At 65.1% G+C, this 113,920-nt stretch carries 103 protein-coding genes and 2 tRNA genes (2 of these 105 cut by a window edge); 64 read left to right on the top strand and 41 right to left on the bottom strand.

Going from position 1 to position 113,920, the window contains the following annotated elements; all coding sequences use genetic code 11:
- Both AC56LR_RS01425 and ffh read right to left on the bottom strand, forming a co-directional pair.
- A protein-coding gene (locus tag AC56LR_RS01425) for an SWIB/MDM2 domain-containing protein (protein WP_497126612.1) crosses the window boundary here: on the bottom strand, positions 1–299 show its 5' portion. The gene continues 91 nt to the left of window position 1, outside the view; only the first 299 of its 390 coding nucleotides appear in the window; it begins with the start codon at positions 297–299; the stop codon falls past the left edge of the window.
- 245 nt (positions 300–544) lie between these two features.
- The gene (gene ffh, locus AC56LR_RS01420) at positions 545–1,912 is read right to left on the bottom strand and encodes a signal recognition particle protein (RefSeq protein ID WP_497126610.1); all 1,368 of its coding nucleotides are present in this window, start codon (positions 1,910–1,912) and stop codon (positions 545–547) included.
- A gap of 381 nt (positions 1,913–2,293) precedes the next feature.
- On the opposite strand from ffh, the gene AC56LR_RS01415 reads away from it, so the two are divergent.
- From AC56LR_RS01415 to AC56LR_RS01335, 17 genes are all read left to right on the top strand, one after another.
- A complete protein-coding gene (locus tag AC56LR_RS01415) occupies positions 2,294–3,274 on the top strand; it encodes an ABC transporter substrate-binding protein (protein WP_497126608.1) in 981 nt (326 codons plus the stop codon).
- A 94-nt stretch (positions 3,275–3,368) separates the two neighbouring features.
- Complete coding sequence (locus AC56LR_RS01410) at positions 3,369–4,157, top strand: ABC transporter permease (RefSeq protein WP_497126895.1); 789 nt, start codon at positions 3,369–3,371, stop codon at positions 4,155–4,157.
- Position 4,158: 1 nt separating this feature from the next.
- A complete protein-coding gene (locus AC56LR_RS01405) occupies positions 4,159–4,980 on the top strand; it encodes an ABC transporter ATP-binding protein (protein ID WP_497126606.1) in 822 nt (273 codons plus the stop codon).
- Positions 4,981–5,035: 55 nt separating this feature from the next.
- Positions 5,036–5,839 (top strand): cytochrome C assembly family protein, encoded by an 804-nt coding sequence (locus AC56LR_RS01400; protein WP_497126604.1) that lies wholly within the window; start codon positions 5,036–5,038, stop codon positions 5,837–5,839.
- A complete protein-coding gene (locus AC56LR_RS01395) occupies positions 5,836–6,081 on the top strand; it encodes a PP0621 family protein (protein WP_497126602.1) in 246 nt (81 codons plus the stop codon). The genes AC56LR_RS01400 and AC56LR_RS01395 overlap by 4 nt, the downstream gene beginning before the upstream one ends.
- Before the next feature lie 77 nt (positions 6,082–6,158).
- Positions 6,159–7,769 (top strand): sensor histidine kinase, encoded by a 1,611-nt coding sequence (locus AC56LR_RS01390; RefSeq protein WP_497126600.1) that lies wholly within the window; start codon positions 6,159–6,161, stop codon positions 7,767–7,769.
- 36 nt (positions 7,770–7,805) lie between these two features.
- The gene (locus AC56LR_RS01385; RefSeq protein WP_497126598.1) at positions 7,806–9,239 is read left to right on the top strand and encodes a sigma-54-dependent transcriptional regulator; all 1,434 of its coding nucleotides are present in this window, start codon (positions 7,806–7,808) and stop codon (positions 9,237–9,239) included.
- 599 nt (positions 9,240–9,838) lie between these two features.
- Positions 9,839–12,775, top strand: a complete 2,937-nt coding sequence (locus AC56LR_RS01380) for a ribonucleoside-diphosphate reductase subunit alpha (RefSeq protein WP_497126596.1) — start codon at positions 9,839–9,841, stop codon at positions 12,773–12,775.
- Between the two features lie 89 nt (positions 12,776–12,864).
- Positions 12,865–13,974 (top strand): ribonucleotide-diphosphate reductase subunit beta, encoded by a 1,110-nt coding sequence (locus tag AC56LR_RS01375; protein WP_489872489.1) that lies wholly within the window; start codon positions 12,865–12,867, stop codon positions 13,972–13,974.
- Positions 13,975–14,304: 330 nt separating this feature from the next.
- The gene (locus tag AC56LR_RS01370) at positions 14,305–14,580 is read left to right on the top strand and encodes a helix-turn-helix domain-containing protein (RefSeq protein ID WP_497126594.1); all 276 of its coding nucleotides are present in this window, start codon (positions 14,305–14,307) and stop codon (positions 14,578–14,580) included.
- Positions 14,577–15,875, top strand: a complete 1,299-nt coding sequence (locus AC56LR_RS01365; RefSeq protein WP_497126592.1) for a HipA domain-containing protein — start codon at positions 14,577–14,579, stop codon at positions 15,873–15,875. Before AC56LR_RS01370 ends, AC56LR_RS01365 begins: the two co-directional genes overlap by 4 nt.
- Before the next feature lie 190 nt (positions 15,876–16,065).
- Positions 16,066–17,763 (top strand): PQQ-dependent sugar dehydrogenase, encoded by a 1,698-nt coding sequence (locus AC56LR_RS01360; RefSeq protein ID WP_497126590.1) that lies wholly within the window; start codon positions 16,066–16,068, stop codon positions 17,761–17,763.
- Between the two features lie 138 nt (positions 17,764–17,901).
- On the top strand, positions 17,902–18,543 hold the full coding sequence (locus AC56LR_RS01355; RefSeq protein ID WP_497126588.1) for a hypothetical protein: 642 nt from the start codon (positions 17,902–17,904) through the stop codon (positions 18,541–18,543).
- A 156-nt stretch (positions 18,544–18,699) separates the two neighbouring features.
- On the top strand, positions 18,700–19,509 hold the full coding sequence (locus AC56LR_RS01350; RefSeq protein WP_497126586.1) for a UCP032817 domain-containing protein: 810 nt from the start codon (positions 18,700–18,702) through the stop codon (positions 19,507–19,509).
- Positions 19,510–19,650: 141 nt separating this feature from the next.
- Complete coding sequence (locus AC56LR_RS01345) at positions 19,651–21,297, top strand: glycosyltransferase family 4 protein (RefSeq protein ID WP_497126584.1); 1,647 nt, start codon at positions 19,651–19,653, stop codon at positions 21,295–21,297.
- Positions 21,298–21,972: 675 nt separating this feature from the next.
- Entirely contained in the window at positions 21,973–23,298 is a 1,326-nt protein-coding gene (locus tag AC56LR_RS01340) for a transcriptional regulator (RefSeq protein WP_497126582.1), read from the top strand.
- Between the two features lie 99 nt (positions 23,299–23,397).
- Positions 23,398–23,925 carry a YggT family protein gene (locus AC56LR_RS01335; protein WP_497126580.1) on the top strand — a complete coding sequence of 176 codons (528 nt, stop codon included), beginning with the start codon at positions 23,398–23,400 and terminating at the stop codon, positions 23,923–23,925.
- Positions 23,926–24,006: 81 nt separating this feature from the next.
- On the opposite strand, the gene AC56LR_RS01330 is transcribed toward AC56LR_RS01335, so the two are convergent.
- The 8 genes from AC56LR_RS01330 to AC56LR_RS01295 all read right to left on the bottom strand — a co-directional run bounded on the left by AC56LR_RS01330 (position 24,007) and on the right by AC56LR_RS01295 (position 31,077).
- Positions 24,007–24,948, bottom strand: coding sequence for a carbohydrate kinase family protein (locus tag AC56LR_RS01330; RefSeq protein WP_497126578.1), 942 nt, complete (start codon positions 24,946–24,948; stop codon positions 24,007–24,009).
- Between the two features lie 19 nt (positions 24,949–24,967).
- On the bottom strand, positions 24,968–26,182 hold the full coding sequence (locus AC56LR_RS01325) for a DUF3426 domain-containing protein (protein ID WP_497126576.1): 1,215 nt from the start codon (positions 26,180–26,182) through the stop codon (positions 24,968–24,970).
- Positions 26,183–26,185: 3 nt separating this feature from the next.
- Positions 26,186–27,142 (bottom strand): 50S ribosomal protein L11 methyltransferase, encoded by a 957-nt coding sequence (gene prmA / locus AC56LR_RS01320; RefSeq protein ID WP_497126574.1) that lies wholly within the window; start codon positions 27,140–27,142, stop codon positions 26,186–26,188.
- Positions 27,139–28,533 carry an acetyl-CoA carboxylase biotin carboxylase subunit gene (accC, locus tag AC56LR_RS01315; protein WP_497126572.1) on the bottom strand — a complete coding sequence of 465 codons (1,395 nt, stop codon included), beginning with the start codon at positions 28,531–28,533 and terminating at the stop codon, positions 27,139–27,141. The genes prmA and accC overlap by 4 nt, the downstream gene beginning before the upstream one ends.
- Positions 28,534–28,653: 120 nt before the next feature.
- A complete protein-coding gene (gene accB, locus AC56LR_RS01310; RefSeq protein WP_497126570.1) occupies positions 28,654–29,118 on the bottom strand; it encodes an acetyl-CoA carboxylase biotin carboxyl carrier protein in 465 nt (154 codons plus the stop codon).
- 90 nt (positions 29,119–29,208) lie between these two features.
- The gene (gene aroQ / locus AC56LR_RS01305) at positions 29,209–29,646 is read right to left on the bottom strand and encodes a type II 3-dehydroquinate dehydratase (RefSeq protein WP_497126893.1); all 438 of its coding nucleotides are present in this window, start codon (positions 29,644–29,646) and stop codon (positions 29,209–29,211) included.
- A gap of 244 nt (positions 29,647–29,890) precedes the next feature.
- Positions 29,891–30,451, bottom strand: coding sequence for a TlpA family protein disulfide reductase (locus tag AC56LR_RS01300; protein ID WP_497126568.1), 561 nt, complete (start codon positions 30,449–30,451; stop codon positions 29,891–29,893).
- Positions 30,448–31,077 (bottom strand): hypothetical protein, encoded by a 630-nt coding sequence (locus AC56LR_RS01295; RefSeq protein WP_497126566.1) that lies wholly within the window; start codon positions 31,075–31,077, stop codon positions 30,448–30,450. Before AC56LR_RS01295 ends, AC56LR_RS01300 begins: the two co-directional genes overlap by 4 nt.
- Before the next feature lie 91 nt (positions 31,078–31,168).
- Here AC56LR_RS01295 and mpl point away from each other — a divergent pair, with 91 nt between their 5' ends.
- The 8 genes from mpl to corA all read left to right on the top strand — a co-directional run bounded on the left by mpl (position 31,169) and on the right by corA (position 39,455).
- Positions 31,169–32,539, top strand: a complete 1,371-nt coding sequence (gene mpl / locus AC56LR_RS01290; RefSeq protein WP_497126564.1) for a UDP-N-acetylmuramate:L-alanyl-gamma-D-glutamyl-meso-diaminopimelate ligase — start codon at positions 31,169–31,171, stop codon at positions 32,537–32,539.
- Complete coding sequence (locus AC56LR_RS01285) at positions 32,536–33,120, top strand: YqiA/YcfP family alpha/beta fold hydrolase (protein WP_497126562.1); 585 nt, start codon at positions 32,536–32,538, stop codon at positions 33,118–33,120. The genes mpl and AC56LR_RS01285 overlap by 4 nt, the downstream gene beginning before the upstream one ends.
- The gene (locus AC56LR_RS01280; protein WP_497126560.1) at positions 33,117–33,695 is read left to right on the top strand and encodes a chorismate--pyruvate lyase family protein; all 579 of its coding nucleotides are present in this window, start codon (positions 33,117–33,119) and stop codon (positions 33,693–33,695) included. Before AC56LR_RS01285 ends, AC56LR_RS01280 begins: the two co-directional genes overlap by 4 nt.
- Before the next feature lies 1 nt (position 33,696).
- The gene (locus AC56LR_RS01275; RefSeq protein ID WP_497126558.1) at positions 33,697–35,751 is read left to right on the top strand and encodes a ribonuclease catalytic domain-containing protein; all 2,055 of its coding nucleotides are present in this window, start codon (positions 33,697–33,699) and stop codon (positions 35,749–35,751) included.
- Positions 35,752–35,982: 231 nt separating this feature from the next.
- The gene (locus AC56LR_RS01270; protein ID WP_497126556.1) at positions 35,983–36,867 is read left to right on the top strand and encodes a TonB C-terminal domain-containing protein; all 885 of its coding nucleotides are present in this window, start codon (positions 35,983–35,985) and stop codon (positions 36,865–36,867) included.
- Entirely contained in the window at positions 36,864–37,679 is an 816-nt protein-coding gene (aroE, locus tag AC56LR_RS01265; RefSeq protein WP_497126554.1) for a shikimate dehydrogenase, read from the top strand. Before AC56LR_RS01270 ends, aroE begins: the two co-directional genes overlap by 4 nt.
- Positions 37,679–38,392, top strand: coding sequence for a monofunctional biosynthetic peptidoglycan transglycosylase (gene mtgA / locus AC56LR_RS01260; RefSeq protein WP_497126552.1), 714 nt, complete (start codon positions 37,679–37,681; stop codon positions 38,390–38,392). Before aroE ends, mtgA begins: the two co-directional genes overlap by 1 nt.
- A 97-nt stretch (positions 38,393–38,489) precedes the next feature.
- Positions 38,490–39,455 carry a magnesium/cobalt transporter CorA gene (gene corA / locus AC56LR_RS01255; RefSeq protein WP_497126550.1) on the top strand — a complete coding sequence of 322 codons (966 nt, stop codon included), beginning with the start codon at positions 38,490–38,492 and terminating at the stop codon, positions 39,453–39,455.
- An 81-nt stretch (positions 39,456–39,536) separates the two neighbouring features.
- Here corA and hemL read toward each other — a convergent pair whose 3' ends face one another.
- Both hemL and thiD read right to left on the bottom strand, forming a co-directional pair.
- Complete coding sequence (gene hemL, locus AC56LR_RS01250; RefSeq protein ID WP_497126548.1) at positions 39,537–40,835, bottom strand: glutamate-1-semialdehyde 2,1-aminomutase; 1,299 nt, start codon at positions 40,833–40,835, stop codon at positions 39,537–39,539.
- Positions 40,825–41,655, bottom strand: coding sequence for a bifunctional hydroxymethylpyrimidine kinase/phosphomethylpyrimidine kinase (thiD, locus tag AC56LR_RS01245; protein ID WP_497126546.1), 831 nt, complete (start codon positions 41,653–41,655; stop codon positions 40,825–40,827). Before thiD ends, hemL begins: the two co-directional genes overlap by 11 nt.
- Positions 41,656–41,747: 92 nt before the next feature.
- On the opposite strand from thiD, the gene AC56LR_RS01240 reads away from it, so the two are divergent.
- From AC56LR_RS01240 to AC56LR_RS01215, 6 genes are all read left to right on the top strand, one after another.
- Positions 41,748–41,900 carry a rubredoxin gene (locus AC56LR_RS01240; protein ID WP_036170087.1) on the top strand — a complete coding sequence of 51 codons (153 nt, stop codon included), beginning with the start codon at positions 41,748–41,750 and terminating at the stop codon, positions 41,898–41,900.
- A 274-nt stretch (positions 41,901–42,174) separates the two neighbouring features.
- A complete protein-coding gene (locus tag AC56LR_RS01235; protein ID WP_497126544.1) occupies positions 42,175–42,570 on the top strand; it encodes a response regulator in 396 nt (131 codons plus the stop codon).
- 26 nt (positions 42,571–42,596) lie between these two features.
- On the top strand, positions 42,597–43,004 hold the full coding sequence (locus AC56LR_RS01230) for a response regulator (RefSeq protein WP_497126542.1): 408 nt from the start codon (positions 42,597–42,599) through the stop codon (positions 43,002–43,004).
- Positions 43,001–43,537 (top strand): chemotaxis protein CheW, encoded by a 537-nt coding sequence (locus tag AC56LR_RS01225; RefSeq protein WP_497126540.1) that lies wholly within the window; start codon positions 43,001–43,003, stop codon positions 43,535–43,537. Before AC56LR_RS01230 ends, AC56LR_RS01225 begins: the two co-directional genes overlap by 4 nt.
- A 43-nt stretch (positions 43,538–43,580) precedes the next feature.
- Positions 43,581–45,869: a methyl-accepting chemotaxis protein gene (locus AC56LR_RS01220; RefSeq protein WP_497126538.1), complete on the top strand. Its 2,289-nt coding sequence runs from the start codon at positions 43,581–43,583 to the stop codon at positions 45,867–45,869.
- 30 nt (positions 45,870–45,899) lie between these two features.
- On the top strand, positions 45,900–50,948 hold the full coding sequence (locus tag AC56LR_RS01215) for a hybrid sensor histidine kinase/response regulator (protein ID WP_497126536.1): 5,049 nt from the start codon (positions 45,900–45,902) through the stop codon (positions 50,946–50,948).
- Positions 50,949–50,973: 25 nt separating this feature from the next.
- Here the strand turns inward: AC56LR_RS01215 and AC56LR_RS01210 are convergent, their stop codons facing one another.
- Positions 50,974–52,425 carry a cryptochrome/photolyase family protein gene (locus tag AC56LR_RS01210; protein WP_497126891.1) on the bottom strand — a complete coding sequence of 484 codons (1,452 nt, stop codon included), beginning with the start codon at positions 52,423–52,425 and terminating at the stop codon, positions 50,974–50,976.
- Between the two features lie 253 nt (positions 52,426–52,678).
- Between AC56LR_RS01210 and AC56LR_RS01205 the strand changes: the two genes are divergently transcribed.
- The 7 genes from AC56LR_RS01205 (at position 52,679) to ilvD (ending at position 59,392) form a co-directional block, all read left to right on the top strand.
- Positions 52,679–53,335, top strand: coding sequence for a YqgE/AlgH family protein (locus AC56LR_RS01205; RefSeq protein ID WP_497126534.1), 657 nt, complete (start codon positions 52,679–52,681; stop codon positions 53,333–53,335).
- A 131-nt stretch (positions 53,336–53,466) separates the two neighbouring features.
- Positions 53,467–53,859, top strand: a complete 393-nt coding sequence (ruvX, locus tag AC56LR_RS01200) for a Holliday junction resolvase RuvX (RefSeq protein ID WP_497126532.1) — start codon at positions 53,467–53,469, stop codon at positions 53,857–53,859.
- Complete coding sequence (pyrR, locus tag AC56LR_RS01195) at positions 53,846–54,397, top strand: bifunctional pyr operon transcriptional regulator/uracil phosphoribosyltransferase PyrR (protein WP_497126530.1); 552 nt, start codon at positions 53,846–53,848, stop codon at positions 54,395–54,397. Before ruvX ends, pyrR begins: the two co-directional genes overlap by 14 nt.
- A complete protein-coding gene (locus AC56LR_RS01190) occupies positions 54,375–55,355 on the top strand; it encodes an aspartate carbamoyltransferase catalytic subunit (RefSeq protein ID WP_497126528.1) in 981 nt (326 codons plus the stop codon). The genes pyrR and AC56LR_RS01190 overlap by 23 nt, the downstream gene beginning before the upstream one ends.
- Positions 55,352–56,635 carry a dihydroorotase gene (locus AC56LR_RS01185; protein WP_497126526.1) on the top strand — a complete coding sequence of 428 codons (1,284 nt, stop codon included), beginning with the start codon at positions 55,352–55,354 and terminating at the stop codon, positions 56,633–56,635. Before AC56LR_RS01190 ends, AC56LR_RS01185 begins: the two co-directional genes overlap by 4 nt.
- A gap of 48 nt (positions 56,636–56,683) precedes the next feature.
- Positions 56,684–57,415 carry a lysophospholipid acyltransferase family protein gene (locus AC56LR_RS01180; RefSeq protein WP_497126524.1) on the top strand — a complete coding sequence of 244 codons (732 nt, stop codon included), beginning with the start codon at positions 56,684–56,686 and terminating at the stop codon, positions 57,413–57,415.
- A gap of 114 nt (positions 57,416–57,529) precedes the next feature.
- Entirely contained in the window at positions 57,530–59,392 is a 1,863-nt protein-coding gene (ilvD, locus tag AC56LR_RS01175) for a dihydroxy-acid dehydratase (protein WP_497126522.1), read from the top strand.
- Positions 59,393–59,547: 155 nt separating this feature from the next.
- Here the strand turns inward: ilvD and AC56LR_RS01170 are convergent, their stop codons facing one another.
- A complete protein-coding gene (locus AC56LR_RS01170) occupies positions 59,548–60,405 on the bottom strand; it encodes a symmetrical bis(5'-nucleosyl)-tetraphosphatase (RefSeq protein WP_497126520.1) in 858 nt (285 codons plus the stop codon).
- Between the two features lie 210 nt (positions 60,406–60,615).
- Here AC56LR_RS01170 and AC56LR_RS01165 point away from each other — a divergent pair, with 210 nt between their 5' ends.
- The 6 genes from AC56LR_RS01165 (at position 60,616) to AC56LR_RS01140 (ending at position 66,571) form a co-directional block, all read left to right on the top strand.
- Positions 60,616–61,716, top strand: a complete 1,101-nt coding sequence (locus tag AC56LR_RS01165; protein ID WP_497126518.1) for a glycosyltransferase family 4 protein — start codon at positions 60,616–60,618, stop codon at positions 61,714–61,716.
- A 90-nt stretch (positions 61,717–61,806) separates the two neighbouring features.
- Positions 61,807–62,124, top strand: a complete 318-nt coding sequence (locus tag AC56LR_RS01160) for an H-NS histone family protein (protein ID WP_171083133.1) — start codon at positions 61,807–61,809, stop codon at positions 62,122–62,124.
- A gap of 192 nt (positions 62,125–62,316) precedes the next feature.
- A complete protein-coding gene (locus AC56LR_RS01155) occupies positions 62,317–63,699 on the top strand; it encodes a phosphomannomutase/phosphoglucomutase (RefSeq protein ID WP_497126516.1) in 1,383 nt (460 codons plus the stop codon).
- Between the two features lie 22 nt (positions 63,700–63,721).
- Entirely contained in the window at positions 63,722–64,702 is a 981-nt protein-coding gene (gene waaC / locus AC56LR_RS01150) for a lipopolysaccharide heptosyltransferase I (RefSeq protein WP_497126514.1), read from the top strand.
- Positions 64,702–65,967, top strand: a complete 1,266-nt coding sequence (waaA, locus tag AC56LR_RS01145) for a lipid IV(A) 3-deoxy-D-manno-octulosonic acid transferase (RefSeq protein ID WP_497126889.1) — start codon at positions 64,702–64,704, stop codon at positions 65,965–65,967. The genes waaC and waaA overlap by 1 nt, the downstream gene beginning before the upstream one ends.
- A gap of 79 nt (positions 65,968–66,046) precedes the next feature.
- Positions 66,047–66,571 carry a YcxB family protein gene (locus AC56LR_RS01140; protein ID WP_497126512.1) on the top strand — a complete coding sequence of 175 codons (525 nt, stop codon included), beginning with the start codon at positions 66,047–66,049 and terminating at the stop codon, positions 66,569–66,571.
- Positions 66,572–66,689: 118 nt separating this feature from the next.
- Here the strand turns inward: AC56LR_RS01140 and AC56LR_RS01135 are convergent, their stop codons facing one another.
- The 10 genes from AC56LR_RS01135 to miaB all read right to left on the bottom strand — a co-directional run bounded on the left by AC56LR_RS01135 (position 66,690) and on the right by miaB (position 77,677).
- A complete protein-coding gene (locus AC56LR_RS01135) occupies positions 66,690–67,592 on the bottom strand; it encodes a M48 family metallopeptidase (protein WP_497126510.1) in 903 nt (300 codons plus the stop codon).
- Positions 67,593–67,636: 44 nt separating this feature from the next.
- Positions 67,637–68,377 (bottom strand): lysophospholipid acyltransferase family protein, encoded by a 741-nt coding sequence (locus AC56LR_RS01130; protein WP_497126508.1) that lies wholly within the window; start codon positions 68,375–68,377, stop codon positions 67,637–67,639.
- 28 nt (positions 68,378–68,405) lie between these two features.
- Positions 68,406–68,960, bottom strand: a complete 555-nt coding sequence (gene gmhB / locus AC56LR_RS01125) for a D-glycero-beta-D-manno-heptose 1,7-bisphosphate 7-phosphatase (RefSeq protein WP_497126506.1) — start codon at positions 68,958–68,960, stop codon at positions 68,406–68,408.
- 18 nt (positions 68,961–68,978) lie between these two features.
- Complete coding sequence (gene glyS / locus AC56LR_RS01120) at positions 68,979–71,066, bottom strand: glycine--tRNA ligase subunit beta (protein WP_497126504.1); 2,088 nt, start codon at positions 71,064–71,066, stop codon at positions 68,979–68,981.
- Between the two features lie 12 nt (positions 71,067–71,078).
- A complete protein-coding gene (gene glyQ, locus AC56LR_RS01115; protein ID WP_497126502.1) occupies positions 71,079–72,008 on the bottom strand; it encodes a glycine--tRNA ligase subunit alpha in 930 nt (309 codons plus the stop codon).
- 187 nt (positions 72,009–72,195) lie between these two features.
- Complete coding sequence (gene lnt / locus AC56LR_RS01110; protein WP_497126500.1) at positions 72,196–73,776, bottom strand: apolipoprotein N-acyltransferase; 1,581 nt, start codon at positions 73,774–73,776, stop codon at positions 72,196–72,198.
- Positions 73,776–74,654 carry a CorC family transporter gene (locus AC56LR_RS01105; protein WP_497126498.1) on the bottom strand — a complete coding sequence of 293 codons (879 nt, stop codon included), beginning with the start codon at positions 74,652–74,654 and terminating at the stop codon, positions 73,776–73,778. The genes lnt and AC56LR_RS01105 overlap by 1 nt, the downstream gene beginning before the upstream one ends.
- A gap of 131 nt (positions 74,655–74,785) precedes the next feature.
- On the bottom strand, positions 74,786–75,253 hold the full coding sequence (ybeY, locus tag AC56LR_RS01100) for an rRNA maturation RNase YbeY (RefSeq protein WP_497126496.1): 468 nt from the start codon (positions 75,251–75,253) through the stop codon (positions 74,786–74,788).
- Positions 75,234–76,319, bottom strand: a complete 1,086-nt coding sequence (locus AC56LR_RS01095; RefSeq protein ID WP_497126494.1) for a PhoH family protein — start codon at positions 76,317–76,319, stop codon at positions 75,234–75,236. Before AC56LR_RS01095 ends, ybeY begins: the two co-directional genes overlap by 20 nt.
- Complete coding sequence (miaB, locus tag AC56LR_RS01090; RefSeq protein WP_497126492.1) at positions 76,316–77,677, bottom strand: tRNA (N6-isopentenyl adenosine(37)-C2)-methylthiotransferase MiaB; 1,362 nt, start codon at positions 77,675–77,677, stop codon at positions 76,316–76,318. The genes AC56LR_RS01095 and miaB overlap by 4 nt, the downstream gene beginning before the upstream one ends.
- A gap of 611 nt (positions 77,678–78,288) precedes the next feature.
- Between miaB and AC56LR_RS01085 the strand changes: the two genes are divergently transcribed.
- Complete coding sequence (locus tag AC56LR_RS01085) at positions 78,289–78,687, top strand: hypothetical protein (RefSeq protein ID WP_171083101.1); 399 nt, start codon at positions 78,289–78,291, stop codon at positions 78,685–78,687.
- Between the two features lie 174 nt (positions 78,688–78,861).
- On the opposite strand, the gene AC56LR_RS01080 is transcribed toward AC56LR_RS01085, so the two are convergent.
- Both AC56LR_RS01080 and AC56LR_RS01075 read right to left on the bottom strand, forming a co-directional pair.
- Positions 78,862–79,716 carry an HDOD domain-containing protein gene (locus AC56LR_RS01080; protein ID WP_497126490.1) on the bottom strand — a complete coding sequence of 285 codons (855 nt, stop codon included), beginning with the start codon at positions 79,714–79,716 and terminating at the stop codon, positions 78,862–78,864.
- Positions 79,713–80,042 carry a hypothetical protein gene (locus AC56LR_RS01075; protein WP_497126488.1) on the bottom strand — a complete coding sequence of 110 codons (330 nt, stop codon included), beginning with the start codon at positions 80,040–80,042 and terminating at the stop codon, positions 79,713–79,715. The genes AC56LR_RS01080 and AC56LR_RS01075 overlap by 4 nt, the downstream gene beginning before the upstream one ends.
- Positions 80,043–80,207: 165 nt before the next feature.
- On the opposite strand from AC56LR_RS01075, the gene gstA reads away from it, so the two are divergent.
- Both gstA and AC56LR_RS01065 read left to right on the top strand, forming a co-directional pair.
- Entirely contained in the window at positions 80,208–80,813 is a 606-nt protein-coding gene (gene gstA / locus AC56LR_RS01070) for a glutathione transferase GstA (RefSeq protein WP_497126486.1), read from the top strand.
- A gap of 55 nt (positions 80,814–80,868) precedes the next feature.
- On the top strand, positions 80,869–81,417 hold the full coding sequence (locus AC56LR_RS01065) for a DUF1697 domain-containing protein (RefSeq protein WP_497126484.1): 549 nt from the start codon (positions 80,869–80,871) through the stop codon (positions 81,415–81,417).
- A 185-nt stretch (positions 81,418–81,602) separates the two neighbouring features.
- On the opposite strand, the gene AC56LR_RS01060 is transcribed toward AC56LR_RS01065, so the two are convergent.
- Positions 81,603–81,743, bottom strand: coding sequence for a hypothetical protein (locus AC56LR_RS01060; protein WP_497126482.1), 141 nt, complete (start codon positions 81,741–81,743; stop codon positions 81,603–81,605).
- Positions 81,744–82,443: 700 nt separating this feature from the next.
- Here AC56LR_RS01060 and AC56LR_RS01055 point away from each other — a divergent pair.
- Complete coding sequence (locus AC56LR_RS01055; protein ID WP_497126480.1) at positions 82,444–84,399, top strand: AAA family ATPase; 1,956 nt, start codon at positions 82,444–82,446, stop codon at positions 84,397–84,399.
- 145 nt (positions 84,400–84,544) lie between these two features.
- Here the strand turns inward: AC56LR_RS01055 and AC56LR_RS01050 are convergent, their stop codons facing one another.
- Together AC56LR_RS01050 and AC56LR_RS01045 are read right to left on the bottom strand one after the other, a co-directional pair.
- Complete coding sequence (locus AC56LR_RS01050; protein ID WP_497126478.1) at positions 84,545–86,242, bottom strand: cation:proton antiporter domain-containing protein; 1,698 nt, start codon at positions 86,240–86,242, stop codon at positions 84,545–84,547.
- A 100-nt stretch (positions 86,243–86,342) separates the two neighbouring features.
- A complete protein-coding gene (locus AC56LR_RS01045; protein ID WP_497126476.1) occupies positions 86,343–86,978 on the bottom strand; it encodes a TetR/AcrR family transcriptional regulator in 636 nt (211 codons plus the stop codon).
- A gap of 96 nt (positions 86,979–87,074) precedes the next feature.
- Between AC56LR_RS01045 and AC56LR_RS01040 the strand changes: the two genes are divergently transcribed.
- From AC56LR_RS01040 to AC56LR_RS01010, 7 genes are all read left to right on the top strand, one after another.
- Positions 87,075–88,256, top strand: a complete 1,182-nt coding sequence (locus AC56LR_RS01040) for a lipid-transfer protein (protein WP_497126474.1) — start codon at positions 87,075–87,077, stop codon at positions 88,254–88,256.
- A gap of 11 nt (positions 88,257–88,267) precedes the next feature.
- Positions 88,268–89,410 (top strand): acyl-CoA dehydrogenase family protein, encoded by a 1,143-nt coding sequence (locus AC56LR_RS01035; RefSeq protein WP_497126472.1) that lies wholly within the window; start codon positions 88,268–88,270, stop codon positions 89,408–89,410.
- A 16-nt stretch (positions 89,411–89,426) separates the two neighbouring features.
- The gene (locus tag AC56LR_RS01030) at positions 89,427–90,578 is read left to right on the top strand and encodes a CaiB/BaiF CoA transferase family protein (RefSeq protein ID WP_497126470.1); all 1,152 of its coding nucleotides are present in this window, start codon (positions 89,427–89,429) and stop codon (positions 90,576–90,578) included.
- 131 nt (positions 90,579–90,709) lie between these two features.
- Entirely contained in the window at positions 90,710–91,978 is a 1,269-nt protein-coding gene (locus AC56LR_RS01025) for a DUF445 domain-containing protein (protein ID WP_497126468.1), read from the top strand.
- Between the two features lie 34 nt (positions 91,979–92,012).
- Entirely contained in the window at positions 92,013–92,330 is a 318-nt protein-coding gene (locus tag AC56LR_RS01020) for a putative signal transducing protein (RefSeq protein ID WP_497126466.1), read from the top strand.
- 116 nt (positions 92,331–92,446) lie between these two features.
- Positions 92,447–92,605 carry a hypothetical protein gene (locus tag AC56LR_RS01015; RefSeq protein ID WP_497126464.1) on the top strand — a complete coding sequence of 53 codons (159 nt, stop codon included), beginning with the start codon at positions 92,447–92,449 and terminating at the stop codon, positions 92,603–92,605.
- A gap of 151 nt (positions 92,606–92,756) precedes the next feature.
- On the top strand, positions 92,757–93,482 hold the full coding sequence (locus tag AC56LR_RS01010; protein WP_497126462.1) for a hypothetical protein: 726 nt from the start codon (positions 92,757–92,759) through the stop codon (positions 93,480–93,482).
- A gap of 54 nt (positions 93,483–93,536) precedes the next feature.
- Here the strand turns inward: AC56LR_RS01010 and AC56LR_RS01005 are convergent.
- The 5 genes from AC56LR_RS01005 to AC56LR_RS00985 all read right to left on the bottom strand — a co-directional run bounded on the left by AC56LR_RS01005 (position 93,537) and on the right by AC56LR_RS00985 (position 97,637).
- Positions 93,537–93,613: transfer RNA gene (locus AC56LR_RS01005), tRNA-Met, on the bottom strand.
- A gap of 60 nt (positions 93,614–93,673) precedes the next feature.
- Positions 93,674–93,750, bottom strand: a tRNA-Met gene (locus tag AC56LR_RS01000).
- An 81-nt stretch (positions 93,751–93,831) separates the two neighbouring features.
- Positions 93,832–94,788, bottom strand: coding sequence for a tRNA (adenosine(37)-N6)-dimethylallyltransferase MiaA (gene miaA / locus AC56LR_RS00995; protein ID WP_497126460.1), 957 nt, complete (start codon positions 94,786–94,788; stop codon positions 93,832–93,834).
- Complete coding sequence (gene mutL, locus AC56LR_RS00990) at positions 94,785–96,695, bottom strand: DNA mismatch repair endonuclease MutL (RefSeq protein WP_497126458.1); 1,911 nt, start codon at positions 96,693–96,695, stop codon at positions 94,785–94,787. The genes miaA and mutL overlap by 4 nt, the downstream gene beginning before the upstream one ends.
- Positions 96,696–96,722: 27 nt before the next feature.
- Entirely contained in the window at positions 96,723–97,637 is a 915-nt protein-coding gene (locus AC56LR_RS00985; RefSeq protein ID WP_497126456.1) for a peptidylprolyl isomerase, read from the bottom strand.
- Between the two features lie 163 nt (positions 97,638–97,800).
- Between AC56LR_RS00985 and AC56LR_RS00980 the strand changes: the two genes are divergently transcribed.
- On the top strand, positions 97,801–98,445 hold the full coding sequence (locus tag AC56LR_RS00980; protein ID WP_497126454.1) for a VTT domain-containing protein: 645 nt from the start codon (positions 97,801–97,803) through the stop codon (positions 98,443–98,445).
- Positions 98,446–98,575: 130 nt separating this feature from the next.
- Positions 98,576–99,667, top strand: coding sequence for a carbonic anhydrase (locus AC56LR_RS00975; protein ID WP_497126452.1), 1,092 nt, complete (start codon positions 98,576–98,578; stop codon positions 99,665–99,667).
- Between the two features lie 37 nt (positions 99,668–99,704).
- On the opposite strand, the gene AC56LR_RS00970 is transcribed toward AC56LR_RS00975, so the two are convergent.
- From AC56LR_RS00970 to tsaE, 3 genes are read right to left on the bottom strand one after another with little or no spacing between them, the layout of a single operon-like run.
- Positions 99,705–100,499 (bottom strand): aldose epimerase family protein, encoded by a 795-nt coding sequence (locus tag AC56LR_RS00970; protein WP_497126450.1) that lies wholly within the window; start codon positions 100,497–100,499, stop codon positions 99,705–99,707.
- 12 nt (positions 100,500–100,511) lie between these two features.
- Complete coding sequence (locus AC56LR_RS00965) at positions 100,512–101,948, bottom strand: N-acetylmuramoyl-L-alanine amidase (RefSeq protein ID WP_497126448.1); 1,437 nt, start codon at positions 101,946–101,948, stop codon at positions 100,512–100,514.
- Positions 101,915–102,397, bottom strand: coding sequence for a tRNA (adenosine(37)-N6)-threonylcarbamoyltransferase complex ATPase subunit type 1 TsaE (gene tsaE / locus AC56LR_RS00960; protein ID WP_497126446.1), 483 nt, complete (start codon positions 102,395–102,397; stop codon positions 101,915–101,917). The genes AC56LR_RS00965 and tsaE overlap by 34 nt, the downstream gene beginning before the upstream one ends.
- A 42-nt stretch (positions 102,398–102,439) precedes the next feature.
- On the opposite strand from tsaE, the gene queG reads away from it, so the two are divergent.
- Positions 102,440–103,543, top strand: coding sequence for a tRNA epoxyqueuosine(34) reductase QueG (gene queG / locus AC56LR_RS00955; RefSeq protein WP_497126444.1), 1,104 nt, complete (start codon positions 102,440–102,442; stop codon positions 103,541–103,543).
- Here queG and AC56LR_RS00950 read toward each other — a convergent pair.
- The 3 genes from AC56LR_RS00950 to AC56LR_RS00940 all read right to left on the bottom strand — a co-directional run bounded on the left by AC56LR_RS00950 (position 103,538) and on the right by AC56LR_RS00940 (position 106,753).
- Complete coding sequence (locus tag AC56LR_RS00950; RefSeq protein WP_497126442.1) at positions 103,538–103,918, bottom strand: DUF3052 family protein; 381 nt, start codon at positions 103,916–103,918, stop codon at positions 103,538–103,540. The genes queG and AC56LR_RS00950 overlap by 6 nt on opposite strands.
- A gap of 234 nt (positions 103,919–104,152) precedes the next feature.
- Positions 104,153–104,734: a response regulator transcription factor gene (locus AC56LR_RS00945; protein WP_497126440.1), complete on the bottom strand. Its 582-nt coding sequence runs from the start codon at positions 104,732–104,734 to the stop codon at positions 104,153–104,155.
- Positions 104,735–104,800: 66 nt separating this feature from the next.
- Positions 104,801–106,753 (bottom strand): two-component system sensor histidine kinase NtrB, encoded by a 1,953-nt coding sequence (locus AC56LR_RS00940; RefSeq protein ID WP_497126887.1) that lies wholly within the window; start codon positions 106,751–106,753, stop codon positions 104,801–104,803.
- Between the two features lie 196 nt (positions 106,754–106,949).
- Between AC56LR_RS00940 and AC56LR_RS00935 the strand changes: the two genes are divergently transcribed.
- The 5 genes from AC56LR_RS00935 (at position 106,950) to AC56LR_RS00915 (ending at position 112,403) form a co-directional block, all read left to right on the top strand.
- Positions 106,950–107,948 (top strand): TRAP transporter substrate-binding protein, encoded by a 999-nt coding sequence (locus AC56LR_RS00935; protein WP_497126438.1) that lies wholly within the window; start codon positions 106,950–106,952, stop codon positions 107,946–107,948.
- A gap of 315 nt (positions 107,949–108,263) precedes the next feature.
- Positions 108,264–108,788: a methylated-DNA--[protein]-cysteine S-methyltransferase gene (locus AC56LR_RS00930; RefSeq protein ID WP_497126436.1), complete on the top strand. Its 525-nt coding sequence runs from the start codon at positions 108,264–108,266 to the stop codon at positions 108,786–108,788.
- Positions 108,761–109,666 (top strand): site-specific tyrosine recombinase XerD, encoded by a 906-nt coding sequence (gene xerD, locus AC56LR_RS00925; RefSeq protein WP_497126434.1) that lies wholly within the window; start codon positions 108,761–108,763, stop codon positions 109,664–109,666. Before AC56LR_RS00930 ends, xerD begins: the two co-directional genes overlap by 28 nt.
- Positions 109,667–109,748: 82 nt before the next feature.
- Positions 109,749–109,964, top strand: coding sequence for a hypothetical protein (locus AC56LR_RS00920; protein WP_497126432.1), 216 nt, complete (start codon positions 109,749–109,751; stop codon positions 109,962–109,964).
- A gap of 258 nt (positions 109,965–110,222) precedes the next feature.
- A complete protein-coding gene (locus AC56LR_RS00915) occupies positions 110,223–112,403 on the top strand; it encodes a putative bifunctional diguanylate cyclase/phosphodiesterase (protein ID WP_497126430.1) in 2,181 nt (726 codons plus the stop codon).
- A gap of 26 nt (positions 112,404–112,429) precedes the next feature.
- Here AC56LR_RS00915 and AC56LR_RS00910 read toward each other — a convergent pair whose 3' ends face one another.
- Positions 112,430–113,404, bottom strand: a complete 975-nt coding sequence (locus tag AC56LR_RS00910; protein WP_497126428.1) for an endonuclease/exonuclease/phosphatase family protein — start codon at positions 113,402–113,404, stop codon at positions 112,430–112,432.
- 38 nt (positions 113,405–113,442) lie between these two features.
- On the opposite strand from AC56LR_RS00910, the gene AC56LR_RS00905 reads away from it, so the two are divergent.
- Positions 113,443–113,920: the 5' portion of an aminoacyl-tRNA deacylase gene (locus AC56LR_RS00905; protein ID WP_497126885.1), read on the top strand. It continues 14 nt past the right edge of the window; 478 of the gene's 492 nt are visible here — the first part of the coding sequence; it begins with the start codon at positions 113,443–113,445; the stop codon falls past the right edge of the window.

The raw sequence follows: 113,920 nt of genomic DNA, 5'->3' as shown, positions 1-113,920 counted from the left end.
TTGATCATGCGACGGTTCGCTGGATCTTGCAGGTTTTCTTTCTTGATGTAGTCCCAGACCTTCTTGGTGACTTCAGTGCGTGGCAGCGGTGCAGCGCCGACGACTGCGGCCAGTTCGCCCGACGGCGTCATCGCTTTCATGAAAGCGGCGTTCGGCTTGCGTGCTGCTGCAGGCTTGGCGGCTGGTTTTGCGGCTGCTTTTGCTGGAGCTGCTTTTTTTGCTGCAGGCTTGGCCGCGGCGGCAGGCTTGGCAGCTGCTTTCGTGGCTGGTGCTGCGGTGGATTTTTTGGCTGTTGCCATCTTCGAGCCTCCTAAAACGATCACGGGGAAAGTTGCGTTATTGACGCACGGGCTTATATTGGTGGCCTTTTACTGTTCGTGCAAGTCTTTTTCAAAAATTTTTCATTCTTATAAGCCCCAAAATGCGAGCTATCCCACACTCGGTGCGCTGCAAATGAAAAATCGGGGTGCGTCAATGTGAAAAAACCGCGCAAGGCCAGTGCCCGCGCGGTTCCTTGCCGTTTCCGGCGAGCTGGCCCAAGGGGTCAGCGCATGCCAGGCATCATGCCTTTCATCCCGCGCATCATCTTCATCAGGCCACCGCCTTTGAGCTTTTTCATCATCGACTGCATCTGGTCGTACTGGGTCAGCATGCGGTTCACTTCCTGCACCTGCACACCGGCGCCGGCTGCGATGCGGCGCTTGCGGTTGGCCTTGATCAATTCCGGCTTGGCGCGCTCGCCCGGGGTCATCGAGTCGATGATGCCGACCATGCGCCGCACCTGCTTTTCGGCCTGGTCCATGTTGGCGCCTGCGGCGGCCTGCTGGAACTGCGCCGGCAGTTTGTCGAGCAGGCCCGACATGCCGCCCATTTTCTTCATCTGCGTCAGCTGCGCCTTGAAGTCGTTCATGTCGAACTTGCCGCCGCCCTTGATCTTGTTCGCCAGTTCGGTGGCCGCCTCGGCGTCCACGCCCTTGCGCGCTTCTTCGACCAGCGCCAGGATGTCGCCCATGCCCAGCACGCGGTTGGCCATGCGCGTGGGGTCGAAGGCTTCCAGGCCATCGAGCTTCTCGGACACGCCGGCGAACTTGATCGGCTTGCCGGTCACGTGGCGCACCGACAGCGCGGCGCCGCCGCGCGAGTCGCCATCGAGCTTGGTCAGCACGATGCCGGTCAGCGGCAGCGTGTCGTTGAAGGCCTTGGCGGTGTTGATCGCATCCTGGCCGAGCATGGCGTCGACCACGAACAGGGTCTCGACCGGATTGACGGCGGCGTGCACCGCGGCGATCTCCTGCATCATCGCTTCGTCGATACCGAGGCGGCCGGCGGTGTCGATGATCAGGACGTCGTGGTAGTGCTTCCTGGCCCAGTCGAGCGCGCCCAGCGCGATGTCGACCGGCTTGTCCGAGGAGGTAGACGGGAAGAAATCGGCGCCGACCTGTTTCGTGACGGACTCCAGCTGCGCGATTGCCGCAGGGCGGTAGACGTCGGCCGAAACGGTCAGGACCTTCTTTTTCTTCTGCTCTTTCAGGTACTTGGCGAGCTTGCCGACGGTGGTGGTCTTGCCCACACCCTGCAAACCGGCCATCAGGATGATCGCCGGCGGCTGCTGGGCGAACGAAAGCTGCGTCGCTTCGGGACCGAGGTCGGCGCCCATCAGGGCCGCCAGCTCGCGCTGCACCACGCCGACCAGGGCCTGGCCGGGCGACAGCGAGCCGATGACTTCTTCGCCGAGCGCTTTTTCTTTCACTTTGGCGATGAATTCGCGCACCGCCGGCAGCGCCACGTCGGCCTCGAGCAGGGCCATGCGCACTTCGCGCAGCATCTCGGCGGTGTTCGCCTCGGTAAGGCGCGCCTCGCCGCGCATGGTCTTGACGACCTTGGCAAGGCGTTGGGTAAGGTTATCTAGCATGTTCTACCTGACTATATATATATGAGACGGCGTTCGATTTGCCTGTATTTCGTAGGGCGGGCGGGTCTCCCGCCCGCGCGGCGATCGTTATCGGCTCCGCTTTCGGGCTGGATGATCTCGCTGCCAACTATCACCGCGCGGGCGGCGAAGCCGCCCACCCTACGGATTGGCGCATTCGTTAATCCACTATTTTACCTTGCGCAAGCCCTCGGGTTCAGCCGGGGCAGGATATGCCGCAATTTTTTTGAGCAGCCGTGATGTGGCCGATCACACCGCAGGCTTGCTTAATTTGACCCACCTCACATGCCGTCGGGCCGTTTCCCGTCAGCATCGTCCCCTGTGCCGCGCCGTTTTGTCGTGCGGCACTCAAGGGAGAAAGGTATGACCAAACCATTCAACAGCATCCTCGCCGCGGCGAGCCTGCTGGCAGCAGGCGCCGCCGGAACGGCCGGGGCCAATGAAGTCGTCCGGCTGGGCAACCTCAAGTTCGCGCACTTCGGCGCGGTCTCGTACATCAAGGAGATCGCACCCAAGTGCGGCATCCGGGTCGAGGAAAAGGTGTTCCCGAAAGGACTGGACGTGATGCAGGCGATCATCGCCGGCGAACTCGACGTCGGCGCGACCGCATCGGAGGCGGCGATCTCGGGCCGCGCCGGCGGCGCCCCGATCGTGGCGGTGGCCGGGTTCGCGCGCGGCGGCGCGCGGCTGGTGGCGCGGCCCGAGCTGAACATCCGCGGCGTGGCCCAGCTCAAGGGCAAAAAAGTCGGCGTCACGCGCGGCGCCATCCAGGAAGTGCTGCTCATGGCCGAACTGGCCAAGCACGGCTTGAAGGGCGACGCGGCGCCGGGCAAGGACGTGCAGCTGGTCTACCTGCCTTATGCCGACTTGAACGGCGCGCTGCTGGGCAGGCAGATCGACGCCATGATGCAGTCCGAGCCGCAGTCTTCGCAGGCGATCAACAAGGGCTTCGGCATGGAGGTGCTCAAGCCCTATGACACGCCGATCGGCGAGCCGGTGCGCACCATGGTCATGACCGAGAAGTTCTATCGCGAGCGCCGCCCGGTCGCCGAGAAATTCATGCGCTGTTTTGTACAGGCCACCCGGACCTTCATCGACCATCCGGCGGTGGCCGAGAAATACGTGCGCGAGGTGATCTTCAAGAACCAGATCAGCAGCGACGACTTCCATGACGCGATCCGCAACGCGCCGTATTCGTACGCGCTCACGCCCGAGCACATCCAGGCCACCACCGACACGATGGTGAAAACCGGGGTAGGGCGCATGGCGCGCCCGCCGCTGGCGAAAGACTGGGTGCGCACCGACCTGCTCGATGCCGCCATGGCCGACCTGAAACTGCGCTGAAGGAGCCCGCATGACGACGCAAACAATTCCGGGCAACCGGCGCCGCGCCTTGCGCGCATTCTGGAGCAATCCCTGGTACGAGCGCGCGGTCGGCATGGTGGTGCCGGTCGTGGCCATCCTGCTCTGGCAGTGGGTGGCGATGAACGGCTGGGTCGACCCGATGGTGCTGCCGGCGCCGCTCGACGTCTGGCGCAAGTGGGTGGCCTACCTGCTGCCGCTGGCGCCTTTCGAACAATACACCGGGGGCGGCTGGTGGTCGTGGGCGTTCTCGGGCGAGCTGCCGATCGACATCTATACCAGCATGGTCCGGGTGGTGGTGGGCTTCTCCATCGGCGCCGGGCTGGCGCTGCCCCTGGGCCTGGCGATGGGCGCGAGCCGCGTCGTGTATGCCTGGATGAACCCCTTCGTGCAGATCCTGCGCCCGATCCCGCCGATCGCCTACATCCCGCTGGCGATCCTGTGGTTCGGGCTGGGCAATCCGCCGGCGGTGTTCCTGATCGCACTGGGCGCGTTCTTTCCGGTGCTGATGAACACCATCGCCGGGGTGCGCCACGTGGACGGCATCTACCTGCGCGCCGCGCGCAACCTCGGCGCCGGACGCATCACCATGTTCCTGCGCGTGATCCTGCCGGCCGCCGTGCCTTACATCCTGTCGGGCGTGCGGATCGGCATCGGCACCGCCTTCATCGTGGTGATCGTCTCCGAGATGATCGCCGTGAACAACGGCCTGGGCTTCCGCATCCTGGAAGCACGCGAGTACTTCTGGTCCGACAAGATCATCGCCGGGATGATCACCATCGGCATGCTCGGCCTGGCCATCGACCTGGCCATGAACCGCCTCAACAACTATCTGCTGCGCTGGCACCGCGGCCTGGAGCAGTGACATGAACGCACCTTACTCGCCGCCGCTGCAGGCGCCGCATATCCGCGTCGAAGGCGTCAACAAGACCTTCGCCAGCCACGGCCGCCAGGTGGTGGCATTGAAGGACATCGCGCTCGAGATCCCGCGCGGGCAGTTCACCTGCCTGCTCGGGCCTTCGGGCTGCGGCAAGTCGACGCTGCTCAATGCGGTGGCCGGCTTTTCGCTGCCGAGCAGCGGCACGATCCTGGTGGACAGCGTCCCGGTGACGGCGCCCGGACCGGACCGCGGCATGGTGTTCCAGGAATACGCGCTCTTCCCCTGGATGACGGTCGAGGACAACATCTCCTTCGGCCTGCACATCAAGGGCATGTCGAAGACGACCATCCGCAAGCGCGTGGGCGACCTGCTGGAGATGCTTTCCCTGGGCGACTTCCGCCAGCGCTTTCCCAAGGACCTGTCCGGCGGCATGCGCCAGCGCGTGGCGATCGCCCGCGTGCTGGCGCTCGATTCGCCGATCATGCTGATGGACGAGCCCTTCGGCGCCCTCGATGCCCTGACCCGGCGCAACCTGCAGGACGAGCTGCTGCGCATCTGGTCCGAGCTGAAGAAGACCATCCTGTTTGTCACCCACAGCATCGAGGAGGCGATCTACCTGGCCGACCGCATCGTGGTGATGACCTACCGGCCCGGCACCGTCAAGCGCGACCTGCTGGTGGAGCTGCCGCGCATGCGCGACCCGGCGGCACCGGAATTCAACGCCCTCAAGCGCGAGCTGGGCATGCTGGTGATGGAAGAGCAGCAGCGCCATCATACGGATGAGTTGAGGATGGCGGCGGTGGATTGACCCGGCGCCGGGGAGGGGTCGCCACCAGCCTTACCCGATGGTGTATCCTTCCACTATGCAGAACTCCCTCTTTCTCGCCGCGGCCCTGCTGTACGCGGTGTGCGCCCTGCTGCCGTCGCGCCGGGGCGCCGTCATCTCCGGCGTCACTGCCGCCGCCTGGGCGGTGCACGGCGCCGCGCTCGCGCTCGACGTCGTCTCGCCCGGTCAATTGCGGGTCGGCTTCGCCATCATGTTATCGAGCGCGCTGTGGGTCTCGGTGGCCGCCTACTGGCTGGAAAACCGCAATTTCGCGCTGGACGGCATGCGCCGCCTGGTGATGCCCTTCGCCTTCGTGGCAAGCCTGCTGCCGCTGGTCTTTCCCGGCAGCGTGCTGGAAATCCACGACCAGTCGCCCGCCTTCGGCTGGCACGTCGCGGTGGCGGTGCTGGCCTACAGCACCCTGACCATCGCCGCCTTCCACGCGGTGCTGATGGCGCTGCAGGAAGCGCGGCTGCACACCCGCGGCAGCAACGGCGGCTGGTTCGCCAGCGCGCTCGACCAGCTGCCGGCGCTGCTGACCATGGAAAAGCTGTTGTTCCGCGTGATCTGGATCGGCTTCGTCCTGCTCAGCCTCACGGTACTGTCGGGCGTGGTGTTTTCCGAGCAGCTGTTCGGCCGCGCGCTGCGATTGGACCACAAGAGCGTGTTCGCGCTGCTGTCCTGGCTGCTGTTCGCCGCGCTGCTGGCGGGGCGCCGCTGGCAGGGCTGGCGCGGCAAGACCGCGCTGCGCTTCACCCTGGCGGGCTTCGCCACGCTGGCACTGGCCTATGTCGGCAGCCGCTTCGTGCTCGAAGTCGTCCTGCACAGGGCAGTAGCATGATGCGCATCCTGTTCTGGATCGCCCTGGTCGTGCTGGTGGTCATGGCGGTACGCGCCAAGTTCAAGGCGTCGAGCGTGCGCTACCAGGCGCCTCCGCGTCCGCAAGCGAAGGAGCCGGTGGCCCGGATCGAAACCATGACCCAATGCGCCCACTGCGGCCTGCATTTCCCGGCCTCCGAAGCGGTGCACGCCGATGGCCTCGACTACTGCTCGCCGGGCCACGTGCGCCTGCCGCCGCAGTAAGCCGGCCGATGCCGTTCCAGCCGCCGTCCCCGCGAGACCCGTCCGCGCAGCGACTCTCCCCTGCGGCGCGCGCGACCATGTGGCGCACGCTCCAGACCTTCAACATCAGCCGCATCGTGATCGCGCTGGTGCTGCTGCTCTACCTGGGCGTGAGCATCACCGACAACGGCGTGCGCACCGATGCCGTCAATACCGAAGCCTGCGTCTTCTATTTCGTGGCCTCGCTGGCCTTCGCCGGCTTTGGCACCTGGTGGAAGCGCCGCTTCATGGTGCAGCTGGCCTGCCAGATCGCGACCGACCTCGCCGTCATCTCGCTCCTGTACCTGGCCGCCGGCGGCATGCGCAGCGGGCTGGCGATCCTCTACCTGTTCCCGCTGGCCGGCGCGGCCATCCTCGCCCCCCTGGTGCTGGCGCTGTTCGCCGCCTCCGTCGCGACCCTGTTCCTGATCGCCGTCAGCGCCTGGCAGGTGGTCATGCTGGACCGCCAGGCGCCGCTGATGCAGGCAGGCCTGTACGGCGGCGCCTTCTTTGCCGGCGTGCTGCTGGTGAACCGGCTGGCTGCGCGCCTGATCAAGCAGGAAGACCTGGCCGCCCAGCGCGGCACCGACCTGCGCATCCAGCAGCTGATCAACGGGATCGTCATCGCCGACGTCGGCGACGGCATCCTGGTGGTGGGGGACGACGGCGTGGTCTTCACCGGCAATCCGGCCGCCCGCATCACGCTCGGCTTCGAAGGCGAGGCGGCGGGCTTCCGGCTCGGCGAGGCGCCTGGCCTGGAGCCGGTGGCCCAGGCCTTTACCGCCTGGCTGCGCGCACCGGTGGAAGGCGCGGCCTTCGTCACCGTCAAGCCCTACCGCGAAGACGCGGGCCTGCTGCGCGGCCGGCGCGACCAGCCGACCCACCTGAAGCTGCGTTTCGCCCGGGTCGACACGGCCGGCGTGGCGGCCGGGCGCAGCGTGGTGTTCATGCAGGACGTGAGCGCCATCGAAAACCAGGCGCAGCAACTCAAGCTGGCCTCGATGGGGCGCCTCACCGCCAGCATCGCGCACGAGGTGCGCAACCCGCTGTCGGCCATCGGCCACGCCACCGCGCTGCTGGCCGAAGACCTGCACGGCCCGGCTGAGGTGCGGCTGCTGAAGATCATCGGCGACAACGTCACGCGCGTGAACCGCATGGTCGAAGACATCCTGCAGCTCTCGCGCAAGGTGCAGCCCAATGGCGAACCGCTGCAGCTGGCGACCTTCCTGGCCGAACTGAAGCTCGAATTCTGCGAAACCCACGGCCTGGCCGGTGATATAGTTTATATAGGCGATCCGGGCGCGAGTGCGGTGCGCTTCGACCCGCTGCACCTGCACGAGGTGCTGCTCAACCTGCTGGGCAACGCGGTGCGCTATGCCAGCAAGCAGCCGGCCAGCATCCGCATCTTCCCGGCGCGCGACGCGGCCGGGCGCACCGAACTGCACGTGCAGGACGACGGCCCCGGCATCACCCCCGAGGTACGCGCCCACCTGTTCGAGCCCTTCTACACCACCTCGAGCAAGGGCACGGGCCTGGGCCTGTACCTGGCGCGCGAGCTGTGCCTGAACAACGATGCGAAGCTCGACTACGAATACCGCTTCGACGCCGCCCCGCTAGGGGTGCGCAAGGCCAGCGGGCGCTTCGTGATCAGCTTTGCCCAGCCGGCCTAGATTCGTCCTGCTATATATATATAGATTGAGAAAACCATGACCGCACCCCGCATCCTCGTGGTCGACGACGAAGCCGACCTGCGTGAACTGCTCGAGATCACCCTGCTCAAGATGGGGCTGGACGTGGACAGCGCGGCCACGCTGCGCCAGGCGCGCGCGCTGTTGGAAGAGCACGACTACGCCCTGATCCTGACCGACATGCGCCTGCCCGACGGCCTCGGGCTGGAGCTGGTGCGCGAAGTGCACGCATCCATCAAGGCGACCCCGATCGCCGTCATCACCGCCTACGGCAGCGCCGAGAACGCGGTGGTGGCGCTCAAGGCGGGCGCCTTCGATTACATCTCCAAGCCGGTGGCGCTCGACGCGCTGCGCCTGATGGTGCGCTCGGCCCTGCGCCTGCTCGACGCCGCGCCGGCGCAGCCGGACGGCAGCCTGCCCGGCTCGCGCATGATCGGTTCGTCGCCCGCGATGCAGTCGCTGCGGGCCCAGATCGGCCGCCTGGCGCGCTCGAACGCGCCGATTTCGATCACCGGCGAATCGGGTAGCGGCAAGGAACTGGCCGCGCGCGAGATCCACGCCCAGAGTTCGCGCGCCGCCAAGCCCTTCGTCGCGGTGAACTGCGGCGCGATTCCCGAAACCCTGATGGAAGCGGAGTTCTTCGGCTACCGCAAGGGCGCCTTCACCGGCGCCGCCGAGGAGCGCGACGGCTTCTTCCAGGCGGCCAACGGCGGCACCCTGATGCTCGACGAAGTGGCCGACCTGCCGCTGGCAATGCAGGTCAAGCTGCTGCGCGCGATCCAGGAGCGGCGCGTGCGCAAGATCGGCGCCACCAGCGAAGAGCCGGTGGACGTGCGCATCATCAGCGCGACCCACCAGGACCTGGCCAGGTGCGTGGAGCAGGGCAGGTTCAGGCAGGACTTGTTCTACCGGCTGAACGTGATCGAGCTGTCGCTGCCGCCGCTGCGCGAGCGCATCGACGACTTGCCGCCCCTCGTCGACGCCGTGCTGGCGCGGCTGGCCGGTCCGGGGCAGGCCGCGCTCGGGGCCGGTGTGCTGGACGCGCTGCGCGCCTATTCCTTCCCGGGGAATATCCGCGAACTGGAGAACGTGCTGGAGCGGGCGCTGGCGTTTGCCAACGACGGCGTGATCGAAGTGGGGGATTTGTCGCTGAAAGCGGCGCGCCCGAGCGAGGCGATCGCGGTTCCGGTCCAGGCGCCGGCGCCGGTGGCCGGGCCGGAAGCGGCTCCCGCGCCGGTGGCGGCATCCGGACAGGCCATGCTCGGCCCGAACGGCTTGCCCGGCAATCTGCCCGACTACCTGAGCCAGGTGGAGCGCGACATCATCGGCCGCGCGCTGCAACAGACCCAGTTCAACCGCACGCAGGCCGCAGCGCTGCTCGGGATCAGCGTGCGGCAGCTGCGCTACCAGATGCAGAAGCTGGAAATTTCGGCGCCGGACGATAACGCCTGACCGTTTTCCGTAGGGTGGCCGGGGTAATTTCGGGCAATGCCCGGAATTACGAACGGCCGCGCGTTCAAATCACGTCAACTGGTAGGCTCCGTGGTTTTCCCACGTTGGTTGAACGCGCGGTCGGCGAAGCCGACCACCCTACGGTCGTGTTGTCTTTTCGCCAGTGCAAAACGGACAAGAATGATGCGCCGCGCATCAGGCTGATTACGCTTTGAGCAGCCATCCTGAACAAGGTTAGCGCTCACTCACCGCATACTCCCCGCCGTTCTAGCCCTACTCGCTTGTCAAGCCCATGCGCCAAAAAAAACGCAAAATATTGCGAAGTTCTTTACTTGCCGTGACCTGGGTCAGGTACTACAATTAGTCTCATATCAAGGTCGAACACTAGATGTAGTGGTAGTGAACCGAAGGAAACTAGTTCACTCCCGACTTGAGGCTTGCTCTGCAAGCGACTGATTCCACAGCGATTTCCTACCCTGCATATCTGGTTGCCAGCATGGCGTTCCGGCTGGCGGGGCATCGCTTTGCTATGAATTCCGTAGGACTTCGGTCCTGGTAACAACAAATGGCGGCAGGCATCTGCCCACCCTGGAGGCTCAATGCAAACAGCACAAGACATTTCGATCAATCCTCACGTCACCCCAGGCGCGTCGGCCAATGCCACGCCGGCAGAGATCGTGGCGCGCGGCGACTACCGCGTCATCCGCCGTAACGGCGCCGTGGTGGCCTTCGAGCCGCACAAGATCTCGGTCGCGATGACCAAGGCCTTCCTCGCCATCGCAGGCGGGCAGGGTGCTGCATCGGCCCGTATCCGCGACCTGGTGGAACAGATGACCGGAAATGTCGTGGCTGCATTGGTGCGCCGCCAGCCGAACGGCGGCACCTTCCATATCGAAGACGTGCAGGACCAGGTCGAACTGTCGCTGATGCGCTCGGGCGAGCATGACGTCGCACGCGAATACGTGCTGTACCGTGCCAAGCGCATGGAAGAGCGCCGCGCCGCGAAAGAAGCCGCCGGCGGCACCGCCGTGGCTGCGCCGCAGATCCACGTGATCGACGGCGGCCAGCGCCTGCCGCTGGACATGAACGCCGTGTACGGCCTGGTCAACGCTGCCTGCGCCGGCCTGGAAAAGCACGTCGACGCCGACGCGATCGTCGCCGAGACCCTGAAGAACCTGTACGACGGCGTGCCGGTCGAAGAACTGCACAAGTCGGCCATCCTGGCGGCCCGCGCCCTGATGGAAAAAGACCCGGCCTACAGCCAGGTCACCGCGCGCATCCTGCTGCACACCATCCGCAAGGAAGTCTTCGGCCACGAAGTGCCGCAAGCCGGCGCCGCTGCCGAATACATCACTTACTTCCCGCAGTACATCGCCAAGGGCATCCAGAACGAACTGCTGGACGAAGAACTGGGCAAGTACGACCTCGAGCGCCTGGCCAAGGCCATCGTCGCCGACCGCGACCTGCAGTTCGGCTACATCGGCCTGCAGACCCTGTACGACCGCTACTTCCTGCACGTGCGCGAAACCCGCATCGAGATGCCGCAGGCCTTCTACATGCGCGTCGCGATGGGCCTGGCCCTGCGCGAAGCCGACCGCGAAGCGCGCGCGATCGAGTTCTACAACCTGCTGTCGTCGTTCGACTTCATGAGCTCGACCCCGACCCTGTTCAACTCGGGCACCCGCCGTTCGCAGCTGTCCTCGTGCTACCTGACCACCGTCGGCGACGACCTGGAAGGCATCTACGACGCCATTAAAGAAAACGCGCTGCTGTCGAAGTTCGCCGGCGGCCTGGGCAACGACTGGACTCCGGTCCGTGCACTGGGCTCGCGCATCAAGGGCACCAACGGCAAGTCGCAGGGCGTGGTCCCGTTCCTGAAAGTGGTCAACGACACCGCCGTGGCGGTGAACCAGGGCGGCAAGCGCAAGGGCGCGGTCTGCGCCTACCTGGAAACCTGGCACATGGACATCGAGGAATTCCTCGACCTGCGCAAGAATACCGGCGACGACCGCCGCCGCACCCACGACATGAACACCGCGAACTGGATTCCCGACCTGTTCATGAAGCGCGTGATGGAAAAGGGCTACTGGAGCCTGTTCTCGCCAAGCGAGACGCCGGACCTGCACGACCTGGTCGGCAAGGCCTTCGAAGAAGCCTATACCGCCTATGAAGCCAAGGCGGAACGCGGCGAAATGACCGTGTACAAGAAGATCGAAGCGCTCGACCTGTGGCGCAAGATGCTGTCGATGCTGTTCGAAACCGGTCACCCATGGATCACCTTCAAGGATCCGTGCAACATCCGTTCGCCGCAGCAGCACATCGGCGTCGTGCACTCGTCGAACCTGTGCACCGAGATCACCCTGAACACCAGCGCCGACGAAATCGCCGTCTGCAACCTGGGTTCGGTGAACCTGCCGCAGCACATGAAGGGCGACAGCCTCGATCACGCCAAGCTGCAGAAGACCATCCGCATCGCCATGCGCATGCTGGACAACGTCATCGACATCAACTACTACGCCGTGGAAAAGGCGCGCAACTCGAACATGCGCCACCGTCCGGTCGGCATGGGCGTGATGGGCCACCAGGACTGCCTGCACATGATGCGCGTGCCGTTCGCATCAAGCAAAGCGGTGGAATTCGCCGACAAGTCGATGGAAGCCGTCTGCTACTACGCCTACCTGGCCTCGACCGAGCTGGCCGAAGAGCGCGGCCGCTACGGTTCCTACGAAGGTTCGCTGTGGGACCGCGGCATCCTGCCGCAGGACTCGATCAAGCTGCTGGCGGAAGAACGCGGCGGCTACCTCGAGCAGGACACGAGCGAGTCGATGGACTGGACCCTGGTGCGTAGCCGCATCAAGGAATTCGGCATGCGCAACTCGAACTGCGTGGCGATCGCCCCGACCGCGACCATCTCGAACATCATCGGCGTGTCGGCCTGCATCGAGCCGACCTTCCAGAACCTGTACGTGAAGTCGAACCTGTCGGGCGAATTCACCGAGATCAATGCCTACCTGGTGCGCGACCTGAAGGCACGCGACCTGTGGGACGAAGTCATGATCGCCGACCTGAAGTACTTCGACGGTTCGCTGTCCAAGATCGACCGCGTGCCGCAAGACCTGCGCGACATCTACGCCACCGCGTTCGAAGTCGAGCCGAAGTGGCTGGTCGAGCAGGCATCGCGCCGCCAGAAGTGGATCGACCAGGCCCAGTCGCTGAACATCTACATGGCCGGCGCATCGGGCAAGAAGCTGGACGAGACCTACAAGCTGGCCTGGCTGCGCGGCCTGAAGACCACCTACTACCTGCGCACCATCGCCGCGACGCACATGGAGAAATCCACCAGCCGCACCGGCGCGCTGAACGCGGTGTCGGTCTCGGGCGCCCTGTCGGGTGGCCACGCTGCCCCGGCGCTACCTGCCGCAGCACCTGCCGCCTCGGCAGCGCCGGTCGCCGCCGCAGCCGATGAAGCCGACGGCGCCGCCTGCTACCTGCGTCCTGGCGACGACGGTTTCGAGGAATGCGAAGCCTGCCAGTAAGAACCAGTGCGAAGTAAGCGCTGAACGAAGAAACACGCCCGGCCACCGCGCCGGGCGCCGCCGTCTAGAATTCAAGAAGGAAGAACACTATGTTGTCATGGGACGATGAACCAAGCACCGCGCCAGCCCCGCGCGCCGCACAAGCCGATGCCACCGAAACGGTCGATGCCGCGCTGGTCGCCAAGCGCGTCAACGCCGACGACAAGCGCATCATCAACGGCCAGACCGACGTCAACCAGCTGGTCCCGTTCAAGTACAAATGGGCTTGGGACAAATACCTGGCCGGCTGCGCCAACCACTGGATGCCGCAAGAAGTGAACATGCAGCGCGACATTGAGCTGTGGAAGAGCCCGAACGGCCTGTCGGAAGACGAGCGCCGCCTGGTCAAGCGCAACCTCGGCTTCTTCGTGACCGCCGACTCGCTGGCCGCGAACAACATCGTGCTGGGCACCTACCGCCACATCACGGCGCCGGAATGCCGCCAGTACCTGCTGCGCCAGGCCTTCGAAGAGGCGATCCACACCCACGCCTACCAGTACATTGTCGAGTCGCTCGGCCTGGACGAGAAGGAAATCTTCAACGCCTACAACGAGATCGAGTCGATCCACGACAAGGACCAGTTCCTGATCCCGTTCATCAACGTGCTGACCGATCCGGAATTCAAGACCGGCACGCTGGAAAACGACCAGAAGCTGCTCAAGTCGATCATCGTCTTCGCCTGCCTGATGGAAGGCCTGTTCTTCTACGTCGGCTTCACCCAGATCCTGGCGCTGGGCCGCCAGAACAAGATGACCGGCGCCGCCGAGCAGTACCAGTACATCCTGCGCGACGAGTCGATGCATGTGAACTTCGGCATCGACCTGATCAACACGATCAAGATGGAAAACCCGATGCTGTGGACCCCGGCCTTCCGCGAAGAGCTCAAAGCCCTGTTCCTGGAAGCGGTCGAACTCGAATACCGCTACGCCGAAGACACCATGCCACGCGGCGTGCTGGGCCTGAACGCCCCGATGTTCAAGGGCTACCTGCGCTTCATCGCCAACCGCCGCTCCGTGCAGATCGGCCTGGAGCCGCTGTTCCCGAACGAAGAAAATCCGTTCCCATGGATGAGCGAGATGATCGACATGAAGAAGGAGCGTAACTTCTTCGAGACGCGCGTGACGGAGTATCAGACCGGCGGGGCCTTGAACTGGGATTGATGTCCCTTCGCCTGGCTACGGCCGGGTGAGCCAAGCAAAGCCCGTCCTTCGTGACGGGCTTTGCCCGTTAACAGCCCGATATTGTCAGTTCTTGAGGGGCGGCCGATGCGCGCATCCTGGTTCAGGATAGCGTACGTCAAAGAGCGAAATAAGAGAGTGATTTTGCATTCTTAAAAAGCCAAGCCTCAAAAATTGGCATCAAAGTAGTAATTTCGCTCTTTTATGTCAATGCCACAGCCCGTTTTACTAAAGATATGATTTTGTTCTATTACCCATTATTTTTGCATACTTGACCTATAATAGAGCGAAATTGCACTATTGTAGGGTGAGATGAAAATCAATTCGTTCGAGCAGTTAGGCGTAGTGCTCCGTGCCACACGTGTTGCCCTTAACGTGCCCTTAGCCGACCTGGCCGAGACCCTGGATACATCCCAGACCCTATTGCGACGGCAAGAGCAGGGGCGCTCGACCTTGGCACTCAAAAAGCTCTTTGCGACAATGCAGGAGCTTGGTATCGAAGTGCATTTGTCATTGCCGTCAGCCATCGATGAAACTTCGGTCGATCTGGATGATAAAACTGCACAGAAGAAACGAGCTCGACCATGAATCGGGAACTTCACGCTTACATCGATAAGACCTTTGTCGGTTCGCTTTCGGAAAACACCGGCGTGTGGTCATTCCAATACGATCGGGCGTGGGTCGAACAAGGATACGAACTTTCCCCCGGCTTGCCTCTGACTACCGGTCGACATGAAGACGGTGGCACCACTCGGCCAGTCCAATGGTTCTTCGACAATCTGCTGCCAGAGGAGGATGCCAGGCTGCAGCTGATAAATTACATGAATAACGAAGTGACGGTGGGCATGGATGCATGGAGCCTGCTGGCGCACTTTGGCGCCGAGTCGGCGGGTGCCCTGACCCTGCTCAGCCCAGGAACCGAATTGCCCGAGGCGGGCCTGGTTCCATTGTCCGACGAAGAGCTCGACGCGCGTATCAGGGCGATGCCACGAAAACCGCTATCGGCCAACGCGCCCAAGAAAATGTCGCTGGCCGGAGCCCAGCAAAAACTGGCAGTCGTCATGATCGACGGGCGGCTCTACGAACCGACCGGCGCGCGTGCCTCGACCCATATCCTGAAACCAGACGTACTGAGCGAGCATTATCCTTGCAGTGCGGTAAATGAATGGTTTTCGGCACGGCTTGCGCAGCGGATGGGACTTTCTGTTCCAGAAGTGGACCTGCGGTATGTCCCTTCGCCGGTTTACATCATCGAGCGTTTCGACCGGAAGAAAACCGGGGAACAAGTCAACAGGTTGCATTCGCTCGACGCACTGCAGTTGTTGACCATGTCCGCCCGGGCGAAATATTCCGAATCGGGTAGTAAAGCCTTGATCGATGTGTTGGATAAATGCCGGACCCCGGCAACGGCGCGGGTAACGCTGTTCCGGTGGACCCTCTACAACATCTTGATAGCAAACAGTGACGCACACTTGAAAAATCTCTCCTTGATCGCCGGCCGGGGAGGCTACGAACTCGCCCCACACTATGATTTGTTGAGCACTGGCGCCTGGGCTCGCCCAGAGCTGCCTGGTCAAGGAGAAGCGCGTTGGCCCGACATTGCAATGTCGTTTCCTATCATGGACGTATTGCGCTATCAGGATCTGCGGAGAGAGCATCTGGAAGCATTTGCGAACCAGCTTGGCATCCGGGCCACCAGCTTCAATCGCGAATTTAACAAAATGACCAAGGGTATTGAAGCTGCAGCTGCTGAACTGGCAACAGAATTTGAAGCGCGAACGGACGTTCCTGCCGCAGTTCGAGCGTCTCAAGCGCATATGTTGCGAAGTATTCGATTCCTTCCCATTGCAACGATGGCCAGGCAGCTGCAACAACCAGCATGACGATACCGTGAACTGCGCATCATCCACTGCTTTCCAAGGTGGCGTAGCATTGCATGCTCCCTTTGAATGAGCTTCGGCCCAATTGGACCAGCTGATTCTTCACAAGCCTTGAAGCTCGGAAATCGGCCAGGCGCGCAAGAACGAGTTGACCTATGATGGCGAATTGATCAGACCATTCAGGAGTCATTCCTTGCAAGCCAAGTCCCTGCCGCTGCATGCCCTCGTGCTTGCCACCCTCGCAGCCGCATCTGCTGTCCACGCCGCACCCCAGCCAACCGCCGGCCAGGCCACCTTCCAGAACAACTGCGCCAGCTGCCACAGCGTCGATCCGGCCTTGTCCTCGCGCGCCGGCCCGGGCCTGTTCCGCGTGCTCAATCGCAAGGCCGCGGGCGTCCCCGGTTTCAACTATTCGGCTGCACTGACCAAAGCCGGCGCCGGCGGCAAGACCTGGACCCAGGCCGAGCTGGATGTCTTCCTGGCCGACCCGAGCAAAAACGTCCCCGGCACCACGATGCCGGTGGGCGTGCCCGACAAGCAGGTCCGCGCCGCGCTGATCGACTACCTCGCCACCTTGCAGGGGGCGACAACGGCCGCAGCGCCGGCCACGGCCGCCGCACCCGCGGAGCGCACCGGCTCCTGGGACGACAACCAGCCCGGCAAGATCCACCACATCAAGCTCACCGACCTGCCGCCGCCCTTCGCCACCACCAGCGCCGGTAACGGCCCGCGCGTCGAGGCGCGTCCGAACGGCAGCCTGCCGACCGTCCCGAAAGGCTTCACGGTCAGCGTGTTCGCCAGTGATGCCGACAAGCCGCGCCTGCTGCTCCGCGCGCCGAATGGCGACATCTTCCTGGCCGCGACCGGCAAGGGCGAGATCAAGGTGCTGCGTTCAAAGAACGGCCAGACGGCCGATACCGCTGAAGTCTTCGCCAGCGGCTTGACCCGCCCCTACGGCATGGCTTTCTGGCCGTCGAACGCGAATCCGCTGTACCTGTATGTGGCCAACGTCAACGCCATCGTCCGCATCCCGTACCGCAACGGCGACCTGAAGGCGCGCGGCGAAGCCGAGACGGTCGTGCCGCAGCTGTCCGACACCAGCGGCGGCCACACCACGCGCACGCTGGTGTTCTCGAAAGACGACAAGACCATGCTGCTGTCGATCGGCTCGGCCACCAACGTCGCCGCCGATATCGGACCGAAGCCGCCCGAGCCGCTGGCGCAGTGGGAAGCGAAACACGGCGTGGGCGGCGCCTGGGGTGTCGAAACCGACCGCGCCACCGTCATGGCGTTCGACCCGGACGGCAAGAACCGCCGCACTTATGCCACCGGCCTGCGCAACTGCGTCGGCATGCTGGTCTACCCAAGTACCGGCGACCTGATGTGCAACGTAAACGAGCGCGATGCGCTGGGCGACAACCTGCCGCCGGACTACCTGACCCGCGTGAAGCAAGGCGGCTTCTACGGCTGGCCGTGGTACTACATCGGCGACAACGAAGATCCGCGCCTGCAGGGCCAGCGCCCCGACCTCAAGGGCAAGGCCATCGTGCCCGATGTGCTGATCCAGTCGCATTCGGCGCCGCTGGGCATGGCGGTCTACCACGCACCGAAAGGCGCGGCGCATGCCTTCCCGAAGGAGTACGAGGGCGATGTCTTCGTGGCGCTGCACGGTTCCTGGAACCGCGGCGTGCGCACCGGCTATAAAGTGGTGCGCGCCTTCATGAAGAACGGCGTGCCGACCGGCCGCTACCAGGACTTCATGTCGGGGATGGTGCTGAGCGACCGCGAGGTCTGGGGCCGGCCTGCCGGCGTGACCGTGGCGCGGGACGGCGCGCTGCTGGTGGTCGACGACGCGGGCGGCGTCGTCTGGCGCATCGCGCCGCAGCGTTAAGCAGCCGACCGACCCGCCGCAAGGCGGGTTTTTTCATGGTGGCGCGGCCCTGGCCGGCCACGATCGCTTGCGCTCCCTCATCGCCGGCAGCTTGTGGGTGCACTAAGGTGACCGGATGACCTGCGAGGAGAAGTAGCGATGCATGCGATCGATATGCCAAAGGATGCGGCCCGTGCGGCGCAGCGCCCGGCCCCCGGCTATGCGGCGATGCTGGCCGAGGTGCCCGCAACGCTGTTTCCTTATTGGGCCGGCACCGCGCACCACGACTTCCCCGGCATTCCGCGCGACGCCTCCTTCTGCACGCAATCCCTCGAAGGGCTATTGACGTTCTTCGACTGCGTGGCGCTTGCGGGCAAGCCATGTGCGTTGCCTTCGCTGGCGGCCGGCTCGGTCTGGCGCGCGTGGACCTGCCTGGATGAGCCGGGCCTGCACCGGTTCTGCCGGCGCCACGTCGGCTGGACGATCCCGCATCCCGGACAAACGCGGTCGATGGCCAACATGGACAGGGCGCTGGCCACCTGCCTGGTCGCCGCGCGCCGCCGGGCCTCGATGCCGGCCGCCGGCGCCTGCCTGCCACCGCTGTTTTCGCTCGACAGCCGCCTGGGTATGCCGCAGGGCTACGGCTACCGGATCATCCGGGGCCTGGTCGCCTGTTCCGTCCTGGACGAATTCGGCAACACGGAAGACCGCGTGTCCTTTCCGGACGGCTTGAGGCCCCAGGGCCTGCTGCTGGCCGGACTGGTCAGCCAGGCCGAGTTCGACGAGGCTGCGCGTGCTTGACAGCGCAGCAGCGGGAACGGCACACAACAAACCCGCCGCGTGGCGGGTTTTTTCTTCAAGCAGGCGCAAGTGCAGCCAATTAAGTTTGATATTTATCAGTATCTGTTCAGTTTCCGTGAACTAACTTAACCAGAGAATTCACGACAGGGGACGGCGATGAATGTCAGGGCAGTCTGGGAATCAAGCACCCGCTCGGTTGAACGGGAGTTTGCCCACTCGACCTATGCGGCAGTGCTGGCCGACGTACCTGCAAGGCTGTTTCCTCACTGGGCGGAGTCCGCGCGCGATGAGTTTCCCCGCATCCCCCGCGACGCCGCCTTCTACGCGCAAGCGGCCGAAGGCCTGATGATGTTCTTCGATTGCGTGGCCGCCGCCGGCAAGCCCTGCGGCCTGCCATCGCGCGCCGCCGATTCGGTCTGGCACGCATGGGCGCGCATGGATGCGCCCGGCCTGGACGCTTTCTGCATCGGGCACTTCGGCCGCGTCATCCCGCACCTCGAGCAGGCGCAGATGCAGGGGGGCATGGCCACGGCGCTGGGCGCCTGCCTGGTGCAGGCGCGTCGTCGCGCGTCGCGGCCGGTGGCTGGCCCGAGCCTGCCACGGCTGTTTTCGCTGGATGCGTGCCTGGGCATGCCGCATGGTTTCGGCTACCGCATCATCGGCGGCCGGGTCGCCTGCTCGGGCCTCGACGCCTCAGGAAATCCCGACAAGCGGCTGTCCTTCCCCGACGCCTTGAGCCCGTATGGCCTGATGCAGGCCGGCTTGATCAACGCCGCCGAGTACGAGGAAGGCGTGCGCCTGGCCGGCAGCCATGCCTTGCGCGTCGAAGACCAGGACAGCTTCGTCGACCACATCGGAGGTGACATGCCGCTCGATGGCGACAGCGGGGAAGGCGACGGCGCGGCCTCCTGCAGCGGCGGCGCCTCGTGCGGCGGCGGCTGTGGGGGAGGCGGCTGCGGCAGCTAACCGTCGTCCGGCCAGGCATCGTCTATTGCACCTGTCCGCACGGGCAGGCTTGCGCCATCCTTCGCGTGCGCTCGCTATCATGGTCTCGACCGGTCACACGCGCCGCATTCCGCCGGCACGCACCTGACCGCAGGAGATCGCATGCGCGACAGCTTTGCCCTGCACTACATTCCCGAATCCTTTTCCGTCGCCGGCCAGAAGCTGATGGGCCGCCAATCGGCCGGCGTCGGCCTGCTCCGCGCCATCGCACGCCATTCCGATGCGGCGCAGGTCGGATGCTTCGCAGCCGACCGCAGCCACGCCGACGCCTTCGAGGCCACGCTGCGCGACGACGGCTACACGGGCGCCATCGACTGGGTGCCGCAATCGACGCCGCAGGCGCTGGAGCGCTTCGGCTGCCTGTACCACCCGGGGCCCGGCATCGAGCGGCTGGCCTGGCGCCGGCTCGAGGCGGGCGAGCATCGCTACAGCCTGTGCGGCATCGCGCATGCCACCGCCTCGCACGAGATGATGAGCATGGTGACCAATCTGCTGGTGGCGCCGGTGCGCAGCTGGGACGCCATCGTCTGCACTTCGCGCGTGGTACGCGACAGCGTGCGCGTGCTGCTCGAGGCGCAGGCCGACTACCTGCGCACCCGCCTCGGCGCGCAGCGCTTCGAGCTGCCGCAACTGCCCCTGATTCCGCTCGGCGTGCATTGTTCCAGCCTGCAGCCGGACGCCGCGCGCCGCCCGGAAGCGCGCGCCCGGCTCGGCATCGCGGAAAACGACGTCGCCTTCCTCTACCTCGGCCGCATGTCGGTGCATGCCAAGTCCCATCCGCAGCAGATGTTCACGGCGCTGGAGCGTGCGGAGAAGGGCGGACGGCGCGTGCACCTGATCATGGCCGGCTGGTATGCGGGCGAGGCTCTGGAGGCGGCCTTCCAGGAGGCGGCGGCCCTGCTGTGTCCTTCGGTGCGGCTGGTGGAGCTCGACGGGCGCCTGCCCGCCAACCAGCTCGATGCCTGGGCGGCGGCCGACGTCTTCACCTCGCTGGCCGACAACGTGCAGGAGACCTTCGGGCTCACGCCCGTCGAAGCCATGGCGGCCGGGCTGCCCTGCGTGGTCTCGGACTGGAACGGCTACCGCGACACGGTGCGCGACGGCGTCGACGGCTACCGCATCCCGACCCTGATGGCGGGACCGGGCGCGGGCCTGGACCTGGCGCAGCGCTACGACGACGGCGTGGACAGCTTCGATATGTATTGCGGACACGCGAGCCAGGCGGTGGCGCTCGATGGCGCGCTGCTGGCGCAGGCCTACGGCCGGCTGGTGTGCGACCCGAACCTGCGCCGCACGATGGGAGAGCAGGCGCGCCGGCGCGCCCAGTCCGAATTCGACTGGCAGGTGGTGTTCGGCCGCTACCGCGCGCTGTGGGACGAACTGGCGGAACGCCGCCGCGGCGATCCCGTGCTGGCGCCGGCGCTGCCGGCACGTGCGCCGGACCGTCCCGACCCGTTCAAGCTGTTCGCCTGCTATCCGACCCGGCCGCTGACGGCCGCCTCGCTGGTCGAACTCACACCCGATGCTTCGCTCGCGCTGGTGAATCAGTACCGCGAACTGGCCATCAATCGTTTCGCCGCGGCCTCGCTGCCGACGCTCGAAGATTTCGGCCAGATGTTCGGGGCAATCGGCCCACGTCCGGTCGAAGTCGAAGAGCTCATCGACACGCTCGGACCGTGCGATCGCGCGACACTGCTGCGCGGACTGGCATGGCTGTGCAAAATGGATCTGCTGCGCGTGGTCGAGTAGTACCGGCAGGGTCGCTGTTACGGATTGGCGACATTATCTTTGCGGCCGAAACCATGGCTGGAGGCGAACCAATCCGATTGCCGTATCGCTTGCCGTTGCGGGCGCTCTGCCGGATTGGCGGGTTTCCCAATGCCTGCCGGAAGACGGTTTTGGCGATGAAGTGGAATCCGATTTGGTGCGCCAGCGGTGTGTTGGTTAACCGACGAATGCGCGAGCGCATGTTTTAGTGCGAAAAGACGTTTTGTTTGAGCCGTTCGGGTTGCGCACTCACAAAGTTTTCGTGTACTTTACGTGATTGAATTTGTCAAAACGTGAACATGTGATATTGTCGCGTCCATCCGGGCAGTAATCGATCGAATAATAGGACACTGAATCAATTAGTATGCACGCAAGCGAAGCGAAAAGAACAAGCCGCACTGCCTGACCTGAGTTCAGGCAAGGCGGCTTTTTCTTTTCGCGCCCGCGAGGGTAGCGGAGTGAAAACACATTGAATCGGTTGCCTGTCGACCTTGGCTGAAGTGCTGCAATTGTGAGGAGTTGCAGCAGTTCAGCTGGTGCCGGATTCATTGGCCCACACCATTTGGGGTTTGGTCCGATGAATAATTCGCTCGCCAGAGATTGGCAGAGCGGGTTTTAACCTTGAGCTTATTTCATCGCAGATGAAGGAGAACTACAATGGCAACCGCTAAAAAACCAGCAGCAAAAGCAGCAACGAAGAGCGCACCTTCGTCCGTGACGAAGGCCAAACCGGCAGCGAAAGCCGCAGCCGAGAAACCGGCAAAGAAAGCCGCTGCAAAGCCGGCCGCTAAAGCGACCGCGACCAAGGCAGCAGCCAAGCCAGTAGCGAAGTCGGCAAGCAAGCCGGCAGTTAAGCCTGCTGCAAAGAAAGCTGCAGCAAGCAAAACGGCTGCAAGCAAGACCACTGCTACCAAGGCAGCGGCCAAGCCGGCAGCAAAGAAAGCCGCCGCCAAACCAGCAGCGAAGCCAGCAGCGAAGAAAGCTGTTGCTAAATCGGCAGCAAAACCGGCAGCCAAGAAAGCCGCAGCAAAGCCTGCAGCCAAGAAAGCCGCTGCAAAGCCAGCAGCAAAGCCAGCTGCAAAGAAAGCCGCTGCAAAACCGGCCGCTAAATCGGCAGGCAAGTCGGCTGCAAAGCCGGCGGCAAAGAAAGCTGCTGCCAAACCAGCCGCCAAGCCAGCTGCAAAGAAAGCCGCTGCAAAGCCGGCAGCAAAGAAAGCCGCCGCTAAACCGGCAGCAAAGAAAGCCGCCGCTAAACCAGCAGCAAAACCTGCTGCAAAGAAAGCAACTGCAAAGCCTGCTGCCAAGTCGGCCGCTAAATCGGCAGCCAAGCCGGCAGCAAAGAAAGCCGCCGCCAAACCAGCTGCAAAAAAGGCCGCTGCTAAACCAGCCGCCAAGTCGGCAGCTAAATCGGCAGCCAAGCCGGCAGCCAAGAAAGCCGCTGCCAAACCGGTAGCCAAGAAAGCCGCGGCAAAGCCGGCGGCAAAGAAAGCGACCGCTACCAAAACGGCAGCGACCAAATCGGTGGCTAAATCGGCTGCAAAGCCGGCAGCAAAGAAAGCGGCCGCAACTAAAGCTACCGCTAAGCCTGCTGCAAAGAAAGCCGCTGCTCCAGCTAAAAAGGCCGCTGCTCCAGCCAAAGCCGCTACTCCGGCAAAAGCCGCTACACCGGCAAAAGCTGCTGCTCCAGCTAAAACCGCAGCCACCAAACCAGCTGCCACCAAGACCGCCGCCAAGCCTGCTGCAAAGCCTGCCGCGAAAGCCGAAGCCAAGCCGGAAGTAAAGGCCGAAGCCAAGCCGGAAACCAAGGCGGAAGCCAAGCCGGAAGCGAAAACCGAGTCGAAAGCCGACACCAAGGCGGAATCGAAAACGGAATCGAAATCGGACAAAGCCGATAACAAGGCAGCGTCGACGACTGCTCCGGCCGCCAAGACCACGCTGTCGCCGGCAGCGGCCTGGCCGTTCCCGACCAGCAGCCGTCCGTAATCCAGCCGGCGAGCGCGGCTCGTTAGCAAGTCTTGCCTGGATCAGGCAAAATGCCGCTGTGTGATCGTTCACACAGCGGTTTTTTTTTGAGGAGCCCTCGTGCTGTCTATTCTCCAGTTCATTGTCGATATCGCCGCCGGCCTGTTGGGCGGACTGCTCCTGCTGCGTTTCTGGATGCAGGCGATCCGCGTGCGTCCGCCTGCGCAGATCGGGCAGTTCACCTTCACGCTCACCGACTGGCTGGTGCTGCCGCTGCGGCGTCTGGTGCCGGGCATGGGGGGCTATGACTGGGCAAGCCTGATCGGCGCCTTCCTGGTGGTGCTGCTGGCCAGCTCGCTGTTGCTGCTGGTCGGTGCCCCCTGGGAGACGGTGCTGCTGGGGGCCTTGTACCGCTTCCTGAACTGGATCCTGTACGGGTTCATGGCGCTGTTGATCATCGATGCGGTATTCAGCTGGGTGAATCCAAGCGCGCCGCTGGCGCCTTTCGTGCATGCGATGAATACGCCGATCCTGCGCCCGATCCGGCGCGTGGTGCCGCTGGTGGGCGGGGTGGATTTATCGGTGCTGGTGGCGCTGGTGCTGATTCAGATTATCCAGTTCGTGCTCAGGCAGGTGTTTTTCGGGTGACGCCTGGTGGCGTGTCGAATGAAAAGGGGGCCACGCTGTCGCGTGGCCCCCTTTTTGTATGCGCAAGCCTGGCGCAAGCGCTTAGCGGAACTTGTACCCGAACGCCGCTTCGAACTTCTGCTCGATTTCGCTTGGGGTGAACGTGTGGTTCTGGCCGCCCTGGCTGGCGATCTTGATCGAACCGAGCAGGCTGGCGATGCGGCCGGTGGTGGGCCAGTCGAAGCCCTCGGTGATCCCGTACAGCAGGCCGGCGCGGTAGGCGTCGCCGCAGCCGGTCGGGTCGACGATGTTCTCGGCTTTCACCGCCGGGATGCGATGGTGCTCGCCGCCCGCGTAGATGTCCGAGCCTTCGCCACCGCGCGTGATGATCAAGGCGTCCAGGCGCGCGGCGATGTCGGCCTGGCTCAGGCCGGTGCGGTCCATCACCATCTCGAATTCGTAATCGTTCGAGGCCAGGTAGCTGGCCTGGTCGATGAAGCGGATCAGTTCTTCGCCCGAGAACATCGGCAGCTGCTGGCCCGGATCGAACATGAACGGCACTTTGTGCCCGGCACAGTCGGCTGCGTGCTGGATCATGCCGTCGCGGCCGTCCGGCGAGATAATCGCCACGCGCAAGTCGCCCATGTCGGCAACCTTGTTCTCGTGCGAATACTGCATGGCGCCCGGGTGGAAGGCGTTGATCTGGTTGTTGTCCTGGTCGGCGGTGACGAAGCACTGCGCGGTATAGGCCTCAAGAATGGTGCGGATCGCGCGGGTGGCGATGCCTTGTTTGGTCATGCGCTCGAGGTAGTCGCCGCCGTCCTGGCCGATCGTGCCCATCACCAGCGGTTCGCCGCCCAGCATCTTGAGGTTGTAAGCGATGTTGACCGAGCAGCCGCCGTATTCCGTGCGCAGGGTCGGCACCAGGAAGGAGACGTTCACGCGGTGCAGCTGGTCGGCCAGCAGGGTTTCGGCAAAGCGGCCGTGGTACTGCATGATCTTGTCGAATGCGATCGATCCGCAGATCAGGGCGGTCTTGGTCATGGAAGAACCTTCAGGAATATTAGGGATAGAAGACGGCGATATGGTAACCGGACGGCGCCGGTTCTTCCACGCGGAAGTTCAGCTTGATGGGCTGCTCGGTGCGCGGCGCAAAGCCGGCGGCAGTCAAGGGCCCGGCAGGCAGGTAGTCGCGCGGGCCGAACACCCGGCGCACCAGCGGCTTGTCGTCCGGATCGGACAAGGTCAGTTCGATGCTCGGCCAGGCCTGTACCGAATCGCCCTGGTTGCGCAGCAGCGTGGTGAAACTGTAGGCGTTGCCCCCCAGGGTGGTCAGCTCGCCGGTCTCGATCACCATCTGCTCGATCTGGGCCGGCAGCTCGACGCGGCAGCCCAGCAGGCCGCACATCGAGACCAGGGCCGGCTTCATGCCGGGATAGCGGGCCGCCAGCGTGTTGCGGAAGGAGTAGGCCGCCTGCGCCGCCAGCACGAGCAGCAGCAGCAGGCTGCCCAGCACCAGGGCGATGCGCACTGCCTTGCCCGAGCGTTCGCGCTGGCGGCCGCGGCGGACGAACTCCGGCTCGTCCGATTCGGGCACGCGCAGCTTGGGCGCTTCGATCCTGGTGGGTGTGAGCTTGGAGCGGCGCGCGGCGCGCGCGTCGAGCGCGCGGGTGCGGGGCGTGCGCGGCGCGACCGGCGGGGCGATGGGCGCCGCCTGCATGGTGACGGTGGACGGACCGGATTCGCGCAGCAGCAGCGAAGGCACGGACAGGCCGGCGGCCCGGGTGGCAGCCTTGCGCTCTTCCCTGGCGGGGACTACGGCCGGCGCGGATTCCGTGAGGTCCAGCGCGTGGCCATCGTCCGGCGCCGGCGCGGCGACCAGTTCCTCGTCCACAGGCAGTTCGAGCATCGGGGCAGGCGCTGGTTCGGGCAGTGGTTCCGGCGCCGGCTCCGGCAGCGTTTGCGCTTCGGGCGGGTCAGTCTCGCCCTCGTCGCTCATCTGCGGCAGGATGCCGAAAGGCGAGAAGGTGTGGTCGAATTCGAGGGTATAGATCGGCTCTTCGGCTGCCTCGGGGAGAGCGGCAGGGGCGGGAACGTCCGGCGCTGCGGCCGGTGCAGCGCGAACGGAAGGCGGCGCGGCCAGGTCGACCAGTGCGGCGCTGCCGTCGAATACCTGGGTGCAGGCGCCGCAACGAACGATGCCCCCACGCAGCTTGAGCTGGTCCGCGGCGACGCGGAACATGGTGCCGCAGTGGGGGCATTGGGTGGCGAGCGCCATGCGTCAGCCGGCGGCAGCTTGGCGCGGCGGCGGTGCGTTCTCCTGGCCGAGCGTGCCGTGAAGGGCAACCCAGCCGTCCTGCTCGGCCCAGACGCCCAGCTTGATGAAAGGCGCGTAGGCGGCGGCCACTTCCTCGGCCTGGCGCGCCAGCACGCCCGACAGCACCAGCGAACCACCTGCGGCCACGCGGCCTGCCAGCATCGGCGCCATCAGTTTCAATGGGCTCGACAGGATGTTGGCCACCACGATGTCGAACTGGCCGCTGGCGTGGCGCTCGTTGGGCGTCACGGCCAGGTCGTCCGGCACGTAGAAGTCGATCGCGCAGTTGTTGCGCTCGGAATTGGCGCGGGCCGATTCGATCGCCTGCGGGTCGATGTCGACACCGGCGACGTCGTCGGCGCCGAGCTTCCTGGCGACCATCGCCAGGATGCCCGAGCCGCAACCGTAGTCCAGCACCGATTTGCCGGGGGCAGGGTGGGCTTCGAGCCATTCCATGCACAGACGGGTGGTCGGGTGGCTGCCGGTGCCGAAGGCCAGGCCCGGATCGAGTTCCAGGATGAGGCCATTCGGGTCCGGGGCTTCGTGCCAGCTCGGCACGACCCAGATATTGGTGCCGATGTGGATCGGCTCGAATTGCGACTGCGTCAGGCGCACCCAGTCGGCGTCCGCCACCGCGCGGGTGGTGAAGGACGGCACGACGGGGAGCTTGATGGCGTTGGCGGCTTCCTGCACGATCGCGAACTGGTCGGCATCGACGTCGGTGAGGGCGACCACGCGGGAATGGTCCCAGGCCGCCTCTTTCGGCTCCATGCCCGGCTCGCCGAACAGCGGGCGTTCGGCATCCGTGCCTTCGTCGGCGTCTTCGACCGACACCGACAGGGCGCCCGCTTCCATCAGGGCGTCCGACAGGGCCTCTGCATGGTCGCGTGCGACCTCGATGACAACTTCTGTCCAGCTCATGCCTTGGCTTCCGATTTGGCGCCGATACCGCCTTCCTTCGGCAGGTCTGGCTTCGAGGCCAGCTTGTGCTCCAGGTAGTGGATGTTGGTGCCGCCTTCGATGAAGCGGGCATCCACCATCAGCTCGCGGTGCAGCGGGATATTGGTGAGAATACCTTCAACCACCATTTCCGACAGCGCGATTTGCATGCGGCGAATGGCCTGATCGCGCGTCGCACCGTAGGAAATTACCTTGCCGATCATCGAGTCGTAATGAGGTGGAACATAGTATCCGGCATACGAGTGCGAATCGACACGGATGCCAGGACCGCCCGGCGGGTGCCAGCCGGTGATGCGGCCCGGCGAAGGCGTGAACTTGAACGGGTCTTCGGCATTGATGCGGCACTCGATCGCGTGGCCCGACAACATGATGTCGCGCTGCTTGAAGCGCAGCTTCTCGCCGCAGGCGATGCGGATCTGTTCCTGCACGATGTCGATCCCGGTGATCATTTCGGTCACGGGGTGCTCGACCTGGACGCGGGTGTTCATCTCGATGAAATAGAACTCGCCGTTCTCGTACAGGAATTCGAAGGTGCCGGCGCCGCGGTAGCCGATCTTGCGGCAGGCTTCGGCGCAGCGGTCGCCGATTTTCTCGATGAGTTTACGCGGGATGCCCGGCGCCGGTGCTTCTTCGATGACCTTCTGGTGGCGGCGCTGCATCGAGCAGTCGCGTTCGCCCAGCCAGACGGCGTTTTTATGTTCGTCGGCGAGGATCTGGATCTCCACGTGGCGCGGATTTTCCAGGAACTTCTCCATGTAGACTTCCGGATTGCCGAAGGCGCTGCCGGCTTCGGTCTTGGTCATCTGGACCGCGCCCAGCAGGGCCGCTTCGGTATGCACCACGCGCATGCCGCGGCCACCGCCGCCGCCTGCCGCCTTGATGATGACCGGGTAGCCGACCTTGCGCGCAGTCGTGATGATCTCTTTCGGGTCGTCGCTCAGGGCGCCGTCCGAGCCCGGCACGCAAGGCACGCCGGCCTTGATCATGGCCTGCTTGGCCGAGACCTTGTCGCCCATCAGGCGGATCGAGTCGGAACGCGGACCGATGAAGACGAAGCCCGATTTCTCGACGCGTTCGGCGAAATCGGCGTTCTCGGACAGGAAACCGTAGCCCGGGTGAATCGCCTCGGCGTCCGTCACTTCGGCGGCGCTGATAATCGCCGGCATGTTCAGGTAGCTGAGTGCCGACTGGGCCGGACCGATGCAGACCGACTCGTCGGCCAGCTTCACGTACTTGGCGTCCTTGTCCGCTTCGGAGTGCACGACAACCGTCTTGATGCCCAGTTCGCGGCAGGCACGCTGGATACGCAGCGCGATTTCACCACGGTTGGCGATGAGGATTTTTTCAAACATGGTAGGTTCGATGTTTCTGTGAAGACCGGCGCAGCAAGCTTACAAGCTTTACAAGCTGACTAGCGCGCCGGACACAACATGGATGAGCTGGCGGCAGGACGCCGCCGGGCCGGGACCTGCTTAGCCGATGATGAACAAGGGCTGGCCAAATTCGACCGGTTGGCCGTTTTCCACGAGGATCTTGGTGACAACGCCAGAGGCATCGGCGTCGATTTCATTCAGGAGCTTCATCGCTTCGATGATGCACAGGGTATCGCCTTCCTTGATGCTCTGGCCGACTTCGACGAAGGCGGCGGCGCCCGGGGCCGACGAACGGTAGAAGGTGCCGACCATCGGCGACTTGACGACGTGGCCGGTCGGCTCGGCGGCGACGGCCGGAACCGGTGCGGCGCTTGGCGCCGGTGCATGCTGGGCCGGGGCGGCGTAGTGCTGCACGCCCTGCTGCGGCATCATCATCATCTGGCCCTGCGGGATGGCGGACGACTTGACGATGCGGACCTTGCTTTCGCCTTCGGTCACTTCGAGTTCAGCGATGTCGGATTCGGCGACCAGGTCGATCAAGGTCTTGAGTTTTCTGAGATCCATGTGAAACCCCTTGGAATTATTCGTTTTTAAGAGAGCTGGTAGCGCGGTAATCGTCGCCGCGCAGCCGCTGATACATGAAGTTGACGTAGATTAACGCGATTTAAGCGCAAAGTCGATGGCAAACCGGTATCCGTCCGGCCCCAGCCCGCAGATCACGCCTTGCGCGACTGCAGAGAGGTAGGAGTGATGCCGGAACGGCTCGCGCGCATGCACGTTCGAGATGTGCACTTCCACGAACGGAATCGCCACCGCGGAGAGCGCATCGCGCAATGCCACGCTGGTATGGGTCAGGCCGCCAGGATTGATGACGATCGCGTCCACGCCTTCGCCGCGCGCGGCATGGATACGGTCGATCAGGGCTCCCTCATGGTTACTCTGGAAGCAGGCCAGGCTTGCGCCCGCCGCCCCGGCCTGGGCTGTTGCTGCTTGTTCGATGTCGGCCAGCGTCGTCGCGCCGTACACCGCAGGCTCCCGGCTCCCCAATAGATTGAGGTTGGGGCCATTAAGCAGCAGTAGCTTTTTCACCATATTGAAGTGTCTGAACGCCCGAAAGGAAGGCATTGTGCCGCCAAGCTCGGCTATTGGCAAGCAGTAAAATTGTCGGGGGATAAGAGCATATTCGCCGGAATTCCGAATAGAACGATCGTTCGCTGAGGCCGGTTTTGTAGGGTGGGCGGCTATGCTGCCCGCGCGTTCAACCAGCGGATGAACAATCGTCGCGTCTGCTCATACCGATTTGAACGCGCGGGCGGGAAACCCGCCCACCCTACGGTCAACCATTCAGCTTGGCCAGATCCGCCCGTAATTCGTCGAACTTCAATTTCCCCAGATACGTCTTCTTCACCTGCCCATCCGCCCCGATCAGCACGGTATATGGCAAGCCGCCATTGTTGTTGCCGAACGCACGCGACAATTCGGTCCCGCCCATGCCGCCGACATACAGCGGGTAGGCGATCTTGAGCTTGGCTGCGAATTCGCTCATGTTCGAGGGCGAATCGATGCCGATGCCGATGACGTTGAAATGCTTGCCGCCGTCATGGGCGGCCAGTTCGGACAGCTCCGGCATTTCCTGCACGCAGGGCCCGCACCAGGTCGCCCAGAAATTGACCACCAGCGGCTTGCCGCGCCACTTGGCCAGCGGCTGGGGCGCGCCGGCCAGGTCGTTGAGCGATTGCGCGAACAGATTGTCGACGGCCGTGTGCGGCTTGCCGCCGGTGGGGGCAATGGCCGTGGTGATCGGGGGAGGGGCTTTCTTGTTGATCGCGACGAGCGCGCCCATGATGCCGAACATGGCGGCAACGGCCGCATACGCGGCCACGTGTTTCTTGTTCATTCGTCCTTTTCCATTGCTTCATCGTTCGCCATCAGCGCGCGCAGCCCGTTCGCGTCGATGCGCTGCGGGCGGCCGTCGGCGCGTGGCTTGAGTGCGCCGCGCAAGTCTTGGTAATCGTATAACTCGGCGTGAATAGTTTCTTTATGCCACATGAAGCTGACAGTTTCAACCGGCTCGTGGCGGCCGCCGCGGAAATGGGGCGTTTCCGAGATGTCTATATTGACGTTGCGGTTGAGCAGGTAGATCTGCACTTCCTTGGCGCTGTCGGCAAACAGTTGCAGGTGGATGTCGTCGTGTTCGCCGGCCGTGCCGTTCAGGACCGCGCCGGTGAGATAAGGATGGAAATCGGCCAGCGCGTCCATCACCTGCAGCGCGGTAGCGCGCAGGGCAGCCAGGCGCTCGGGCTGGCCGGCCACGCCGAACAGGGACAGGTATTTGCGGACCTCGTCCTCGATCTGGCTGTTGTCGGGCATGAGGTTGGGCGCCGGCTGGTCCACCCCGAGCACCTGGCGGGCGGCCTTGCGGCGGGCGGTGGCGTAGTCGGCGCCATCCTGGGCGATCATGCGCGCCGCGTTGGCAGCGATTTCGGCGCGCAACTGGAGTACGTCTGGGTTCGGTGTCGGCATGATGACCGAATCATACTCTTGAACGGAAAATGGCAGCGGGTCGGGTAGAATCGCGTATTCGATTTTTCACCCTGCTATTTCTCCCACGATCATGCACATTCATATACTCGGCATTTGCGGCACCTTCATGGGAGGCCTGGCGGTCCTGGCCAAGGAAGCCGGCCACCGCGTCACCGGCTGCGATGCCAACGTCTATCCCCCGATGAGCACCCAGCTGGAAGCCCAGGGGATCGAGCTGATCCAGGGCTATGGCCCGGAGCAGGTATCGCTGAACCCGGACCTGTATGTGATCGGCAATGTCATGACGCGGGGTAATCCGCTGATCGAGGAAATCCTGAACCGCGGCCTGAAGTATGTATCCGGCCCGCAGTGGATTGGCGAACATATCTTGCGCGACAAATGGGTGCTGGCCGTGGCCGGTACGCACGGCAAGACCACCACCACCTCGATGCTGGCCTGGATCCTGGAAGACGCGGGCTATGCGCCGGGCTTCCTGATCGGCGGCGTACCGATGAACTTCGGCATCTCGGCGCGCCTGCATGGCGACAAGCCATCGGACTTCTTCGTGATCGAGGCCGACGAATACGACACCGCCTTTTTCGACAAACGCAGCAAGTTCGTGCATTACCACGCCAAGACGGCGGTCCTGAACAACCTGGAATACGACCACGCCGACATCTTCCCGGACATCGGCGCCATCGAGACCCAGTTCCACCACCTGGTGCGCACCGTGCCGGGCGTGGGCCGCCTGGTCGTCAATGGCGACGAAGCCTCGCTCGCCCGCGTGGTCAAGCGCGGCTGCTGGAGCGAGAAGGAACTGTTCGGCTCGAGCGAAGGCACGAACTGGGGCCTGGTCGAGCATCCGGGCGGCGGCAGCTTCGACGTGCTGTTCAATGACGACATGCAGGGCACCGTGCACTGGAACCTGACCGGCCACCACAACCGCTCGAACGCGCTGGCCGCGATCGCCGCCGCGCGCCACGTCGGCGTGCCGACCTCGCAGGCAATCGACGCGCTGTCGCGCTTCCAGAACGTCAAGCGCCGCATGGAAGTGCGCGGCACGGTGAACAACATCACCGTGTACGACGATTTCGCCCACCACCCGACCGCGATCGCCACCACGGTCGGCGGCCTGCGCCAGAAGCTCGGGTCCAGCGGCCGCATCCTGGCCGTGCTCGAGCCGCGCTCGAACACCATGAAGCTGGGCGCCATGAAGGATGCGCTGCCGGGCAGCCTGAAGGACGCCGACCTGGTGTTCGGCTTCGGCAGCCAGCAGGCGCTGGGCTGGTCGCTGGCCGATGCCCTGAAACCGCTGGGCACGATTGCCCACAGCTTCGACCAGATCGACTACATGGTGCAGGCCATCGTGCAGGCGGCCCAGCCGGGCGACCACATCCTGGTGATGAGCAACGGCGGCTTCGGCGGCGTGCACCAGAAACTGCTGGACGCGCTGGCTCCATGATCTTGTACCTGCACGGGTTCCGCTCGTCGCCGAAGTCGTTCAAGGCGCGGGTGGTGCAAAAGGCCCTGGAAGATGCCGGCCGCGCGCATGAGCTGATCTGCCCGCAGCTGCCGGCCTCGCCGAAAGCGGCGATGGAATTGGCCCTGCTGCTGGCCGGGCGCCACGCGCCCGACAACCTGTCCATCATCGGTTCCTCGCTGGGCGGCTTCTACGCCACCTGGCTGGCCGAGCGCCTGGGCGTGCGCGCCGTGCTGCTCAATCCTTCCGTGGACCCGACCCGCAACCTGGAGCACCACGTCGGCGTCACCACCGCCTGGCATTCGAGCGAGCCCTTCGAATTCCGTCCCGAATACATCGGCGAGCTGGCCGACCTGCGGGTCGGGCGGATCACCCGGCCGGAGCGCTATTTTCTGCTGGCCGCGACCGGCGACGAAGTGCTCGACTACCGCGACATGGTGGCCCACTATCCTGGCGCGCGCCAGCACCTGATCCGCGGAAGCGACCACGCGATTTCCGAATTCCCGCAGTATGTGGAGGAAGTGCTCGCCTTCTGCTCGGCGCCATTGGACATGGCGCAGTGAAGGGAGCGTCGCTGCGCCAGGCGGCCTGGCGGCCCCATGCCGGCGCCGTGCGCGCCCCGGACGCGCTGCGCGACTGGCTCACCACCGAAGGCTCGCTGACCGCGCGCCTGGTGGCCAGCAGCGACACGTTCCGCGTGCGCCGGCTGCACCAGCGCGCCGCCACCTGCCTGGCCGACGAGGCGCAAGCGATCGGCCTGGCGCGACCGGGGCGGGTATGGGAGCGTGAAGTGCTCCTGGAATGCGACGGCAAGCCGGTGGTGTTCGGCCACACGGTAGTGCCGACCAATTGCACGGCGGCCGACTGGCCGCTGTTTTCGGCGCTGGGCGAACGCTCGCTCGGCACCACGCTCTTTTATGATCCGCTGGTGCGCCGTGGCCAGCTGGAATATGCGCGCATCCGCGCCGGCCATCCGCTCATGGGGCGTGTGCGCGAAGCCCTCGGCGGGGCCGACGAGCCACTTTATTATGCGCGGCGCTGCGTCTATCGCCGCCGTCAAGGCCTGCTGCTGGTCACCGAGGTATTCTTGCCTGCGGTGCTCAGCCTGGCGGCCGCAACACAACAGAACACGAAATAAAATGAATCTATTTTTTGAAGAATCGGGCGACTTCAAGGTCGGCACCGTACTGTCGCAGGCAGGCGAGGCCTACCAGGTGGAGCTGGCCAGCGGCAAGCGCACCAAGGTCAAGGCCAAGGACGTGCTGATCCAGTTCGAGAAACCCGATCCGGAAACGCTGCTCGCCAGTGCCAAGGGCATCGCCGCCGAAGTCGACCTCGACTTCCTGTGGGAGGTCGCGGGACTGGAAGAATTCGGTATTCCCGAGCTGGGCCTCGAGTACTTCGGCCATGCGCCGCTGCCGGCCGAAGCGGCCGGCCTGGTACTGGCGCTGCACGCCGCCCCGGTCTACTTCCATAAAAAGGGCCGCGGGCGCTACAAGGCCGCGCCGGAACAGACGCTGAAAGCCGCGCTGGCCGGCATCGAAAAGAAGAAGCAGCAGGCCATCGTGCAGGCCGGCTATGTCGAAGAGCTCAAGGCCGGCACGCTGCCGGCCTCGATGCAGCCGATCGTGCAGCAGCTGCTGTTCAAGCCGGACAAGAACACCATCGAATACAAGGCGCTCGAGGCCGCGGCCAACGAGCTGCACACCACGGCCCCGCGCCTGATGCTGGCCACGAAAGGCCTGGGCTCGCCCAAGGAACTGCACATGGCGCGCTTCCTGTTCGAGCATTTCCCGCGCGGCGCCGGTTTCGCGCCGGTGGACGTGCCGGCGGCGCCGCTCGATTTGCCGCTGGCCGACGTCGCCGCCTTCTCGATCGACGACGTCACCACCACCGAGATCGACGACGCCTTCTCGGTGGTGATGCAGGGCGATGGCCTAGTCCGCGTAGGTATCCACATCGCCGCGCCGGGCCTGGCGATCCGCCCGGACGATGCGATCGACAAGATCGCGCGCGCGCGCATGTCGACCGTGTATATGCCGGGCGACAAAATCACCATGCTGCCGGACGAAGTGGTGGACGCCTTCACCCTGGCCGAAGGCAAGGACTGCCCGGCGCTGTCGCTGTACGCGGTCATCAATACCGAAGACTGGAGCGTGGTCTCGACCACGACCCGCGCCGAACGCGTCCCGATCAAGAGCAACCTGCGCCACAACGACCTGGACGCCTTGGTCAACGAAGAGACCCTGGCCAGTGGCGAGGGCGACTACCCGCACAAGGATGAACTCGGCCTGTTGTGGAAGTGGGCGCTGCAGCTGGAAGCGGGCCGCATGAAGAAGCGCGAAGCCTTCGGCCTCAAGCCGGAACAGGCCAACCGCGTCGACTTCAACTTCTATGTCGAAGACGACGTCGTCTCGATCGTGCGCCGCAAGCGCGGTGCGCCGCTCGACAAGATCGTGGCCGAGCTGATGATCTTCGCGAACAGCACCTGGGGCAAGCTGCTGCACGACTCGGGCGTGCCCGGCATCTACCGCTCGCAGGGACCGGGCGCCGGCGGCTGGGGCGCCAAGATCCAGGTGCGCATGGTCACGCACGCCGCGCCGCACCAGGGCCTGGGCGTGGACCAGTACGCATGGAGCACCTCGCCGCTGCGCCGCTACACCGACCTGGTGAACCAGTGGCAGATCATCGCCTGCGCGGAGCACGGCGTGACCGCGCCGCTGGTGGCGCCGTTCAAGCCGCGCGACGCGACCCTGTTCTCGATCGTCTCCGCTTTTGACGCGGCCTACGCGGCCTACAACGACTTCCAGCAGAACATGGAACGCTACTGGTGCCTGCGCTGGCTGGGCCAGACCGGCGCCAGGCAGGTCGATGCCGTGGTGCTCAAGGACGAGATCGTGCGCCTGGTGGACGTGCCGCTGGTGGTGCGCCTGCCCGGCATGAACGCGGTGGCGCGCGGCGCCCAGGTGAAGCTCGACATCGTGCGCTGGGATGAAGTCGACCTGGTGCTCGAGGCGCGCCTGCTGGAAGTGGCGGTTGCCGCGCCGGACGAGTCGATCGGCCTGGAAGAAGAGGAAGAGGGCGATACGGGGGAGGCTGCGGTGGAGGAAGTCGTGGAAGCGGAAGGGATTGTTGCGGTTGTGACTACGGAAGATGGTGGTCAGGTTCCCGCGGACGCGGGAACGAGTGAGTAAACCTTAACTTGGGTCCCGGCCTGCGCCGGGATGACGGTTTTTGAGCTAGCCACTGCGCTATGAGTCGTCATCCCGGCGAAGGCGGGAACAATGCCACTGGCATTGTTCCCTCCAAGTCCGCCCAGCAGCCACTGGCGCTACAACCACCCCCACCCATTCCCCCCACGCCACCCGTTGCGGGTTAGAATGATCAGTCCCTGATCCAACAGCCCTCCCGGGCGAGTGCAGCGCGTGAAGTATTTGCAGAACAACCGACCCTTGACGATTGCCCTTGGCGTGTCCGTGCTCCTGCACGCGGCGCTGCTGGCGGTGCGGTTTGCCGCGCCGGATGCGTTCCGGCAGCAGCCGGCCGATCCGGGCCTGGAAGTCATCCTGGTCAACGCCAAGCATGCCAATGCCCCAAGCAAGGCCGACGCCCTGGCCCAGGCCAACCTCGATGGCGGCGGCACCGCCGACGCGGGCCGCGCGCGCTCCCCGCTGCCGGACCTGCGCAAGATCGAAAATGGCGAAAGCATCAAGGCCCTGCAGCGCCGCATCGCCGACCTCGAGCTGCAGCAGCAGAACGTCCTGACCCGGGCGCGGCGCACCGCATTCACCGCGGCGCCGAAAACGGAACAGGACAAGCCCGATCCCACCCGCCTGGGTGCCGACGCATTCGATACCAGCCGCGCCATCTCGCGCGCGGCGGCCGAAGTGATCGAGCGCATCGAGGACCAGAACAAGCGTCCCAAGCGCACCCAGATCACGCCGAGCACGCGCCAGGTCGGCTACGCCATCTATTACAAGGAAATGCAGAAGCGGATCGAGGAAGTCGGCACGCTCAACTTCCCGCAGCAGGGCGGGCGCAAGCTGTACGGCGAGCTGGTGGTGTATATCCCGATCTTCCAGGACGGCTCCATCTATATGAAGGATGGCGGCCCGCGCATCGAGCAGGGCTCGGGCAACCCGGCGCTGGACAAGGCGGCGCTGCAGATCGTGCGCCGCGCCGCGCCCTTCGGCGGCTTCCCGGCCAATATGCGCACCCAGGGCAAGGACGATTTGTGGGAAGTGATCACGCGCTTCCGCTTCACGCGCGAGGACAAGATGCAGGCCGAATTGCGCGGGGGCGCGCAGTGACCGACCGATACTGTGTCATTGGCCACCCCATCGCGCACAGTAAATCACCCGAGATCCACAGCGCCTTCGCGCGCCAGACCGGCCAGGACCTGAGGTACGAACGCTGCCTCGCGCCGCTCGACGGCTTCGCGGCGACCGTGCAGCAGCTGATGCAAGAGGGTTACAAGGGCGCCAACGTCACGCTGCCGTTCAAGATCGAGGCAGCGCAGCTTGCCACGCGCCTGAACGAGCGCGCGCGTGCGGCCGGCGCCGTCAACACGCTGCTGTTCGAGAACGGCGAGATCGTCGGCGACAACACCGACGGCCCGGGCCTGGTGGCCGACATCACGCGCAACGCGGGCCTGCCTTTGAAAGACAGGCGTGTGCTGCTGCTCGGCGCGGGCGGCGCGGCGCGCGGCGTGCTGCTGCCCTTCCTGCAAGAGGGACCGCGCGAGATCGTGATCGCCAACCGCACCCTGGCCACGGCCGAAGCGTTGGCGCGCGACTTCGGCGGCTACGGCATCCCGGTCAGCGCCACCGGCTTCGAGGCGATCGACGGCAGCTTCGACCTCGTCGTCAACGCCACCTCCGCCAGCCTGTCTTCGAATCTGCCGCCCATCCCGGCGAGTGTTTTTTGCCCATCCACGCTGGCTTTGGATATGATGTACGGAAACAAACCGACCGTGTTCATGGCCTTCGCGGCAAGCCAGGGCGCCGCCGTCCGCGACGGCCTGGGCATGCTGGTGGAGCAGGCGGCCGAAGCCTTCGCCATCTGGCGCGGGCTGCGGCCCGACACGGCAGATATCCTGAAGCAGATGCGACCATCACGATAATGAGCAAAACGCGTAAGTCCGGCGCCCCGCGCCGCTGGGTCAAGTGGATCTTCCTCGGGCCCCTCCTGCTGGTATTGCTGGTCCAGCTCTACTTCTTCCTGATGATTTGCTGGTATGCCTATGTCGATCCGGGCTCGACCAGCTTCATGCGCCAGCAGTTGTCGGAGCTGCGCGAGAAGAACCCCAACGCCCAGCTCAAGCACCAGTGGGTGCTCTACGAGCGCATTTCGACCAACCTGAAACGGGCCGTCGTGGCCTCGGAAGATTCGGGCTTCGCCGCGCACGGCGGCGTGGACTGGGAAGCGCTGGAAAAAGCCTATGAACGCAACAACCGCCGCAGCAAGGTGGTGGGCGGGGGCTCGACCATCACCCAGCAGCTGGCCAAGAACCTGTTCCTGTCCGGCTCGCGCAGCTACCTGCGCAAGGGCCAGGAAATGATCATCGCCTTCATGCTGGAGACCGTGATGAGCAAGCGCCGCATCCTCGAGGTCTATCTCAACGTGGTGGAATACGGACGCGGCGTGTTCGGCGCCGAAGCGGCGGCCCGTTACTACTTCCGCACCTCGGCGGCCAACCTGTCGCCCTCGCAGGCCGCGCGACTGGCGGTGATGCTGCCGAACCCGCGCTACTACGACAAGCACCGCTCCACCAACTATCTGATGCGCCGCACCGCCCTGATCCAGCGCCGGATGCGCTTCGCCGACCTGCCTTGAGGCGCCTCCCGGGATGAAAATGTCGTGACGGGGTGGCCGCGGCCAAGGCTGTCGGTTACACTTGCGGAAATTTCGAATCCCGGCCGAGAAAAAGCGCATGATCAACGTATTTGTCCTCCAGAATGGCCGACTCAATCAGGTAGGCGTCGACACGCGCGAAGACCTGGAAAACGTGGTCCCGGTCTGGGTCGACCTGACCGACCCGACTGACGAAGAGCGCAGCCTGGTCAAGGCGACCTATGGGGTGACGCTGCCGGGCGAGGACGAAGTTCAGGACATCGAGGCATCGGCCCGCTACTACGAAGCCGAGAACGGCGACCTGCACCTGCGCACCGACTTCCTGCTCGAAGAAGAAGACGGCCCCTCGCGCGTGGTTACCGTCGCCTTCATCCTGTCCGGGAAAATCCTGTTTTCGGTCCATAACGACGACCTGCCGGTGTTCCGCCTGGTGCGCCTGCGCGCGCGCTCGCGTCCCGGCTCGATCGAAGACTACATGGACGTGCTGCTCGACCTGTACGCCACCGACGCCGAGTATTCGGCGGACGCGCTCGAGGGCATCTACGAAGCGCTGGAAGAAGTCTCGACCCGCGTGCTGCAGAAGGATTTCACCGACCAGGACGCGGCCGCCGCGCTGAATGCGATCGCGCACGAGGAAGACTTGAACGGCCGGATCCGCCGCAACATGATGGACACGCGCCGCGCGGTCAGCTTCCTGATGCGCGGCCGGCTGCTCAATGCCGACCAGTTCGAGGAGGCGCGCCAGATCCTGCGCGACATCGAGTCGCTCGACGGCCACACGTCCTTCCTGTTCGACAAAGTGAACTTCCTGATGGATGCGACCGTCGGTTTCATCAACATTAACCAGAACAAGATCATCAAGATCTTCTCGGTGGCGTCGGTCGCCTTCCTGCCACCGACCCTGATCGCGAGCATCTACGGCATGAACTTCGAACTGTTCCCGGAACTAAAGTGGAGCTTCGGCTACCCGTTCGCGGTCGGGCTGATGGTCATTTGCGGCATTGCGCCGCTGTGGTATTTCCGCCGCCGGGGCTGGTTGCGCTGAGTGAAAGAATATTTCAAATAGAAACGGCTGGTGAAATTAAATTTCACCAGCCGTTTTTCGTGCGGTCCCGTCACATCACGTTCAGCCGATACGCTTGAACACCCGGCGCGCCGCCTCGATGGTCTCGTCGATCACCGCATCCGTGTGCTGGGCCGAGACGAAGCCCGCCTCGAACATCGCCGGCGCAAAATACACGCCTTCGTCCAGCATGCCGTGGAAGAAGCGGTTGAAGCGCTCCTTGTCGCCGGCCATCATCTGGGAATAGGTCGACGGCACGCTGTGCGAGAAGTAGAAGCCGAACATGCCGCCCACCGCGTCGCCGCAGAAGGGGATGGCGGCTTCTTTCGCCGCTTCGGTCAAGCCCTTGACAAGGCGTTCGCTTGCTGCACCGAGGCGATCGTAGAAGCCCGGCTCCTGCACCAGCTTCAGCGTGGTCATGCCGGCGGCGACCGCGACCGGGTTGCCCGACAGCGTACCGGCCTGGTAGACGGGGCCGAGCGGCGCCATCTTCTGCATCAGTTCCGCGCGCCCGCCGAAGGCCGCCACCGGCAGGCCGCCGCCGATCACCTTGCCCAGCGCGGTCAGGTCCGGGCTGACGCCGTACATTTCCTGGGCGCCGCCGAGGCCCACGCGGAAGCCGCACATGACTTCGTCGAAGATCAGCACGGCGCCATGTTCGGTGCACAGTTCGCGCATGCGCGTCAGGAATTCCGGCGTGGCGCGGATCAGGTTCATGTTGCCGGCCACCGGCTCGACGATCACGCAGGCGATGGTGTCGCCCATCGACTCGAATGCGTCTTCGAGTTGCGGCACGTTGTTGTAGTCGAGGACCAGGGTGTGCTTCACGAAGTCGTCCGGCACGCCGGCGGAGGTCGGGTTGCCGAAGGTGAGCAGGCCGCTGCCGGCTTTCACCAGCAGCGAATCGGCGTGGCCGTGGTAGCAGCCTTCGAACTTGACGATCTTGTCGCGCCCGGTGGCGCCGCGCGCCAGGCGCAGGGCGCTCATGGTCGCTTCGGTGCCCGACGAGACCAGGCGCACCTGCTCGATCGACGGCACCAGCTTGCAGATTTCTTCGGCGATCTCGATCTCGGCTTCGGTCGGCGCGCCGAAGGACAGGCCATTGGCCGCCGCATCCTGCACCGCCTTGATGACTTTCGGGTGGGCGTGGCCGACGATGGCCGGGCCCCAGGAGCCGATGTAGTCGATGTAGCGCTTGCCGTCCGCGTCCCAGAAATACGGGCCTTCCGCGCGGGTGATGAAGCGCGGGGTGCCGCCCACCGAGCGGAAGGCGCGCACCGGCGAGTTGACGCCGCCCGGGGTCGTTTGCTGGGCGCGGGCGAACAGGAGGTCGTTCTTCGAGGTGTGTTGGTCAGTGGTCATTGGTGACTGCGAGGCCATGCTGGCCCCGGTAGTATTTGTTGGGGATGAACTTGCCCATGCCGAAGCGCTGGGCGTGTTCGAGCGTGCCGGTCGTGTATTCCTGGGCGGCGAACATGGCCTGTTTCGCATCCATGCCGCGCGCCATCAGGGCCGTGAACGCGGCCGAATAGGTATTGCCGGCGCCGATGAAGGGGCCAGGCAGGTGCTTCCATTCCACGCGCGCGACTTCGCCGTCGGCGTCGAACAGGGTATTGGAACAGGCGCCGCACTCGTCGCGGGTGCCGGTGACGAGCACGTACTGGCAGCCGGCCGTGGTCAGTTCGGCCACGTCCTCGAGCAGGGAGCCTTCGCCGCCGTCGCGCCAGGTCTCGGCCATGCGGCCCAGTTCCGACTGCGACAGGATCAGCACCGTGGTCTGCGGCGCCAGGATCGAGCGGATCGCCGACAGCATCTCTTCGTCGGCCAGGCCGGAGTCGGGCAGGGCGGTAAGAAAAGGATCGAGGATCAGCGGCGCGTCCGGATAGTCCGAGACGATTTCGGCGATCGCCGCCAGCTGCAGCACGGTGGCGACCGCACCCACCTTGAAGGCCGCGACCGGCATGTCTTCGAGCAGGACCCGGGCCTGGTCGGCCATCCAGTCGCTGTCGACTTCATGCAGGTTCTCGACCTTGGCGCTGTCGGCGACCAGGATGCCGGCGACCACCGACAAGCCATGGCATCCATGCACGGCAAAGGCAGCCAGGTCGGACTGGACACCAAGTGCGCCGACCGGGTCGGACACGCCGAAAGTCATGATGAGGGGTAGCGGTTGGCTTTGCACGACGGGTAGATTAAGATACTTGATCTCCCATTTTACTAGATACGAGGAACAAAACCGTGAGTACTGATTCGACAGCGCCTTTTGAGACCTGGATGTGCCTGATCTGTGGCTGGGTCTACGACGAAGCTGCTGGCGCCCCGGAAGACGGCATCGCGCCGGGAACCCGTTGGGCCGACGTACCGATGAACTGGACCTGTCCCGAGTGCGGAGCGCGCAAGGACGACTTCGAGATGACCGCTATCTGAGGCGGCAAATCAGTGAAGAATCGTAGGGTGGGCGGCTTGTGATCTGGTCCACTGGACCAGATCACCCCGCGCGGTGATAGTTGCAGTATGAATTGGCGCACAGGCGGCAGCACCGTGATTTGAACGCGCGGGCGGAAGATCCGCCCACCCTACGAGTCAGCGGCATGAGGACGACCGCCGCATGTCATTTTGCCTAGTTGACACGCTGCAACACTTCACGCACAAGGGATAAGGCCTGTGCTATCGTGGCGCTTCATGCTGAAGTGAAACGAAAATGACGACATCGCCGCAACCGACCGGCCTGACCATCATGGTGATCGACGACAGCAGCACGATCCGCCGCTCCGCCGAGATCTTCCTGACCCAGGCAGGCTACGAGGTCGTGCTGGCGATTGATGGTTTCGATGCGCTCGCCAAGATCAACGACCACCATCCCGCGCTGGTGTTTTGCGACATCCTGATGCCGCGCCTCGATGGCTACCAGACCTGCGCCCTGATCAAGAAAAGCGCGCGCTTCCATGCGACGCCGGTGCTGATGCTGTCGTCCAAGGACGGCCTGTTCGACCGCGCGCGCGGCGCGATGGTCGGCGCTTCCGCCTACCTCACCAAACCATTTTCCAAAGACAGCCTGCTGGCTGCCGTGCGCGAACACACGGCCCCCAGGGCCTGAACCTTACCGAAATTCCGGAGCCCCACGTGGCCATACACAAGATCCTGATCGTCGACGATTCCCCGACCGAGCGCTTTTACCTGACCGACGTGCTGGTCAAGCATGGCTATACCGTCACCACCGCCGTCAACGGCGAGGAAGCCATCGACAAGATCCGCGCCGAGCGTCCGCAGCTGATCCTGATGGACGTCGTCATGCCCGGCGCGAACGGCTTCCAGGTGACCCGCTCGATCGGACGCGACCCGGAGCTGGCCGCGATTCCCGTCATCATCTGCAGCAGCAAGAACCAGGAAACCGACCGCATCTGGGGCATGCGCCAGGGCGCGAAAGACTACCTGGTCAAGCCGGTCAATCCGGCGCTGCTGCTGGCCAGTATCGCGGCGCTCGACGAGCAGGCCGCTGCTGCCGCAGCCCCGGCCGCCGCCGCGGCATGACCGCGGGCGAGGCCCGGCCCGACGCCGACGACGCGCGCAGCAACCGCCTGCGCGCCTACCAGGAACAGCTCCTCGAGCGCATGCAGGCCGCGAAAAGCGGCACCGGCGCGCCGATCCAGCAGCTGGGCATGCAGATCGGCGCCACCCGCTACCTGCTCGACCTGCTCGAAGCCGGCGAAATCGTCGCGCCCGTGACGCCCGCGCGCGTGCCCTTGACCGCGCCGTGGTACCTGGGCCTGGCCAATGTGCGCGGCACCCTGGTGGGCGTGATCGACCTGGCGCGCTACCTCGGCCTCGAGGGACAGGCCAGTGCGGCGCCTGGCGCTCGCCTGGTGACCTTCGCGCCTTCGCTTGGGTTCAACTGCGCCCTGCTGGTCGACCGCGTGTACGGCCTGCGCCAGGCAGGCGGCATGCAGCGCGAGGGCGAGGCCCTGCGCGACGCCGACAACATCCTCTGGACGCCGCTCTCGCTGGCGGCGCTGGTGCGGGAAGAACGCTTCCTGCACGTGGCGCAACAACCAGACCATCAATAAGCTGCACCCAGGAGCCGGTATGGGATTCGCCTCGAAACTCAGCATGAACGCCTTTTCGAAAGCCAGCGCGGACGACGATACCGCCCTGGTCTCGCCCGACACCCAGTTCGGACCCGGCCTGCTGCCGCAGCAGCCCTCGAAGGACGTCCCGTCCCAGGGCCAGGGCGCCGTGTACGGCTCGGCCGACGCGGCCGCCCGGCGCCTGGGCAACACACGCCCGCGCAAGCCCCTGGTCGCTGCCGCCGACGAGGGCGAAGACCTGCGCCTGCCGCTGATCGGCCACCTGTCGCTGGCCAGCCAGCTGCGCCTGGTGCTGGCCGCGTTTGCCGCCGGCATCCTGCTCACCGTGCTGGCGATGTGGCAGAACGCCGCCCATTCGGGCGTGGTCTCGACCCAGGGCCAGATCGCGGCCGACGCCCTGATGCATTCGCAGCGGGTGGCGAAATCCGCGCCGAACGCGCTGCGCGGCGACATCAGCGCCTTCGGCCAGTTGGACAACAGCCGCGCCGAACTGGGGCGCCTGCTGGCGCTGCTGGCGCGCGGCGGCAAGGCCGGCCCGGCTGCGATCCCGCCGGCATCGAGCGAGCTCGCCCCCATGCTGGCCAAGGCGCGCGCGGCCTGGTCGGCCTCGAATGCCGCCGCCACCACCATTGCCGGCAACAAGCGCCACCTGGTCGGTTTCGGCGCCAGCGTGGCCCGGCTCGACCTGCTCGCCCCCGAGCTGCGCAGCCTGGCCGACCGCCTGCGTGGCTCAAGCGCGCGCCAGGACGCCGCGCTCGAGCGCATGGTGGCGATTTCGGAACGCCTGCCGGCATCGGCCCATGCCTTTACCGCGCCGGGCGCCGCGCACCGCGAGGCCGCCAACACCATCAAGCGCGACAGCGCCGAACTGGGCGCCCTGCTCGATGCCCTGGTCGGCCTCAATCCCGCCCTGGGCCTGGCGCCGGTCGCCGACGTCGACCTGCGCGAGCGCCTCGGCGCCGCGCGCACTTCGTTCCGCGGCTGGCAGCAGGGCATGTCGCCGCTGGCGACCAACCTGCACAACTTCGAGGCTGCCCGGGCTGCCGAGCAGGTCATCGCGCGCGACAACGAAGGCCTGCGTTCGACGCTCGAGCGGGTGCAGGCGGAATACCGCCGGCTGCTGGGCACCCGCAGCAGCTGGTTCTGGCTGCTGGTGGGGGCTTCGGTCTACACCCTGGCGATGGGCGGCAGCATCAGCCGCGTCATGCTGCAGGACTCGCGCAACCGCACCCGCGGCGCCGAGGCGCGCAGGCGCGAAGCCGAAGCCATGCGCCAGCTGGCCCAGGCCAAGGAAGAAGAAGCCAAGGCAACCAACGACCAGAACCAGGCGGCGATCCTGCGCCTGATGAACGAATTGCAGGAAGTCGCGGATGGCGACCTGACCGTGCACGCCACGGTGTCGGAAGACATCACCGGCGCGATCGCCGACTCGGTCAACTACACGGTGGAAGAATTGCGCGAGCTGGTGCTGCGCGTGATCCGCACCACCGAGCAGGTCACGCGCGCGTCGAACGGCGCGCAAACCGTCTCGACCGAGCTGCTGGGCGCCGCCGAAGCCCAGTCGCGCGAGATCCAGGAAGCGTCGAGCACGGTGCTGCGCATGGCCACCCAGATCGCCGACGTGTCGCGCTCCGCGACCGAATCGGCCGAGGTGGCGCGCCAGTCGGTGGATGCGGCCGAGCAGGGCGCGCTGGCGGTGCAGAATGCGATCCTCGGCATGAACGAGATCCGCGAGCAGATCCAGGAAACCTCCAAGCGCATCAAGCGCCTGGGCGAATCCTCGCAGGAGATCGGCGAGATCACCGACCTGATCTCGGACATTACCGAGCAGACCAACGTGCTGGCGCTGAACGCCGCGATCCAGGCCGCATCGGCCGGCGAAGCGGGACGCGGCTTCTCGGTGGTGGCCGAAGAGGTGCAGCGCCTGGCGGAACGCTCGGGCGAGGCGGCCAAGGGCATCGGCGCGCTGGTGCGCACCATCCAGGCCGATACCCACGATGCGGTGGCGGCCATGGAAAAATCGACCCAGGGCGTGGTCGAAGGCGCGCGCCTGTCGGATGCGGCCGGCGCCGCGCTGCTGGACATTTCGCGCGTGTCGAACCGGCTGGCGGAGCTGATCGGGGCGATTTCGACCGCGGCGGAACAGCAGGCGACGTCCGCCAACGGTGTGGCCCATAATATGCAGCACATCCTGTCGGTCACCGAGCACACCCAGGACGGCACGCGCCAGACGGCGCAGTCGATCCGTGAGCTGGCGCTGCTGGCGCAGGAGCTGAAAGATTCGGTGTCGCGCTTCCGCGTGGCCGCCTAAATAACCTGCTGAGTAAATACGACGAGCCCAATGACCAACGCACCTTCCAGCCGCATGCCCGCCTTCGACACCGGACCCCTGTCATGGGTGATCGGCGAGATCCGCGATGCGCTGGGACGCTCGGGCACGGCCTTGCGCGACGCCGCCAACCGCAGCGCGGAGGCCCAGCCGACCCTGCTGCTGCACGCCAAGAGCCACCTGCACCAGGCCCACGGCGCGCTGCAGCTGGTCGACGTCGAGGGCATCGGCGCACTTGGCGCGGCGGCCGAACAGCTGATCGACGCCTTCAAGGACGCACGCCTGGCCTGCACGCCCGAATCGGTCAAGATCGTGCAGGACGCCTACCAGGCGCTGGTCGAATACCTCGACGAGTTGCTGGCGGGTGCGCCGCAGCAGCCGGCGCGCCTGTTCCCGTATTACCGCGACCTGCAGGAAAAGCTGGGCCTCGAACGCGTCCACCCGTCCGACCTGCTGCCCGCCGGCCTGGGCAAGGACGTTGAATTGCCAGGCGCGCAGCCGGGTCCGGCGCCCGACATCGGCGCCTGCCGCACGCGTTTCGAAAAGCCGCTCCTGCCTTTCCTCAAGAGCGGCGAAGCCCAGCACGCGGCGGGCATGCGCGATGCGGTCGCGCCGATCGCGCTGGCCCAAACCGAGCCACGCCCGCGCCTGTTCTGGGAAGCGGTCCATGCCTTCATCGGCGCCGTGGCCGACGGCCAGGTCGAAAGCGACCTGTACGTGAAACAGCTGCTCGGTCAGGTGAACATGCAGCTGCGCCGCCTGGCCCAGGGGCAGGGCGGCACCCCGGACACGATGCTGCGCGATGCGCTGTTCTTCGTGGCCGCGGCCAGGGAGCCCAATGAGGACGCGCAGCGCCTGCGCCAGGCCTGCGGCCTGGATGGCCTAGTGCCGCACGATTACGCGCTGCGCCGCTATGGACGCATCGACCCGGCCACGCTGCAGGAAGCGCGCGAAGCGCTGGCCCGCACCAAGTCGGACTGGGACCGCATCGCCACCGAGGGCGCGGGCGAGCCTGAAGTCAAGGAAGATTTCAACGACGCGCTCTCGCGCCTGGCCGGCGCCAGCGAAAAACTGGGCGCGCCCGCGCTGGCGCAACTGATGCGCGAGCTGGGACGCGCCGCGTCCGACGCCATGGCGGCCGGACGCAGCGACGGCCTGGGGCTGGAGATGGCCACCGCCATGCTGTTCGTCGAGAACGGCCTGGACCAGCTGCGCCAGCTGCCGGACGATTTCGCCGAGAACGCGGAAGCGGTCGGCGCGCGCCTGCTGGCGCTGGCCGCCGGCGAAACCCCGCCGGACGCGCCGCAATGGCAGGGCGAGCTGGCGCGCCAGATCCAGCAGGGCCAGACCGTCGCGGTGCTGGCCGGCGAGATCAAGGCCGGCCTGCGCCAGGTCGAAAAGCTGCTCGACGATTACTACGACGACCCCTCCAGGCGCGACGTGCTGGCGCAAGCCGAGCCGGTGCTGCACCAGCTGCAGGGCGCGCTCGCCATCCTCGACCAGGAGCAGGCGGTCCAGGCCGCGCGCCACGTCGCCGGGCAGGTAGCAGTACTGGCCGGCAGCGACGGCGACGTCACGGCGCAATCGAGCGTATTGCACAACATCGCCCAGAACATCGGCGCGCTCGGCTTCTTCACCGACCTGCTGGGCCAGAACAGCGAGGTGGCCAAGGGCCGCTTCACGTTTGATCTGGACAAACGCCTGCTGCGCGAGCTGCCTTTCGAGTTCGTCGAGGCGGCAGCACCGGAAGCGCCGGCGCCGGAACCGCAGGCGCAGGCCCAGGACGCGTCGATCGAATCCGAACTGCTCGAGATCTTCATTCTCGAAGCGCAGGAAGTGCTGGGTTTCGTGGCCGAAGCGCTGCCGCAGGCGGAAAGCAATCCGGCCAGCCAGGAAACCCTGGCCCTGCTGCGCCGCTCCTTCCATACGCTCAAGGGCAGCAGCCGCATGGTGAACCTGGAGCGCTTCGCCGAAGGCGCCGCCGCGATCGAGCGGGTGATGAACGTCTGGCTGTCCGAAGCGCGCAGCGCCACGCCCGAGCTGATGGCGCTGCTCAGGCACGCGCATGCGGAACTGTCGGACTGGGTGGCCGACCTGGTGGCCAACGGCTGGTCGGCGCGCGAGAGCGGGGCGCTGGTGGAAGCGGCCGCGCGGGTGCAGGAGGGCGGACAGGCGGCGCTCGAGGACCTACCGGTGCTGGTCGATCTGGCCGAGCCCGAGGCGCCCGTGGCTGCCGACAGCAAGCGCATCGGCGATCTGGAGATCGCCCCGGGCCTGTACGCCGTCTACGTCGACGAGACCGAGGCGCTGGTGCGGGTGCTGGCCGATGAATTCGAAGCATGGCAGGCCGAGCCGGAGCGGCGCGCCTCGCCGGAAGCACTGAAGGCCGCGCACACGCTGGCCGGCACCTCGGCCACGGTCGGCTATACCGCATTGCAGGACGTGGCCCACGCACTGGAACTGGTACTCGAAAAGCTGGCCACGCCCGGCCCGCTCCTCGACGACAGCGGGCGCGAGCTGCTCGATGCCACCCTGTCGCGCGTGCGCACGATGCTGCAGGTGTTCGGTCTGGGCGAACTGGCGCCGGGCCAGCCTGACCTGGTCGGCCAGTTGGGGGCCCTGCTCGAGCGCCTGGCCAGCCAGCAGGCGGCCAGCGTGTATGGCGAAGCCGACCCGGTATTGGCGGACCAGCTGGACGCCTTGTTTGCCACGGCCTACGACGAGTTGCTGGCCTCGCCCGAGCCGCCATCCGACACCGCGCCGGCTTTCGTGCCGGTGACGCCGGACGAGGCCGGGCTGGTCGAGGCGCCGGAAGCGGTGGCCCCGGTGCTGGCAGCCGCGCCGCCGGCGGCGCTGGAAGACAGCGCGCTGGCCGCCGTCCCGGTTTTCGGCGACGAGCTCGATCCGGACCTGCTGCCGGTATTCCTCGAAGAAGGCGCCGACCTGTTCCCGCAAATCGGCAAAGGCCTGCGCCAGTGGCAGCAGAACCCGCAGGATGGCGCCGTCGCCCAGGGCCTGCAGCGCGCCCTGCATACCGTCAAGGGCAGCGCCCGCATGGCCGGCGCGATGCGCCTCGGCCAGCATACCCACGAACTGGAAACCCAGGTCGAGAACATGGTCCATGCCGGCACCACCAGTGCGGCGGCCTTCGACGAACTCCTGGCCAGCTACGACGCCGCGCTGCTGCTGTTCGAGCAGTTGCAGCAGCCGCACCTGCCGGCCGCGCCGGCGCCGGCCGCTCTGCCTGCAGCCCCGGCCGAGCAGCCGGGCGCGCGGGCGCCGCTGGTGCGGGTGCGGGCCGACATCCTCGATCGCGTGGTCAACCAGGCGGGCGAAGTGTCGATCTCGCGCTCGCGCCTGGAAAACCAGGTCGGCTCGCTCAAGGGCGCGCTGTCCGATTTCTCGGAAAACCTCGACCGCCTGCGCCGCCAGATGCGCGAGATCGAGATGCAGGCCGAATCGCAGATTGCGTCCCGCCTGTCGATCGCCGGCGAGCGCGAATTCGACCCGCTCGAATTCGACCGCTTCACGCGCCTGCAGGAACTCACGCGCATGATGGCCGAGAGCGTGAACGACGTCGAAGCCTTCCACGACAGCCTGTCGCGCACGGTGGACAGCGCGGCGGAGGACCTGGCCGCGCAAGCGCGCATGACACGCGACCTGCAGCGCGACCTGATGCGGGTACGCATGGTGCCGTTCGCGTCCCTGGCGGAGCGCCTGTTCCGCGTGGCGCGCCAGACCGCGAAAGAACTGGAGAAGCGCGTCAACCTCGACATCCGCGGCGGCGCCGTGGAAATCGACCGCAGCGTGCTGGAACAGATGGCCGCGCCCTTCGAGCACCTGCTGCGCAACGCCATCGTGCACGGTATCGAAGCGCGCAGCGCGCGTATCGACGCCGGCAAGGCGGAGACCGGCGAGATCCTGGTGCAGGTCGAACAGCATGGCAATGAAGTCGCCATTCAATTCAGCGACGACGGCGGGGGCCTGGACCTGGAGCGCATCCGCGCCAAGGCCCGCGCGATGAGCCTGATCGGGGAGAACGATGCCGTGTCCGACCAGGAAGCGGCCGAGCTGATTTTCGAGCCGGGCTTCTCCACTGCCGAGACCTTGAGCGAACTGGCCGGCCGCGGCGTGGGCATGGACGTGGTGCGTTCCGAAGCGCAGGCGCTGGGCGGGCGCGTCATGGTCACGACCGAGCCGGGCAAGGGCACGCGCTTCGCTATCCACCTTCCCTTGAGCCTGGCGGTGGCGCAGGTGGTGCTGGTCGCCAGCGCCGGCCGCAATTGGGCGCTGCCCTCGACCCTGGTCGAACAGGTGATGCAGGTGCGCGACACCGAACTGCTGGCTGCGCAGGCCTCCGGAACGATTGCGGTGGCGGGCCAGCTGCAGGCCCTGCATGCCCTCGACGCACTGCTGGGCGAGGCGGGCAAGGCAGCGGCGCTGCAGCGTGTGAACCCGGTGCTGGTGGTGCACGGCGCGGGCGGACGCATTGCATTGCGCGTGGACGAGGTGCTGGGCAACCGCGAGGTGGTGGTCAAGAACATCGGCCCGCAGCTCTCGCGCATGCCGGGCATCGCCGGGGCCACGGTACTGGGCACGGGCGAGATCGTGCTGATCATCGATCCGGTGGCGCTGGCGCAGCAGCCTTCTGCCCCAGCTGCCATGGGCGCCGCCGGCGCCCAGCCTGCGCACCGCGCGACCATCATGGTGGTGGACGATTCGATCACCGTGCGCCGCGTGACCCAGCGCCTGCTGGAGCGCGAAGGCTATCAGGTGACGCTGGCCAAGGACGGCGTCGACGCGCTCGAGCAGATCGAACACGCCCGGCCGGACCTGATGCTGGTCGATATCGAGATGCCGCGCATGGACGGCTTCGACCTGACGCGGCAGGTAAGGGAGAATGAAGCCACCAGTGGGATCCCGATCATCATGATCACCTCGCGCACGGCGGACAAGCACCGCAATGTGGCGCTGGGGCTGGGGGTGAATGCGTTCTTCGGGAAGCCGTATCAGGAGGCGGTGTTGTTGGCGGCGATCGAGAGTTTGCTGGATAAGGGCTGATGGCGGCGGGATCGAGCTTTTCCGGTCACCCCGCAGCCTTCTTCACCACCGCAAACCGCTCGAGCGTCCGCGTGCGCGCCACATCATGCTCGACCACCGGCAACGGGTAGTCGCGACCCAGCACCACGCCTTTTTCGGCTAACACATCGCCCGCCACCAGCCATGGCGCATGAATCTCCTTCGCGCTGAGCCGTTCCAAGGCAGGCACCCATTCGCGAATGAACTCCCCCTGCGCATCGAAGCGCGTCGACTGCGACACCGGGTTGAAAATCCTGAACCACGGCTGCGCGTCGCAGCCGGTCGACGCCGCCCACTGCCAGCCGCCGTTGTTCGAGGCCAGCTCGTAGTCGTTGAGCTTGAGCGCGAAATAGCGCTCGCCGCGGCGCCAGTCGATGCCCAGGTCCTTGGTGAGGAAGCTCGCCGTCACCATGCGCAAACGGTTGTGCATGAAGCCGGTCTGGTTCAGTTGCAGCATGGCCGCATCGACCAGCGGATAGCCGGTGCGCCCCTCGCACCAGGCCGCAAACATGGCCTCGGCTTCCTCGCCCGTCTCCCAGGCCAGCACGTCGAAGGCCGGCTTGAACGAGCGCGTGACGACCTGCGGATTGCGCGCCAAAATCATCGAATAGAAATCGCGCCAGATGAGTTCCGACAGCCACACCGACGCGCCGGTGCCGCCGGCGCCGCTCAGCGCCATCTGCTGCGCCGTGCGCACGAGGTGGCGGATCGAGGTGGTGCCGAAGCGCAGGTGGGTGGACAGGCGCGAGGTGCCGTCTTCGGACGGAAAATCGCGCGCCCGGCCGTAGTCGGCCATGTGCGCCACGAAGCGCTCGAACAGCTCCTCGGCGCCTTCCATCCCGGCCGGCAGCGGCGGCTCGCCCGGTTCGAAACCGATGTCCGTCAACGAGGGCAGGGCGGACGGCGCGGTCGGCGGGGCAAAAGCATGGGCATAGGCATCGACCGGGTAGCTGGCCAGGGTTTCCGGCATGGCCGCCAGACGCTTGAGCCAGGCATTCTTGTAGGGCGTGAACACCGAAAACGGGCCCTTGGCCAGGGTCAGTACTTCTTCCTTTTCGAAGATCACCTGGTCTTTCACGCTGTGAAATTTCCTGCCTTCAGCTTCCAGGGCGGCTTTCATCCGTGCGTCGCGATCGACCGCCTCGGGTTCATAATCGGTGCATACATGGACCGCGTCCACGCCCAGTTCGGCGGCGAGCGCGGGGATCACTTCCAGCGGGCGGCCTTGCCGCACGATCAGATAACCGCCGAGCCGGCGCAGTTCGGCGTCAAGACTGGCCAGGCTGGCGTGGATGAATCGCACGCGGCGGTCGTCACGGGGCAGCACATCGAGAATCCCGCTGTCATACACGAAGACGCAGTGCACACGATTGGACGAGCTCAAGGCTCCGTGCAGGGCTGCATGGTCGAATGCGCGCAAGTCACGCCGGAACCAAACCAAAGAGTTGCTCATATTCATCATCGTGTGCGGGGTCAAAGTGGCGGCCGATTTTACTGGGTAGGATTCTTCCTAAGCAGCGATGAAGGAAACAAGACGGGTCAGTTGTGGGACGTCAAGCCGGGAAGCGCGGGGCTGCCTGTCGTGCCGCTTCCGGAGGCGCCGGACCGATTCAGTGTAAACTATCGAAAAGCGTAACGTTGTTTTGTGGACACTTCCCGGTCGCCTAATTGGGCGGTCGCCAACCAGAGTGAGCCCATGTGAGAGTAAGCGTATGAAAAAAAGTAAAGTTGGCAAGACTCCACCAATGCCCGGCATGCCACCGGGGCACGACGATACGCTGGGGAACATCGGGCCTGCCGTTTCCGGCCTGAACCTCGCCAACCATTTCCTGATCGCGATGCCCTCGATCCAGGACCCGATCTTCGGCGGCACGGTGGTCTATGTCTGCGAGCACAACGAGAAGGGCGTGCTCGGCGTGGTCATCAACAAACCGACCGACATGACCATGGAAGTGCTGTTCGACCGCGTCGACCTCAAGCTCGGCGAAGGCCTGCGCTCCTCGGTCGTGGACGAGCCCATCATGTTCGGCGGCCCGGTCCAGGACGACCGCGGCTTCGTGCTGCATACGCCCAGCGGGCGCTACTCGTCCTCGCTCACCGTCACCGACGACGTCGCCTTCACCACCTCGATCGACGTGCTCGAAGCCGTCGCCAGCGGCAACGGCCCGGCCCGTATGCTGGTCTCGATCGGCTATGCCGGCTGGAGCCCGGGGCAGCTGGAAGAAGAACTCTCGCGCAATGGCTGGCTCACCGTCGCAGCCGACGCGCGCGTGCTGTTCGACCTGCCTATCGAAGAACGCTACACGGCTGCCATTAAATTACTCGGGATCGATCCATTGATGCTTGCTACCGAAGCTGGACATGCTTGATGTGTGTTCGCGCGCCTCAAAGAACCGTAGCGAGCGGAAGCAGTCGTGGCCGAGAAGCGCAGCCGTACAGGCTTACGGCGAGCATCGCAGGCCGCGAATGCGACGCGCAGTAGGTTATTTGAGATGCGCTAATGGTTGAGATTGTATTTGGGTTTGATTTTGGGGTGAAGCGCATCGGCATTGCCATGGGCAACACCCTCACTGGACAGGCGCAACCGTTGACGGTCATCAAGGCCATCGACAACGCCACCCGTTTCCAGGTCATTGGAGACCTCATCAACGAATGGAAGCCGGCCCGCCTCATCGTGGGCGAGCCGCGCCATCCCGACGGCGCCGAGCACGACATGACGCTGCGCTCCCGGCGCTTCGCCAACCAGCTCCACGGCCGCTTCAGCCTGCCTGTCGACCTCGTCGACGAGCGCTATTCCTCCGCCGTCATCCCGCAAAAGCGCGGCGAGATCATCGACGCCCAGGCGGCTGCCATCATTTTGCAACAATACTTTGACGACCATGCCAACACCTAATTTAGATTACGACGCGGAGGCGCTGTACCGCGAGCTGCTGGGCCAGGTCCGCGCAGGCCTGGCCGGCGTGCCCGATGCCGCCATCGTCGGCATCCACTCGGGCGGCGCCTGGCTGGCCGAACGGCTCGCACGCGACCTCGACCTGACGGGGCGCTTCGGCACCATCGACGTCTCGTTCTACCGCGACGATTATGCGAAAAAAGGCCTGCACCCGGACGTGAAGCCGACCCATATCCGGTTCCCGGTCGATGGCGCCACCATCGTGCTGGTGGACGACGTGCTGGAAACCGGCCGCACCGTGCGCGCCGCGATCAACGTGCTGTTCGACTACGGCCGCCCGGCCTGCATCCGGCTGGCGGCGCTGGCCGACCGCGGCGGGCGCGAGCTGCCGGTGGCCGCCGACTACGCGGGCGTGCGCACGACCCTGCCTGCGCACCAGTCGCTGTGCCTGCAGCGCGGCGACGCCGGTATACTTTCGCTGACCATTGAAGAAGATCCTGCCCTGCCTGACGACCATGCCGAAAATCCTGCACAATAATCCGCAACTGAACAAGAACGGCGAGCTGCAGCACCTGCTCAGCATCGAAGGGCTGCCCAAGTCCATCGTCAACCACATCCTCGACACCGCGTCGAGCTTCGTGGGCATTTCCGACCGCGAGGTCAAGAAGGTGCCGCTGATGCGGGGAAAAAGCGTGTTCAATCTCTTCTTCGAGAACAGCACGCGCACCCGCACCACCTTCGAGATCGCCGCCAAGCGCCTGTCGGCCGACGTCATCAACCTGAACATCCAGGCCTCGTCGGCCAGCAAGGGCGAGTCGCTGCTGGACACCATCGACAACCTGTCGGCCATGCACGCAGACATGTTCGTGGTGCGCCATGCGCAATCGGGCGCGCCCTACCTGATCGCCAAGCACCTGGTGGAAACCGGGCAGTCGCACGTGCACGTCGTGAACGCCGGCGACGGCCGCCACGCGCACCCGACCCAGGGCCTGCTCGACATGTACACGATCCGCCACTATAAAAAAGACTTCACCAACCTGCGGGTGGCGATCGTCGGCGACATCCTGCACAGCCGGGTGGCGCGGTCGGACATCCACGCCCTGACCACGCTGGGCGTGCCGGAAGTGCGCGCCATCGGCCCGCACACCCTGCTGCCGGGCGGCCTGGACCAGATGGGCGTGCGCACCTTCACCAACATGAACGAAGGCCTGAAGGACGTCGACGTCATCATCATGCTGCGCCTGCAGAGCGAGCGCATGAGCGGCGCGCTGCTGCCTTCGGCGCAGGAATACTTCAAGAGCTACGGCCTGACCCCGGAGCGCCTCGCGCTGGCCAAGCCGGACGCGATCGTGATGCACCCGGGGCCGATGAACCGCGGCGTCGAGATCGACTCGGCGGTGGCCGACGGCAGCCAGGCGGTGATCCTGCCGCAGGTGACCTTCGGGATCGCGGTACGGATGGCAGTGATGAGCATTTTGGCAGGAACCCACGGATGAAACACCATATCAAGAACGGCCGCGTGATCGACCCGGCCAACGGCATCGACCGAGTAACGGACCTGTTTATCGATGGCGGCGTGATTGCCGCCATCGGCGCGCCACCGTCCGGCTTCGTTGCGGATAACACCATCGACGCCAGCGGCCTGGTGGTTGCGCCCGGCCTGGTGGATTTGTCGGCGCGCCTGCGCGAGCCGGGCTACGAATACAAGGCGACGCTGGAATCCGAAATGCAGGCGGCGATGCAGGGCGGCGTGACCACCCTGGTCTGCCCGCCAGACACCGACCCGGTGCTGGACGAGCCGGGCCTGGTCGAGATGCTCAAGCACCGCGCGCGCATCCTGGACCAGGCCAACGTGCACCCGCTGGGCGCGCTGACCATGGGCCTGAAGGGCCAGGCCCTCACCGAGATGGCCGAGCTGACCGAAGCCGGCTGCATCGGCTTCTCGCAGGCCGAGGAGCCGGTGCTGGACACCACGGTGCTGATGCGCGCGATGCAGTATGCGAAGACCTTCGGCTACACGGTGTGGCTGCGTCCCCAGGACGCCCACATCGGCCGCGGCGGCGTGGCCCACAGCGGCCCGCTGGCCTCGCGCCTGGGCCTGTCGGGCGTGCCGGTGATGGCCGAGACCATCGCCCTGCACACGATTTTTGAGCTGATGCGCGCCAGCGGCGCGCGCGTGCACCTGTGCCGCATGTCGTCAAGCGCCGGGCTGGCCCTGGTAGCAAGCGCCAAGAAAGAGGGCCTGCCGGTCACCTGCGACGTCGGCGTGCACCACCTGCACATGACCGATGCCGACATCGGCTTCTTCGACCCGAACGCGCGTTTTGACCCGCCGCTGCGCAGCCAGCGCGACCGCGACGCGATCTCCAAGGGCCTGCTCGATGGCACCGTGGACGCGGTCTGCTCGGACCACACGCCGGTGGACGACGACGAAAAGATGCTGCCCTTCGGCGAAGCCTCGCCCGGCGCGACCGGCCTTGAACTGCTGCTGGCCCTGATGCTCAAGTGGACCGAAGACCAGCACGGCGACGAAGGCGCGCTGTCGAAGGCGATCGCCAAGGTCACCCACGAGCCGGCGCGCGTCGCCGGTCTGCCTGCCGGAACCCTGTCGGTCGGCGCGGCGGCCGACGTGGTGCTGTTCGACCCGGACGCGCGCTGGACGGTCGAGCGCAAGGCCCTGGCCAGCCAGGGCAAGCACACGCCCTTCCTCGGCTACGACCTGGCCGGGCAGGTGCGCACGACCATCGTGCGCGGCCGTGTTGCGTACCAGCGCTAAGCGGGGCGGGCGCCTGGTGCTGCCCGCTTCACGCTCGATCCCCGCATCGTGACGCCCCGTCTTGCCCTGCGCCTGGCGCGCGTGATGGTCCACCTGGCGGCGGGCCTGGCGACCTGCGCCATCGTATTCCCGCTGGCCTCCAACGGCCTGCGCGAGCGCCTGACGCGGCGCTGGTCGCGCAAACTCGTCGGCATCTGCCGCGTCACAGTCGAAGCGGCGCCCGGTGCGCCCGTGCTCGAGCATGCGCTGGTGGTCGCCAACCACGTCTCCTGGCTCGACATCTTCGTCATCAACGCCCTGTATCCCTGCCGTTTCGTGGCCAAGGCCGAGATCCGCGCCTGGCCGGTGCTGGGCTGGCTGGCCGCCGCCGCCGGCACCGTCTTCATCGCGCGCGGCAACCGGCGCGAACTGCGCCACATCTTCAAGGGCATCGTCAGCGTGCTGGCCCAGGGCCAGCGCGTGGCCTTCTTCCCGGAAGGGACGACCTCCAGGCAGGGCGAGGTGCTGCCCTTCCATGCCAACCTGTTCGAAGGCGCCATCGACGCCAAGGTCGCCGTGCAGCCCTATGCGCTGTCGTATGTGGACGCGGCCGGCCGCAGCCACCCTTCGGTCGACTACACCGGCGACACGACGTTTGTGGACAGCATGTTCCGGATACTGGAAGGCCCACCGGTACGGGCGCGCCTGCAGGCGCTGGCGCCGATCGAGGGCGCGGGCGCCCACCGGCGCGAGCTGGCGCAAGCCGCCCATGACGCGGTGGCCGACGCGCTGCGCCGCTGACGATAGCTGTGATTCATAAAAAGAATCACAGAGCAATAAATCATATATTGGACAACTCACAGCAAGCGCGTCACGCTGGTGCTTTGCACCACTGCCAAGATTGAGGAGACCAGCATGCCCGTTTATCGTTCCCGCACCACCACCCAGGGCCGCAACATGGCCGGCGCGCGCGCGCTGTGGCGCGCCACCGGCATGAAGGATGGCGACTTCGAGAAACCGATCATCGCGGTGGTGAACTCCTTCACCCAGTTCGTGCCCGGCCACGTGCACCTGAAGGACCTGGGGCAGATGGTCGCGCGCGAGATCGAAGCGTCCGGCGGCGTGGCCAAGGAATTCAACACCATCGCGGTCGACGACGGCATCGCCATGGGCCACGGCGGCATGCTCTATTCGCTGCCCTCGCGCGACCTGATCGCCGACTCGGTCGAGTACATGGTCAATGCCCACTGCGCCGATGCGATGGTGTGCATCTCGAACTGCGACAAGATCACGCCCGGCATGCTGATGGCTGCCATGCGCCTGAACATCCCGGTGGTGTTCGTCTCCGGAGGGCCGATGGAAGCCGGCAAGGTGATCAAGACCGTCGACAACGGCCAGAAGGTCATCAAGCTGGACCTGATCGACGCCATGATCAAGGCCGGCGACAGCAGCGTGTCGGATGCGGACGTGCTCGAGATCGAGCGCTCGGCCTGCCCGACCTGCGGCTCGTGCTCGGGCATGTTCACGGCCAATTCGATGAACTGCCTGACCGAAGCGCTGGGTCTGGCGCTGCCGGGCAACGGCACCATCGTCGCGACGCACCTTGACCGCAAGGAGCTGTTCCTGCGCGCCGGCCGCCTGATCGTCGACATCGCCAAGCGCCATTACGAACAGGACGATTACTCGGTGCTGCCGCGCTCTATCGCATCCAAGGCCGCGTTCGAGAACGCGATGGCGCTGGACGTGTCGATGGGCGGCTCCACCAACACCGTGCTGCACCTGCTGGCCGCCGCGCACGAGGCCCAGGTGGAATTCACCATGGCCGACATCGACCGCATCTCGCGCAAGGTGCCCTGCCTGTGCAAGGTGGCGCCGATGACCGACAAATACCATATCGAAGACGTGCACCGCGCCGGCGGCATCTTCTCGATCCTGGGCGAGCTGGCGCGCGCCGGCCTGCTCGATACCTCGCTGCCGACCGTGCACAGCGCCACGATGGGAGAGGCGATCGAACAGTACGACATCAAGCGCAGCATTGATGCCGCCGTGCACCAGCTGTTCCGCGCCGCGCCGGGCGGGGTGCCGACCCAGGTGGCCTTCTCGCAGTCCGAACGCTTCGCCGGCAACGACCTCGATCGCAGCCTGGGCTGCATCCGCGACCGCGCCCACGCCTATTCGCAGGACGGCGGCCTGGCGGTCCTGTACGGGAACATCGCCGAGAAGGGCTGCATCGTGAAGACCGCTGGCGTGGACGAGAGCATCCTGGTCTTCTCCGGCAAGGCGCGCGTGTTCGAGAGCCAGGACGCGGCGGTGGAGGCGATTCTGGGCGACCTGGTTGCTGCCGGCGACGTCGTCATCATCCGCTACGAAGGCCCGAAGGGCGGGCCGGGCATGCAGGAGATGCTCTACCCGACCTCGTACATCAAGTCCAAGGGACTGGGTAAAGCCTGCGCGCTGTTCACGGACGGGCGCTTTTCGGGCGGCTCGTCGGGCCTCGTGATCGGCCACGCCTCGCCGGAAGCGGCCGAGGGCGGGGCGATCGGGCTGGTGGAGGAGGGGGATGTCATCGATATCGACATCCCGGCGCGCACGATCAATTTGCGCGTGAGTTTCGAGGAGCTGGCGCACCGGCGCGGCAAGATGGAAGACCGTGGGCTTGACGCCTGGATGCCGGTCGGGCGCGAGCGCTATGTGTCGCAGGCGCTGCAGGCGTATGCGGCCTTGACGACGTCCGCTGACCGTGGCGCCGTCAGGGACATCACTCAGCTTCGCCGCTAACTCGTAGGGTGGGCAGGTTTCCTGCCCGCGCGTTCAAATCACCTATGAATTGACGCGCCAATATTCATACACCGGTTGAACGCGCGGGCAAGGGACTTGCCCACCCTACGGTGCGCGGCAACGCATACGCCAGTGCCCGGCAATTCGGACGCTGGCTACTTCTTCCCGCCATGCTCCCGATACTCCGGACAATCCACCTGCAGCAGCGAGCGGTCATCCAGGCACACCGCCGTCAGCTTCCCACCCCACACGCAGCCGCTGTCCAGCCCCACCAGGTTCGGCCTCAGCACCAGCCCCAGCGCCGACCAGTGCCCGAACACCACGGTCACGTCGCTGGTCCTGCGCTGCGGCAGATCGAACCACGGCACCAGTCCCGATCCTTCCGGTCCGCTCTCGCTTTCCTTGTGCAGGAAATCCATTCGCCCATCGGGCGCGCACAGGCGCATGCGGGTGAGCGCATTGACGATGCAGCGCAGCCGCGCGATGCCCGTCAGGCTGTCGTTCCACTCATCCGGCTCATTGCCGTACATCTCGCGCAGGAAATCGATCCAGCCATCGCCGCGCAGCGTCGTTTCGACTTCGTGCGCCAGCTCCATCGTTTGCGCCGCGGTCCATTGCGGCGCCACGCCGGCGTGCACCAGCAGGTGGGCGTCGACGAACATCGCCAGCGGGCGTCGGCGCAGCCAGTCGATCAGCGCGTCGCAGTCGGGGGCGGCCAGGATCTCGTCGAGCGTATCGGAACGGCTGGCGCGCTGCGCGCCGACGGCCACCGCGATCAGGTGCAGGTCGTGGTTGCCGAGCAGGGCTTCGACACGGCCGGGATTCGCTTCCGCCAGCGCCTTCATGCGGCGCAGCGCGGTCAGCGATTCCGGACCGCGGTTGATCAGGTCCCCGACGAATAGAATGCGCGACTGCACCTGGCCGTGGCCGCGTGCGTCTTCGTGAATGCGTTCGATCAGGAGTTGGGCTTCGTGGGCACAGCCCTGCAGGTCGCCAATGGCGTAGGTTCTCATGTTGTTCTTATCGGTGATGACGGCGCTCGTGCAGGCGCCTTGGGTGTTTTGGAGTCTAAATGATTTCGCCTGCCGCTGCAGCGGATATCGCGTCGGAGCGGCTCATCTATTCCGGTACAATGAGGCCACATCCATTGATAAGAGTGCCGTGGGGTTTTCCGCGGAGTCGAAGCGGAAACGACTCACCTAATTGCACCGAAAGAATAATAAATGTTCTCCTTTTTTGTCAGTTTCGTCTCTTGCGCGCTGCTGACCCTGCTTGTGATTAAGCTTGCGCAGCACAATGGTGCAGCGCTCGACAACGATTATGGCGGCGTGCAGAAATTCCATTCCCATGCAGTCGCGCGCATTGGCGGCGTGCCGATCTATCTCTCTGTCGTAATCACCGGCGCCGTGTCGGTGATGCGTCAACCATCGCTCGGCCCCTGGCTCACGCCTTTGCTCGGATGCGCCTGCATTGCCATGGCGGGCGGTATCGTCGAAGACTATACGGGCAAGGTCTCGCCGGCGCGCCGGCTGCTGCTCACGATGGTCGCCGCCCTGCTCGCGTATTACCTGCTCGGTGCAAAACTCGTGCGCCTCGATTTACCTTGGGGCGTGCTGTCGCTGCAGCTCGACTGGATCGTGGTGCCGCTCACCGTGCTGGCAGTGGCGGGCATCGCCAATGCCGTGAACATCATCGACGGATTCAATGGCCTGGCCAGCGTGGTCAGTATTTGCATGCTGATGTCGCTGGCCTATGTGGCGCTGCAGGTGGACGACATGTTCGTTCTGGTGACGGCCCTGGTGGTGGCCGGCGCCACTGCCGGTTTCCTGATCTGGAATTATCCGGTCGGCCTCATTTTTCTCGGCGACGGCGGCGCCTATTTCATCGGCTTCATGCTCGGCGAGCTGGCGCTGCTGCTGGTGATGCGTAATCCCCAGGTGTCCACCTGGTATGCGGCGCTGCTGCTGATTTATCCGGCTTTCGAAACCATATTCTCGGCATACCGCCGCATGTTCGTGCGCGGTAAATCGCCCGCACTGCCGGACGGCATTCACCTGCATAGTTTAATATTCCGGCGTATTGTGCAATGGACGGTTGGTCCGCGCGAAGCGCGCGCACTGATGAAACGGAATGCACGGACTTCACCTTATCTATGGCTGTTTTCACTGATGGCGGTGATTCCGGCTACCGTGTTCTGGAAAAACACAGGCGTGCTCATCTTCTTCAGCTTGTTGTTTATAATCAGTTACCTGTGGTTATATGCGCGTATCGTTCGATTTAAGTCGCCACGCTGGCTTTTTTTACACAGGAAAGACGGTAAATAAACTATTAATGTAGTATATTGCGACAATTGGTGAGTTTCACCGTACCTGCATCAACCTCTGTATCAACCTTTACCTATTGAGGGAACGAAGATGGATCTGTCTAATATGTCGGTAGGCGATATGCGCAACCTGCAAGAGCAAATCAAGCAGGAAATGAAGAAGCGCGAAGTGCAGGAAGTGCAAAAAGCACGTGAACAAATCCTGGCAATTGCGCAGAGCGTCGGCGTGCCCCTCAAGGACCTGCTGGCGACCGGCGGCCGCAGCAATGCGACCAAGGGTAATTCCGTGGCCGTGCGTTTCCGTCACCCGGACAATGCATCGCAGCAGTGGACCGGCCGTGGCCGCCAGCCGAAATGGGTCAAGGAATGGGTCGAAGGCGGCAAGTCGATCGACAAGCTGCGCGTGTAATCCAGGCCGGCTTTGCCGGCCAAGAGCCTTGGCGCTCGCAATATGCAGCAAGCGGTCCGCCCGATTCCCCAAGGGCGCCGCTTGCCGCTACAATAGTGGTCATTGTTTTTTCACTCATTCCCGCGTCGACGCCTTGCCGTCACAGCCTGCCATTGCGTGTGCGGCTGACCAGCGCCTTCATTCCAGGACATCATGGTTGCTCTTTCCAAAACGATCTTCAAGGCTTATGACATTCGCGGCGTTATCGATAAAACGCTCGACGAAGGCATCGCACGCCATATCGGCCGCGCATTCGGCGCCGCCGCCCTGGCCAAGGGAGAGCACAAGGTCGTGATCGGCCGCGACGGCCGCCTGTCGGGCCCGGCCCTCACGGCCGCCCTGAGCGAAGGCCTGCGCGATGCCGGCGTGGACGTGATCGACCTGGGCATGGTCGCCACCCCGATGGTCTATTTCGGCACCAATGTGCTCGACACCCGCTCGGGCATCATGGTCACCGGCAGCCACAATCCGCCGGACTACAACGGCTTCAAGATGGTGCTGGCGGGCGAAGCGATCCACGGCGAGGCCATCACCGGCCTGCACCACAGCATCGCCGCCTACGACGGCGCCATTGCCGCACAGCGCGGCGGCTACAGCACCCACGACATCCGCGCTGCCTACCTCGAGCGCATCATCGGCGACGTCAAGGTGTCGCGCCCGATCAAGATCGCGGTCGACTGCGGCAACGGCGTGGCCGGTGCCTTCGCTGCGGACCTGTACCGCGGCATGGGTTGCGAAGTGGTCGAGCTGTTCTGCGAAGTCGACGGCACCTTCCCGAACCACCACCCGGACCCGGCGCATCCGGAAAACCTGCAAGACCTCATCAAGGCCCTGCAAGACACCGATGCCGAGATCGGCCTGGCCTTCGACGGCGACGGCGACCGCCTCGGCATCGTCACCAAGGATGGCCAGATCATCTTCCCGGACCGCCAGATGATGCTGTTCGCAGCCGACGTCCTGTCGCGCAACCCGGGCGGCGAGATCCTGTACGACGTCAAGTGCACGCGCCACCTCGGCCCCTGGATCGAGCAGCACGGCGGCAAGGCCCTGATGTGGAAGACCGGCCACTCGCTGGTCAAGGCCAAGCTCAAGGAAACCGGCGCCCCGCTGGGCGGCGAAATGAGCGGCCACATCTTCTTCAAGGACCGCTGGTACGGCTTCGACGACGGCCTGTACGCCGGTGCGCGCATGCTCGAGATCCTGACGAAAGAACAGGACCCGTCCAAACTGCTCAACAGCCTGCCGATCGCGTCGAGCACCCCGGAACTGCACCTGCACCTGAAAGAAGGCGAGAATTTCACGCTGATCGACAGCCTGCGCGCCAACGCTTCCTTCCCGGGCTCGGACCGCGTCAACGACATCGACGGCCTGCGCGTGGAATACCCGGACGGCTTCGGCCTGGCCCGCTCGTCGAACACGACCCCGGTCGTGGTGCTGCGCTTCGAAGGCGAGAACCCCGAAGCCCTTGCACGCATCCAGGGCGAGTTCCGCCGCGTGATCCTGGCCGCCAAGCCGGACGCCGAGCTGCCTTTCTGAGCGAATGGGTGAGGAAAAGCACGTGAAGATCCTGCTGGTGCGCGTGTCGTCGCTGGGCGACGTGCTGCACAACCTGCCGATGGTGGCCGACATCCTGCGCCGCGACCCTGGCGCCACCATCGACTGGGTGGTCGAAGAGGGCTACCAGAGCCTGGTGCGCCTGCACCCGCACGTTCGCAAGATCATCCCGTGGGCCCTGCGCCGCTGGCGCAAGAGCCTTGGCAAGGCCGGGACGCGCGCCGAGATCCAGGGCTTCTTCCGCACGCTGCGGGAAGAAGAATACGACTATGTCTTCGACACCCAGGGCCTGCTCAAGACCGGTATCATCATGGGCGCCGCACGCATCAAGCGCGGCGGCAAGAAGGTGGGCCTGGCCAACGGCAGCGAAGGCTCGGGCTACGAAGGCATCTCGCGCATTTTTCATACCGACAGCATCCCGCTCGACCCGCGCACCCATGCGGTAGCGCGCGGGCGCATGGTGGCCGGCGCCGCGCTGGGTTATCCGGTCGACACCCCTCCGGACTTCGGGCTGCCGGCGCCGCAGACGGCGTTGCGCCCGGCCTTCCTGCCGCTTGACGACTACGCCGTGTTCTTCCACGGTACCGCGCGCGACGCCAAGAAGTGGTCGCGCGAAAACTGGATCGCGCTCGGACAGGCGCTGGCGCCGATGCCGGTGCTGCTGCCCTGGGGCTCGCCATCCGAACTGGCCGACGCACAATCGCTGGCCGGCGCGCTGCCCAATGCACGCGTGCTGCCCAAGCTGTCGATGATGGACGCTGTGGGCGTGGCCCAGCATGCGCGGCTGGCCGTCGGCGTCGATACCGGCCTGACCCACATCGCCGCCGCCTTCGTGCGCCCGACCGTCGAAATCTATTGCGACTCGCCGAAGTGGAAGACCGAGGGCAACTGGTCGGACCGTATCGTCAACCTGGGCGACCTCGGCATGCCGCCCACCGCGCCGGAAGTGATTGCAGCGGCGCGCCGCCTGCTGGAGACGACTTGATCCGTCTTCTCTATTCGCTGGCCTGGTGGCTGGCGCTGCCGATCGTGCTGGGCCGCCTGTGGTGGCGCGGGCGCCAGGAGCCGGGCTACCGCCAGCACTGGCGCGAGCGCCTCGGGTTCCCGGGCGCTCTACCTTCCACGCGCCCGACCTTGTGGGTGCATGCGGTGTCGGTGGGCGAAACCCGCGCCGCCGAACCGCTGGTGGAAGCGCTGCTCGCGGCTTATCCTGAATCGCGCATCCTGCTCACCCACATGACGCCGACCGGCCGCGCCACCGGCCGCTCGCTGTTCGGCCACCACGGCGAGCGCGTCGTCCAGTCCTACCTGCCTTATGACACCGGCTTCATGGTCGCGCGCTTCCTGCGCCGTGTTGCGCCGCGCGTGTGCATCCTGATGGAGACCGAGGTCTGGCCGAACCTGATCGCCGGCTGCGCCAGGGCCGGCGTGCCGGTGGCGCTGGTCAATGCGCGCCTGTCCGAGCGCTCGCTGCGCAGCGGCCGCAAGATGGGCGCCCTGATGACGGATGCCGCGCAAGCCATCACCCTGGTCGCGGCGCAGACCGAACTCGACGCCGAACGCATCCGCTCGCTCGGCGCGCCGCGGGTCGCGGTCACCGGCAGCATCAAGTTCGACGTGGTGCCCCCAAGCGCGGCGCTGGAAAAGGGCGCCTGGCTGCGCGCTAGAATCGGCGCCCGGCCCGTGTTCCTGTGCGCCAGCACGCGCGAGGGCGAAGAAGTGCTCATCGTCGATGCCTGGCGCCGCGTGGCGGACAAGCCGCCCACTGCGCTGCTGGCGATCGTGCCGCGCCATCCCCAGCGGTTCGACGAAGTCGAGAAGCTGGTCGCGGCGCGCGGCTTGCATGTGGTGCGGCGTTCGCGCATCGAACAGGGGATGGCGCATTCCGACGTGCTGCTGGGCGATTCGATGGGCGAGATGTTCGCCTATTTCGCCGCCTGCGACTGCACCTTCATCGGCGGCAGCCTGATGCCGCTGGGCGGCCAGAACCTGATCGAAGCCTGCGCACTCGGCAAACCGGTGCTGGTCGGCGCGCACACCTTCAATTTCGCCCAGGCGACCGACGAGGCGGTGGCGGACGGCGCCGCCCTGCGCGTGCTGGATGCCGACGCCCTGGTGGCCGCGGCAGTCCGTCTGCTCGAAGACGATGCGGCGCGCTCGCGCATGGGCGCGCATGCGCTCGCGTTTGCGGCCCGCCACCGCGGCGCCACCCTGCGCACGGTTGAACTCTTGCGACAACTTATCAGCTAGGTTTTGCTACCATTCCGTTTTCGAGCTCGGATATAACTCTAGGGGATGTGTTATGTTGTCGTTTAATCACCCGAGGCCCGTGAACAGCAACAAGCCTGTCGCCATGCTGGTGCAACAGCAGGCCGACGACAAGCTGCTGCACGTGCCCGTGAGTGACGGCCCTGTGGACCTGCCGGTCCCACACCCCGCCGCCCTGCCAGTCCCTTTATCCGAACTGCATTTTTTCGTCCGCTACACGCTGGGCGAATACCTCAGCTTCATGTGGCAGCACGGCGGCTTCCTGATCCGCCGCCGCCGCATCCGCTGGCCGGCCAGCCTCTACCTGCGCGCCAAGAGCACCCTGAGTGCGGCCCTGCATTTCATCCTGCTCGGGCGCGGCCGCCGCACCTACGAATTCACCATCGACCAGCACGGCATCGTGCGCACCAGCGGCGGCGTGACGCTGATCGGCTGGGAAGACGTGATCGGGGTGCGCACCTATTCGTGCGGCTTCATGATGGTGCTCAAGCGCGGGACGCTGCCGATTCCGTATCGGTGTTTGTCCGAGCAGCAGCTGGGGGCGATGAAGGAGTTGGCGGCAGCACGCCGGGATTCGCTGTTGTAGGGTGGTCGGCTTTGCCGACCGCGCGGTGATAGTTAGATGTTGAGCAAGCGCGCAGGCAGCAGTACCGCGATTTGAACGCGCGGGCGGGAGGACCCGCCCACCCTACGGTCGAACCTGGCTAGTCCGTAAACAACACCGGCATCTCATGCGAGCGCTTGCGCAGCGCCAGCCGCGCGCCGTCGTAATCCGGATACACCTCGCCCACCGTGGCCCAGAAGGCCGGGCTGTGGTTCATCTCGCGCAGGTGCGCCAGCTCGTGCGCCACCACGTAGTCGATGAGCGACAGCGGGTAGTGCACCAGCCGCCAGTTCAGGCGGATATTCCCCTCGATCGTGCAGGAACCCCAGCGCGTGCCGGCCGACGACAGCGCGAACGCGCTGTAGCTCACGCCCAGGCGCGGCGCGAAGTGGTCGAGCCGCTCCTTGAACAGGCGCTTGGACTCGGCCTGGAACCACAGCTTGACGCGTTCCTTGAGCTGCCATTCCGACAGCCCCGGCACCACGCCGATCCACAGCTCGTTATTGTCCGCATCGAACTGGCAGTGGCTGCGCGAGGCTTCTTCCAGGCGCAGCACGATGTCTCCGCCCAGGTAGGGCAGGCGCGCGCCGTCTTTCCATTCGACCGGCAGGCGCTCTTTCTGCATTGCCCGGCGCTCGCCGCGTTCGAGCAGCTTGGTGAGGATCCAGCGGCCCTTGGCGCGGATGGCGTTGTCGATGTCGGCCTGAGCGCAGCGGCGCGGCGCGGTCACGCGCAGGCCGTCGTCGTCGATCATGAAGCCGATCGAGCGGCGCGCCGAGCGGCGCAGGGCGTAATCGACGGTGTGGGCGCCCAGGACGATGCGCTTGAGCGGCGGTTCGCCAACAGCGACCGGCGGGGAGGGAATGAGGTTGCGAGGCGCCGGGGGCGGCGCCTTGAACAAAGGCTGGGCCGGCGGCGCAGGCTTATCCGCCGGTTTGAGCGCGGCGAAGAATTCCTGGGCAAACAGCTCGAGCTGGCGCCCGTCGATCTTCGGGGAGGTCATGGCTTGCTGCGGCTGCGAATCCCTGATCTGGGCGCTGACGTCGCTCAGCCACCTTTGTAGACGTGGGGCGAAATGACGCGCATTTCCGATTCTATCCAATTTTCGACCTCTTGCATCATGCTCTCGGGGGTGTGATTGTCTGGCGAAATCGGTTTGCCGATCGAGACGGTGATGAGTCCCGGGCGCTTGATGAACGAATTCTTCGGCCAGCATTCACCTGAATTATGCGCGATCGGTACGACAACGGTTTGGGTTTCGACAGCAAGGCGGGTACCGCCGCTTTTGTACTTGCCTTTCTGGCCGACCGGGATGCGCGTCCCTTCGGGGAACATGATGATCCACTGGCCGTCGGCCAGGCGGCGCTTGCCGTGCCGGACCACGTGGGCGAAGGCGTTCTTGCCCTGCTTGCGGTCGATCGGGATCATGCGCAGCAGCGCCATGGCCCAGCCGAAGAAGGGAATGTACAGGATCTCCTTCTTGAAGACGAATACCAGCGGGCGCGTGAGGTTCGGCAGCAGGGCGATGGTTTCCCATGCCGACTGGTGCTTCGACAGGACGATGGCCGGGCTGTCCGGCAGGTTGTCGTAGCCCTTGAATTCGTAGCGGATCCCGCAGATCACCTTCGCACACCAGATCATGAAGACGTTCCAGCGCGAGGTCACCCAGAAGCGCTTGTTGTACGGCAGTGGCGCGGCCAGGAAGCACACGCAGGCCCAGACGACGGTGGCCACGATCATGACGATCTTGAAAAGCAGGGAACGCAGGAACAGGGTGAAGGTTTGCAAAGGGTCTCCGGACAAATTCTGTTATTCGTTATTCTGGCCGCTGTGCCGCGGTCTTGAGGAAGGCATTGACCATCGAGGCCAGGTCGGGGAAGACCTGGGTGCCCGGGGGCAGGCCGCCGGTGGCCTGGGTCTTCTCGCCCTTGCCGGTCAGGACCAGGTAGGGCACGCAGCCCATGATGAAGCCGGCCTGCAGGTCGCGCAGCGAGTCGCCCACGGTGGGCACGCCCTTCAGGTTCATCTTGAAGCGCTTGCTGATCTCTTCGAACATGCCGGCCTTGGGCTTGCGGCAGTCGCAGTTGTCGATCGCTGCATGCGGGCAGAAGAAGATGGCGTCGATGTCCGCGCCCACCAGCTGCGCACTGGCGTGCAGCTTCTGGTGGATGGCGTTCAGGGTCGGCATGTCGAACAATTCGCGCGCGATGCCCGACTGGTTCGAGGCCACGACGACCCGGTAGCCCGCCTGGTTCAGGCGGGCGATCGCTTCGAGCGAGCCGGGAATGGGGATCCACTCCGCCGGCGACTTGATGAAGTCCGGCGAATCGTGGTTGATGACCCCGTCCCGGTCGAGGATGATGAGCTTCATGGCCCGTACCTTACCAGCTTACGTCGCCAATTTCGAGATATCGGCGACACCATTCATCATGCTGTGCAACTGCGACAACAGCGCCAGGCGGTTGTTGCGCAGCGCCAGGTCGTCGGCCATCACCATCACGTCGTTGAAGAAGGCGTCGACGTCGTCGCGCAGCTGCGCCAGGGTCTTGAGCGTGCCGGCGAAGTCGCCGCGCGCAAACGCCGCGTCGACCTCAGGGCGCACGCGCGCGATGGCGGCGGCCAGATTCTTCTCGGCCTGTTCCTGCAGCAGCTCCGGCTTGACTTCGCCGATGGCGGCCTCGGTCTTCTTGAGGATGTTGGTGATGCGCTTGTTGGCGGCGGCCAGCGAGCTTGACTCCGCCAGCGCGGCGAAGGCCTGCACCGCTTCCAGGCGCTGGACGACGTCGTCGACGCGGTCCGGGTTCTGGGCCAGCACGGCTTCGACTTCGTTCGGCGAGAAGCCGCGCTCGCGCAGCATGCCGCGCAGGCGCTCCAACATGAAGGTCGTCACTTCCGCGCGGGGATCCTTGAACGCAGCCTGGCCTTCGAACACGGCCACGGCCTCGATCAGCAGCGCCGAGATCGACAGCGGCAGGCGCTTCTCGACCAGCATGCGCATCACGCCCAGGGCGTGGCGGCGCAGCGCGAACGGATCCTTCTCGCCGGTCGGCTGCAGGCCGATGCCCCAGATGCCGACCAGAGTCTCCAGCTTGTCGGCCAGCGCGGCGGTCAGGCCGGTATTGGTCGAAGGCAGGGCGTCGCCGGCGAAGCGCGGCTGGTAGTGTTCGGACGCGGCCAGGGCGACTTCCTCGTGCTCGCCGTCGTGGCGCGCGTAATAGGTGCCCATGATGCCTTGCAGCTCGGGGAACTCGCCCACCATGTCGGTCAGCAGGTCGGCCTTGGCCAGGCGTGCGCCGCGTTCGGCCAGCGGTACATCATGGCCCAGGCGGCGCGCGATGCTGCTCGCCAGGATGGTGACGCGCTCGGTGCGGTCGAGCTGGGTGCCCAGCTTGTTGTGGTAGACCACGCTGGCGAGGTGCGACAGGCGCGATTCCAGGGTCTTCTTCTTGTCCTGCTCGAAGAAGAACTTGGCGTCCGACAGGCGCGGGCGCACCACGCGCTCGTTGCCGCCCACGATCGCGCCCGGGTCATCGGTGGCGATGTTCGACACGATCAGGAAGCGCGAACGCAGCTTGCCCGCGCTGTCGGTCAGCGCAAAATACTTCTGATTGGTCTGCATCGTCAGGATCAGGCATTCCTGCGGCACGGCCAGGAATTCGTCCTCGAAGCGGCATTCGTAGACGACCGGCCATTCGACCAGCGCCGCCACTTCGTCGAGCAGCGACTCGGGCATCAGGACCTTATCAAGGCCGGCTTTTTCGAGCAGCTGCTTGCGGATGCTTTCCTTGCGCCCTTCGGCACTGGACATCACCTTGCCTTCGCCCTCCAGCACGGCTGCGTACTGGTCGGCGTGCGGGATGGCGATGGCCTGGCCGTGCGACAGGAAGCGGTGGCCCATGGTCTGGCGGCCGGCGGCGAGGCCCAGCAGGTTCAATGGCAGCACCTGTTCGCCGTGCAGCGCGAGCAGCAGGTGCACCGGGCGCACGAACTGCACGGTGGCGCCGTCGGGGCGCTGGTAGCTCATGAGCTTTGGAATCGGCAGCTTGGCAACGGTGTCGGCCAATACGTCCTGCAGGCCGCCGGCCAGGGCACTGCCGCTGGCGGTGTAGGTATAGAAGAAGGATTCGGCCTTGCCATCCTGGGCGCGCTCGAGGTCCGCGACCTGCAGGTCGGGGAAGCCCAGCGCGGCCAGCTTCTTGGCAAGCGGCGCGCTCGGGTTGCCGTCCTTGTCCAGCGCGACGGAAACCGGCAGCACCTTCTCGCGCATGGATTTATCCGGCGAGGTGGCGCGCACATTGGTGATCGTGACCGCCAGGCGGCGCGGGGTGGCGTGAGCCGTGACGACGCTGTCCGCTTCTAAAAAGTCGCGTGCCTTCAGGCCGTTGGCGATGCCGTTGGCGAACGCGGCGCCGAGCTTGACGAGGGCCTTCGGCGGCAGTTCTTCGGTCTGGATTTCGACGAGGAGAGTCTGGTTCATAATCTGTTCTTCTTAAGCAGCGGCTTTGTCGGCGCCAGGCAGCATCGGGAAGCCGAGCTTCTCGCGCGAGTCGTAATAGGCCTGCGCCACGAGGCGCGACAGCGTGCGCACGCGGCCGATATAGGCGGCGCGCTCGGTCACGGAGATGGCGCCGCGCGCGTCCAGCATGTTGAAGCTGTGCGAAGCCTTCATGATCTGCTCGTAGGCCGGCAGCGTGAGGGCCAGTTCGACCAGCCGCTTGGCTTCGGCTTCGTGGTTGGCGAAGGCCTGGAACAGCAGCTCAGTGTTGGCGTGCTCGAAGTTGTAGGTCGACTGCTCGACTTCGTTCTGGTGGAAGACGTCGCCGTATTTCAGCGTCTTCGTGACCGGTTCGCCGGCCGCACCATTTTCTTCCCATGTAGTCCAGACCAGGTCATACACGTTCTCGACGCCCTGCAGATACATCGCCAGGCGCTCGACGCCGTAGGTGATCTCGCCCAGCACCGGCTTGCAATCGAGGCCGCCGACCTGCTGGAAATAGGTGAACTGCGTGACTTCCATGCCGTTGAGCCAGACTTCCCAGCCCAGGCCCCAGGCGCCCAGGGTCGGGCTTTCCCAGTCGTCCTCCACAAAACGCACGTCGTTCTTCTTCAGATCCAGGCCCAGCGCCTCGAGCGAACCGAGATAGAGCTCGAGGATGTTTTCCGGCGCCGGCTTGAGCACGACCTGGAACTGGTAGTAGTGCTGCAGGCGGTTCGGGTTTTCGCCGTAACGGCCGTCCTTCGGGCGGCGCGAGGGCTGCACATAGGCGGCGCGCCATGGCTCGGGGCCGATCGCGCGCAGGAAGGTACCGGTGTGGAAGGTACCGGCGCCGACTTCCATGTCGTAAGGCTGCAGCAGTGCGCAGCCCTGCTTGTCCCAATAGGATTGCAGGGTCAGGATGATTTGTTGGAATGTGAGCATCTTGTAGGAGCGGCGCGGGGATGAAGCCGCAGACACGGTTAGTTTGCCAAATGACTAATTCTACTGAATTTTGGCGGGGGGCTGGGGAGGGATTCAGCTCAGCCGTTTGAATAAGTGTATTTTCGTAGGGTGGGCGGCTTCGCCGCCCGCGCGTTCACATCGCGGATGCGTCGCAACGGAGCATCCGTCAGTTGGACGCGCGGCCGGCGGAGCCGGCCACCCTACGGTACCCGGCGAACCACGCACCCGCCAGCATCAGGCCACCAAGCAGCAGGAACGCCAGGTTACCCAAACGGATATAGGGCGTGAAGCCTTCGGTGCCGCGCACCGTGGCGGTGAGCACGCCGCGCCCATAGAAGGGCAGCTGCTGCACGATATGGCCGCGCGCGTCGATAATGGCGGTGGCGCCGTTATTCGTCGAGCGCAGCATCGGGCGGCCGGTCTCGATCGAGCGCATCTGCGAAATCTGCAGGTGCTGCGGGATCGCCACCGATTCGCCGTACCAGGCCAGGTTCGACACGTTCAGCAGCAGGGTTGCGGCTTTGGGCGCATTGCGCAGCTGGGCCGCGATCTCTTCGCCGAAGGCGTCTTCGTAGCAGATATTCGGCAGCACCAGCTGGTCCTTGACCGGGAAGGGCGCCTGCAGCGCCTTGCCGCGGGTCTGGTCGCCCAGCGGGATGTGCATCAAATCGGTGAACCAGCGGAAGCCCGGCGGGATGAATTCGCCGAAGGGCACCAGGTGATGCTTGTCGTAGCGGTAGGGCTGCGCGCCGGGACCGAAGGCGATCACGCTGTTGGCGTACTGGGTCGGGCTGTCCATCATCGGGATGCCGAGCATCAGGTGGCTGCCCGTCTGCACGGCATAGCCCTGCAGCGCATCGAGGTAGCCGTCCGGGAGCTGGTAGGGCGTGACGGGAACCGCGGTTTCCGGCGTGGCGATCAGGTCGGCGGGGGCGGCGGTGATCATGCCGCGGTAGCGCTCGATGATGTCGAGCAGATAAGCCGCGTCGAATTTCTGGTCCTGGCGCACGTCGCCCTGCAGCAGGCGCACCGTCACGGGCTGGCCGACGTCCTGGGTCCAGGTAATTTGCTTCAGGCCGAAGCCGGCCGCCATGACGGCGGCGAGCAGGCCCAGGTTGTGCCAGCGTCGTTTAGGCTGGGTCAGCATGGCCAGGCAGCCGGCGCATAGTGCGGCGAGGATGCCGACGCCGTACACGCCGACGATCGGCGCATAGCCGGCCAATGGCGAGACGTTATGGGCATAGCCCGAGGAAGCCCACGGGAAGCCGGTAAACACCCAGCCGCGCAGCCATTCCGACAGGCCCCAGCTGACGGGCAGTGCCAGCAGCACGAAGGCAGTCACCGACAGCGACCATTTGCGTCGCAACCAGCTGGCGGCGCCGCCGGCGAAGGCGCCGAACAGGCCCATGTACAGGCCCAGCAGGGCGATCGAGATCGCGCCGAGGATGGCGGGCAGGCCGCCGAAACGGGTCACGGCGATATACAGCCAGTGCATGCCGGCCACCGACCAGCCGAAGCCGAAGGCCCAGCCCAGTAGCAGGCCATGGCGCGGCGAGTTCTCGACGCCGACCCGGTAGAAGAAATAGGCAAGCGCCAGGAACTGCACCGGCCACCAGCCGAAGGGTTCGAACGAGAACAGCGAGAGGGCGCCGGCGAGCGCCATCAGCACCAGCGCCTTCGGCGAGGGCCGGGGCCTGCGGACAGCCGGATCGTGCGCGGTGGCGGGCTGGGTACGGCGGCGCAGCATCAGTCGCGGCCGTTATGGGTGTAAGGCAGCTTTTCGACCAGCAGAACGTGGATCTGGCGCGCATCGGCGCGCAGCACCTCGAAGCGCAGGCCTTCCAGGTCGAACACTTCGCCCTTGTGCGGCATGCGGCCCAGGTGGCTGGCGACCAGGCCGCCGATGGTGTCGGCATCGGTGTCGAGCAGGTCGGCGCCGATTTCTTCGTTGAACTGTTCGATCTCGGTCAGCGCCTTGACGCGCCAGCGCGGGCCCAGCTGGCCTTCCTTGATCGACAGTACATTGTCTTCTTCTTCGTCGAAATCGTATTCGTCTTCGATGTCGCCGACGATCTGCTCGAGCACGTCCTCGATGGTGATCAGGCCGGCCACGCCGCTGTACTCGTCGACGACGATGGCCATGTGGTTGTGGTTGGCGCGGAAATCGCGCAGCAGCACATTCAGGCGCTTCGATTCCGGGATGAAGATCGCCGGGCGCAGCATGGCGCGCACGTCGAACGATTCTTCAGCGTAATAGCGCAGCAAATCCTTGGCCAGCAGGATGCCGACCACCTTGTCGCGCTCGCCTTCGATGGCAGGGAAACGCGAGTGTTGCGTTTCCATCACGATCGGCAGCCAATCTTCGATCGGCTTGCTGATGTCGATGACGTCCATCTGGGAACGCGGGACCATGATGTCGCGCACGGACAGGTCGGATACCTGGAACACGCCCTCGATCATCGAGAGTGCGTCGGCATCGATCAGGTTGCGTTCGTGGGCTTCGTGCAGCACTTCGAGGAGTTCTGCGCGATTTTCAGGTTCGGGGGAAATCAGTGCGGTCAGCCGTTCAAACAGCGACCGGTGGGGTTTGGCGTCCGATCGGACGTCACTGGGATACTCGGGCATAGTTGGCGTGAAGCCGTTGTTGCGATGGGTATAGGATACACCAAAAGGGCGGATGCTGAATTCGTGTGCCGCGGCTGAGCTGGTTTTCGCACGGTGGACCTTCGTCATTCCACCGTACGAAAACGGCTCGCTCAATCCGAATACGGATCCGGGTAGCCCAACACTTCCATGATGTCGCGCTCGAACTGTTCCATTTCCTCGGCTTCCTCGTCGTGGTCGTGGTCATAGCCCTGGGCGTGCAGCACGCCGTGCACCACCAGGTGGGCCGCGTGCTCCTCGACCGTCTTCTTTTGCTCTTCCGCTTCGCGCAGCAGGACGTCGGTGCACAGGATGATGTCGGCCTGGGTCGGGTCGTCCGCGCCCAGTTCCTCGCCTTCGTTATAGGCGAAGGTAAGGACATTGGTCGCGTAGTCCTTGCCGCGGTAGGTGCGGTTCAGGGTCTGGCCTTCTTCGGCGTCGACGAAGCGGATGGCCAGCTCGGCGGGGCCGAGCAGGGCCGCCTGCACCCAGCGCGTCAGCATCTCTTCGGTCAGCTCTTTCTCGAGGCGGGTGTCGGCGTACTGGACGTCGAGGTCGAGATCATGTTTTTTTTCTTGCATTTTTCACCGGTAGCGGTTTGGGGAGGGCGGCCAGTTCTTCGATCGAGGCATTGCTCTCGTAGGCGTCGATGATGCGCCCGACCAGCGGGTGGCGCACCACGTCCACGCTGGCGAACTGGGTGAATTTGATGCCGCGCACGTTCTTGAGCACGTGCATGGCGTCGACCAGGCCCGAGCGCTGCGTCTTGTGCAGGTCGACCTGGGTCACGTCGCCCGTGATCACGGCCTTGCTGCCGAAGCCGATCCGGGTCAGGAACATCTTCATCTGCTCGACCGTCGTGTTCTGGGCTTCGTCCAGGATCACGAAAGCGTGGTTCAGCGTGCGGCCGCGCATGTAGGCCAGCGGCGCGATCTCGATGACCTGCTTCTCGAACATCTTCTGGGTGCGGTCGAAACCGAGCAGGTCGTACAGCGCGTCGTACAGCGGGCGCAGGTAAGGGTCGACTTTCTGGCTCAGGTCGCCCGGCAGGAAGCCGAGCCGCTCGCCTGCTTCCACCGCGGGGCGGGTCAGGATGATGCGCTTGACCGCGTCGCGCTCGAGCGCGTCCACCGCGCAAGCCACCGCGAGATAGGTCTTGCCGGTGCCGGCCGGGCCGACGCCGAAGCTGATGTCGTGCTCGAGCACCGCGTTCAGGTATTCGATCTGATGCGGCGTGCGGCCGCGCAAATCGCTGCGGCGGGTCTTGAGCGTCGGGCTGACCAGCTCGGGCGTGGCGCCGTCTTCGGAATCGTCCGCGCCGGCGGCCGGCGCTTCTTTCACGGCCGGCTCGGCTGACGCACCGTTGCGCGGCTTGAGGCCGACGCGCTGTTCCACCAGGGCCAGCTGCACTTCTTCGATCGGCACGACCTTGTTGGCCACCGCGTAGAAACGCTCGAGCAGTTCGACCGCGCGGTCGGCATTGGTGCCGGTGACGATGAATTTCTCGCCGCGCCGGAAGACGGTGACGTCAAGCGCGGCCGAAATCTGGCGCAAGTTCTCGTCGAGCGGGCCGCACAGGTGGGCAAGCCGCGTGTTGTCGAGCGGCTCGGGGATGAAATAGGAAGGCTGGGAGGGGGTATTTTTCAACTGGCTTTGGCAATCGTATGTGAGTTGGCGACGAGTTCGCCGCGCAAGAAGTAGTCGTGGCTGGCGGTGATCCGCAGGTCGACCAGCTGGCCCACCAGGGATGGGCCGGTCGCTTCCGGGAAAAAGTGGACCACGCGATTGTTCTCGCAGCGGCCCTGCAACTGCCCTTCGTCTTTCTTCGACGGACCTTCGACCAGCACGCGCTGGACGGTGCCGACCATGGCCGCGCTGTACTTGCGGGTGTTGGCGTCGATCAGAGCCTGCAGGCGCTGCAGGCGCGCGAGCTTGACCTCGTGCGGGGTGTCGTCGTCGAGGTTGGCGGCCGGGGTGCCCGGACGCTTGCTGAAGATGAAACTGAAACTGTTGTCGAAACCGACGTCGGCCACGAGTTTCATCATGGCCTCGAAATCGGCTTCGGTCTCGCCGGGGAAGCCGACGATGAAGTCGGACGAGAAGGTCATGTCGGGACGCACCGCGCGGATGCGGCGGATGATCGACTTGTATTCGAGGCCGGTATAGCCGCGCTTCATGGCGCCGAGGATGCGGTCGGAGCCGTGCTGCACCGGTAAATAGATATGGTTCACCAGCTGCGGGATCTTCGCGTAGGCGTCGATCAGGCGCTGGGTGAATTCCTTCGGGTGGCTGGTCACGTAGCGCAGGCGCTCGACGCCGGGAAGGTCGGCGATATATTCCAGCAGCAGCGCGAAGTCGGCCATGTCACCGCCGGCCATGGCGCCGCGATAGGCATTCACGTTCTGGCCCAGCAGCATGATTTCCTTCACGCCCTGGGCGGCCAGGCCGGCGCATTCGGTCAGCACGTCCTCGAACGGGCGCGAGACTTCCTCGCCACGGGTATAGGGCACCACGCAATAGCTGCAATATTTGCTGCAGCCTTCCATGATCGACACATAGGCCACGGCGCCGTCGACCTTGGCTGGCGGCAAATGATCGAACTTTTCGATTTCCGGGAAGCTGATGTCGACCTGGGCATTGCCGCTTGAGCGACGCTGGCGGATCAGCTGCGGCAGGCGGTGCAGGGTTTGCGGGCCGAACACCACGTCCACGTGCGGCGCCCGGCGCACGATGGCTTGCCCCTCCTGCGAGGCCACGCAGCCTCCCACGCCGATCACCAGGTCCGGCTTGTCGCGCTTGAGCGCCTTGAAGCGGCCCAAGTCCGAAAACACTTTCTCTTGCGCCTTTTCGCGCACGGAACAAGTGTTGAGCAGGATGACGTCCGCGTCTTCCGGCGTATCGGTACGGACCAGTCCATCGGAGGCGCCGAGGACATCCGCCATCTTGTCCGAGTCGTACTCGTTCATCTGGCAGCCGAAGGTTTTGATGAATACTTTTTTCTGCATGGAGTGCTGTGTAAGAGAGGTGCTGGTGCTGTGGCAATACAAGGTGCCCAGTTTAGCGTAAATCGGCTACTGCCCTCGAAACAGGCATGTGCGCGACGGGTTTTTGTGCTGCCAGGAATGATTACTTTCTTAACCTAAAGTAATTATGATTATGCTCAGATTGTTAAATGTGCGATGATGATTCCAGGCGATCATTCGTACGGATTTATCCATACGGATCAATTTATTTCCTCTTGTAAATCAATGAGTTCGCTTCGACTTCTGATAGGAAAATTTATTGCAGAAATCTCTTGCGTGCGCCACAAATAATCCCCATGTGCTGAAATGCCGATGTGACAAGCTTTCCGCACGATAGCTTGATTTGAGACAATGAGTCACATGCGCCGCTCGGATGTACTGATGGCGTATGAGCCTGATAATTTGTTTGAAAGACAAGTGCGCATGTGGAGAGGTAAGGCGGGGGCATGCGATCCGGTACGTTTCTTAAGGGGATCTTCAGGTTCGACCTGTTAAATCCTTGCAAGGTAGTCCGGGAACTGATGTTAAGGAAACTTAGCTTTAGCAAAAGTTCGTAAGGAAAGTATTTTAACCAAACTTAAGAGGTAAACATCATGGCACAACAGCATCATGCTCTGTCTTCGCAAGAAAGCTACAATCCGAATCACCTGCTGGACATTCTGCTCGGCAAGATGCAACTGAAGAACGACGCTGCGCTGTCGCGCATGCTCGAAGTCGCGCCGCCAGTCATCAGCAAGATCCGTCACCACCGCCTGCCGGTCGGCGCTTCGCTGCTGATCCGCATGCACGAAGTGACCGGCATGAGCATCCGCGACCTGCGCGACCTGATGGGCGATCGCCGTACCAAATACCGCCTGTCGGATGCACAAGGCCGTCCGAAGCCAGAAGAGAAGGCAGCACAAGCCGCCGCAGCCGCAGCAGCCCAGCAACAGCAACCGCAACAGAACAACGAAACGACTCCGTCGTCCTCGTCCGGCAATTATGCTCACTAATGCCGCGGGCATGACAGCCGCGACTGTCATGCCTGTGGTATCAGCGAGTTGCGGCACCGCGCGTTGAGCGCAGTGCCGCGCCGGTTCCCTTCCGGCGTCTAATCTGGCGCCTTTTCGGCGTGTCGTTCTACGTGCTTCATTGGCGTCGCCGACCGGCGACCGCTACCGGTTGCTTCAAGCCATCAGGATGGCCGTCATTTCCTCGTACTGCAGCTCGGTATCGTGGAAAGCCTGCAGCCACGCTTCTTCCGTCAGTCCCAGGGCCGTCCAGGCCACCGCCGAGACGCGGGGCACCAGCTCGTCCGGATTGCCCGCCAGGTCCAGCGCATGCACGACGGCGCTCGCCACGTGCACGATCGTCGCCAGAAAACCTGCCCCCTGCGCTTCCGGCGTGTGGTGGAAGGCGATCGCCTGGCGCATGGTGTCGGAGAAATTCCAGTGCCCGGCCAGGGCTACCCCGGCGTCGACATGGTCGATGCCCAGCAGGGCGCGCTCGGCCTCGATCAGCTCGCAATCCTCCTTGTCGCGCAGCGATAAAACCGCCTGGTAGCGTTCCGGGAAACGCGAGACCAGCACCAGCCGGCCGATGTCGTGCAGCAGGCCGGCTGTGAACGCGAAATCGGGATTGAAGCGCACCCGCCGCGCCAGCACCCGCGCGCAAGCGGCGGTGGCGATCGAATGGCGCCAGAAAGCCTTGTCGTTGAATCCCGGGCAGCGTCCCGCCGGGAAGCACCCGGTCAGCGCGGCCGCCATGATCAGATTGCGCGTGGCTTGGTATCCCAGGAAAGTCATGGCCTGCTGGATGGTCGTGGCTTTGACCTGCAGCCCGAAGGCCGAGGAATTGGCCAGGCGCAGGGTCTTGGCCGTCAGCGCCGGATCGTTCGCGACTTTTTTGGCCAGCACGGCGATGTCGACGTCTTCCTGGTCGATGCTGCCCAGCAGTTCCATGACGACGGCCGGCAGCGAGGGCAGGTCCTCCACGTTACCGATCAACTCCTCGACGCGCACGGCGTCCACCGGCGCGCTCATGGCGCCACTCCGCGCTTGAGGCGGTAATCCTCGACGTAGCGGCGCAGCAGTCCGGTGGCCCAGTCGCCATGGTCCTCGCGCTCGTTGCGGCGGAACAAATGGTCGAGGCGCTCCTGTACCGCTGCCGCGCTCGGCTGGGGCAGGGGCGCGGCACGCGCCACCGGCACTGCGGCGACACCATGCCGCGCCAGCGAAGCAATCGTCGCCTCGCTCAGGATGGCGCCTTCGGCCAGCAAGACGTGGCCGTGCTCGTCGAGCAGCACGTCGGCCAGCACCATGCCGGGGAACAAGTGCGCCATTGGCAGCAGCTCATAGGTATCGCTCATCGTCCCTCCTGTTGTCAGCTCATCGATCTTATCACTGACCCCGCCCGGACTGGCGCTTGCGCACAGCAACTGTCGCGTCAGCGCAGCCTTCTTTTTATATGCAGCAATGAAAATGTTGTACGCTTTCACATTCGCGACCGTGTCGCCCATTGCCAAAGGACTTCCATGAAACTCTTCATCAGCCCGGGCGCCTGCTCGCTCGCCCCGCATATCGCCCTCATCGCCGCCGGCCTGCCGTTCTCGGTCGAACGCGTCAGCATGAAGACCAAGGCCCTCGCCAGCGGCGGCGACTTCCGCGAGATCAACGACAAGGGCTCGGTCCCGGCCTTGCAGCTGGACAATGGCAAGGTGCTGACCGAAGCGGCCGTGCTGCTGCAATACATTGCGGACCAGGCGCCGGGCGCGCAACTGGCCCCGGCCATGGGCTCCTTCGATCGCTACCAGCTGATGGAGAGCCTGAACTACGTCGCCACCGAACTGCACAAGCGCTTTACGCCGATCTTCACCCCCGGTTGCACCGAAGAAGGCCGCGCCGCAGCCTGGGTCGGCCTGGCGCGTCCGCTGAACTATCTTGCGGGCAAGCTCGAAGGTGGACAGTTCCTGGCAGGCAGCCAGTTCACCATCGCCGACGCCTACCTGTTCACGGTGCTGAACTGGGTCGGCTTCGCCAAGTTCAGCCTGGCCGACTGGCCGGCGCTGCAAGCCTACCAGGCACGCGTTGCCGCGCTCCCGGCCGTGCAGGAAGCCCTACGCGCCGAAGGCCTGGCCTGAGAACCCGGCATGCACGACGCGCCGCGCCGCGATCGCCTGGGGTAACATCGCGCCCATGACCAGCCACTGCTACGTCGCATTTTTGCGGGGAATCAATGTTGGGCGCGCCAAGCGGATCGCCATGGCGGACCTGTGCGCCCTGGTCGAAGGGCTGGGCTATTCCGGCGTACGCAGCGTTCTCAATAGCGGCAACGTTGTCTTCCGTGCGCCGGGCACCACGGCCTTTGATGCCGCCGCGGCGATCGAGGAAGCGTTGGTGCTCAAGCTGGGCGTGGCGGCGCGTGTCTTCGTGCTGGAACGCAGCGAGCTGTCCGCCGTCATCGACGACAATCCCTTGCTCGAGGTGGCCGACGACCACGCCCGCCTGATCGTGTTCCTGCTGGGCGACCCCGCTCAGCGCGACAAGCTGGCCGCGCTCGACGGCAAGGACTGGGGCGGCGACCGGCTGGCGCTGGGCGAGCGCGCGGCCTATGTGTGGTGTCCGGACGGGATGCTCGATAGCGCGGCAGCCACCGCCCTGGGGAAACATCTGGGCGACGGCACTACCTCGCGCAACTGGAATACCTTAATGAAGTTGCACGCCCTGTGTGGGGACGCTCGATAAACCTACTGCGCGTCGAATCTTTGGCCTGCGATGCTCCGCTACGGCGGACCGGCCGTACCGTCAGTACGGCTGCGCTTCTCGGCCAAAGCTTCTTCCGCTCGCTACGGTTTCTCGAGGTCCCGTTGAGCCTGTAGTAAACCCGAAGTCGCCAAGGACTGGGGCTGCGATCCTTCTTTAACTGACGGCTACTTGAACTTCTCGCTGCTGCCGCGGCCCGCCTTGACCCCGATGAGGATCAGGCCCACCAGCATCATGGCGAAGACCTCCGGCTCGGGCAGTTCCGACATATGGGTGGGGGGCGTCACGATGTCCTGGCGCTGGGTCACGGACAAATTGCGTACCGGCTGCTGGGCGCTTATTACCTCAGTATTATTTACAGCGAGATCGATAACGGCAGCTTGCGCGCTATTGCCGAGGCATATTGCCAGCGCTGCTGCCAATGCGTATCTTTTCATAGCCGTTCCTTCTTGCTGTTACTTGCATGCGGCCTGTACAGCCTCATATGGGTGAGGCAGCACAATCCTCGTCTTACATAATTAGCATACCAAAAAAGCATAAACTCTTGCGTTCAATTGGGGTGATGAGTTGCAGAAAGAAGTCATCAGGATGATGGCAGATGCATACTGTTGAGCTCAATCAAACGGATTTTGCTTGTCGCGAATTTGCCTCATGCAATCACTATCAATAATGCAATTCTTGTTCTGATTAACAATGTCTTTTTCGCAAAGATATAGGGTAATTTTGAATATTCGATAAGTTTTGCTGTTAGCTTCATAATATATTCCGTTATCTCATGTTCTATAATCGTCGAATTCATGACTTTTTTCGACGTACGGTATACACCTCGGTTTTTTTTACAGGTATAGTCTTTATATCCTATTGCCTTCGGGCATCAAAACAATACCAAACGTACACGTTTGGACCTTGAGCGGCCCCATGCGCCGCCGCCGATCCTGCGAGACCACGCCGGCACGGCACCCTCGAAGTACCGTCGCTGTCCGACCCAACTTTGCAAGAGATCAAACGATGCCGAATTTCGCCCGACTTCAAATTGCCTTCAAGAACTTTTACGTGCGCATCGCCATTGCGGCGCTGCTTGGCGTGATCGCGGCAGTGGCAATCTGGAAATCGAACGTGCCCCAGGATCTGACCCCGGTGGTGCATTCGCAGAATATTGCCGAGATCACCGAGCTGGCTGCCATGAAGGGCCGCCTGGACTACCTCTTGATTGCCAAGCCGCTGTCGGAGTCGCCGCGCTACGTCTACAAGTTCAAGGACGAGAACGCGCTGCACGTGGTCAAGGTGCCGAGCACCTCGCACCTGTCGCTCGAGCGCGAAGTGCTGCTCAAGAATGCGATTCCCTACTCGATCGCCAGGGACGACTACCTGGCCAGCCACAAGGCCGTGATGGACGAGGGCGAGACCGCCTGGGAGAAGGCCGGCAGCTTCCTGAAGAACTACGGGCTGGCCATCGGCGTCGTGTTGCTGGTGCTGTACCTGCTGAAATTCGGCGTGCCGGGCATGGGCATGAGCGCCTCGGTCATCACCCCGGACAAGCTCAAGGGCAGCATGGACGACCTGATCGGCATGGAAGACATCAAGCAGGAAGTCCTGCACCTGGAAGACATGATCCGCAACCGCGACGAATACCAGTCGCACAACATCGACAAGCCGTTCAACGTGATGCTGACGGGTCCTGCCGGCACCGGCAAGACCAAGCTGGTCGGCTACCTGGCCAAGCGCCTGAATCTGCCGCTGATCTCGGCCTCGGGTTCGGCCCTGGAATCGGGCTACGTCGGCGGCGGCTCCAAGGCGCTCAATGCCCTGTACCGCAAGGCTTGCGCAAAAGGCAAATGCATCATCTTCCTGGACGAAGCGCAATCGCTGTTCATGCCGCGTGGCCGCAGCGAAAAGAAATGGGAAGACGACACCGCTAACACCCTGCTGGGCCTGCTGGACGGCGTGAAGAGCGACAAGGGCCAGGGCGTGATCTGGATCGTCGCCTCGAACTTCGACGATTCCTCGACCGACATGGACGAAGCGATGCTGCGCCGCTTCTCGGTGAAGATCAATTTCCGCCTGCCGAACAAGGGCGAGCGCAAGGAATTGCTGCGCAGCTTCCTGTCGCGCAAGAAGGATGGCCTGGTCGACTGGACCGACACCAACCTGGACCAGGTCGCGGAAATCACCCAGAACCTGAGCCCGGCGCTGCTGGAAACCGTGGTCGAGCGCGCCAGCATGCTGTCGATCCAGGAAAAGACGATCATCAACACCAACCTGCTGTTCCGTGCCTACGAGCGCGCCACCATCGGCCTGACCGACCGCGCCACCACGCTCGACAAGCACAAGCAGCGCGAGCGCATCGCCCTGCACGAGCTGGGTCACTTCTTCATGCAGATCGACCCCTACCTGCGCTCTGGCATGAGCCTGGCGGAAGTGAAGGAAAAGTCGCACCTGCTCAAGATCAGCACCGAAGCGGTCTCGAAGATCGGCGCGCTGGGCTATGTGCTGCAGTCGGGCGAAGACATGTCGCTGCGCACCCTGGAAGAGCTCGAGCGTGACGTGGTCGGCCTGTACGGCGGCGTCGCGGCCGAGGAGCTGTTCTACGGCGCCCGCGGCATCTCGGTGGGCAGCCAGAACGACATCGAGAAGATCACCAGGATGCTCAACCTGATGGTCAGCCGCCTGTCGATGTATTCGCGCTCGAAGATCGATTACTCGCAGCTGAACCAGGATGTGGGCGGCGAGCACACCATCCGCCTGGTGGAAGAAAAGGCCGATGAGCTCTACAGCTACACGCTGAACGCGATCCGCGACTACAAGCTGGTGATCGAGTCGCTCAAGGACACGCTGATGGAAGAATATGTGCTGTCGAAGGACGCCGTGTTCGCGCTGCTGGAAGAGCGCAGCGAGATGATCGCGTCGCAGCTGCACGGGCGGCATGCGAACCTGAAGCTGTGCGTGGAAGAAGTCGCGGCGTAACCTGGATTTTTACGCACTTAGTTTGCCCGTAGGGTGGGCGGGTTTCCCGCCCGCGCGGTGATAGATGGCGGTTGAATCGGCGCGTGGGATGATCTTGCCGCCTGTTGAACGCGCGGGCGGGAGGACCCGCCCACCCTACAAAATCTCAATGCGCCGTCGCCTTCTCCCTGAGCGTCTCCACCACATGCCGCGTCATGCTCGACGCCAGTTCATCCTCGCCCACGAACACCTTGCCGCCGGTATCCTCGCGCAGCAGTACCGCTTCGCTTTCATTGTGCGTGCGCACCACCGCCTGGATCGACGGGTTGAGCATGCGTGCGATCTCCACCATGCGGCGCACGTGGAAGGTGTCGGGCGTGGCGATCACCAGCAGCGCCGCGTGCGTGATATGCGCCTGGATCAGCACCGCCGGTTCGGCCGCATTGCCCGCCACGGCGGGGATGCCATCGGCGCGCAGGCTCTCGACCAGTTCGCGGTTCTGCTCCGCCACCACGAAATGCACGCCGCGCGCCGTCAGCTCCCTGGCGATGCGGCGCCCCACGCGGCCGTAGCCGACCAGCACCACCTGGCCGCTGAGCTTTTCGTGCGCGGTTTCCATCGGCAGCGTGGCCAGCGGATCGTCGCGGCTTTCCAGCTTGCGCGCCAGTGCGGAGCGATCGCGCATCCAGCGCTGCAGCGGCTCGATGGCCGTGAACAGCAGCGGGTTGACCGCGATCGAAATGATGGCGCCGGCCAGGATCAGGTTCTGGCCCAGTTGCGGCAGCAGGCCGAGCGACATGCCCAGCGCGGCCAGGATGAAGGAGAACTCGCCGATCTGGGCCAGGCTGGCCGAGACGGTGAGGGCTGTGTTGAGCGGGTAGCGCAACATTAGCACCAGCACGAAGGCGGCCAGCGATTTACCGAACAGGATGATGGCGACGGTTGCCAGCACTTCCAGCGGGTACTCCACCAGCACCATCGGATCGAACAGCATGCCGACCGACACGAAGAACAGCACCGAGAACGCGTCGCGCAGCGGCAGCGATTCTTCGGCCGCGCGGTGGCTCAGTTCCGACTCGCGCAGCACCATGCCGGCGAAAAAGGCGCCCAGCGCGAACGACACGCCGAACAGGGCCGAGGAGCCGTAGGCGATACCGACCGCCGCCGCGATCACGGCCAGCGTGAACAGCTCGCGCGAGCCGGTCTTGGCGACCCGCCACAGGAACCACGGGAAGATCTTGCGGCCGATGACCAGCATGAAGGCGACGAAGGCGCCCACCTGCAGCAGGGTCTTGCCCAGCGCCGGCCACAGCTCGGCGCCGGCATCGCCCTTGCCGCCCAGCGGCCCGGCGAGCGCCGGCAGCATCACCAGCACCAGCACCGTCACCAGGTCTTCCACCACCAGCCAGCCCACCGCGATGCGCCCGTTCATGGAATCGAGCACGCCGCGCGCCTCGAGTGCGCGCAGCAGCACCACCGTGCTGGCCACCGACAGCGCCAGCCCGAACACCAGGCCCGCACCCAGGCTCCAGCCCAGCAGGTGCGCCATGCCCATGCCCATCGCGGTCGCCACCCCGATCTGCAGCAGCGCGCCGGGCAGGGCGATGCCCTTCACTTCGAGCAGGTCGCGCATCGAGAAGTGCAGGCCGACGCCGAACATCAGCAGCATCACCCCGATTTCGGCCAGTTGCGAGGCCAGCGCCACATCGGCAACAAAACCCGGCGTGGCCGGGCCAATCAGGACGCCGGCGGCGAGGTAGCCGACCAGGGCCGGGAGTTTCAGGCGAATGGCGAGCATCCCGAACAAGAGGCCGAAGCCCAGTGCGGCAGCGATGGTGGTGATCAGGCTGAGTTCATGGTGCATCCGTGCGGCCTCCGTGACAGGTTGTTAACCCCAAGAGTATAAGCGACGGATGGGCTCAAGCCCCGAATTAAATGCGGCGGATTTGCCGATTACAGCCAGTTCACGGCACGGTCGCGAGCGTTAGCAGCACTTTGCGCACCGATGCGCGCACGGCCTCGAACTGCGCCGGGCGCGCCTGGCGGTCGAGGCGGAACAGCATCAGGCCCTCGACCTGGGCCACCATCAGCACCGCCCGCGCCATGTAGTCCTCGTCGCCGATGGCCGGGTTCAAGCCTCGGATCAGGCCATAGATCGCCTTGCGCTCGCGCCCCATCATCTTGCCCATCAAATCGGACGCAAACGGATGGCGCGAGGCCAGCGCCCAGATCTCGAAGAAGATCGCATGCGTCACCGGGTCGGTGATCTCCTCCAAAAACATGTCGACGGTGCTGAGGAAGCGCTCCACCTGCGGCCGGCCCGCCATCGCCACCGCGATGCGGTCCATCTTGGCCTGGAAGTCGTCCATCGTGTACAGCAGCAGCGCCTCGAGCAGCTGTTCCTTGCTGCCGTAGTAGTGCTGGACGTTGGACAAGCTCATGCTTGACACAGCAGCGACGCGTCGCATCGACAGCCCGGCATAGCCTTCCTGCGCCAGCAGGCCGCGCGCCGCCAGCAGGATGTCGTGCGCGCGTCCGAGCCCCTTTTCGGTGGTGAGGGACGATTTATTGCGCAGGGCGGTGTCGGGAATGAGCGTCATGGCGAGATTATCGCAGAGGCATACATGAAATAGGTCGGCTGACCTATAATTAGCCGATAACGAGTGGCGCGACTTCACCGAATCCAGGAGACAGGCATGAACAAAGTATATGTAAGCGGCGTCGGGATGATCCCCTTCGCCAAGCCGGGCGCCAGCGCCCCCTACCACGAGATGGGCGCGCAGGCGGCCAGGGCCGCGCTGCAGGATGCCGGGTTGTCCTACGACCTGGTCGAACAGGCCTATGCCGGCTACGTGTACGGCGACTCCACCAGCGGGCAAAAAGCGCTGTACGCGGTGGGCATGACCGGCATCCCGATCGTCAACGTCAACAACAACTGCTCCACCGGTTCGACCGCGCTGTTCCTGGGCCGCCAGGCGATTGCCAGCGGCGCCGCCGAATGCGTGCTGGTGCTGGGCTTCGAGCAGATGAGCCCCGGCGCCCTCGGTTCCATCTTCACCGACCGTCCGACCCCCTTCGACGATTTCGATGCCGTCACCGACCGCCTGGTCGGCAAGCCCGAGATCCCGCTGGCGCTGCGTTATTTCGGCGGCGCGGGCCTGGCCCACATGAACAAGTACGGCACGCCGCTGGCGGCCTTTGCCCGCATCCGCGCCAAGGCCAGCCGCCACGCCGTGAACAACCCGCTGGCGCTGTTCCGCAAGGAAGTCACCATGCAGGACGTACTGGACGCCCCGGAAATCTGGCCGGGCGTGATGACGCGCCTGATGGCCTGCCCGCCAACCTGCGGCGCGGCCGCCGCGCTGCTGGTGTCGGAAGATTTCGCCAGGCGCCACGGCCTGCGCGCGGACGTCCATATCGCCGCCCAGGCGATGACGACCGACCGCCCCGATACCTTTGATAGTAACGACATGATGCGCCTGGTCGGCTACGACATGAGCCGCGCCGCCGCGCAGAAAGTCTACGAGCAGGCCGGCATCGGCCCGGAAGACCTCGACGTGGTCGAGCTGCACGACTGCTTCGCGCACAACGAACTGATTACCTATGAAGCACTTGGCCTGTGCCCGGAAGGCGGCGCCGACAAGTTCATCCTCGATGGCGACAACACCTATGGCGGGCGGGTGGTCACCAACCCGTCCGGCGGCCTGCTGTCGAAAGGCCACCCGCTGGGCGCCACCGGCCTGGCCCAGTGCTATGAGCTGACCCACCAGCTGCGCGGCAGTGCCGAGGCGCGCCAGGTACAGGGCGCGCGCGTCGCGCTGCAGCACAACCTGGGCCTGGGCGGCGCCTGCGTCGTCACCATCTACCGTAACGATTGAAGGGGCAGGCAATGGACATGACATCCCCGTGGATGAACGAGGAATTGCAGGCCTTCCGTGATGCGGTGCGCCGCTTCGTGGCCGGCGAAATCACCCCGCACCAGGAAGCCTGGCGCAAGCAGCAGCACGTCGACCGCGAGCTGTGGACGAAGGCGGGCGAGATGGGCCTGCTGCTGGCCGACATCCCGGAAGAATACGGCGGCGCCGGCGGCAGCTTCGCCCATATGGCGGTGGTGTTCGAAGAGCTGTCTTACGGCGGCGACACCTCCTTCGGCATCCACGTGCACGCCATCGTCGCGCACTACCTGCTGAACCAGGGCACCGAAGAGCAAAAGGCAACATACCTGCCGCGCCTGGCCAGCGGCGAGATGATCGCGGCCATCGCCATGAGCGAACCGGGCGCCGGCTCCGACCTGAAGGGCATCCGCACCACGGCCGTGCGCGGACAAGACGGCTACCGCGTGAGCGGGTCCAAGACCTTCATCTCGAACGGCTTCATGGCCGACCTGATCCTGGTGGTAGCCAAGACCGACCCGGCGGCAGGCTCGAAAGGCGTGTCGCTGCTGCTGCTGGAAGCGAAGGACAACCCGGGCTTCCGTGTCGGCCGCATCCTGGAAAAGGTCGGGCAAAAAGGGCAGGACACCTGCGAGCTGTTCTTCGACGACGCCCACGTGCCGCTGGCGAACGTGCTGGGCGGCGAAGAAGGCAAGGGCTTCGCCCAGCTGATGACCGAGCTGCCCTACGAGCGCACCATCCTGGGCGTGTGCGGCGTGGCGGCCATCGAGCGCGCGCTGCAGCTGACCATCGAGCACACGCGCGAGCGCAAGGCTTTCGGCCAGGCCCTGATCGACATGCAGAACACCCGTTTCGTGCTGGCCGAGATCAAGACCGAGGCGACCATCGCCCGCATCTTCATCGACCGCTGCATCGAAGACATGCTTGCGGGGCGCATGGACACCGTGCGCGCCTCGATGGCCAAGTACTGGATCTCGGACCTGCAATGCAAGGTCGTGGACCAGTGCGTGCAGCTGTTCGGCGGCTACGGCTACATGCTGGAATACCCGATCGCCCAGATGTATGTCGACGCGCGCGTGCAGCGCATCTATGGGGGCGCCAATGAGATCATGAAAGAGATCATCGCCCGTTCGCTATGACGGCAAGGAGATCGGAATGACAGGACCATTGGCAGGCGTGCGGGTCGTCGAGATGGTGGGCATCGGCCCGTGTCCCTTCGCCGCGATGATGTTGGCGGACATGGGCGCGGAGGTGATCCGCATCGACCGCAAGGCCAAGGCAGGCGAGGAGAGCCCCTATCCGGTGCTCGGCACGCGCCACGACGTGATGGCGCGCGGGCGCCGCTCGCTGGCGGTCGACCTCAAGAAGGCGGCCGGCCGCGTCACCGTGTTGCAGCTCGTTTCGCAGGCCGACGTGCTGCTGGAAGGCTTCCGTCCCGGCGTCATGGAACGCCTCGGCCTGGGGCCGGAGGCCTGCCTGGAGCGCAATCCGAAGCTGGTGTACGGCCGCGTGACGGGCTGGGGCCAGACCGGACCGCTGGCGCAGGCGGCCGGGCATGACCTGAACTACGTCGCGTTGTCGGGCATGCTGCATGCGATGGGCAGGCTTGGTGCACCGCCCGCACCCCCGCTCAATCTTGTCGGCGACTTCGGCGGCGGCGCCATGATGCTCGCCTTCGGCGTCGTCTGCGCCGTGCTGGAAGCGCGCAGCTCGGGCAAGGGGCAGGTGGTGGACGCCGCCATGACCGACGGCGCGGCCCTGCTGGGCGCCATGATGTACGGCCTGCGCGGTGCAGGCAGCTGGAGCGACGCGCGCGAAGCGAACCTGCTCGATGGCGGCGCGCCCTTCTACGATACCTACGCCTGCCTCGATGGCAAGTTCATCTCGATCGGGGCGCTCGAGCCGCAGTTCTACGCCCAGCTCCTGACGTTACTCAAGGCGGACGACCCGCTGTTCATCAAGCGCTGGAACAAGGCCCACTGGCCCGATTTGAAGGCGAAGTTCGGCGCGCTGTTCGTCACCCGTACGCGCGACGAATGGTGCCGGCTGCTGGAAGGCACCGACGTCTGCTTCGCCCCGGTGCTCGACATGGCCGAGGCGCCGAAACACCCGCACAACGCCGCGCGCCGCACCTTCGTCGACATCGACGGCGTCAGCCAGCCGGCGCCCGCACCGCGCTTTTCCCGCACCGCGCCAGGCACGCCCGTGCCGCCATCGAGCCCGGGGCAGGACAGCGACGCGATCCTGGCCGATTGGGGGTTGTCGGCAGAGTCAATCGAAGCGCTGAGGGCTGGCGAAGTCATATAGCATTGTAGGGTGGGCGGCTCCGCCGCCCGCGCGGTGATTGTTCGCAGCGCGATCATCCGGCATGAGAGCGGAGCCCCTACCTATCACCGCGCGGGCGGGAAACCCGCCCACCCTACGAAACCCAGGGAGCCATGACCAAAGCAGCCGAACTACGGCAATCCAAACAGCTCGCGCTCGCGTTCTTCGCCGGCGCGGCCCTGCTGTTTGTATTGACCCTGTTCCTGCCGCAGAACTGGTGGACCGGCCTGCTGCGCGCCTTTTCCGAAGCCGCCATGGTCGGCGCGCTGGCCGACTGGTTCGCCGTCGTCGCGCTGTTCAAGCGGGTGCCGATCCCGATCGTCTCGCGCCACACCGAAATCATCCCGAAGAACAAGGAACGCATCGCCGACAATCTGGCGCTGTTCGTGCGCGAGAAATTCCTGGACACCGAGTCGATCATCGCCCTGATCCGGCGCCACGACCCGGTGCAGAAGGTGGCCGAATGGCTGGTCAAGCCGGCCAACACCGAGCTGCTGGGGCAGCAACTGGTGCGGGTGGGCTCCTTCATGCTCGACTTCATCGAAGACAGCGCGGTGCAGGGCTTCATCCGCCGCGCCGTGCATGGGATGGTGAACAGCGTCGACCTGTCGAAGTCCGCCGGCACCATCCTGGAAAGCCTGACGCGCGACGGGCGCCACCAGGAACTGCTCAACGAAGGCATCAGCCAGCTCGCCCACCTGCTCGACAACGTGGACACGCAAGCCACGATCTCGCAGGGCATCGTCGACTGGTTGAAAGAAGACTATGCTTTCATCGAGCGCATGCTGCCCTCGGAACTCATCGGCCGCAAGGGCGCCGACCTGGCCGTGCGCCTCGCCTCCGGCATCCTGAACAAAGTGGCGGCCGACCCGCATCACCCGCTGCGCCAGCGCTTCGACGTCTTCACCCAGGAATTCATCGAGCGCCTGAAAGACGACCCGTCGTTTGCCGGAAGGGCCGAAGAGATCAAGGCGTATTTGCTGGGCGACGAGACCCTGAACGGCTACCTCGCCTCGCTGTGGGAAGAACTCAAGGGCTGGCTGAAGAACGACCTGCACAGCGAGGATTCCAGCCTGCGCAAGCGCGTGATCGCCACCGGGGCCTGGGTCGGCAAGGTGCTGGCCGAGGACCCGCAGCTGCGCCGCTCGCTGCAGGACAACCTGGAAGCCGCCGCGCGCGGCATGGCGCCGGAACTCGCCGGCTACCTGACGCGCCACATCGCCGACACCGTCAAGCAGTGGGACGATCGCGAGATGTCGGAGCAGATCGAACTCAATATCGGCAAGGACCTGCAGTACATCCGCATCAACGGGACGATCGTCGGCGGCCTGATTGGCGTCACGCTCTACCTGCTGTCGCAGGTGCCGCTGCTGTTGCAGTGAACGCACATCTCGTGTCATCACCCAGGAGACGCAAATGGAAGAATTCGCACTGAATGCCTGGCTCGCGGCCAATCCGGAGGCCGAGCAGATCCCGGGCCGCGATTTGTTCGTCGTCGCCAAATACCTGATTCCGATGCAGGCCACGCTGGCCCAGGGCTGCCTGGTGGCTTCCGGCATTCCCGCGGTGCTGGCCGACGCGCACCTGATGCAGACCGACCTGCTGCTCGCCCCTGCGCTGGGCGGCGTGCGCATCCTGGTGCCGTCGGAATACCTGCAGCAGGCCGGGGAGGTACTCGAAGGGCTGGCGCGCGGTGACTATGCGTTGGACGAAGATTCGCCGGTCGACGGCTGAGTAGATCGCGGTTTTGCGTGAAGTGGCTAACGTAACAACTTTTCAGGCAAGCGTAGGCTCCCGATCATGCGCCGGCGCCGTGCCGGCAATGTTCAACCGTCGGAAGGAGAACGATCATGCCTCAGGGTGATAAGTCGTCCTATACGGACAAGCAGAAACGCCAGGCCGAGCACATCGAGAAGGGCTACGAGAAGAAGGGCGTCTCAAAAGAGGAAGCCAAGCGGCGCGCTTGGGCGACCGAAAACAAGATTTCAGGTGGCGGCAAGAAGCACTAAGGTTTAAGCAAAAAAGGAAAACGGCCCGGTTCGCGAGAACCGGGCCGTTGTCATTTACGTAGGCACCTTGCATAGAATGGCCGGGATCTTTGCCGCGATCTCTAATAATCAGTAAAGTATCGTGCACCAATATCGACATGATGGAGCCAAAATGGATTACACGCGGTCATTGACTACTGTCGATACGACAGCCCCCCTGATTTATATGTGGGAAATCAGTGATGGATCTGATCAGGTGGTGGGTCGTTATATTGGAAAAGCAAACGGTGGGGAAAAACGCCCAACCCAGCATTACTCCCGGAATGTTGAAAAGCTGCGCCGCGGACAGCCCTACAAGAACGGGAAGAATTACCGTCGGGTCCACTACGCCTTGGCTGATGCAGTAGAGGCCGGCCACAGGATTTCGCTAAGCTATCTTTGTAACGTGCCCGACGGTCAGAATATTTTTGAAGTTGAAATGCGCTATATCCTTGAGTATGGGTGCAACGCCGATGATGGGATTGGGCTGAACGGTTCATGGAAAGGCCCTCGCCGCGAAGTAGCCCCCATTCTCGCAGCCCCAGTTGCCGTGTCTGAAATCGACAAGGACGAAAAGCAGGCAATGCCCGACCTCGAAGACTTCCTTGAACATGTCCAAGACAGGTATGCACGAGTCTTCGATGAGATCAAATCGCGCCCTAAGCGGTACTCGCTATGGAAAGGGAAGGTCAGGATCTTGCGGGCTTCCCAGGCCGGTCCGGAGGGAAAAGTACGCATCAAGCTTGCGCAGAGTTCGACGAAAGAACAAGTGATCGAATTCCCGTGGGATGGAAGTGAAGGTCAGCTCGACACGTGGATCGATGGAGAACTTGCAGTGTTCGGGCAGCGTAACAAGTAGGGAACGGCAAAAAGAAAACGGCCCGGTTCGCGAGAACCGGGCCGTATCTTTGTCTGGTGGTGATAGGTGGACTTGAACCACCGACCCCAGCATTATGAGTGCTGTGCTCTAACCAACTGAGCTATATCACCGAAAGGGGTAAAACAAAATGGCTTGACCCTCAGCGAGCCAAGCCATCTGTGCGGAATTCTTGGTGGTGATAGGTGGACTTGAACCACCGACCCCAGCATTATGAGTGCTGTGCTCTAACCAACTGAGCTATATCACCGCAACGGCAGGCATTATCCAAGCTGGGGCGCGGCCTGTCAAGGCTGGACGCCGCATCGCAACAAAAATTCTCGGAGCGATGTCATTTTTCCAAGCTATGAAGCTGCTCCAGCATGGCCTGCGTTGGATCACTACCGAGGCAGTCTAACACGATCCGGTCCGGCATCGCGCGCAGCCAGGTGAGCTGGCGCTTGGCCAGCTGGCGCGTCGCGATGATGCCCAGCTCGCGCAGCCCGGCGCGGTCGATCGTGCCATCGAGGTAGTCCCAGGCCTGGCGGTAGCCGACGCAGCGCATCGAGGGGAGTTGCGGCGTCAGGTCGCCCCGTGCACGCAGGCGCGCCACTTCCGCCACCAGTCCTTCGTCGTCGCGCGTGCCCAGCATCTGGTCGAAGCGCAGCGCAATCCGCTGGTGCAGCACCGCGCGGTCCGATGGCTCCAAAGCGAACGACACCAGCTCGAAAGGCAGCTCGGGCTTCGCGCGCTTGCCCAGCAGTTCGGACATCGGCTTGCCGGTCAGCTCGATGATCTCGAGCGCGCGGTTGATGCGCTGGGCGTCGTTCGGGGCCAGCCGGTCGGCGGTGACCGGATCGAGCGCGCGCAGCTTCGCGTGCATGCCGGGCCAGCCGATCGTGGAAGCTTCGAGCTCGATGGCGGCGCGCACCGCCGCATCGGCCGTCGGCAGGTCGTCCAGGCTGTCGGTGAGGCCTTTAAAGTACATCATGGTGCCGCCCACCAGCAGGGGCAGGGCGCCGCGCGCGCTGATCTCGCTGACCAAGCGGAGGGTATCGGTCCTGAACTGCATGACCGAATACGCGTCGAGCGGGTCGATGATGTCGATCAGGTGGTGCGGGACGCTCGCCAGTTCCTCAGGCGAGGGCTTGGCGGTGCCGATGTCCATCTCGCGGTAGACCAGGGCCGAATCCACCGAAATGATTTCCACGGGGCGTGTCTGCGCGATCGCCAGCGCGGCCGCGGTCTTGCCCGACGCGGTCGGGCCCATGATGGCCACCGCCATTGGTTTGACAGGCGCCACCATCATTGACCGCGCAGGAACAGCTTGTCGAGCGCGTTGATCTCGAGCTGGACCCAGGTCGGGCGGCCGTGGTTGCACTGGTCGGAGCGTTCGGTGATTTCCATCTGGCGCAGCAGGGCGTTCATTTCCTGGTTAGAGAGCACGCGGTTGGCGCGCACCGCGGTGTGGCAGGCGAGGGTGCCGAGCAGCTCGTTGCGGCGCTCGATCAGCACGCGTGAGCCGCCGTATTCGCGCACGTCGCGCAGCACGTCGCGCGCCAGCGTCTGGGCGTCGGCATTGCGCAGGATGGTCGGCACGGTGCGCACCGCCAGCGTGGTCGGCGACAGCGCGGCGATATCGAAGCCGAGCGTCTTGAGCGTCTCCGCATGGTCTTGCGCGGTCGCCACCTCGACCGCGTCGGCGTAGAAGGTCACCGGGATCAGCATCTGCTGCACCTGCAGCTCTTCACCCTCGGCGCGCGCGTCGAGTGCGTTCTTGATCTGCTCGTACAGGATGCGCTCGTGCGCCGCATGCATGTCCACCAGCACCAGGCCCTTGGTGTTCTGGGCCAGGATGTAGATGCCGTGCAGCTGGGCCAGCGCGAAGCCGAGCGGGAAGTCCTCGTTCGTGAGCGGACGCTCCGAGCCCGAGAAGGGCACGGCCATTGGCGCGGCAGCCCTGGTGGACTCGCCTGCGAACAGCGCGCCGTAAGCCTCGGTGCTTTGCGCCACGCCGCCGTTCGCCCCCTGGGGCCGTGCTTCGTCCCAGCGGCTGCCGGGTAGATAAGGCGAGGGCGAGAAGGTCGAGGTCAGCTGGGAGCCGAAGGAGGTCTGCTCGTGCGGACGCGGCGCCCAGGCCGGCGTGCCGGTCGGCCGCATCGAGCCGAATTCGGCCGCGGACACCGGCGCCGGCGCGCTGCCGTGCGCGGTGGCGGAGGTTTGCGCCAGCGTGCGCTGCACCGCGTGGAACACGAACTGGTGCACCGCGCGGCCGTCGCGGAAGCGCACTTCGATTTTGGAAGGGTGCACGTTCACGTCGACCAGCGCCGGATCGAGGTCGAGCGACAGCACGTAGGACGGAAAGCGGTCGCCGTGCAGCACGTCCAGGTAGGCCGCGCGCACCGCGTGCACCAGCAGCTTGTCGCGCACGAAACGCCCGTTCACGTAGAAGAACTGGCCATCGGCGCGCGCTTTCGAGGCGGTCGGCAGGCCCACATAGCCGTACAGGCGCAGGGGGCCGGCGCCTTCGCTCAGTTCCAGCCGCGCTTCGGCGAAGTCGTTGCCGAGGATCTGGGCGCTGCGCTTGGCCGCTTCGCTCACGTTCCAGTGGTCGATGGTGCGGCCGTTGTGGGTCAGGCTGAACGAGACGTCCGGGCGTGACAGGGCGATGCGGCGCACGACTTCGGCGCAGTGGCCGTATTCGGTCTGCTCGGATTTCAGGAACTTGCGGCGTGCGGGCGTATTGAAATACAGGTCCTGCACGTCGATGGTGGTGCCGAAGGCGCCCGACGATGGGGCCACCGTACCCTCGTGCGAGCCGACGATCTCGAAGGCGTGGGCGGCGTCGGGCGTGCGCGAGGTGATGCGCACCGCGGCGACCGAGGCAATCGAGGCCAGCGCCTCGCCGCGGAAACCCAGGGTGCCGACGTTTTCCAGGTCGGACAGCGACGAGATTTTGGAGGTGGCGTGGCGCGCCAGCGCCAGCGGCAGCTGTTCCGGCGGGATGCCGCGGCCGTTGTCGGTGATGGCGATGCGCTTGACGCCGCCTTCTTCGAGGCGCACGGTGATTTGCGTGGAGCCGGCATCCAACGCGTTCTCGAGCAGCTCCTTGACCACCGCAGAGGGCCGCTCGACGACCTCGCCGGCGGCTATCTGGGAGATGAGCTGGTCGGGCAGCTGCTGGATCGGGCGGGTGGTGGGGACGGGCGCGTTCATGCCCGGATTATATCCCGCCCCACGTGCTTATTTCTGCTCGCGCACCGGGATCGGCGCACTGCACAGGTCGATCTTGCCGGCCGCGACTTTGGTCCACGGGCCGCCGCGGTTGCGCTGGGCGTCGACCGCCGCCTGGTAGGTGGCGCTCTCGGTGCGCATCACTTCAAACTTGCTGCGCTCGGCTTCAGGAACGTCGGCCGCGATACGCACCGCCTTGATCGGCATGCGCTGTTCGGGTTTCTCGTAGAAACCCGAGGCGCCGGTGCCGCGCGGCTGCACCGACAGCAGCGGCATGCCGGAGACGACGCGCCCCACCACGGTGATGTTGCGGTCGAGCTGGCGCGGCGCGTGGCCGGTGACGACGTAGAGCTGCGAACCGTTGCCGGTATCGGCATCGTTGTCGCGCGCCACGCCGACCATGGCCGGGCAATGGACCATCCAGGTCTGGCCCGTAGCCGGGTCGCGCGCGGCCGGGAAGCCGTTTACGTGGCCGACCTGGGGCGCGTAGACGTCGCCGTCCTTCAGGCGGGTGAAGCTGCCGGCGCGCTTGATCGGCGCGGTGAACTCGGCTTTCACCGTCTTCGGAGCCTTGAACGGCTTCGGGTTGTCTTCGTCGGGGTCGCCCCACTGCACCACGAAGCCATCCTGCGAGCGGATGATGAACAGGCCGTCGAAGTAGTTTTCGCGCACCAGCGCGCGGATGTTGGCGGCGGTGGCCGGCGCAAAATTCGGCGCCAGCTCGAGGATCACGCGGCCGGTCGGCAGCTCCATGTAGAGCGTGTTTTCCGGGTCGAGCGCACGCCAGTCGGCCGGCCTGGAGGCCTTGACGACGTCGGCCAGCGAGGGTTTGGGCGGTAGTTCCCTGGCGGGAGCGGCGTGGACGCCGCCGGACGCCAGCAGCGCCAGCGTGGCCAGGCGCAGGACAGTGATGGAAGGGCGCATCGGGTCTCCATTGCATTGTTGTTTTAAGTGCGACGATTGTAATCGGGAATGTGGCCTGAACGGAAAGGCATGGGCCGCGAAAATATCCTGCGGCGAGCTGCGCCCGCCGGGCTGCCGGGGAGCGGAGTGATGGTATGATTCGCCGCTACCTTTTAGGAAAATTATGGATCTGATGCAATTCTTCGACATGATTCTTCATGTCGATAAGACGCTGGGCACGCTGCTGGCCCAGTACGGAACCTACGTCTACATCGTGCTGTTCCTGATCGTGTTTTGCGAAACCGGCCTGGTGCTCCTGTTTTTCTTCCCCGGCGACACCTTGCTGTTCATTGCCGGCGCCTTCTGCGCCACCGGCCAGATGAGCTATCCGCTCCTGATGGCGCTGCTCATCATTGCAGCAATCACGGGCAATACCCTGAACTATTACATCGGGCAAGCCATCGGCCACCGGGTGTTCACGCATAACTACCGCTGGATCAACAAGGATGCCTTGCAGAAGACCCACGACTTCTTCGAAAAGCATGGCGGCAAGACCATCATCCTGGCGCGCTTCGTGCCGGTGGTGCGCACCTTTGCGCCCTTCGTGGCCGGCGTGTCGGAAATGACCCATGCACGCTTCCAGATGTACAACGTGACCGGTGCGGTGCTGTGGGTGGCCAGCCTGGTGACGGCCGGTTTCTTCTTCGGCAATATCCCGATCGTGCGCGACCACCTGACCGAAATCGTGCTGGTCGGCGTGTCGGCAGCGATCGTGCCCCTGGCCATTGGCGGCCTGTACAAATTCGGCCGGCGCGTAATGAGCCGCTGATTGATCCATTGGCAAGCCCCGTTGTCATCCTGCCAGCGCCCCGATATTTCGGGGCGTTGTTGCTTTTGCGCACTCAAGTTTCACGCTCCAATTGCCGATAAGCATTAGGACAGCACACTCCTGGAATCCCATGCGCCACCTTATCGCCCTGTTCGCTTGCAGCCTTGTCATGGCCACGGCAAGCGCGAGCGACCCCGCTCCAACACCGCCGAAACCTGACGCCAGGTCGGCGACCGTCAAGGCCATCCTCGAAGGCAAGCCGGCGGCAGGCAAGCCGTCGATCAAGCCCGACATCAAGGCCCTGGCCGCGGCCGCCGATGCCGCCACGGTCGCCGCCGCCAAGCCGGCTGCCGCACCTGCGCCCGCCGCTGCCGGCGAAGACCAGGCCGAAGTCGACCTGTCGGTGCGTATCGCCGAGCGCCTGGCCGAACTGCGCGCCCAGCAGCAGGCGCGCGCCGCCAAGGCAGCGGTTGCCAAGCGCGCGGCGGACGCCCGGCGTCGCAAGGAAGCGGAAGCCGCGATCGCGGTCGCCGCCAAGCCGAAGAACGGCACGCACTGGAGCTATGAAGGCGAATACGGGCCGGCCAACTGGTCGAACATCAATACGGCCTGGGCCAAGTGCGGCACCGGCAACCGCCAGTCGCCGATCGACCTGCGCGACGGCATGAAGGTCGACCTGGAGCAGATCGCCTTCGACTACCATCCGAGTTCGTTTTCCGAAATCGACAACGGCCACACCATCCAGGTGACGGTCGGCGGCGGCAACTTCCTCACGGTCGGCAACCAGGCTTATGAGCTGCAGCAGTTCCACTTCCACCGCCCGTCGGAAGAGCGCATCAACGGCAAGGGCACCGAGATGGTGATCCACCTCGTGCACCGCAGCGTCGAAGGCAAGCTGCTGGTGCTGGCCGTGCTGCTCGAACGCGGCAAGGCGAACTCGCTGATCCAGACCGTGTGGAACAACCTGCCGCTGGAGAAGAAGCAGTCGGTGTCGCCTTCGATCGTGCTCGACGTGAACGAGGCGCTGCCGGAAAAGCGCGAATACTTTACCTACATGGGTTCGCTGACCGAGCCGCCGTGTACCGAAGACGTGCTGTGGATCGTCATGAAGCAGCCGATGCAGGCGTCGCCCGCGCAGATGGCGCTGTTCTCGCGGCTGTATCCGCTCAATGCACGGCCGGTGCAGCAGAGTAATGGGCGGATGATCAAGGAATCGAATTAAGGCAAAGAAAAAGCCCGGCATCGCCGGGCTTCGTCATTCAGCTGACGCGATACGTTCCCGTCCACGTCGCCCCCGGCTCCAGCATGAACGGATCGAGCAGCGCCGGCTCGATGCAGACAAAACGCTGGTACTCGTCATTGTCCATGTCCGACAGCGCCGCCGCATCCACCGGCCCCGGATTCCACACCACAGCATCCGTGAAGCCGGTCTGCTCGATGTTCACGCTGCCTTCGCCCGTCGTCATGACCGCACGGCCCGCGACGCCCGGGTAGATCTTGTCGAGCTTCTCGTTCATCGAGATCTCGTCCGAGGACACGCCTTCGATGCGGACCTCGCACACGTCCGGCACCAGGTGGTAGGTGTGCAGCGCCGCCGCGAAAGGGAAGGGCGCGGCGCCCAGGTTGCGCACGGTGAGTTCCATCGTGAGCGTGTTCTCGCGCACCGCCACGCGCAGGCAGAGCATGAACTGGTGCGGCCAGGCGTCGGCGAGGGTGGAGGGCAGGTCGCCCAGCGCCAGGCCGAAGCTGGCCCAGGCGGCGCCGTCTTCCAGGCCGCTGTCTTCCAGCCGCCAGGTCGAGACGCGCGCGAAGCCGTGGCGCATGCCGCTGCCTTGCTCGGCGAACTGGGGGAAGATCACCGGCACGCCGCCGCGGATCGCGCGGCTGCCGTCCAGCGCCGACTTCGCGCTGCAGAACAGGCGCTCCTTGCCGTCCATGCCCTTCCACGACACCAGGTGGGCGCCATACGGCGTCACGGTGGCTTCGGCGCCATCCGGGGCGCTCAGGCGGATCGCGGGCAGCTGCCCGAAGGTCGTGTGGATGGCGAGGGTCATGTCGGGCTCCGGTCAGGTCAGGCGGCTCTTGGCCATGGGCGGATTATCGGCGAAATAGCGTTTGATGCCGTTCGCGATGGCCTCGGCCAGCTGGTTCTGGTAGCCGTCGTCGCGCAGCCTGGCTTCTTCCTCGCGGTTCGAGATGAAGGCGGTTTCGACCAGGATCGACGGGATGTCCGGGGCCTTGAGCACCGCGAACCCGGCCTGCTCGACCGCGTTCTTGTGCAGCCGGTTGATGCCGCCGATCTCGCGCAGCACGGCCTTGCCGAGCTTGAGGCTGTCGTTGATCTGGGCCGTGGTCGACAAGTCGAACAGCACGCTGGCGAGCAGCTTGTCCTGGGTCGCGACGTTGGTGCCGCCGATCAGGTCGGCCTTGTTCTGGTCGTTGGCCAGCCAGCGCGCCGCGCTCGAGCTGGCGCCTTTTTCCGACAGCACGAACACCGAGGAGCCGCGCGCGGTGGGCGAAACAAAAGCATCGGCATGGATCGACACGAACAGGTCGGCCTGCACCTTGCGCGCCTTTTGCACGCGCTGGCCGAGCGGCACGAAATAGTCGCCGTCGCGGGTGAGCATGACGCGGGTATTGGGCAGCTGTTCCAGCTTGGCCTTCAGGCGCTTGGCCACGGCCAGCACGATGTCCTTTTCGTAGGCGCCGGTCGCGCCGATGGCGCCCGGGTCTTCGCCACCGTGGCCGGGGTCGAGCGCGATCGTGACCATGCGCACCACCTTTTGCGGCAGTTGCGCCGCCTTCGGGTGGCTGCGCGCGGGTGTCGGCTGCACCGCCTGCGGCGGCGGGGTGCCGCCCAGGGCCGACATTTCCGCCTCGAGCTTGGCGATGGCGTCCGGTCCGGCTTCGGTCTGGGCCGGCGGGGGCGCCGGCAGTGGCGAGGCAGGGTTGGCGCTGACCGCCGTGCTGGCGGTAGGGGCGGCGGGCGTGCCGTCCACGGTCCACTCGCCTTTTTCGATCATGGCCGCGATCGGGTCGACCGGACGGGTGGGGTAGAGGTCGAAGATCAGGCGGTGCTGGTAGCCGGCCACCGGTTCGAGCGTGAACACCTGCGGCTTGACCTCTTCTTTCAGGTCGAACACAAGGCGCACCACGTTCGGGCGATTCTGGCCGACGCGTACCTGCTTGATATAGGGGTCGTTCGCCTCGACCTTGGCGACCAGGCTTTTCAGGGTGCTGCTCAGACCCAGGCCCTCGATGTCCACGACCAGCCGCGGCGGGTCGGGCACCAGGAAGTGCTCGGCCTTGAGGTTGCTGTCGTTTTCGAGGGTGACGCGGGTGTAGTCGGGCGCGGGCCAGACACGCACGGCCAGGATCTGGGCGGCGCTTGCCGGCAATGGCGACATCACGGACAGCAGCAGCGTGCCGCCCGCCTTGAGCAGGGTGCGGCGGCGCGGAGAACCGGAGGTCAGGACGGGGAGTAGGCGAGACGGTCGAGGCATAGCAGGCCTAATTGGGACAACGGCTTCAATTCTACCTCACGGCCGTGTCCGCTGACCTCGAGCATCACACGGACGTCGGGTGGCGGCAACACGGGTTCGCCCTTCTCGGGCCATTCGACGATGCAGACGTTCTTGCCGTCGAAATCCTCGCGAAAACCCGCATCCAGGAACTCTTCCGGGCTCGACATCCGGTACAGGTCGTAATGGATCACGTTGAGCGCTTCCCCATCGACCGTCACGCGGTAGGGTTCCGACAAGGTATAGGTCGGGCTCTTGACGGTGCCGGCGTGGCCCGCGGCCTGGATCAGGGCGCGGGTGAGCGCCGTCTTGCCGGCGCCGAGGTCGCCGTGCAGGTAGATCACCAGGCCGGGCCGCAGCGCGCGCGCCAGGGCCGCGCCCAGTGCGGCGGTCGCGGATTCGTCGGGGAGGTAAGCTTTGAAGGACTGCATCGAATAAAATAACGGGTTGAGTAAGTGTTGTTCCATCCTGCCATGCCGACGACTTCCCCCGACCTGACCGATTTACCCGGACTCGCACGCGCCATCAAGGCCTGGGGGCTTGAGCTCGGTTTTGCCGACGTGCGCATCGCCGACGTCGACCTGGCGCATGCGGAAGCCGGGCTGCAGGCCTGGCTGGACGCGGGCTGCCATGGCGAGATGGATTATATGGCAAGCCACGGCATGAAGCGTGCGCGTCCCGGCGAACTGGTGCCGGGCACGGTGCGCGCCATCGTGGCGCGCATGGATTATCTTCCCATGAGCCGGGGGGAAGACTGGCGCACCGTGGAAGCCGCGCGCCAGCTGGAACCCGGCGCCGCCGTGGTCTCGGTCTATGCGCGTGGCCGCGACTACCACAAGGTGCTGCGCAACCGCCTGGCGGCGCTGGCCGAACGGGTCAAGGCGGCGGTCGGCGAGCTGGGCTACCGCGTGTTCACCGACTCGGCGCCGGTGATGGAATTGCCGCTGGCCGAAAAAGCGGGCCTGGGCTGGCGCGGCAAGCACACCTTGCTGCTGTCGCGCGCCGCCGGCTCGACCTTCTTCATCGGCGAGATCCTGGTGGACATTCCCTTGCCTGTGGACCCGCCCACGGGCGCGCATTGCGGCGGCTGCGAGGCCTGCATCGAGGTGTGTCCCACCCAGGCCATCCTCGGCCCCGGCCGGCTGGATGCGCGGCGCTGCATTTCCTATCTCACCATCGAACTCAAGGGCAGCATCCCGGAGGAATTTCGCCCGCTGATCGGCAACCGCATCTATGGCTGCGACGATTGCCAGCTGGCCTGCCCGTGGAACAAGTTTGCCCAGCGCGCCTCGCTCCCCGATTTCGACGAGCGCAACGGCCTCGGCGAAGCCGGCCTGGTCGCGGCGTTCGCGTGGGAGGAAGGAGAATTCAACCGCCGGATGGAAGGCAGCCCGATCCGGCGCATCGGCCACGAACGCTGGCTGCGCAACCTGGCGGTGGGGCTGGGCAATGCGGCGGCCAGTCCGGCCGCCAGGGGCGACGCCGCCATCGTGGCCGCGCTGCGCTCACGCAGCGAGCACCCGTCGGAACTGGTGCGCGAGCACGTCAGCTGGGCGCTCGCGCGCCACGCGTCATAATTCGATGCGTTTCAGGCGCAGGGCCGACCAGTCCAGGTCGATGGAAATCATCGCCACGCCGGTAATGCCGTTTTCCTTGGCATAGGCATTGATCGAATCGCGGTTGATGTCGGTGGCCTTGGAGGCGGTCTGCTTGAGATAGGCGATCCACAGCGAGCCCTTTTCGCCCAGGCGTTCCTTGGCGGCGGGCAGGTGTTGCTCGAGCTCCTTGCGATTCAGGGCGAACAGCAGGATCACGTCGAAGGGGCCGTCGCCTTCCTTGATGAGTTCGGCGGGCAGCTGGGCCACGACGGACGGGTGGACCTGGCCGTTGATGACCTGGATCGACTTCGCCGTCTTCAAAAACATCTTGTCTGCAACTGTCTTTTCGCTCATGAATACCCCTCGTGCAAGTGCGCTGCGGCAGGTAAGGCTGCGGCGCGTTCCGCGTCATTTTACAAGGCTTCGTTCAAATAGCCGGGACGCTTGGGATGTGTTTTCGTAGGGAAATAGAGAGCGATACGTAGGGTGGGCGGGTCTCCCGCCCGCGCGTTCAACCAGTGCGCGAATATAAACATCGTTCGACGGAGCCACGACGGTTTGAACGCGCGGCCGGCGAAGCCGGCCACCCTACTTGAGCAATCCGGCCAATTCGACTGCCGTCTTGACCTGCATCTTGTCGAAGATATGCGCGCGGTGCACTTCGACCGTGCGCATGCTGATGCCCAGCTTGTCCGCCACCACCTTGTTCATCATCCCAGCCAGGATCAGGTCGAGCACTTCGCGCTCGCGCGCCGACAGCGTGGCCAGGCGTGCCTGCACCAGGCTTGCCGCGGCCGCCTTGCGCGAGGACGCCAAGGCTTCTTCGACCCGGTCCATCAGCACGTTGTCGTTGAACGGTTTTTCGAAGAAATCAAAGGCGCCGCGCTTGAGCGAGTCGACCGCCATCGGCACGTCGCCGTGGCCGGTTAAAAAGATCACCGGCAGGCGCGCGACCAGGCCAAGTTTTGCCAACTGGTCAAAAACCGCGACGCCATTCATGCCGGACATGCGCACGTCGAGCAGCACGCAGTCGCCCTCCAGGCTGGGCGCCTTGGCGGCGTCGAGGAATTCCTCGCCACTGGCATAGCCGCGGGACGGCAGGCCGCGCGACTGCGCCAGCCAGGCCAGGGCGTCGCGAATGACGTCTTCGTCGTCGACGATGTGCAGCATGTGGTGTCTCCCGGCCGGGCTGAGCCCGTGCTGTTGTGATGGCGGCAAGAACGCCGCAGGCGGATTTTAGCCCACCGCCCCGCCCGCCGCTTGCGCCGGCAATGCAAACGTGAAGATGGTGCCCCCGCCCGGGTTCGGCGCATGGGTGAGCGTCCCGCCGTGGAACTCGATCGCGGTGCGGCAGATCGACAGGCCCATGCCCATGCCTTCGGCCTTGGTCGAATAGAAGGGCGAGAACAGGCCGGCCGCTACTTCCGGCGCGATGCCGTGGCCGCGGTCGATCACCGACACCAGGACCTGGCCTTCCAGCTGGCTGGCGGCGATGCGCAGCACGCGCTGGTCCGGGCGCGTGTCCTGCATCGCCTCGATCGCATTGCGCGTCAGGTTGAGCAGCACCTGCTCGAGCAGCACGCGGTCGGCCAGCACCAAGGGCAGTTGCGGCGCCTGCTCGATTCTCAGCACGACATTGGCCTGGCGGGCCTGCAATTCCACCAGCGCGTGCACGCCCTCGATCACGCTGCGAATCGTCACCAGCTCGCGCCGCGGCTCGCGTTTCTTCACGAACTCGTGCACGCTGCGGATGATCTGGCCGGCGCGCTGGGCCTGCTGGCGCGCCTGGTCCAGCGCATGCCGCAGCATGCCGGGATTGACCGGCTCGCTAGAAGCGGTACTGCGCTCGAGCACGTTGAGCGCGCCCGCCGTATAGCTGGAAATCGCCGCCAGCGGCTGGTTCAGCTCGTGCGCCAGCATCGACGAGATCTCGCCCATCGTGGCCAGGCGCGCGCTGGCCTCGAGCTTTTCCTGCTGCTGCCGGTTGAGTTCTTCGGCGCGCTTGCGGTCGGTGATGTCGAGCACGGAACTCATCCAGCCGGACTGGCGGCCGTCGGCGTCCACCAGCGGCGCCTCGAACACCAGCACCGGCACCCGCACGCCGTCCGGGCGCTGGAACACGGTCTCGAACTGGGGCGTGATATTCCCCGCCAGCACGCCGCGGAAGCGCTCTTCGTATTCGGCCATGACTTCCGGCGCCCAATAGGCCATCGGCGGCTTCTTGCCGACCAGTTCTTCCGCCGGCAAACCGACAATTTCGCAAAACGCCCGGTTGACATAGGTGACCCGGCCTTCGAGGTCGCGCGCGCGCAAGCCCGTGATCAGGGAATTTTCCATCGCGGTGCGGAAGGCCATCTGCTGGCGCAGCGCGGCTTCGGCCGCCAGGGTGCGCGAGATGTGGCGCCACAGCGCGCCCAGGCTCAGCACCAGGCCCAGCGCCAGCACGATCACCGAGCCCACCAGCAAATTCGGCAGCAGCTTGGGCGCGCCCTTCACGCTATTGGTGTACAGCACCACGAGCGCCCCTGGCAGGTCGAGCTCGCGCCGGTGCGTGTAGATGCCGCGTCCCGGGCCGCCAGCCACGCGCCGGGCCACGCTGCGATCGTCGCGATCGAGCAGGCTGAGGGCGTTGTCCTGGGCGAACCACCAGGGCACGGTTTCGTCGAGCAGCACCTGCAGGCTGTAGGTCGCGACCAGGCTGCCGGCCGGCTGGCCGCCCGCATACAGCGGCAGGTAGTAGTCGAGCACGCCGGGCGAGGTGGCGGTCGCGCCGTAAGGCTCGCTGTAGCGGGCACGGCGAGTGGCGCCGGCCACGTCGGCGGCCATGCGGGTCGGCGCGGGGAGAAGGGCGGGCGCTTCCAGTCCATGGCTGGCTACTACCTTGCCGTCCGGGCCATACCAGACCACGCGCACCAGCTCGTGGCCATTGTTGAACATCTGCTTGAGGCGCGCCTGCAGGGCGCTTGGCGAGGGCGGGCGGCTGACCAGGTCGGCGCCGAGCCCGCCGAGTGCCTCTTCGCTGCGCGCCAGTTCGAAGCGCAGGGTCTGTTCGACCCACAGCGTGTCAGCGATCAATTGCTCCTGGCGCTCGGTGGCTTCCATCTCGCGCGCCTGCCACGGCAGCCAGATCAGCACCGCCAGGAACAGCAGCACCAGCAGCACCGGCACCAGCCAGCGCCAGGAACGCACGCGCTCGGTGGCGGGCGAGGGGGCGGGCGGCGGGAAGGGGGCTTGCGCTGGCGCTTTAGCCTGCGGGAATGTCTTCAAGGGCGTCGTACTCCGTTACACTGCGGGGTGCTTGTGGAAGTCCACGATGGCGGCCCGGGCCGCGGCCGCGCACACTGGATCCATTCTAATGTCCTCACCAGGAAGAACCGAAACCGCCATGCAGATCCCACCCCTGGCTGTCCTGCTGCTTGCCGCCTTGCTTGCCTGCGCCAGCCCGGGCGCCCGGGCCCAGGCGCCGATCGTCATCAAGTTCAGCCACGTGGTCGCGCCCGATACCCCGAAGGGGCGGGCCGCCGAGCGCTTCAAGGCGCTGGCCGAGCAGCGCACCAAGGGCCGGGTGAAAGTCGAAGTCTACCCGAACAGCCAGCTCTACAGGGACCGCGAGGAGCTCGAAGCCCTGCAGCTGGGCGCGGTGCAGATGCTGGCGCCTTCGCTGGCCAAGTTCTCGCCGCTGGGCGTGAAGGAATTCGAAGCCTTCGACCTGCCATATATCTTCCCGTCCAAGAAGGCGCTGTATGCGGTGCTCGAGGGCCGCATCGGCCGCAACCTGCTGCGCAAGCTCGAACCGAAGGGCATCACCGGCCTCGGCTATTGGGACAATGGCTTCAAGGTCATGTCGGCCAACAAGCCGCTGCTCGAACCCGGGGATTTCCGCGGCCTGCGCATGCGCATCCAGGCTTCAAAAGTGCTGGACGCCCAGATGCGCGCCCTCGGCGCCCAGCCGCTGGCGCTGGCCTTCTCGGAAACCGCTCCGGCGCTGCGCGACGGCGTGGTGGAGGGCACCGAGAACACGCCCTCGAACATGTACACCCAGCGCATGCACGAGTCGCAGCGCCACCTGACGGTGTCGAACCACGGCTACCTGGGCTACGCGGTCATCGTCAACAAGAAGTTCTGGGACGGTTTGCCGAGGGAGATCCGCTCCACCCTGGAACGGGCGATGGTCGACGCCACGGCCTACGAGAAAACCATTGCCCAGCGCACCAATGACGAGGCGCTGGAAGCGATCCGGCGCTCGGGCAAGACCACCATCCATACGCTCACGCCGGCGCAGCAGGCCGCCTGGCGGCGCGCGATGGCGCCGGTCTATACCCAGATGGAAGGGCGGATCGGCAAGGATGTGGTCGAGGCGATCCGCCGCGAAGTGGCGCAATGATGCAGGGCAGGATGCAGATTCTTCATAAGTAAAATAATTAAAGTAATGTGGCCAAAAAGATACGCACAGGCAGAAAGCTTGCGTTATCATGGGACCTGCTCGCACTGACATGGTGCGTGCGCGTACAGAACACGACAGGTTTTGGGGAGCAATACAACAAATCACGGCGATGCATGCCGGAGACAATTGAGGAGACACACGTTTTACAGAAGCCGTTAGCACTGCTAAACGGCCGGAAACGTGACCCGAATTGGAGCGCACCTCAGGTGCGCTTTTTTTTTGCCTGCGCCGCAATCCTGCGGTTAAGATGCGAAGATGAAAACAGACCAGGCGAGCACCTTGTTCAACGCGATCGTGCCGGCGGAGTTCGGCGCGATCGGGATCCGCACCCAGGATGGCCGCGTGCGCGAACTGGTCTACCTGCAGCCGTCGTTCGAGGAAAAAGCCGCCGACAACGAAGTCGCTGCCGAAGCCGCAACGCAGGTGGCGCAGTACCTGAAAGAGCCCGACTTCCGTTTCGAGCTGCCGCTGTTCGAGGCCGGCACCGAGTTCCAGCGCCGCGTCTGGGGCGAGATTTCCGCCATCCCGCGCGGCAACGTCAAGACCTATGGCCAGGTCGCCAAGCTGATCGGCTCGGCGCCGCGCGCCGTCGGCCAGGCCTGCGGCGCCAACTGGTTCCCCCTGATCATTCCCTGCCACCGCGTGACGGCCTCAGGCGGCCTGGGCGGCTTCTCGAACCAGGACGACGAAAACGGCTTCCACCTGTCGGTCAAGCGCTGGCTGCTGCGGCACGAAGGCGCCACCGCTTCCCCATGGCAGCAGCAATCGATCTGGGACTGATCGACGAGTTCTGCGACACGCTCTGGCTGGAACAGGGGCTGGCCAAGAATTCGCTCGACGCCTACCGGCGCGACCTGCGCCTGTTCGCCGGCTGGCTGCACATCAAGCGGCCCGCACGCGCCAGCTTGCTCGCGGTGCAGCCGGACGACATCGCCGCCTATTTCGCCGAGCGCCACGCCGACACCTTGCCCAGCTCCGCCAACCGCCGCCTGTCGGTGCTCAAGCGCTTCTATGGGCTGGCCTTGCGCCGCAACCAGATTGCCATCGATCCCTGCCTGCAGATGGCCTCGGCCAAGCAGCCGCTGCGCTTCGTCCATACCCTGAGCGAGTCCCAGGTCGAAGCGCTGCTGGCCGCGCCCGACGTGGCCACGCCGCTGGGCCTGCGCGAGCGCACGATGCTCGAGCTGATGTATGCGAGCGGGCTGCGGGTGTCGGAACTGGTGGCCCTGAAACTGGTCGAAGTCAGCCTGAACGATGGCGTGTTGCGGGTCACCGGCAAGGGCAGCAAGACGCGCCTGGTGCCTTTTGGTGAGGAAGCGCGCATCTGGCTGGAGCGCTACCTGAAGGATGCGCGCGGTATCATTCTCAATGGCCAGGTGGATGACGCGCTGTTCGTCACTGGCCGCGGCGGGCCGATGACGCGCCAGATGTTCTGGATCCTGATCAAGAAGCATGCGCTCAAGGCCGGGATCAAGGGGCCGCTGTCGCCCCACACGCTGCGCCATGCGTTCGCCACCCATTTGCTGAACCACGGCGCCGACCTGCGGGTAGTGCAACTGCTGCTGGGACACGCCGATATTTCGACCACACAGATCTATACGCATGTTGCGCGTGAGCGCCTCAAGCACCTGCATGCCCAGCATCACCCAAGGGGTTAAATTAAGCCGGGATGGGCCGGCTAGTCCATAATGCTCCTGGCACGGTTACACGACCACCTAATTTCACGGCAACGAGGACAACATGGCAAAGACAAATTTCGGGTACGAAAAACGGCAACGGGAACTCGAGAAGAAGCGCAAGGCGGAAGAAAAAGCCCGGCGCAAGCAGGAAGCCAAGCGTGACGAGCCGAACGGTGGCGGCGAAGCATCCGACGCCGCGTCGGATACCGCGTCGGATACCGCGTCGGATACCCCCGAAGGGGAGTCCGCCGAGCCGGTGTCGCAAGACGCCAGCTGAATGGTTTCGCGCTCGGGCTCCGTCTTGGTGACAAGATGGAGCTCCTTGCGCACGATGCAAATATAAGCAACAACTCCACACGCTTCCAGCATCATGCGACGGGCCGCCGGCCGGCGGGTCTGGAACGCAGAAAAGCGCGACGAAGCGAGGGCATGACGACGCCTTTGCGCCTACGCAAACAGCGTGCGCGGAGAGCGGGGAAGATGGTGGGATTGTCATGGACATCATGGCTTTTTCTGCGTGTAAAGGATCTTTTCCGTGAGCGAGCAAAAACACGATCGGCCGGCCGGTGACGGCGAGGCCGGTGGCGCTCATCCGGCACGCGAAGGCGGAGGCCATCCTCCTCCATCCCCCGATCCGGACGGGCCGCCCGACGGCTTCGACGTCGACGGCCCGGGGCGCGAAGCGCTCGACTGGCTCTACCGCTTTGTCACCGCGATCGAGCTCGCGCCGGCCGTTGCCGTGCATTCGGTCGACACCGGCGGCATCGTCCGCTTCTGGAACCATGCCTGCGCACAGTTGTTCGGCATCCCGGCCGGCCGGGCGCTGGGCCGGCCGTTCAGCGATATCGTCTCCCACCTCGACCGCCAGGCCGAATTCGACGCCACCATCGCCGGCATCTGGCGCGACGGCGTCGCACCGGCGCCGCGCGACTGGTACGTTCAGACCGCCGCCGGCCGGCGCCTGTGGCTGCACTCGAACCATTTTCCGGTCAAGCGCAACGGCGCCGCCCAGCAGGTGTTCTGCATGGAAGTCGACATCACGGCGCGCAAGCAGGCCGAAGACAACCTGATGCAGGCAGCGCGCGTGTTCCAGAACGCGCACGAGGCGATGATCGTGATGGATGCCGAATACCGCGTGCAGATGGTCAACGGCGCCTTCACGGCGATCACCGGTTTCGATGCCGCCGACATCGTCGGTTCGACCCTGGCCAGCCTGCCCTGGGGTGACGCCGAAACGGGCTTTTACGAAAGCATCTGGTCCCAGCTCGACGGCAACGACCGCTGGCAGGGCGAAATGCCGGCCGTGCGCAAGAATGGCGAGCGCTACACGGCCTGGGTGGCCTTGAGCACCATCCGCGACCCGCATGGCCAGGCCAGCAGCTATATGGCGATGCTGTCCGACATCACCGAGCGCAAGCGGGCCGAAGAGCAGGTACGGCACCAGGCCGAGCACGACCCGCTCACAGGCCTGCCGAACCGCACGCTTTTCCTCGACCGCATGCACCAGGCGCTGGCCACCTGGCGCCGCCAGCGCGACTGCTTCGCCGTGCTCTTCCTCGACCTCGACCGCTTCAAGTCCATCAACGACAACAACGGCCACCATGTCGGCGACGCCGTGCTGCGCGAGGTCGCCACGCGCCTGCGCGGCTGCGTGCGCCGGGTCGACACCATCAGCCGGCTCGGCGGCGACGAGTTCGTCATGCTGCTGGCCGATATCGGCGGCGCCGACCAGGCCGCGCACGTCGCCGCCTCCGTCATGCATGCCATTTCCCACCCCGTCGAGGTGGGCGGGCAGGAGCTCGGGCTGTCGGCCTCGATCGGGATCGCGATCTGCCCCACCGACGGCCAGGACGTCGACACCCTGATGCACCATGCCGACGTCGCGATGTACCACGCCAAGGGAAACGGCCGCAACAGCTTCCGCTTCTTCAGCCCCGAGATGAACGCCCGCGTGGTCGAGCGCGGTGAACTCGAGCAGCGCCTGCGCCAGGCCCTGGCGCGCGGCGAATTTCTGCTCGAATACCAGCCCGGGCTCGACGTCGGCAGCGGCCGCGTGATCGGCGTCGAGGCCCTGATCCGCTGGCGCCATCCGCAGCGCGGGCTGCTGCTGCCGCACGAATTCCTGCCGGTGGCCGAGGAGTGCGGCCTGATGGTGCCGATCGGCGAATGGGTGCTGCGCGAAGCCTGCCGCCAGGTGCGCGGCTGGCGCGACGAAGGGCACGACGTGTCGGTGGCGGTTAATTTATCCGACGGCCAGTTCCTGCACGAAGAATTGTTCGAGTCCGTCGATGGCGCGCTGAACCTGTCCGGCCTGGACCCGGCCTTCCTGCACCTGGAAATCACCGAAGGCGCGCTGATGCAGGGTGATGGCGGGCTCGACGGCACCGTGGCCGCGCTGCGCGCGCGCGGCGTGCAACTGGCCGTGGACCGCTTCGGCACGGGTCTTGCCAGCCTGTCCTCGCTGCGGCGCTTCCCCTTGTCCAAGCTGAAGATCGACCGCAGCTTCGTCAACGACATCGAGCACGACCCGGACGACGCCGCGCTGATCCCGGCGATCATTGCCGTGGCGCGCAGCCTGCGTTTGAAGGTGGTGGCGGAAGGTGTGGAGACCGAGGAGCAGCTGCGCTTCCTGCGGCAGCACGGGTGCGACGAGTACCAGGGCTTCTATGCGGCGGGGGCGAGCAGCAGGCCGGATTTCACCCGGCGCTCAAATTAAAGGCTGCTCGCAGGCTTACACCCCGCTCAATCCACCCCGCCATGGAACTGCCCATCCTGCGGATACAGCAGCACGCGCGCCAGCACCTGTCCATGGTCCGAGGCCTGCGCCAGTCCCAGCTCGAGGTGGTCGTTGAGGTAGACCACGTCGATCACCTCGCCGATTCCGTTCGGCACCAGCGGATTGAATTCGTGCGAGACCAGAATATGGTCGATGGTCGAGTGGCGGCTTTCGTGCACGATCGAAAAGCCCACGTTGCGCTGGCCGTCCTGGTGGCGGCGCAGGCGGGCGGCGTCGAACATGCGTTCGGCCAGCGGCGAGCCTTCGCCCAGCACGATCTCGGTGGTGACCGAATCGGCCACGTCGTTGAAGTCGCCCAGCACCACGCGCGGGCGCTGCTTGTCGCGCGCCATGTCGGTGAGCAGCACGCGCAGCGCGGCGGCCTCGGTGCCGCGCCGGATCAGCGAGCGCAGGCAGGCCAGGGCGTACAGATTCGGGTCTTCGCCGGTGTCGCTGCTGCGGTAGTCGGGCCGGCGCGATTTCAGGTGCACCACGACCACGTCGACGACGACGCCCGGCGCCAGCTCGACTTCGGCATGCAGCGGCGCGCGCGTGAAGTGGTCGGGGTCGCGGCTGCCGGGCGGCATGGTCACGCTTTCCGGGAACAGCGACAGCGCCCGGCCGGCGCTGGCCAGCGGCAGGCGCGACACCAATGCCACGCTCGGCGTCAGGCGCGGCGCTTCCGGGTCGGGATCGAAGCCCAGGTGGGCCGCCTCGCGGTAGCCGCGGGTGCGCGCCAGTACCTCGCGCAGGCATGCCTGCGAAAAGATCTCCTGGAAGCCGATCACGTCGGCATTCAACAGGTCCAGTTGCTGTGCCGTCCAGTCCAGCTTGGCTTCGTATTGTTCCGGGGTGCAGGGCTCGAGGTTGTCGTAGCAGCGTACCCCCGGCGGCGCCAGGTTGAAAGCATTGAAGGTGGCAAAGCGAATTTCTTGCTGCATAATAGAAACCCCTTATGTTCGTCTTTAGCGTACCACGCATGGCCAAGAAAGAGCACGTGTCTGAGACTCCTGCGACGCAGTTCCTGCGCAAGCAAGGCGTCGCTTTTACCGAACATCCTTACGACTACGAAGAACATGGCGGCACAGCAGTTTCTTCGCGTGCATTAGGCGTGCCCGAGCACAATGTGGTGAAGACACTGGTGATGCAGGACGAGGCCGCGCGGCCCCTGATCGTGCTGATGCACGGCGATTGCAAGGTGTCCACCAAGAACCTGGCGCGGGCGATTCCCTGCAAGTCGGTCGAGCCGTGCAAGCCGGAGGTGGCGCAGCGCCATTCGGGCTATCTGGTGGGCGGCACCTCGCCCTTCGGCATCCGCAAGGCCATGCCGGTCTATGTCGAGGAATCGGTGCTGGCGCTGGACAAGATCTACATCAACGGCGGCCGCCGCGGCTACCTGGTCGGGGTCGACCCCACTGTCCTCACCGGCGTGCTCGGCGCGCTCCCGGTGCAATGCG

The sequence above is a fragment of the Telluria sp. ZT3P39 genome (assembly GCF_059685935.1).
Note: the sequence above shows the minus strand (reverse complement) of the source record. Positions and strands in the feature narration are given on the sequence as shown.

What these genes read in the sequence shown, in the direction of transcription:
- ffh (WP_497126610.1), bottom strand. Translation starts at nt 1,912, where the DNA reads ATGCTAGATAACCTTACCCAACGCCTTGCCAAGGTCGTCAAGACCATG.
- tsaE (WP_497126446.1), bottom strand. Translation starts at nt 102,397, where the DNA reads ATGCAGTCCTTCAAAGCTTACCTCCCCGACGAATCCGCGACCGCCGCA.
- AC56LR_RS01300 (WP_497126568.1), bottom strand. Translation starts at nt 30,451, where the DNA reads ATGAACAAGAAACACGTGGCCGCGTATGCGGCCGTTGCCGCCATGTTC.
- AC56LR_RS01400 (WP_497126604.1), top strand. Translation starts at nt 5,036, where the DNA reads ATGCAGAACTCCCTCTTTCTCGCCGCGGCCCTGCTGTACGCGGTGTGC.
- AC56LR_RS00975 (WP_497126452.1), top strand. Translation starts at nt 98,576, where the DNA reads ATGCGCCACCTTATCGCCCTGTTCGCTTGCAGCCTTGTCATGGCCACG.
- AC56LR_RS01370 (WP_497126594.1), top strand. Translation starts at nt 14,305, where the DNA reads ATGAAAATCAATTCGTTCGAGCAGTTAGGCGTAGTGCTCCGTGCCACA.
- AC56LR_RS01295 (WP_497126566.1), bottom strand. Translation starts at nt 31,077, where the DNA reads ATGCCGACACCGAACCCAGACGTACTCCAGTTGCGCGCCGAAATCGCT.
- AC56LR_RS01240 (WP_036170087.1), top strand. Translation starts at nt 41,748, where the DNA reads ATGTGCCTGATCTGTGGCTGGGTCTACGACGAAGCTGCTGGCGCCCCG.
- AC56LR_RS01015 (WP_497126464.1), top strand. Translation starts at nt 92,447, where the DNA reads ATGCCTCAGGGTGATAAGTCGTCCTATACGGACAAGCAGAAACGCCAG.
- mutL (WP_497126458.1), bottom strand. Translation starts at nt 96,695, where the DNA reads ATGAACGCGCCCGTCCCCACCACCCGCCCGATCCAGCAGCTGCCCGAC.
- AC56LR_RS00910 (WP_497126428.1), bottom strand. Translation starts at nt 113,404, where the DNA reads ATGCAGCAAGAAATTCGCTTTGCCACCTTCAATGCTTTCAACCTGGCG.
- AC56LR_RS01190 (WP_497126528.1), top strand. Translation starts at nt 54,375, where the DNA reads ATGCCGAAAATCCTGCACAATAATCCGCAACTGAACAAGAACGGCGAG.
- AC56LR_RS01345 (WP_497126584.1), top strand. Translation starts at nt 19,651, where the DNA reads ATGCGCGACAGCTTTGCCCTGCACTACATTCCCGAATCCTTTTCCGTC.
- accC (WP_497126572.1), bottom strand. Translation starts at nt 28,533, where the DNA reads ATGTTTGAAAAAATCCTCATCGCCAACCGTGGTGAAATCGCGCTGCGT.
- AC56LR_RS01285 (WP_497126562.1), top strand. Translation starts at nt 32,536, where the DNA reads ATGATCTTGTACCTGCACGGGTTCCGCTCGTCGCCGAAGTCGTTCAAG.
- AC56LR_RS01375 (WP_489872489.1), top strand. Translation starts at nt 12,865, where the DNA reads ATGTTGTCATGGGACGATGAACCAAGCACCGCGCCAGCCCCGCGCGCC.
- AC56LR_RS01355 (WP_497126588.1), top strand. Translation starts at nt 17,902, where the DNA reads ATGCATGCGATCGATATGCCAAAGGATGCGGCCCGTGCGGCGCAGCGC.
- AC56LR_RS01010 (WP_497126462.1), top strand. Translation starts at nt 92,757, where the DNA reads ATGGATTACACGCGGTCATTGACTACTGTCGATACGACAGCCCCCCTG.
- mpl (WP_497126564.1), top strand. Translation starts at nt 31,169, where the DNA reads ATGCACATTCATATACTCGGCATTTGCGGCACCTTCATGGGAGGCCTG.
- AC56LR_RS00985 (WP_497126456.1), bottom strand. Translation starts at nt 97,637, where the DNA reads ATGCGCCCTTCCATCACTGTCCTGCGCCTGGCCACGCTGGCGCTGCTG.
- AC56LR_RS01410 (WP_497126895.1), top strand. Translation starts at nt 3,369, where the DNA reads ATGGTGGTGCCGGTCGTGGCCATCCTGCTCTGGCAGTGGGTGGCGATG.
- AC56LR_RS01045 (WP_497126476.1), bottom strand. Translation starts at nt 86,978, where the DNA reads ATGACGCTCATTCCCGACACCGCCCTGCGCAATAAATCGTCCCTCACC.
- AC56LR_RS01385 (WP_497126598.1), top strand. Translation starts at nt 7,806, where the DNA reads ATGACCGCACCCCGCATCCTCGTGGTCGACGACGAAGCCGACCTGCGT.
- AC56LR_RS00970 (WP_497126450.1), bottom strand. Translation starts at nt 100,499, where the DNA reads ATGACCCTCGCCATCCACACGACCTTCGGGCAGCTGCCCGCGATCCGC.
- AC56LR_RS01085 (WP_171083101.1), top strand. Translation starts at nt 78,289, where the DNA reads ATGGCACAACAGCATCATGCTCTGTCTTCGCAAGAAAGCTACAATCCG.
- lnt (WP_497126500.1), bottom strand. Translation starts at nt 73,776, where the DNA reads ATGCTGCGCCGCCGTACCCAGCCCGCCACCGCGCACGATCCGGCTGTC.
- AC56LR_RS01155 (WP_497126516.1), top strand. Translation starts at nt 62,317, where the DNA reads ATGGTTGCTCTTTCCAAAACGATCTTCAAGGCTTATGACATTCGCGGC.
- AC56LR_RS01075 (WP_497126488.1), bottom strand. Translation starts at nt 80,042, where the DNA reads ATGAGCGATACCTATGAGCTGCTGCCAATGGCGCACTTGTTCCCCGGC.
- queG (WP_497126444.1), top strand. Translation starts at nt 102,440, where the DNA reads ATGCCGACGACTTCCCCCGACCTGACCGATTTACCCGGACTCGCACGC.
- AC56LR_RS01395 (WP_497126602.1), top strand. Translation starts at nt 5,836, where the DNA reads ATGATGCGCATCCTGTTCTGGATCGCCCTGGTCGTGCTGGTGGTCATG.
- AC56LR_RS00930 (WP_497126436.1), top strand. Translation starts at nt 108,264, where the DNA reads ATGAAAACAGACCAGGCGAGCACCTTGTTCAACGCGATCGTGCCGGCG.
- AC56LR_RS01380 (WP_497126596.1), top strand. Translation starts at nt 9,839, where the DNA reads ATGCAAACAGCACAAGACATTTCGATCAATCCTCACGTCACCCCAGGC.
- ruvX (WP_497126532.1), top strand. Translation starts at nt 53,467, where the DNA reads ATGGTTGAGATTGTATTTGGGTTTGATTTTGGGGTGAAGCGCATCGGC.
- AC56LR_RS00965 (WP_497126448.1), bottom strand. Translation starts at nt 101,948, where the DNA reads ATGCCTCGACCGTCTCGCCTACTCCCCGTCCTGACCTCCGGTTCTCCG.
- AC56LR_RS01185 (WP_497126526.1), top strand. Translation starts at nt 55,352, where the DNA reads ATGAAACACCATATCAAGAACGGCCGCGTGATCGACCCGGCCAACGGC.
- prmA (WP_497126574.1), bottom strand. Translation starts at nt 27,142, where the DNA reads ATGAGCTGGACAGAAGTTGTCATCGAGGTCGCACGCGACCATGCAGAG.
- AC56LR_RS01390 (WP_497126600.1), top strand. Translation starts at nt 6,159, where the DNA reads ATGTGGCGCACGCTCCAGACCTTCAACATCAGCCGCATCGTGATCGCG.
- AC56LR_RS00980 (WP_497126454.1), top strand. Translation starts at nt 97,801, where the DNA reads ATGGATCTGATGCAATTCTTCGACATGATTCTTCATGTCGATAAGACG.
- AC56LR_RS01160 (WP_171083133.1), top strand. Translation starts at nt 61,807, where the DNA reads ATGGATCTGTCTAATATGTCGGTAGGCGATATGCGCAACCTGCAAGAG.
- xerD (WP_497126434.1), top strand. Translation starts at nt 108,761, where the DNA reads ATGGCAGCAGCAATCGATCTGGGACTGATCGACGAGTTCTGCGACACG.
- gstA (WP_497126486.1), top strand. Translation starts at nt 80,208, where the DNA reads ATGAAACTCTTCATCAGCCCGGGCGCCTGCTCGCTCGCCCCGCATATC.
- AC56LR_RS01365 (WP_497126592.1), top strand. Translation starts at nt 14,577, where the DNA reads ATGAATCGGGAACTTCACGCTTACATCGATAAGACCTTTGTCGGTTCG.
- AC56LR_RS01235 (WP_497126544.1), top strand. Translation starts at nt 42,175, where the DNA reads ATGACGACATCGCCGCAACCGACCGGCCTGACCATCATGGTGATCGAC.
- AC56LR_RS01215 (WP_497126536.1), top strand. Translation starts at nt 45,900, where the DNA reads ATGACCAACGCACCTTCCAGCCGCATGCCCGCCTTCGACACCGGACCC.
- gmhB (WP_497126506.1), bottom strand. Translation starts at nt 68,960, where the DNA reads ATGAAGCTCATCATCCTCGACCGGGACGGGGTCATCAACCACGATTCG.
- AC56LR_RS01205 (WP_497126534.1), top strand. Translation starts at nt 52,679, where the DNA reads ATGAAAAAAAGTAAAGTTGGCAAGACTCCACCAATGCCCGGCATGCCA.
- AC56LR_RS01080 (WP_497126490.1), bottom strand. Translation starts at nt 79,716, where the DNA reads ATGAGCGCGCCGGTGGACGCCGTGCGCGTCGAGGAGTTGATCGGTAAC.
- AC56LR_RS00920 (WP_497126432.1), top strand. Translation starts at nt 109,749, where the DNA reads ATGGCAAAGACAAATTTCGGGTACGAAAAACGGCAACGGGAACTCGAG.
- AC56LR_RS01275 (WP_497126558.1), top strand. Translation starts at nt 33,697, where the DNA reads ATGAATCTATTTTTTGAAGAATCGGGCGACTTCAAGGTCGGCACCGTA.
- AC56LR_RS01030 (WP_497126470.1), top strand. Translation starts at nt 89,427, where the DNA reads ATGACAGGACCATTGGCAGGCGTGCGGGTCGTCGAGATGGTGGGCATC.
- AC56LR_RS01325 (WP_497126576.1), bottom strand. Translation starts at nt 26,182, where the DNA reads ATGGCGCTCGCCACCCAATGCCCCCACTGCGGCACCATGTTCCGCGTC.
- AC56LR_RS01340 (WP_497126582.1), top strand. Translation starts at nt 21,973, where the DNA reads ATGGCAACCGCTAAAAAACCAGCAGCAAAAGCAGCAACGAAGAGCGCA.
- accB (WP_497126570.1), bottom strand. Translation starts at nt 29,118, where the DNA reads ATGGATCTCAGAAAACTCAAGACCTTGATCGACCTGGTCGCCGAATCC.
- AC56LR_RS01170 (WP_497126520.1), bottom strand. Translation starts at nt 60,405, where the DNA reads ATGAGAACCTACGCCATTGGCGACCTGCAGGGCTGTGCCCACGAAGCC.
- AC56LR_RS00935 (WP_497126438.1), top strand. Translation starts at nt 106,950, where the DNA reads ATGCAGATCCCACCCCTGGCTGTCCTGCTGCTTGCCGCCTTGCTTGCC.
- miaA (WP_497126460.1), bottom strand. Translation starts at nt 94,788, where the DNA reads ATGATGGTGGCGCCTGTCAAACCAATGGCGGTGGCCATCATGGGCCCG.
- corA (WP_497126550.1), top strand. Translation starts at nt 38,490, where the DNA reads ATGATCAACGTATTTGTCCTCCAGAATGGCCGACTCAATCAGGTAGGC.
- hemL (WP_497126548.1), bottom strand. Translation starts at nt 40,835, where the DNA reads ATGACCACTGACCAACACACCTCGAAGAACGACCTCCTGTTCGCCCGC.
- AC56LR_RS01405 (WP_497126606.1), top strand. Translation starts at nt 4,159, where the DNA reads ATGAACGCACCTTACTCGCCGCCGCTGCAGGCGCCGCATATCCGCGTC.
- AC56LR_RS01040 (WP_497126474.1), top strand. Translation starts at nt 87,075, where the DNA reads ATGAACAAAGTATATGTAAGCGGCGTCGGGATGATCCCCTTCGCCAAG.
- AC56LR_RS01020 (WP_497126466.1), top strand. Translation starts at nt 92,013, where the DNA reads ATGGAAGAATTCGCACTGAATGCCTGGCTCGCGGCCAATCCGGAGGCC.
- AC56LR_RS01135 (WP_497126510.1), bottom strand. Translation starts at nt 67,592, where the DNA reads ATGACCTCCCCGAAGATCGACGGGCGCCAGCTCGAGCTGTTTGCCCAG.
- AC56LR_RS00950 (WP_497126442.1), bottom strand. Translation starts at nt 103,918, where the DNA reads ATGAGCGAAAAGACAGTTGCAGACAAGATGTTTTTGAAGACGGCGAAG.
- miaB (WP_497126492.1), bottom strand. Translation starts at nt 77,677, where the DNA reads ATGCAGAAAAAAGTATTCATCAAAACCTTCGGCTGCCAGATGAACGAG.
- glyQ (WP_497126502.1), bottom strand. Translation starts at nt 72,008, where the DNA reads ATGCTCACATTCCAACAAATCATCCTGACCCTGCAATCCTATTGGGAC.
- mtgA (WP_497126552.1), top strand. Translation starts at nt 37,679, where the DNA reads ATGAGCAAAACGCGTAAGTCCGGCGCCCCGCGCCGCTGGGTCAAGTGG.
- AC56LR_RS01220 (WP_497126538.1), top strand. Translation starts at nt 43,581, where the DNA reads ATGAACGCCTTTTCGAAAGCCAGCGCGGACGACGATACCGCCCTGGTC.
- ybeY (WP_497126496.1), bottom strand. Translation starts at nt 75,253, where the DNA reads ATGCAAGAAAAAAAACATGATCTCGACCTCGACGTCCAGTACGCCGAC.
- AC56LR_RS01065 (WP_497126484.1), top strand. Translation starts at nt 80,869, where the DNA reads ATGACCAGCCACTGCTACGTCGCATTTTTGCGGGGAATCAATGTTGGG.
- AC56LR_RS01165 (WP_497126518.1), top strand. Translation starts at nt 60,616, where the DNA reads ATGTTCTCCTTTTTTGTCAGTTTCGTCTCTTGCGCGCTGCTGACCCTG.
- pyrR (WP_497126530.1), top strand. Translation starts at nt 53,846, where the DNA reads ATGCCAACACCTAATTTAGATTACGACGCGGAGGCGCTGTACCGCGAG.
- AC56LR_RS01415 (WP_497126608.1), top strand. Translation starts at nt 2,294, where the DNA reads ATGACCAAACCATTCAACAGCATCCTCGCCGCGGCGAGCCTGCTGGCA.
- AC56LR_RS01035 (WP_497126472.1), top strand. Translation starts at nt 88,268, where the DNA reads ATGGACATGACATCCCCGTGGATGAACGAGGAATTGCAGGCCTTCCGT.
- AC56LR_RS01050 (WP_497126478.1), bottom strand. Translation starts at nt 86,242, where the DNA reads ATGCACCATGAACTCAGCCTGATCACCACCATCGCTGCCGCACTGGGC.
- AC56LR_RS01350 (WP_497126586.1), top strand. Translation starts at nt 18,700, where the DNA reads ATGAATGTCAGGGCAGTCTGGGAATCAAGCACCCGCTCGGTTGAACGG.
- ilvD (WP_497126522.1), top strand. Translation starts at nt 57,530, where the DNA reads ATGCCCGTTTATCGTTCCCGCACCACCACCCAGGGCCGCAACATGGCC.
- AC56LR_RS01105 (WP_497126498.1), bottom strand. Translation starts at nt 74,654, where the DNA reads ATGCCCGAGTATCCCAGTGACGTCCGATCGGACGCCAAACCCCACCGG.
- glyS (WP_497126504.1), bottom strand. Translation starts at nt 71,066, where the DNA reads ATGAACCAGACTCTCCTCGTCGAAATCCAGACCGAAGAACTGCCGCCG.
- AC56LR_RS01330 (WP_497126578.1), bottom strand. Translation starts at nt 24,948, where the DNA reads ATGACCAAGACCGCCCTGATCTGCGGATCGATCGCATTCGACAAGATC.
- AC56LR_RS00945 (WP_497126440.1), bottom strand. Translation starts at nt 104,734, where the DNA reads ATGCTGCACATCGTCGACGACGAAGACGTCATTCGCGACGCCCTGGCC.
- AC56LR_RS01025 (WP_497126468.1), top strand. Translation starts at nt 90,710, where the DNA reads ATGACCAAAGCAGCCGAACTACGGCAATCCAAACAGCTCGCGCTCGCG.
- AC56LR_RS01055 (WP_497126480.1), top strand. Translation starts at nt 82,444, where the DNA reads ATGCCGAATTTCGCCCGACTTCAAATTGCCTTCAAGAACTTTTACGTG.
- AC56LR_RS01225 (WP_497126540.1), top strand. Translation starts at nt 43,001, where the DNA reads ATGACCGCGGGCGAGGCCCGGCCCGACGCCGACGACGCGCGCAGCAAC.
- AC56LR_RS01210 (WP_497126891.1), bottom strand. Translation starts at nt 52,425, where the DNA reads ATGAATATGAGCAACTCTTTGGTTTGGTTCCGGCGTGACTTGCGCGCA.
- aroQ (WP_497126893.1), bottom strand. Translation starts at nt 29,646, where the DNA reads ATGGTGAAAAAGCTACTGCTGCTTAATGGCCCCAACCTCAATCTATTG.